The following is a 115,343-nucleotide window of genomic DNA, read 5'->3' on the forward strand; positions in this document are numbered from 1 at the left end:
TTCTTCAATTGGTTCTGAAAATTCACTCTTTTCTATATCTACTTTTTCTATATTTGTCATAAAAGTAGTATGCCTGCAGTGATCTGACCAATAAGTATCTATAACTTTTATTTCTGTTATTGTAGGATTCCTTTTTTCTATATTTTTGAAATAATCTTTGCAGAATTTTAAATCTTCCAAAGTCATAGCTAAATTGTTTTTATTTAAGAAATTTATTAATTCTTCTTCACTGTAATCAATAAAGTTTTCTACATATTCTATATCTTGGGGATGATTCATTTCTTTTAAAAGTGTTTTAGGTTTTTCAAGACATGCTTCTCTAGAATCCACAGTATTTATGCAATAATTTTTTATTTTATTAAAATCATCATCATTGATTTTCCCTTGAACTATTATTATCTTTGCATAATTTACAATTACATCATCATTTTCAGTTAAGATGTGTATACATTGGCAGGCGGAATCAGCCCTTTGGTCATATTGCCCGGGCAAATATTCAACAGCAAAAACATAACTATCTTCAAAAACAGGCAGATTTTCTTCATAGATTTTATCTACAGTTTTTTCAGAAAATATTAAATCTCTTACTTTCTCATAATCTTCTTCTTTTATTCCAGTAAAATCATACCTGTTTATAATTTTTATATTATCAATGTTTTCTATACCTAAATTATACTTCAAATCATAAAACAAGCCTTTAGATTCTACATTAAAGTCAGGTTTTTTTTCTACGAACAATCTTTTTATATTCATTTTCCTTCTCCTTTAATATAAAATTTTTAAAAATCATATATAAAAAATTCCACCAAAAGCCTTAGGTAAGCTTTTGGTGGAATTTGAGGGATGACAAAAACACCATCGCTCACCCATAGACAGAAAATTTACGGTTTCCTCGTAGAGACTCCCGAACCATATTATCGGGATTATATGGATGATTCTTATTTAGTTTAATTTAATTATATATTTACTCGCTTTAATTATATATTTATATTATCACTATTAATTTAAAATATCAACATATTTTAAAAAATAATATTATATTGTTCGTATTAATACAAATATTTAACTTATTTGTTGTTTTATTATTCGTATTTAACTTTAAGAGATCTAATGGAATTTAGTACAGCTATTAATGCTACTCCTACATCTGCAAATACAGCTTCCCACATTGTCGCAATACCAAAGGCACCTAATATTAGTATTAATATTTTAACTGCTAAAGCAAAAATTATATTTTCCATAACAATTTTTCTTGTATTTTTAGCTATTTTTATTGCTTTAGCAATTTTGGAAGGTTCATCTGTCATTATAACTACATCAGCAGCTTCTATTGCTGCATCAGAGCCAATCCCTCCCATAGCTATACCTATATCAGCCCTTGCAAGAACTGGAGCATCATTAATACCATCTCCTGCAAAAATTAATTTTCCTTTTGAAGATTGCTTATTTTGAAGTTCTTCAAATTTATTAACTTTTTCATGTGGAAGAAGTTCCCCATAAAATTCATCTATTTTAAGTGTTTGAGCTACATTTTGAGCTGTATTTTTATTATCTCCTGTAAGCATTATTATATTTTTTATTCCAAGATTTTTTAAGGAATTTATAGCTTTAAATGAGTCTTCTTTTATTTCATCAGAAATTACAATATATCCAGCATATTTATAATCAATAGCTATATACACTACAGTTCCCATATCATCTGTTTTGGTATATTTAATGTTTTCCATAGCCATAAGTTTATTATTACCAATTAATATTTTTTTATCATTTATTTTAGCTTTAATACCAAATCCAGCTATTTCCTCATAATCAGTTACTAAACTTTTATCTATATTTTTACCATAAGCATTGACTATTGATAAAGCTATAGGATGATTTGAAAAACTTTCTGCAAAAGCTGCATATTTTAGTAATTCTTCTTTAGTTATCCATTCTTCTGAATTTACTTTAGTAACTTTAAAAACTCCTTTTGTTAATGTTCCTGTTTTATCAAATACTACGGTTTCAACATTGTTAAGAGCTTCTAAATAGTTACCTCCTTTAACTAAAATTCCGTTTTTAGAAGCCCCGCCTATTCCTCCAAAGAAACTTAAAGGAATAGATATAACTAATGCACAAGGACAAGAAACTACTAAAAATACAAGAGCTCTATATATCCATTTAGATATATCTGCTCCACTTGTAAATAAAGGAGGTATAAAAGCTAACGAAATTGCTGAAAAAACTACTATTGGAGTATAATATCTTGCAAATTTTGTAATAAAATTTTCTGCTTTAGCTTTTTTATTATTTGCATTTTGAACTAAATCTAATATCTTAGAAACAGTAGATTCTTCAAATTCTTTAGAAACTTCAATAGTTAAAATACCATTTTTATTTATAAAACCTCCAAGTACATTATCTCCTGCCTTTACCTCTCTAGGCACAGACTCACCAGTAAGAGCAGAAGTATCAACCATAGACTGTCCATCAATAATTTTACCATCTAGAGGAATTTTTTCTCCTGGTTTTACTACTATTAAATCTAAAACTTTGACTTCATTTGGATAAACTTTTTTTATTTCATTTCCAATTTTTAAATTTGCATAATCGGGTCTTATATCCATAAGATCTGAAATTGATTTTCTTGAACGATTAACTGCCATATCCTGAAAAAGCTCTCCAATTTGATAAAAAAGCATAACTGCAACTGCTTCGGGATATTCCCCTATAGCAAAAGCTCCAATTGTTGCTATACTCATTAAAAAATTTTCATCAAACATTTGCCCTTTTATTATATTTTTTAATGCCATAATAAGCACATCTTTACCTATTATTATATAAGCTAAAATAAATAGACTTAATTTTATAGGTAATGAAGAATTAAATGTAATAGCCAAAATATACAAAATTGTTCCTATAATAAGTTTTATAATTTCGTTTTTATTGTCTTCTTTAAAATGACTATGTGAATGTGCTTCATGATTGTGATCATGAGAATGTTCATTTTTAAATTTTTTTTCTTTAAGTATAACATTAGCTTCTATGCTTTTTATAATATCTTTTATTTTTATTATTAATGACTCTATATTGCTTTCTTTTTTAATTTCCATGCTTAAAGTCTTAGTTACAAAATTAATAGAAGCATTTGAAACTTCATCTAATTCATTTATTTTCTTCTCCATTTTAGCAGCACAATTTGCACAACCTAATCCTTCTAATATAAATTCTTTTTTTATAAAATTACTCATATATATTTATCCCCCTACGCATACAATAAATATATGAACAACTATTCATATATTTATTGTATGCCTCCACCCTTAAATTGTCAACATAAAAATAGGATTCTAATTAAAAAATAATATTAAACTACTGTTTATAAAAACAGTTAAAGAAAATAAGTTGATTATAAAAAAATAATCCAGTAGGAAGCATTTTTGCTTTCTACTGGATTTATTTAACTAAAATATAATTGTAAGTAAATATATAATTTCCTATAATTTATATAAGTCTTGTTAGATAAAAATACTCAACATAAAAATATATAATTTTACATTACTTACAAAGTTACTCCCGTCTTAAATATAGATAATTCTCTAAAATTATTTTTTTCATTATTAACTAATTGTCCGCTTGCAACATTTATAATAAAGTTTATAAATGTTTCTACTACACTTTCTATTGACTCATCTTCAATGATGCTTCCTGCATTAAAATCTATCCAATGTGGTTTTAAATTATATAATTGAGTATTAGTTGATACTTTAACTGTAGGTACAAAAGTACCAAATGGAGTTCCTCTTCCAGTCGTAAATAATACCATATGGCAACCTGCTGCAGCTAGCGCCGAAGATGCTACCATATCATTCCCTGGTGCACTTAAAAGATTAAGTCCTTTCTTTTTTAATGTTTCTCCATAATTAAGTACATCAATAACTGGAGCTGTACCTGCCTTTTGTGTACATCCAAGAGATTTATCCTCAAGAGTTGTTATTCCCCCTGCTTTATTCCCAGGTGAAGGATTTTCATATACAGGTTGATTATATTCCATAAAATATTTTTTAAAGTTATTTATAAGATTTACCACTTTATTAAATACTTCTTTATCTATTGCTCTTTCCATTAACAAAGTTTCAGCTCCAAACATCTCAGGAACTTCTGTTAATACAGTAGTAGCTCCTTGAGCAATCATAAAATCTGACAATTTACCAAGTAAAGGGTTCGCAGTTATTCCTGAAAGTCCATCAGAACCACCGCATTTAAGTCCTATTTTCAATTCTGATAAAGGTATTTCCTCTCTTACATCTTGTTTCATATTTTCATAAAGAATATTCAATATTTTGCTACCTTCTTCTATTTCATCAGAAACTTCCTGACACACCATAAATTTTATTCTTTTTTCATTATAGTCACCTAACGATTTTATAAAATCATTCATATTATTATTTTCACAACCTAAACCAAGTACAAGTACTCCACCTGCATTAGGGTGTTTAACTATATCTCCAAGAATTGTTCTAGTATTTATATGGTCATCTCCAAGTTGAGAGCACCCATAATTATGTTTTATAACATTAATGCAAATATCTTTTGATAAATTTAAAATAGTAGATCTAAATCTATCTACTATTTTGTCTGCTATACCATTAACGCAACCAACTGTAGGTACAATCCAAATCTCATTTCTAATTCCAATTTTCCCATCTTCTCTTCTATACCCATTAAATGTTAATTTTCTATTTGAATATATGTTTTGTGATAAATTTTGTTTAAATTCATAATTCACTATACCGCTAAGATTTGTAGAAAGATTATGCACATGAACATGTTCTCCAGATGTAATATCTTTAAGTGCATGCCCTATTGGGAAACCATATTTAATTACATTACTTCCTTGATTAATATCGCATATAGCAATTTTATGACCTCTTTTTATGTTTTCTTTAAGTTTTATCTTTTTTGAATCAACTAATATCATTTCATCCTTAGTAAAATCTCTGAGTGCTATAACTACATTGTCATATTCATTAATCTTTATAATATCTTTCATGTAATCCCCTCTTTTTTTTACAGAACTTTTTTAACAGCTTCTTTTATTCCTAATCTTTCAATGTCACTAAGATAATTTGTTACCGCATCAGTTAATCCTTTTACTTTATTTAAATCCATCTTCCAGTTTTTTTCATAGCCAAGTACAGTAGTTACTATATTTCTTAATCCTTCTAAAGTTCCATTATAACGTTCCCATACATTTTTATATAAATTTAAAATATCTTCATTATCAACAATATCAATATCTTCTTCTCCTCTTTTCCCTTTATAAAACTCTATTAAAGCCGCTAATGAAAATACCATTTTTTTTGGTATCTCACCTTTCCTATTTATATACTCTATCAAAGAAGGCAAAACTCTTGTTTCAAATTTTGACATAGAATTTAGAGCTATGCTCATTAAATAATGATTTACAAACGGATTTTTAAATCTTTCAAGTACTGAAGATGCAAAATATTTTAACTCCTCTTCAGGTAAATCAAGTGTAGGAATTATTTCATCATATATAATGCCTTTTATAAATTCTCCAACAACTTCATGTTCTACTGCCTGCTTTACAGTATCAAGACCATAAAGATATGCTACTGGAACTAAAGATGTATGTGCACCGTTTAAAATTCTAACTTTTCTAGTTCTATACGGAGTAATATCATCAACAATTTTAACATTAAGTCCTGCTTTCTCAAAAGGAAGTTCATTTTTTATCCACTGCGGTCCTTCGATTACCCATAAGTGAAACTGTTCTCCTACATCCACTAGATTATCTTCATATCCTAATTCTTCTGTTATTTCTTTTATTGTATCTCTTGGATAACCTGTTACTATTCTATCTACAAGGCTACAACAAAAGGTATTTGAATTGTTTATCCATGAAATAAAATTTTCTTCTAAATTCCATAGCTTAGCATACTTCAATATTACATCTTTTAGTTTTTCACCATTTCTATCTATTAGTTCACATGGTATTATAATTAACCCTTTGTCTTTTTGTCCGCTAAAAGCCTTATATCTATGATATAAAAATGCTGTCAATTTCCCAGGAAAACTCTTTTGAGGCCTATCCTCTAATTTATCTTCTTCTAAAAAAGTAATTCCAGCTTCTGTAGTATTTGATATTACAAATCTTAGTTCTGGATTTTCTGCTACTTTTAAATACTCATCATATTGATTATATGGATTCAATCCTCTGCTAATGCTATTTATTATAAAATGTTCTCTAACTGCTTTGCCGTCTTTTATTCCTTGAAGATAAAGAGTATAAAGCCCATCTTGTTCATTTATTTTATCAACTAACCCAAATTCAATAGGTTGAACTACTACAACGCTACCATTAAAATTAGCTTCTTTATTAAGTTTATCAATTTGCCAATCTACAAATGCTCTTAAAAAATTTCCTTCCCCAAATTGAATTACTTTCTCTGGATATCTTTTAAAATCTTTATAAAGTTCAGCAGATAATTTCATTTTTATTCCCCCTTGATTATTTCTTGTGTATCAATATTATCTTTTATAAATGGCTCCGTAGCCTCATTTTCAAGAGTTACATTTTTTAATTTCAAGTGCTTAATATTATTAAAATAAAAACCATTTTTACACATAGGTTCTATAAAACTTAACATTTCAGCATAATTTGGTTTTGCATTTTCTGAAAAATGGACATGAACATTTTCTAGATTTACACTTTCTATCTTTTTTTCAGGTAGGCCATATATAAAACCTGCAGCAACCTCCGCATTTTCACAATTTATATCTTTAAAATAAATATTACCTACATATGGTGTTCTTTCATCAATAGGTAGCTTTTCTTTGCTCCATACATACTCTGTTTTACCATCAATATCACAAAAATAAAAACAATTGATAGTAAATGGAGTTAAAACTTTATTCATTTTTATTTTTGAAGCATAAATTTCATCTATTATACCTTTACTTCCCCTGCCTCTTCGTGTTTTTATTCTTATCCCTCTGTCAGTACTATTAAATATACACTTTTCTATAAATACATTTTTTACTCCACAAGACATTTCGCTACCTATTACCACAGCTCCATGTCCATATTCCATAATGCAATTTCTAATATAAATATTTTCAGATGGTATAGAATATTTTTTACTAATGCTAAATTTCCCAGATTTTATAGCAATACAATCATCTCCAACAGAAAATTTTGTTCCAAGTATCAAAACATCTTTACATGACTCAGGATCAAGACCATCTGTATTTGGAGCTTCTTTAGGATTTTTTATATTTAAATTAATAAATTTAAGTCCTTCACACATTAATGGGTGTATAGTCCAAGATGGAGAATTTTTTATTGTAATACCTTCAACAAGAATATTTTTACAACCATTTAAAAATAAAGTTCTTGGCCTCCATGCAATTTTTTTTGTTTTTGCTTTGTACCACCATGTATTAAAATTTGCATTTCCATCAATAGTACCTTCTCCAATAATATTAACATTATCGACATTAATTCCTGTTATAAGGCTTGCAAAACTATCTGCTGCTTCTCCTTCCCAAGAAGCTATATAATAATCTTTATCATCTAAATTTGATTTTAATAACCCAGGAAGAATTGGATATTTTTCTCTTTTATCTAATCCAAGTAAAATAGCATCTTTATCAAATTCTAGTGTTATATTACTTTTTAAAAAAATAGGCCCTGTTAAATATTTACCTTTTGGGAAAAATATTCTTCCATTTTTAGGACATATTTCTATTGCAGCTTGTATATATGCTGTATCTATCACTTTACCATTACCTTTAGCTCCCACATTTTTTACATTAATAAGACTAGTTTCATCTTTTGTTCTAACAATAATTTTTTCGCTAGTTTCTTTAGTTTTACTATCTTCAAGTAAAATACTATACTCTGACATAGGGTTTAGATTTTTAATAGTAAACACATTAGTATTAATTTCATCTATTTTATTATTGTTTAAGTAAATATTAATATTGTTTTCTGTATAAAAATATTTATCATTTTCAATTTCAAAAGAAATACTTCTAGAAGTAATTGAAATTATACTAAATTTAATCATAACTATTCCTTTCCTTGTATTTCTATCCCTTTAAGCCGCTAGTTGCTATACCTTCAATAAAATATTTTTGTGCTGAAAAGAAAAGTATAATTGAAGGTAATAATCCTATTAATGACATTGCAATAATCTGATTCCATTCAAATGTACCTGATGTTGTGTCCATAGCCATTTTTAATGCAATTGCAACAGGATATTTATTAACACTTGATATATAAATCAATGGTCCCATAAAATCATTCATAGACCACATAAATTGAAATAGTCCTACTGAAATAATTGCTGGCTTTAAAACAGGAATTAAAATTCTTAATAAAATCATAAATGAATTACATCCATCAACTTTTGCAGCTTCATCCAATTCTCTTGGAATACCTCTAAAAAACTGAATAAGCATAAATACAAAGAAAGTATCAATTGCAAAAGCCGAACCAACAAAAAGAGGTGCAAATGTATCTAATAAATGTAGCTTTTTCCAAAATAAATATAAAGGTATTTTAGTAACTACTTGTGGAAGAAACAATGTAGCTATTAAAAGTCCAAATAATATTTTTTTAAAAGGAAAATCAAAGCGTGCAAATCCATAAGCAGTTAATACTGCAGAAATAATAGTTAATATAACTTTAGGAATTACATATTTAAATGTATTTAAAAAATATGTTCCAAAGGTATATTGGGTTCCTGTTTTCCATCCGTTAATATATGGAGTAAAATCAATCTTTTTAGGAATAAAACCTACAGAGCTAAATATTTCACTATTGCTTTTAAAAGATGCTCCTATAAGCCAAATAATAGGATAAAGCATAATAAATGCAACTAAAGTTAATAAAGTATATCGTATAGCTAAATTAAATTTTCTTTTTCTGGCTCTCTTTCTGTAGTTTTTATCTTTCATTAAATTTAAATAATTATTATTTTTTACACCAATCATTTGCTATCTTCACCCGCCTCATCAGAATAGAATACCCAGTATCTAGATGACTTAAATACAAATGCTGTAAATATCATAATAATTATAAATAAAATCCAAGATATAGCACTTGCATAACCCATATTAAAGAACTTAAATGCATTATCATAAATCATCATAGACATTAAATAAGTCTTATACAAAGGTCCTCCATTTGTAATCATATATGGTCCATTAAATTCTTGAAAAGCCTGAATTAATTGCATAACTAAATTAAAGAATATTATTGGTGTAAGTAAAGGAATAGTTACATTAAAAAATATTCTGATTTTCCCTGCTCCATCTACTTCAGCTGCCTCATAAAGCTCTTGTGGTATATCTTTTAATGCAGCAAGAAATATTACCATTGCAGAACCAAATTCCCATATTCTTAATAAACTTATAGTAATCATTGCTCCTAATCCTGATGAAAACCAAGGTATTGGATTTATTCCAAATATTCCTATAAATTGATTAATTAAACCATCGGTAGCAAATAAAAATCTCCATAAAACAGCAATAGCAATATTTCCCCCTAAAATTGATGGTATATAATAAGCAGTCCTAAAAAAATTTATACCTTTTAATTTAAAATTTAGAATAAATGCTATAAATAATGCGAAAGCTAATTTAAATGGTACTGTAATAAATGCATATTCAAATGTAGCAAAAACAGAATTCCAAAAGGATTCATCATTAAACATATTTATATAGTTTTTAATGCCAATAAACTTAGGTTCAGAAATCATATTATAATCTGTAAAACTTAAAATAAAGGATGATACAAAAGGATATATAGTAAATACTAACAAGCCAATAAGCCACGGTGTTATATATAGTAACCCTATTTTTTGTTTTTTCATCTTCTTCCTCCTAGTATTAAATATTAAACATGAGTTTATATTTATTTAATAAGAACTGTAAATTTTAAGGTTTACAGTTCTTATTAATATTCATAAACTACTTAACTATTTGGGATAAAACTTTTTGTACATTATCATACATATATTTAGCAGCATCATCTACGCTAAGTTTGTTATATGATAATTGTTCTATTGTTTGACAATATACTGATTGGAGCTTTGCATCTTCTAGATATGGGCTAATTGGAACACCAGGATATGTTTCTAAATATTTAAGTCCTTCATACTCAAGTCCTGAAACTTTTCCTTCAGCCTTTAAAGCTTCTAAAGCAGTCTTACTAACAGGTATACCTCTATTAGTTCCCATTAATTTTACGCCTTCTGAATCATTTAATATATAATTTAAGAAAGTAGCTGCTTCTTTTGGATATTTACAATTCTTATTAATTGCAAACATCATAGATGGCTTTACTATTGCTCCTGAATTCTTAGCTCCCTCTAATATTGGTAATCCTCCAAAAACCATCTCCATATTCTTTTCTTTTAATGGAGATGCACATTTGCTTACAGCACTGGTCCATTCAAATATTCCTGCAAATTTACCAGATAAAAAGCTTGGAAGTTGAGCTATTGTCGCAGTTCCTTTACCACCTTCAGCAGTTATAACTTGTATAGGTGTAGCAGCTTTTTTATCTAAAAGTTCTTTATAAAATTGTAATCCTGTTTTAATATCATCTTGAGTAAATACTAACTTCCCATCATTACTTATAAATTGTTTTCCTGTAACTTGCTCTGCATAAGTCATTGCTAAAAGCCATGAATCGTATGAACCAATAATAATTGGATATGAACCATCTTTGAATTTTTGTCCTGCATTCATAAGGTCATCCCAAGTTTTTGGTAATTCTACTCCATTTTTATCATAAGTTGTTTTGTTAAAATAAAATACTCTGCCAGTTAATGCTACAGGTATAGCATTTAATTTTCCTTTTACAGTTCCTGTTTCAAGTATATCTTTTGAATAATTTTCTTCTAATCCAAGTTCTTTAGATAAACTATTTAAATCATAAAAACCATTACCATCATTCGAAAATATTGGGAGCCAATTCCAATTAATTTGCATAATATCTGCTGCAGTACCACCAGCCATCTGAGTAGTTTGCTTATCTTGATAGCCATCCCATCCTGCATATTCTGCTTGAATTTTGATATTTGGATATTTAGTTTCAAATTGTTTTATTGCTTCAAGTGTAGCTTTATGTCTTGAATCATCTCCCCACCATGAAAATCTTAATGTAACCTGCTTATTAGCTGAAGAATCATTAGCATTATTAGAAGATTTACTGCCGCATGCAGTTAATGTAGTAAGAGCCAAAGAAGCTGTTAAAAATATTGATAGAAATTTTTTCATAAATTTTCCCCCTTGAATTAATTTATTTACTTAATTTTATAAAAATATATTGTTATACAATTTTAAAATTATAGTAATACTTTATACCCTAAAAATTTATTTTAACCTTAGCATTTCACCGTAAACCATTAAAAAAGCTCCTACACCTTTTGGATCATTCGAAACAACTTTTTCTGATATATAGTATTCGTAGCTTCCATCTCTATACGGATTATTACCTAATCCAGCAACAGAACAAATTCCTCCTAAACTATATTTCCCTTCTAATTTAATAAAATATTTTTTTAAAGTTCCATTAAAAGCTTTTATTCCATAATCCTTATATGATAATGGCAAATATCCTAATCTAGATCCTTTAAGGATACTATATGCAATCATACATGTAGCAGAAGTTTCAACATAGTTTCCTTGTTTTCCTCCCTTATCTAATATCTGATACCACATTCCTGTTTCAATGTCCTGATATTTTAAAAGTGCATCTATAGCTTCTTTAAACATATTTTTAAGTTCTTCGTATTGTTGGAAAAATTCTTCATCCATTTCTTCAATCACATCAACAAGTGCCATAACAAACCAACCTTCAGCTCTTCCCCAAAAATTAGGTGATACACCTGTTTCCTTATCTGCCCAAAGTTCTTGCCTTTTTTCATCATATCCATGATAATAAAGACCATTTTTAACATTTCTCATATGTTTTTGAACATTTATAAATTGAGAATAAATATCTAAAATATTTTTCTTATCACCAAATTCATTTATATACTTAATGTAAAAAGGCATTACCATGTATAATCCATCTAGCCAAACTTGATATGGATAAATATTCTTATGCCAAAAATTTCCCTCATCTGTTCTTGGCTGCTCTTTTACTTGTTTATATAAATGTTCTATAGCTTTTTTATATTTTTCATCTTTTGTCATTTCATATAAATCAAATAAAACTTTCCCTGAATTTATATCATCTAAATTATAATTTTTAAAATTATAGCCTTTTATATTCCCATCTTTGTCAATGTATAAATTCATATACTTTAATATAAAAGATTTATACTTTTCTTCTTGAGTTATTTTATATAAATCTAAAGCACCTTTTAAAACACATCCATCTTCGTAATTCCAATTTTCTTTATAATTTTTATAATTTTCAATGTAAGCATCAATAAATTCTTCTATCATGTTTTACCCCCATTACGTTTTATAAAACGTTGTCATAAACGTTAATATTTAAAAACTTTTAAAGTTATTAATAATATTTTTTATTAAATACTCCTTACAGAATCTCTTATAATAAATTCTGTATTTATATATATCCTTTCTTTCTTAACCTCTTCGCCATCAATTATTTTTAATAACTTTTCCGCACCCATTGTGCAAAATTCTTTAGTAGGTTTTTTTATAGTAGTTAAAGCAGGAGTTACATATTTACAAACAATACTATTATCAAAACCTATTATTGATATATCATCAGGTATTTTTAGCCCTGAATCAATAATAGCTTTCATTGCTCCAACAGCTGTATTATCATTTGAGCAAAACACAGCCGTTGGAATTTTAGGTAATGATAAAAGTTTTTTCATTCCTTCATATCCGCTTTCAATATTGTATTCTCCTGGAACTATATATTCATTATTAATTTGTATTTTATTATCTATAAGTGCATTAATAAACCCTTCTTTTCTATCTATGCTGGATTTAAACCCTTTTTTACCTTCAATAATGGCTATATCTTTATGCCCATTATGAATTAAATATTTTACAGCATTATATACACCCTGATAATCTGCAGAAAGAATATTTACAACAGAATTATTTTCTATTTCTCTATTTACAACTACTATTGGTATCTCCTTTTGTAAAACATGATGTATAAATATATTGTCTTCCTCTCTTTGACTTACAAGAATAATACCATCAAATCTTTTTTTATCTATTATCATAAAATTCTCATATTCATTAGTATCACTTATAATCAAATTATATTTTTTCTTTATCACATTATTTATTGCATTTACTGCCTCGTAAAAAAAGTCAGGTGATGTTCCTTGGTTTATTGTAGAGAAAAATACACCAATATTATAAGATCTTTGAAGCACTAAACTTTTTGCACTATAATTAGGTACATAATTAAGCTGCTTAGCAATATGTAAAATTTTATTTTTAGTTTCTTCTTTTATATATGGGCTATTATTAAGTGCTCTAGATACCGTCGTATGTGATACATTTGCATATTTTGCAATATCTTTTATAGTAACACTCATATTTGTTTCAATCCCATTCCAAAATAATTAAATGCATTATAATAACTTATATTTTCTACCATTTTACCTATAAGTTCCATATCATTAGGAACTATACCATTTTCAACCCATTCTCCAAGCATATTGCATAATATTCTTCTAAAATACTCATGCCTTGTATAAGATAAAAAACTTCGTGAATCAGTGAGCATTCCAATAAAAGTACTTAAAGTTCCTACATTAGCTAAAGTTTTCATTTGATCAAGCATTCCATACATATTATCGTTATACCACCAAGCAGCACCTAGTTGTACCTTGCCGAATATACCATTCCCTTGGAAAGATCCAGCAATTGTAGCTAGTACATAATTATCTTTCGGATTTAAACTATATAAAATAGTTTTCGGTAGAGAGTTATCTATTTCAAGAGAATCTAAAAGTTTTGAAAGAGGACTAGCTATATTATTATCGTTTATTGAATCAAAACCGGTATCAGGTCCCATTTTATCAAACATTCTCTTATTATTATTTCTAAATGCATTAATATGAAGCTGCATTACCCAATTAAGCTTTGCATATTGTTTTGCAAAAAATCTCAAAGTATATGTTTTATATTTAGTTTCTTCCTCAAAACTAATAGTTTCTCCATTTAATGCTTTAGAAAATATCAAAGATACTTCTTCAATTGAAGTTTCAGCATATGGAACATAATCCAATGCGTGATCTGATACTTTGCATCCTACTGAATTAAAGAAATTTATTCTACTTTCAAGTGCAATTAAAAAATTATTATAATCTTTAATTACACTTTGTGAAATCTGCTCTAATTTTTTAACCCATTGGAGAAAACCTTTATTATTAATTTCAAGTGCTTTATCAGGTCTAAAGGCAGGTAAAACATTTACATCAAACGATTTATCCTCTTTAAGTTTTATATGATATTCAAGACTATCTGTAGGATCATCGGTAGTGCAAATAATTTTTACATTAGATTTTTTTATAATATCTCTAACTCTTAATCCTTCACCGGCAAGTAAAGAATTGGTTTTTTCCCATATAAAAGGAGCTGTTTTTTCATTTAATACATCATATATTCCAAAATATCTTTGAAGTTCTAAATGATTCCAGTGATATATAGGATTACCTAAAGAAAGAGGAACAGTTTTTGCCCAAGCCATAAATTTATCATAATCACTTGAATCTCCAGTTATATATTTTTCATCAATTCCTACTGCTCTCATAGCTCTCCATTTATAATGGTCTCCATAAAGCCAAGCTTCAGTTATATTTTTAAACTGCTTATTTTCATAAATTTCTTTTGGATTTATATGACAGTGATAATCAATTATAGGCATATCTTTAGCATAATTGTGGTATAAATTTTCAGCTGTAGTATTTGTTAATAAAAAATTTTCATCCATAAATCTTTTCATAGCCATTCCCCGATTCCTATAAAAATTTTGTTAACGTTAACAATTCTTTATATTTTTATTATAATTGATAGTTAATAAAAAATCAAGCACTTTTTCGTTAACGATAACACTTTTTATAACATTTAAATAAATCATTTTTAATATAGTTTTTTACTGAAAATTTATATAGTTATTGACATTATTTTAACAGTTAATTTATTTTCTTTTTTAATTTTCCCTTTATATAATGAACTAATGTTATATAAAAATACAGTCCGCAATTATTATATGTATTTAATAAGCAGACTGCATTTTAAATAAATTTATCTTGTTAGCCAGCCTCCATCAACAGCAAGAATATGGCCATTTATATAATCTGAAGCTCTACCTGCTAAAAATACTACTGCTCCCATCACATCAAGAGGATGTCCCCATCTTCCAGCAGGAATTCTAGATAATATTTCTTCACTTCTTTCTTCATCAGCTCTGATTGGTGCAGTGTTATTTGTTTCTATATAACCAGGGGCTACAGCATTAGTTTGTATATTTAAACTTGCAAGTTCATTTGCAAAAGCCTTGGTAATACCTGCAACACCATGTTTAGCAGCTGTATAAGAAGGTACAAATTTTCCTCCTTGGAAAGAAAGCATTGAACAAACGTTTATTATTTTCCCTCCTCCTTGTTTTGCCATAACTTTTGCTGCTTCATGGCTAAGATAGTAAACTGCATTTAAATTTACATCTATAACAGCACGCCAATCCTCATCTTTATAATCTAAAAGAGGTGTTCTTTTTATTATTCCGGCATTGTTTACCAGTATATCTATTTTTCCGTAAGTATCTAAGCATTTTTCTATAACTTTATCTATATTATCTCTTACTGATAAGTCTGCTTGAAGAAATTCAACTCTTCTTCCTTCAGCTTCAATAAGTTTTTTTGTTTCATCCCAATTTGTATTATAAGTTACTATAAATAAATCTGCTCCTGCTTTAGCAAGAGCAACAGCATATCCTTGTCCAAGTCCAGTATTTCCTCCAGTAACTATTGCAACTTTACCATCTAATCTAAAAAAATCCATTGAAAAGTTTGATATTGAAAAATCCATATAGATTTCCTCCTTTAATTATCTTAAATCTTTAGTTTGTATTGTATCCATATCATCAAAAGTTTGATTTTCTCCAACCATTCCCCAGATAAAAGTATAATTTTTAGTTCCAACACCTGAATGTATTGACCAGCTTGGTGATATCACTGCTTGCTCATTTCTAATAACTATATGTCTTGTTTCATCAGGTGTTCCCATTAAATGAAATACTACACTATCTTCATCCATATCAAAATATAAATAAACTTCCATTCTTCTGTCATGTGTATGACATGGCATTGTATTCCATATGCTTCCCGGTTCAAGTATAGTCATACCCATAACTAATTGACAGCTTTTACAAACTGCAGGATGAATATATTGATTTATTGTTCTTTTATTACATTCTTTATCGCTTCCTGCTTTAACTTTATTAGCCTTTTCTAAATCAATTTTTACAGTAGGGTAACTTTTATGAGCTGTTCCACTATTTAAATAAAATTTAGCAGGATTATTTTTATCTATACTTTCAAAACTTACTTCTTTAACTCCCATTCCAACGTAAAGTCCATCTCTTGAATTTAATTCATATTTTTGTCCATCTAATGTTACTACACCAGCACCACCTATATTTATAACTCCAAGTTCTCTTCTTTCAAGAAAATAATTACAACCTAATTCTTTACTTGCTTGTAAATATAATGCTTTATCAGTAGGTACAACCCCTGCAATAATTATTCTATCTACATGACTATATACCATCTTAATTTCACCTGGTACAAAGAGATCTTCAATTAAAAAGTGTTTTCTCAGTTCAGATGTATCATACTTTTTTACATCTTCAAAATGATTTGCGTATCTAACATCCATCGTAAACCCTCCCATTATATAAAAAATATTATCAGTATTCGCTTCGTTATCTTTAACGAAAATTTCTTAAAAAATAAACTTTTTATATCATCTTTTTTCGTTAACGTTAACATGATTAAATTATATACTTACTTGAGTAATCAGTCAACACTTTTGCTAATTTTCTCCACAAGATTTTCTTATAATTAGTTTAGGCTTAAGTATTACTTCTTTAATATTGGCCTCTTTATTTTTTATTTGATTTATAAGTATCCCTGCAGCTGTTTTCCCTAATAGATAATCATTTTGATCAACCGTAGTAAGTGGTATAGGTAGCATAGATGATTGCTCAATATTATCATAACCTGCAACTCCTAAATCTTTTGGAACACTTATATTATTTATGTAACAATATTTCATTACTCCCATAGCAACTGTATCATTTATAGCAAATATACTATCTACATTTTTATTTATAAGTTGCCCTGCTAAATTAAAACCATCTTCAAAAGTAGCTTTACTATTTGTAATTATGTTTTAATCAAATTCAATATTATACTTTTTTAAAACATCTTTATAAGCTCTAAATCTTTCATTAGATGCAGTAGACTTTTTATCTCCAAGTATAGCACCTATTCTTCTATATCCTTGATTTACCATATGTTCAATTATTTTAGTTCCGCCATAATAATTATCATTTCCAACAAAGCTGACTTTTAGGCCTTTAGCAATGTTATCTGCCATAACAACTGGGATTTCTGAAACAATATCAATATAGTCTTCTTTACATGGTTCGACAGGTAATATTATTATTCCGTCTACCCTTCCTTCAGAAAGAAAATTTAAATATCTCTTTTCGTTAGATTTTTTTCTATCACTATTACACAATATAAGTCCGCAATCTTCACACTCTAAATAAGAACTTACACCTTTACTCACATTTGCATAATATTGATTTGTTACATCTGGTATTATAAGACCAATCATATTTGTTTTTTTTGTAATTAAACTTTTCGCTGCCCAATTTGGTTTATAACCAAGTTCTTCACAGGCCTTTAAAATCTTTTCTTTTGTCGACTTAGATATTTCTGTACTGTTATTTAAAGCTCTAGAAACCGTCATAGCAGAAACTCCACAATACTTTGCTATGTCTTTTATATTTACCATTCTAAATCCTCCCTCTATTTAATCTTTTTATATTTCAGAATAATCTTTTAAATAGTTTTTTCCCATAATTATCATCACTATTTTTGAACATAATAATCCTAAAATAATACCTGCTATAACATCTGTAGGATAATGTACATACAAATATAATCTTGAAAATGCTATAATTGCTGCCAATGAAAAAAATCCTATTGAATATTTTTTGAAATATTTGGATAAAACTCCTGCTACTGCAAAAGAAGATGTTGTATGTCCAGAAGGAAATGAGTATGATAAAGGTTTTGTTATTAAAAGCTTAGCTGCTGGTATATCTGCCGATGGTCTTACACGCTGAATTACATGTTTTAAAATACCTTCTCCTAAAATTGTACTTAAAACTAAAGCTAATAAAGCCATAAAACCTATATTTCTGTATTTTTTATTTATAATTAAAATAACTGATATAATAATCCATATAGCTCCTCCATTACCTAGAGATGTAAATAAAATCATAGCTCTATCCATAATAGGGCTATGCATATTATATTTTATATAAAGCAATATAGAATTATCCAACCTCTGTATTAAAGACATCATCTTCACTATCGCCATCCTTTTTTATTTTTTCTTTTATAAACACTATTACTCCCGGAAGTAATGATATAACTATTATTGCAATTAACACATAAGAAAAATGTTCTTTTATAAAAGGCAGATTGCCAAAGAAATATCCCATACCTAAAAATAAGCTTACCCAAAGCCCTCCGCCAATTATATTATTAAGATAAAATCAGTGTAAGTACTATACTTGATTTATCAATAGGTGCAACTTGTGATACATTTACTAGAAGATTTATTTAATATGTTGCCACAAGAAAATAATTTGTCCTAAATAACCTTTTCCTATAATTATCAATACTATTTTAGAACATAACAAGCCTAAAATAATTCCTGCTAAAACATCTGTAGGATAATGTACATATAGATATAATCTTGATAATGCTATTAAAAATGCTATTAGCATAAATAATAATTCATATTCATTAAAATATATAGATAATACTTTTGCAACAGCAAAGGAAGATAATGTATGTCCTGAAGGAAAAGAATATGATAAAGGTTTTGTAATTAAAACCATATTATTACATACTATATTACATGGTCTAACCCTTTTTACAATATGTTTTATTATCCCTTCTCCTATTGTGGTGCTTATAATAAGTGTTAATATTACTAAATTTACAGTAGTTTTGTATGGACTATTTAATGATAAAACAATAGCTATTATAACCCATATAATTCCTAAATTCCCCATAATAGTAATAACAAGCATTAATATATCTAAATATTTGTTTTTTAAATATTTTTTTATAATAAATAATAGATAATTGTCTAAAGTATTTATTTTTCTTGAAATATTTAAATACATACAAACACCTTCCTTAGTTAAATAAAAGCAATTTTATTATACTTTAATTTATTAAAATAGCTAAATATTGCTAAAACTATTTTCATTAAAGTATATTTTCATTATAAATGTTGCAAATTAAAATTAGATTAAAATAGTTTTAGATTTATATTAAGATTTAACATATTTATAAAATCACTTCAAAAAATTTACATCTATAATTTATAGAAATATATTATAGATGTAATGTAATTTTAATTTAACTTTAATTATTATTTAAACTTAATTATATAAAATAATAATTAAGTTTTTAATAAAAAATGTACAAGTTTTATAAAAATCCGATGCTGAGCTTAGCTTGTTCAAATAAACTTAGAGAAAGGAATAAAAATATGATTAAAAATATACTTATTATTTCATCAAATTTTACAGGTAATGGGCACAAAAGTATTGCAGAATCTTTATCCGAAAAACTCTCTGAAAATAAAAATATTAAATTTCATATCATAGACGGATTTTCACTTGGTGGAAACATATTGATAAAAGCAGGAAAATCATATGGTCCAATTACAAGAAAATCTGAAAGTCTATGGGAACTAATATGGGATATATCAACTAATAAACCATCCCTAATTAATGAAATATTTGAATTTAAAATAAAAGATAATCTTTTAAAGTTGTTAAAAAAGATTAATCCAGACTTAATTTTAACATTGCATCCTAATTTCAATGGTTCAGTTATAAATATACTAGAAAAAAATAATTTAAAAATACCTGTAGTTACACTTATTGCTGATTTAATAAATATATCTCCACTATGGGCAAATCCTAGAGCTTACTATATTATAACCCCTACTGAAGAAGCTCGAGATAAATGCATTTCTTTTGGTGTTTCTCCTGAAAACATAAAAGTTCTAGGTTTCCCTGTGCGTTCAAGGTTTTATAATTCTTCTCATATTTATGAAGAAAAGGCCGTATATAATAAAAATAAACCTTTTAGCTGCTTAATAATGAGTGGTGGAGAAGGTGTAGGTAATATGAAAAATATAGCTCAAATTCTTCTTGATAATTTTAATTGTACAGTAAAAATTGTGGCAGGACGTAACTATTCATTAAAGAATAAATTACAAAAATCTTTAGAATTCAAATATAATGACAGAATTGAAATATATGGTTTTACTGAAAATATACAAGAATTAATGCAGTCTAGTGATATTGCATTTACTCGTGCAAGTCCTAACGTTATGATGGAAGCTATAGCTTGTAATGTACCATTAGTTTTAACCGGTGCACTACCAGGGCAAGAAAAAGACAACCCCTTGTTTGCTGAAAAATATAATCTTGGAGTTATGTGTACAAATTTAGAAAATATTAAAACTACAGTAAATAATTTAATTGCAAATAGTGGTGAAAAGCTAAAAGATATAAAAAATTCGCAAAAAATTTATAATAACCCTCATATAGCTGAAAATATTGTAAACTTTGTTTTAAATATAGATACTTATCAATACAAAATTCAAAATAAATCTTCTATTTTTGTTTATCAAAAATATATTGAAGCATAAAATTTAATAAACAATCTTTACTTGAGCTTTATAAAAAGCCTAAAACTTATATTTTAAAGCTCAAGTAATTAGTTAGACTAAAAAATATTCAAGCAAATTTTTTAAAAGGCATTCAATTGTAAAAAGCTTTGTAAGATAATCTGATTAATACTCTCAAACAATGATTTGCAGTTTGCTATCTTATTTTACTAAAAAATAAGATAATTTATATAATCCATTTACTATAAACCCTATCCCAAATAATACTATGACATAAGAAAGTATATTTTCAAATCTACCTGAAACCTTAGGTGTAGTAAACTTCTTACCATGAGAGGCTAAAAAATTAATAGTAAATAAACTTATAAACATACCACATAACATAAATAAAGCAAATATAAAATAAACAAATTTCCCATAACTTCTCCATATCCTTATTACAGTACTGCTCAAAGTTAGCCAGAAAAAATGAGTCATGGGATTTGAGAAATTTACTATAAACCCTGTAAATAAAGCACGTGAATTTGAATTTTTTTCAACTAATACTTGTTCTTCTTTTTGGGGCTTACTTCCTTTACTTTTCTTTAAGGCTTTATATCCAATTAAAAATATTATAATTCCAGAAATTATCCAAAAAGATACTTCTAGTAGTTTATTTGTTTCAATTAACTCAAGAAGACCAAAGTTAATGAGTATAACGTCAATCGCATCTGCAATTAAAGATCCTGCTGCTACCTTAACTCCTTGTTTAAAACCTTTTGAAATAGTCCATCTAACAGATTCAAAACCTGCAGGTCCCATAGGTATTGCAATTGCTATACCAGTTAATAAACCTGTATAAATCGCTCTTATAATTAATATATTGTTTATGTCCATTACTACCACCTCTCTAGAATTACAGATATAGTTGTTCCTTTGCCTTCTTCACTTTCAACTTCTATAATTCCCTTATGCATATCAGTAATCCATTTTGCTATAGAAAGTCCTAATCCTGTTCCACCTTTTTCTTTAGATCTTGATTTATCTACAGTATAAAATCTATCAAATATATTTTTAATTTCATCTTTAGGTATACCTATACCATTATCACTGACAGTAATTTTTATACTTTTATTATATAGTTTTGAACTTATATCAATTTTGCCTTTATCTTTAGTAAATTTTATACTATTATCAATAAATATCCTTATCATTTGCTTTATCATTTTATAATCTACATACACTTTTACTGGATCATTAAAACTATTTGTTATTATTCTATTTGGGGCTATTAGTTTACTTTCTGATACTACTTCATTAATAAGATCATTAAGCCAAAATTCTTTTTTATCTATTTTTTGATTTCCGCTATCACCCTTTGCAAGAAATAAAAGTTTTTCAACTAAACTTGCCATATTGTCTGTTTCCAGTTTAATAGCATAAATTGATTTTTCTAAAGCTTCTTTATCATTTTTACCCCATCTATCTAAAAGATTAGCATATCCTTGAATAACAGCTATAGGAGTTCTAAGCTCATGAGATGCATCAGATACAAATTGAACCTGCCTATTAAAAGATTCTTGAAGTCTATCTATCATTTTGTTAAAAATATCTGCAAGTCTTTTTAATTCATCTTCTGGACCTTTTACCTCAATTCTCTCTTTTAAGTTATTTATACTAATATTTTCAGCAGTTTTAGTTATGTAATCTATTGGTTTTAGCATTTTTTTACTTACTATATATCCTAATATAATGGAAGCAATTATACCTATAAAATCTGCTATAGCCATTATTATAAACAAAATCTTCATAAAATCATATTCATTGTCCATATCTTTTACTATTTGAATATAAAATGTACCATTAGCATTACTATTTATTTCAACATTTTCATACAATAAATGTTTCCCTTTTGCTTCTATCTTAATTATTTTATTATAAGGTTCTTTTAGTCTAATTTTATAATTAAATCTATCTGAAGAATTAATTATTTTACCGTTATAATCTGTTATTTTTATATGTATATTCTCTGTTATAGGTACTTCCGAAATAATTTCTTCATTTGATAAGTCTATATATTGATTTTCAGCTGTAACCTTACTTACTATTATAGATTTAATATCAATTAATTGCTTATTAGCTTGACTGTATAAATAATATTTTATACCATATAAAATTGAAGCATTTAGTAATAGTAACACTAAAGAAAACATAAAAGCATATATTAATGTAAGTTTTACTGAAATTTTAGCATTTTTAATAATTTTCAAATTCATCATTAATCACCTTTAATAACATATCCTACTCCTCTTATAGTAGTTATGAGTTTATCTTCAAAGCCATCATCAATTTTACTTCGTAAATATCTTATAAAAACATCTACAACATTAGTATCTCCCGTATAGTCATATCCCCAAATCTTTTCAATTAGCTGTTCTCTAGTTAAAACTACATTTTTATTTATTAAAAGCATTATTCTTTTGCTTTAATAAAAATATTTACCATTATTTGTTCCCTCCTTTAATTATGAATATAATTTTTATATTTGCGACTATAAAGCTCTTCCTTTTATTTTTAAATAGTAATTTATTTAAATTAAAAAATATTAAAATTAAGATTAAAATTAAATTAAAATTATAAAAATTTATAAATATATATGATATTTACCTGTAAAAACAATATAAAAACTCCGCTCATTATCTAAATGAACGGAGCTTTTATACTTTTCTTATATCTGATATATTAATATTGCATAATTCAGAAATTCTTAAGCCGCAATTTAAAAAAATTGTAATTATGCAAAATATTTATATAAATTTAATTACTTTTATGATAATTTATCCTAATATCTTTGAAAAAAAGTTTTTGATTGCATCAATAAGTTTTGCAAAAAAACTTTGAGTCTCTTCACTGGACAAAACCTCTTTTAACTGACTTGAAACTTGATTTAGCTGATTTTTTATATCTGTAAAATTTAAATTTAATCCATTTATTTTATTCATAAGAGCTATTATTTTGTCTATATCTTCATTGCTCAAATTTAAATTATAATTATTTATAACATTTAAAACTATATTTTTTACCGCCTCTTCAGTTTTAGGTTTATCTTTTATTACTTGAGTTTTTATATCATTTATAACTTTTGCAGCTTCATCTTTACCTATTTTATCACCTAATTCTGCTGTAGTAGAAAGTTCTTCATTTGCTACTTCTTTTTTATTTTCATCAATTTTACTTCCACCACTGCTATTTTCAAAGCCTTTTAAAATTCCAGTAAGAGCAGCTGTACCAGAAACTTTAATAGGAGCCGATACTTTAACATTAGCATTTTTTATTCCTGCTGTAATAAGTGCATTTTTTATCATATCATCAGTTACCCAATACACATTATTTACAGTTACATTTAATCCACCACTTGAGGTTGGCTCTATGTAAGAACAAGATATAGATTTTGTCCCTATCTTATCTATACTTGCTGTCCCTTCTAAATACTTTCTTTCCTCATCTATATTAACTTCTATTATATTAGCAGTATTTTCATCAACTCCAAAGTATTTAAGCATATCCTTCTTTTGATTTTCAGTAAGGTCTCCACCTAAAGTTACAACTTTATATGCATCTGCATAAACTTCTTTTAAAGGAACAGATACAACTAAAAGTGTAGCCATAAAAATTATCAATAATCTACTAAAAGTTTTTTTATTTTTCATATTATAAACACCTCTCTAACTTTAAATTTTTGTGTCATATATTATTATATCAAATTATTAGAGTTTTTACTGATTTATGTAAGCATTAAACTATATTTATAAATTATCTTTCTGCTTAAATGAATAATCACTTGCTTTTTCATAAATACTCATTAACTACAAAAAATTAAGTGTAATTAGATTTGACTTTACACAAAACTAATTACACTTCCAATCTATCCTACTGTTGATAAATCCCACGGCTCATAAATTTTAGGTACATCACTTATAAGTCTTTTAGTGTACGTTTCTTTTGGCTTTAATATAACTTCATCAGCACTGCCATATTCAACAAACTTGCCATGCTCCATTATATAAACAACATCAGATACATAATACGCAAGTCCTATATCATGAGTTATAAAAACAATTGTCATATCATTTTCTTCTCGTAGTTTTAAAAGCATATCTAGTATTGTTGCTCTTGAACATGCATCTACCATAGAAGTAGGCTCGTCTGCAATCAAAATTTCTGGTTTCAAAAGAAAAATTCTTGCTATCATAAGACGTTGCATCTGTCCACCTGATAATTCAAATGGATACTTATTGGTAAGCTCTGAAAATTTTAAATTTACAAAACTACATGCCTCTGTCATAAGTTCAATCTTTTTTTCTTTTGATAAATTTTTCCCACCCCTCATATTTATACAATCTAAAAGTACAGAATCTATTTTGTAAAACATATTAAACGACGCAAAAGGATCTTGAAACACAGCTTGTATACCTTTCCAATAATTTTTTTTCTTTTTGTGTGAAGATATATCCCTAAGATTTCCATTAAAATAAATTTCTCCTTCTGTTACACTTGTAAGTCCTAATATCATCTTAGCTAATGTTGTCTTCCCACTTCCACTTTCTCCAACTATAGAGATAACCTCTCCCTTAGCAAATTCAAAATCTACATGGTCTACAGCTAAAGTTCTAGTTTTGTTATTTCCATATATTTTAGTAATACCTTTACCACTTAAACACGGAGTTTTTTCCCCATTACTCATAATAGCTATAACCTCCCTATATAATTTTTATAACACAAATAGTTCTTGTATTAGCTCTTGTATAAATCATACTGATCAAAGCAATTTAAGTTTTCTTATTATTTTAAATTTATTGATACTCCATCTCTCTTAATTCATCAACTGAATATATACAACAATACATTCTACCATTATCAAATTCTTTTTTAGATATTTCTTTATCTCTGCACTCAGTTTTTACATATTTACAACGATCAGCAAATCTGCAGCCTTTAGGAGGATGTTTTAAATTTGGAGGGGTGCCTGGAATTACAGAAAGTTTGCTACTTTTCATATTTTCTTCAGGAACTAAAATCGACCCCATAAGTCCTTTGGAATATGGATGCATAGGATCAAATACTATTTCTTTTGAATTTCCTTTTTCTATAATCTGACCTGCATACATAACCATGATTTCATCTGTTACATTATATAATAAAGGAAGTTCGTGAGTAATAAAAATCATAGACTTTATAAGCCCTTTTTCCATTAAGCTTTTAAGCATTTTTATTACCATTTTTTGAGATGTAACATCTAGAGCTGAAGAAGGTTCATCTGCAATTAATACCTTAGGTGAAAGTATAGTTGAAATAGCTATGACAGTACGTTGCTTCATACCGCCAGAAAGTTCAACAGCATGTTTATTAAGCACTTCAGAAGGAAGTCCCAAAAGTTCAAATCTTTCTCTTGCAATATCATATATTTCCTTCTTTTCAGCTTTTGGATTGTGAGCATGAATAACATCTTCAATCAAACTTAATATTTTCTGAGTAGGATTTAATGCATTCATAGCTGCCTGTGGAATATATGCTATTTCATTTCCTAAAATTTGTCTTCTAACATCATCTGGATTCATACTTGAAATATTTCTTCCATCTATAATAATATCTCCACTTATGTAATGAAGCGGTGAAAAATAATATCCCATAAGACTAAGTGCCAAAGTGGATTTACCGCATCCTGATTCCCCTGCTATACCCAAAGATTTCCCTTCTTCTATTTTTAATGAAACGTTATTAACAGCAAAAACATCTTCTCTTTGCCTTGTTATATATTTTGTATTTAAATTATTTACTTCAAGCATTACTTTTCCCATAATTAACTCCTTAATTTTTAATTAATCTCTTAATTGTGGATTGAATACTTGATCAAGCCCCGTATTCATCAAATTAAGTGAAAATGATATTAAAGTTATTGCTAAAATAACTGGCAAAAATGCCCACCATGCACCAGCAATTGGTGCTTTATATTGCATAGCCCAATTCATCATAAGCCCAAGTGTCGATACCTTTGTTGTAGCTGGCCCTAAACCAAGCATAGAAAGTTGTGCTTCTGCCAAAATTCCAGAAGATATTTGTAGAATAAATGCCATTACAACATAAGAGGCTACATAAGGCAATATATCTGTGAGAATAATTTTAGGAAGACTATGACCAGATAATTTTGACATATTAACATGATCACGATTTCTCAAAGATATAACTTGAGAACGTACAGATCTTGCAGTCCACGGCCATGATGTTAACCCTATAATACTTGCTGTAAGCATAACTCCTCTTGCACTCTGACCAACACTGAATGATATTAAAACTAAAAGGATAAAGGATGGAATAACTGTAAAAAGATTTGTGATAAACATGATAAAATCATCTATCATTCCTCCAACATAACCTGCAAATAATCCAAGCATTAACCCTATAAATGTAGCTATAATTCCTGAAACAAGCCCAATCTTTAGTGACGTTCCCATTGCTGCAACAAGTTCTGTAAGAACATCTCTACCAAAATTATCTGTTCCAAGTATAAAAGTTTTTTTATTTACAATATCTTTAACATTTACAAAAGATTGAGAACTAACAATATTTTTTTCTTCTAATTCTCCATGTTCATTTTTTACAGCTATATATTGATCTCCACTGTTTATCAATTTATTTATTTGATTATTTAATCTTATATATTGCTGTTTTTGAGCATAAAGTAGTCCTGTTTGTTCTGCAGAAGCACTATAATTATCATTCCACAACTTAACTAAAGAAACTACGTCATTTATATCTATGTCTGATTTTTTTATATTCCCAAATTTAACAAGCCAATCAGCCATACTCTCCCTATCTTTCATAGAAATAGATTCTAATTTTGCAGCAGAAGTATCTATATTTAAATCTATATGTTCACTATTAATTACATCGCCTACAGATATATATGTCCCTGGTTTATTAAACAAACCACCTATCATTTCTAATGGATCATTAGTCACAAATATAGGATAAAATATTATTGTTAATAAAATAATCATAAATAATATAAATCCTACAATAAACCTAGGAGAACGAAATATTTGCTTTAATAGGTTTTTCATAATAATCACTCCTTATCAGTCTTGCTGTACTGCTTTAACTCTTGGATCAATAAAACCATATAATATTTCTACTACTAAATTTGCGATAAGTACCATAATTGTAATTATAAGCGTACATGCTGAAATAACAGGATAATCTCTACCAGTAATAGCCGCCAGTAATGTAGTTCCTAACCCAGGATAACTGAAAATCATTTCAGCTACTAATGCTCCTCCTACCATAGTCCCTAATGATAATGCCAATCCTGTTATTTGAGGAAGCATTGCATTTCTAAATACATATTTTACAATCTTTCTATCTTTAATACCTAAAAAACGACTATATTTAACATAATCTGCATTAAGTTCATAAATTGACATTGAACGCATACCAATAGCTTGACCTCCTATTGTAATTAAAACAATAGACCAAAATGGAAGCTGATAGTGAGTAATAACTGAGCCTATAAATTTAAGACTCATATTAGGAACCATATCATATCCATATCCAAGTGAAGCTGGTAACCATTTCAAATAAACTGCAAAGAAAAATTGTAATATAATTGCCATTCCAAAAGCTGGCATATTACTAAGAAACAAAAAAGCAGGAAGTACAGCTTTGTCCCAAATGCCCTTAATATATGCTGCTACTGCCCCTAAAATATTACCTAAAAACCAACCTACAATAATTGCAGGTAACTGTAAACATAATGTCCACCATATTGATTTTGCAAGAATATCAGATACTGTTCTTGGATAATAAATAAAAGAAACCCCAAAGTCGCCTTTAAGTACATTTTTAATATATTTAAAAAATTGTACGTAAATTGGCTTATCTATTCCAAAAGCTTTTACATAATTATCATAAACCTGTTGTACAGCTGTTTGATTACTCATACCAGTTGCTGTTCTTGCAGCAATAGCCGATACTGGATCACCTGGCATTAGTCTTGGCAAAATAAAATTCAAAATTACAGCAATAATAAGAGTTATTAGATACCAGATTATCTTTTTTGTATAATACTTTTTATAACCCTTCAAAAAACATACCCCCTTTGAAATTTCTAATAATTTCTAAAAAACTAGCCATGTTTTCTTCTGTTTTTTATTAATTTTTATGAAAACATGACTAATTTTTTATATATTTAAATTATTATTTTATTAATTGAATTGTATACAATCCTGCAATACCATAACCATCTGTTAAATCATAGGGAGGTATTTCTATACCTTTATTAGATTTTGATCCTTGTTGTGGAAAATTTGTCCATACACTTTCATTAACTGTATAAAATAATTCAGGTCTATACATTAATGAAAATGAAGGTACATCTGTTAAATAAAACTTTGATAGCTGAGTATAATATTCTTTAAGCTTAGCTTGATCTGTAATTTGAGGAATTTCTTCTAAGAGTTTATCAACTGCTGGATTTGAATATCCTCCAAAGTTACCTACCATCTGAGTCTTAATTGAGTTATAACTACTTGACATTAAAGTAAAAGCGCGTGTCCATGGATTTGAAATACCTGCCCCTGATGGACTCCACATAGCTATATCAAAGCGCTGATTGGATAAATCATCATAAAATGTATTTGCATCTGGGAAATATGTTTGAATATCAATTCCAATAGCTTTTCCAGCAGCTGCTACTATTTCTAAAGAAGCATTCCAATCTGACCATCCAGCAGGACATTCAGCTTTGAAAGAAAGATTTTTACCTTTATATTCACGTATACTATCACCATTTGTATCTTTTATTCCTGCTTCATCTAAAAGTTTTTTAGCTCCATCTATATCATTTCCTGTCCACTGAACACTTTTTAATGCGTTTTGATCAACTAATGCCTGTTCTCCAGGAGTTGTGTTCATTATACTTCTTGGTACATCTTTAAATGATGCTGATTGACCACTCATAGCTGTTTTAATAATCTGATCATAATCAGTTGCCATAGCAATCGCCTTACGTACTGCAACTTGATCAAGACCTGGTTTTTCTAAGTTAAACCAAGCTGTAGGCATTGTAGCACCTATATTATAAGGAGCTTCAGGTAGATAAGTTGATATTTTCCCACCTGAAACCATACTTGGTATATCACTTATAAACTGCTGTGAAACATCTACTTCACCAGCTTTAAATGCTACATCTCCTGCAGCGTTATCTTTGTATATGTTGTGTGCTATATACTTAGGTTCTGGAAGTTTACCCCACATTGAATCTGCTTTTCCCCAGTAATTATCATATCTTTGGAATACAACCTTTTGATCATTAGATATCATTGGTTTGTATGGCCCTGATGCAACTAAATCTTCCATTTTATCAGTTTTAATTTTTGTAGCATCATTCTCATTTCTTTGCTCAACTTTTTGCATATATGCCTTTTGCATTACATATTGTTTAGGAAGATATTCTAAAACCTTTAATTGATTAATTATTTTGCCATTTTTTAATTTTGCATTAATTATTACTGTAGAAGAATCTTGAGCTTTTATGCTTTCTATATAATTTGTATAATCTGATCCTGCTGCAGTTTGATATTTAACGTTTACATCCCATGTATAAGCTACATCTTCTGCAGTAACCTGAGTTCCATCCCACCACTTTGCATCTGGATTAATTTTAATTGTAAGAGATGTATGTTCATCATTCCACACAGGATCTCCTGATGCTAATAATGGATACATTTTACCATCTAACATATTATACATATAAAGAGTTTCATAAATTAATGTTCTAGCAGAATCTTTCTGACCAATACCCATAGCATTATTTGAATTACTAGATAGTGGATTCCAATCATTTATTGCTCCCCATTGTTGTCCATTAAAATAAAGCGTTTCATTTCTAGGAGTTGAATTTTTATTGTTATTTGCTTTAGATGTTGTATCTGATTGTTTTGAAGTAGCATTAGAATTTTTAGATGTTGTACTTGTTTTGCATCCAACAAATAGTGTTGCAATCATTGCACTTATTGATAATAATGCACAAATTTTTTTTAAACGTTTATTCATTTAAAATCCTCCTTTAAATATCTCAATATAAAACATTTATATTTTTAAGTATATTAATAATTGTATATAATTTTTTACTATATTCTTTAAATCTTTAATATACTTACAAATAATCATTTTAACCAAATTTTATTTCCAAATCCTTTTAAAAATATACTCAACTCAAATGCCATTTGTTCAGCATCTTTCTTTTTTATAAAAGATGACGTACCACAACCATTGTTTGAATAAAGAAAATGTACAATATTTTCATCATTTATTTCTCTACATATAATTCCTATGGATCTGTCCCATGAAGAATGGTGATTTGTAATAGTTGTCGTAAGAACTATAAAAGCACTAGGATATTTTTCTCGTATGTTTAATACAAAATCTTTATAATGCCTCTTCCAAAACTTTGATTTTTCACTATCTTTATTAATCTTCATATAATCTTCAGGAAATGCATCATATTGACCTATATCTATTACAACTACCTGTGGATTATATTCTTTAAAATTCCAATCAGTAACTTTACCAAGTGAAGGATTAAAATGGAGTTTATCATAAATACTTTCCATTCCTATGCTTTTTGGTGCATGAAAATATCCTGAATTATCTAAAAGTGCTATTCCGCTTTGTGCTATTATATTAACATTAGCTTTTAAATTTCTAGCTGTCATCATAGCGTAAGAATACCATGCATTAGAATATTCTCCTTCAATAAGTTCTCCAGAGGCTGCAGAATCCCCGTAAAATTCCATATACCTACTTGTTTTTTTATAAGGTAAATTTACCTCATCACCTTTAGATATAATAAAGCCATAAAAAGTAAATTCATGACAGCCATCTTGTCTTTTAAAAAGTATTACTTCATGAGTTTTATTAGCTTCTAAATCCTCTGCAAGAGTTATTTCTTGAATACTATCATCATTAGAAATAAAAATTATTTTCTCAATTCCATCTAAAATACATCCTAAATAGTTATAATTATGATCATTATAATCATGATTATTTTTTATTAAAGCTTTAAGATTTGAGCCCTTAAATAGCATAGATACTGAACTACCAGGGAATATAAATATTGGAGCCTTAGGATCTAAAAAATCAATTCTTCCACTATAAGTTAAATTTTCCATATCTGCATAAATTAGTTTTTCATTTTCTTTTAAATCCAATTTTATTCACCTTCTTATCTTATGTCATAAACACTTCTAATTTTTATTTCTTCTGGCTTCCCTTTTAATATTTTTATTCTTCTTTCTCCCCCATTCATATCAAAATAATTATCCTCAAGCAGCATATCATCATTTTTATTTATTATTTCAACATTTTTTGCATAACTTTCAGAAAAAATTACTATTTCATCTCCTTCTACTTTATAAGTTAATTTAGGATCAATAAATTTAAAATGCTTTGGTATAGAAAATATAACTGTTCCTTCTGATATTATCTCTCCCTCCTTTAACATTTCATAACTTACATAGTCTTCATAAAGTGATGCTTCCTGCATATCTATAATATCCAGCCAATTACTTGTAAGCTTTTTTACTATAACTTCACATGAATCTTCTTTCTTTATTTCTGCTTTATTATTTCTTAAAGCCCATCTTACAGTAACTTTTTCATCATGCATAGATTCATTTGAAACACAAAGTTGTATAGATTTTTTAACTTCATATGGTTCAGCATTAACATTTGGATCTTGAGTAAGTAGCCCTTCCTCTTTACAAGATAACATAAGAGGTGCAAAAAACCTTTTAGCATAATAGTGTAGTGCCTTCCATCTCCCAAAATAATCTATAGAAGCCCATGAAGCAACAGGCCAACAATCATTCAATTGCCAATATATAGTTCCCATACAGCGCCCTCTGTTTCTTCTAAAATGTTCTACTCCATAACGAATAGCTTCTGCCTGAAGAAGTTGTGAAGCATAAAGAAGGGTATTAAAGTCATTTGGATAAAGATAAGTAGCCCCCATATAGCTCATTATTTTACTGTTAGCTCCATTGTTTCTTTGATGCTTTTCCATAATATATGAAAATATATTTCTATCTTCCGGTTTTGTAAATGTTTCAACAGTTTTTAATGAAGGAAATGATTGAAAACCAAATTCAGAAACATAACGGAAAAAAAACTTTCTATATTCAGTGAATGGTTTATTTCCATGCCATACATCCCAATAATGTACATCACCCCTGTTTTCATCATTTGGATTATCAAATCCACCTCCTGATGATGGACTTGCTGGCCAATAAAATGTTTCAGGATCATATTCTTTTAATATTTTAGGTATAATATACTCATAAATCTTTATATAATCACTCTTAAGTTTTGGAGTAAGTTCCCAATTACCTTCTGAAACAAATTGTTCCATTTCATTATTCCCACACCAAAGAGCAAGAGAAGGATGATTCCTTATTCTTTTTATGTTATCTATAAACTCTGCCCTTATATTTTCTTCAAATTCATCTGTTAAGTTATAATTTGCACATGCAAACATAAAATCCTGCCATACCATAAGTCCAAGCTCATCACAGGCATCATAAAATGCATCATAAGGATAATTTCCGCCACCCCATACACGCACACTATTAAAATGTGCATCTTTACACTGCTTTAAAAGATTATATGTTCTCTCTGGAGTTACTCTGCTTAAAATACAGTCTTCCGGTATATAATCTGCACCCATAGCAAATACTTTTACACCATTTACTTCGTGAGCAAAACTCTCGCCATATTTATCTTTTTCAATATGTACTGTTAAAGTCCTAAGTCCAATTCGTTTTTTCCAAGTATCAATTTTTTCTTTGCTATGCATAAGTGCAACTTCGATCTTATATAAAGGCTGATTCCCATATCCATTAGGCCACCAAAGTTTAGGATTATTAATTACTATTTTTTTAGGTGAACCACTATAAACTTCTTTTATACCATCAGGATTTGTAATACTAATCTCATAATAATAACCATAATTTATTGCTTTATTTTCTTCATCATGAAATCTTAATGCATGTCTATCTTTTGTTTTTATCATATCTATTTGAAAATCAAGTATCACTTTATTATCTTTATGTTCTTGCTTTATATATACATTTTCTATTCTTCCTTTACTTATTCCTAAAAGTGAAACTTCTCTCCAAATTCCCATATCAGGAAGCCTTGGTCCCCAATCCCATCCAAACATACAATGTGCTTTTCTTATCTGTGGAAAACCTTTCATAGCATCTGATGAACCACCAATATGCTGTTTTTTATCAGCTTCCTTAATAAATTTTGTAGGTGAATGAAAAACTATTTTTAACTCATTCTTTTCTTCTTTAAGATCTCTCTTTACTTCAAATTCCCATATTCTATGCATATTATTGACATAAGCAATATGATTTTCATTTAAATAGATATCTGCTAATGTATCTAATCCATCAAAATGCAGCATAATTTCATCAGAATTTAGCATCTTCTTTGATGTATTAAAGATTAATTTATACTCATAATCCTGATCCATAAGTTTTAATGCTTTTAGCTCATTATCCCTATAATAAGGATCTTCCATTTTGTTGTTTTTAAGTAAATCACTATAGACCGACCCAGGTACAGATGCATTAATATATTCTTCATCATTTATATTTCTCATCTGCCAATTATCATTTAATTTTTCAATAATCATAATTAACCTCCATTTATTGTTTAATATTATATTTTTTAATTTTATATTTTCATATCTATTATGAAAGTTGTATACACGATATTCATTACATACAACACTTAAATATCAGCTAAAATCTATAATTTGTACTTATACCACCCTCTCTAATTCTTAAAATTTTTCATAATTTAAAGATAAAATATATCTTCAATTATTATTTTTTATCCTTATTTATATAGTTCAACTTTTGATATCGTTTACTTAGCTTGAATAAAAATCATTAAATTTTTAATGTTATAAATATAATATTGTAACATTAACATATTTATAAATATTATATTTATGATTAGCCCTCAATAATCTATAATTAATTCCCACTATACAATTTATAGTTTAAAATGTTTCTAATTTTCTATTATGTATATATTAAAAATACTTTTATTAGATAATCAATTTATATATTTATATATACTTTTCAATATACTTAAATATACTTAAAATATTAATATATATAGTAAAAATTTTTATTAAGATAATTTAAAATAAACAAAATAGGTTACAGTTTTAAGCTATAAATTTATATAAAAAATAATCCCATTACAAATAATTAACTGTAATGGGAACTTTCAAATATTAATATTAATTTATAAATTTAATTTATATTAATACTACAAATATATTTTTAAAAGTCTTTATTTTTAACGTTTATTCAAATAATGATACAAAGCTCCAATTAAATTGGAATCATTCCTAAATTTGCAACGTACAACTTCAGGTATAACTATATTATGTGGTAATGAGTTTGCAAGTTTTTCTATATTTTTTTGTATGTACTCCATTAATATATCTTGTGAACTTATTCCTCCGCCTATAGCTATTTTTTCAGGATCATAAATGTACTGCAAATTAAAAAGCTGTCTTACTAATTTGTAGCAATAACTATCTAGTATTTGAAGCACATCTTTATCCCCATTATTTGCCATTTCAAATACTTTACGACCATCTAACTTTTCTATTGGAATATTTTTTCTCTCTGATACAGGTTTAATTAAACCTAAATAGCCCCCTTCATAACCCCATAGTGATTTGGAAACTTCTCCTTCAGTATCTATGTCATTAGTAATTATATAGCTAAATTCTCCAGCAGTAAAATGAGGACCTTTGTGAAGTTTTTTATCTTTTATAATTCCTCCACCAATACCAGTACCTATTATAACTACTATAGCGTCATTGCAATCTGATAGGCTTCCAATCCAAGCTTCTGCTAAAGCAGCACATTTACCATCATTTTCAATAGTAATTGGTACAGGACATCGCTTTTGTAATATAGAACATATATCTTTATCATAATTATACTTTAGATGACCTCCAGAATAAGCATAACCTCGATCACTGTCTATTCTTCCTGGCATACTAATAGCTATGCCTTCAATTCTATCTTTGTATTTATCAAATATACCTCCAATAGCATTTACAAAATTCTCTATTGTGTCTTGCGGGGTAGGTACTTGTCCTTTTTCAAGAAACTCTGCCTTTTGGTTCATTAAGGCATATTTTATTGCACTACCACCCACATCAAATACTAAATAATTCATATCTAAACACCTCCATAATTATTTAAACCTTTTCTATTAGTATTGCTTATAATACTTTTTATAACTATTTTAACTACAATATTATAAGTTTTATATAATGATTATCTCACAAAAACTATTTTTTCTTAGAATTGACCACTATATTTTGAAATAAATCAATAATAAACATACTAGTCATTGTGTAATGGAAATTTATTTACAGTCTATTGTGTTTTAATTATATAATTATTCTTTTTAATCTAATTATAGTTTATAAACTAAAAAGCTAAAAATTAAATTTAATATTCTGTATTGTAATTAAAATATCCCCCCGCCATAATCCCCATAAAAAGTTCTTAGGATTATTATTTTATTCGATTGATAGATTAATTTTTAAGGTTTTAAATGTCATCTGTTCTAAATATCATATAAAAAATTAATTTTCTGACAATTATATTCTATACTTATTTTACTATGTAAGGAAGTATTTTGATGATATAAAATTAAAAATGTTCTTTTAATTTTTCTCTAATTACGTTATTTTTTATATACAGCTTATATCTTTATTGTATTCTAATAAAAAATAAAGAAGCTTTTTAGCTAACTATTTATTTAATTAGCATAAGCTCCTTTATCTATTAAATATTTATTATTTTTTATATATATTATTTATTAGTTTTATTTTTCATATCCATTAGGATGATTTACATGCCATTTCCAAGCTGTTTCTATTATAGTTTCTAAGGAATTAAATTTTGGTTCCCATCCTAATTCATCTATAGCCTTTTGTGAAGAAGCTATAAGTATTGCTGGATCTCCTGCACGTCTTGGTGCAACTTCAGCTTTTATTTCTCTTCCTGTAACCCTTCTTGCAGTTTCTATAACATCTTTAACAGAAAATCCTTTACCATTTCCTAGATTATAAATTCTGCTTTCTCCACCTTTTATTAATCTATCTAATGCTAAAAGATGAGCTGAAGCTAAATCCATAACATGTATATAATCTCTTATGCATGTACCATCTTCAGTTTTATAATCATCACCAAATATCATTATTTTCTCTCTTTTCCCAAGTGCTGTTTCAAGAATTAATGGTATTAAATGAGTTTCAGGTTTATGATCTTCACCAATTTTACCGCTTTCATGAGCTCCAGCTGCATTAAAATATCTAAGTGCAGTATATTTTATACCATAAGCATTATCGCACCATTTTAGTATCTTTTCTACAGTAAGCTTTGATTCTCCATATGGATTAGTCGGAAAAGTTTTATCATTTTCAAGTATTGGAATATTCTCTGGTTCTCCGTAAGTTGCAGCTGTTGAAGAAAATACAATATATTTAACATCGTAATCTTTCATTGCACGAAGAAGACTTAGTGTCCCTGAAACATTATTTTCAAAATATTTTAAAGGCTCAACTACACTTTCACCAACTAAAGAATCTGCTGCAAAGTCTATTACAGCATCAATTTTATTTTCAGTAAATACTTTATCTAAAATTTTTCTATCTCTTAAATCTCCCTCGTAAATTTTTCCTCCAAGTACTGCATCTTTATGTCCTTTTTGAAAATTATCTAAAATTACAACTTCTTTTCCTTTTTCTAAAAGTGCAGCTACCATATGACTTCCAATATAACCAGCACCACCACAAACTAATATTGCCATAAATTTTCCTCCCTTTAAACCTTTATTATTTACATTTCTGAAATATTTTTAAAAATGTAAAAACTTCAAAATTAAACAATATAAAATTTATTATATCACTTCTTCTGTGCCTTGACCAATTCCACTTAAATAAAAACTTGGCTCATAGCCTATAATAGAAGTATAATTTATTTTAACTTGATTTATAAAATTTTCTACTGAATCTTTTTTTACAAGTGCTATAGCACAACCACCAAACCCTGCTCCTGTCATCCTTGCACCTATACAGCCTTTAACTTTTAAAGCTTCATAAACTATTGTATCTAATTCTCTTCCTGTAACCTCATATAAATTTTTTAAAGAATTATGTGAATCAGTTAAAAGTTTCCCAAATTCTTCTATATTGCCTTCATTTAAAGCTTTATAAGCTTTTTTAGTTCTTTCATTTTCATAAACTGCATGTTTAGCTCTATTTCTTATGTTTTCTTTAACTAATAAATGTTCTAATTTATTAAATTCTTCTATAGTTAAATCGCAAAGTGATTTTATATTTATTTCATTTTGAAGTATGCTTAAAGCTTCATCACATTCAGCTCTTCTTTCATTATATTTTGATTCATTTAAAGCTCTTCTTTTGTTTGTATTCATTATAACTAAAGTATAATCATCAAGCTCAACATTTGCATAATCATATTTTAATGAAGCACAATCTAAAAGTATAGCTTTATTTTTCTTTCCCATACCTACAGCAAATTGATCCATTATCCCACAATTTACTCCAACAAAACTGTTTTCAGCCTTTTGTGAAATTTTAACTAACTCTACTCTGTCAGCTTTTCCATCATTAAAAAGAGTATCTACAATAACAGCCGTCAATACTTCAAGTGAAGCTGATGATGAAAGCCCTGCACCATTAGGTATATTGCCACTTATTAATATATCCATACCTCCTAACTTAAAACCTTCATCTTTCATAATTTTCATTACTCCCTTAGGATAATTAGCCCAATCATCCTCTTTTTTATATACAATATTGTCTAAATCTATAGAAACTTTTAAATCAAAATTAGTTGAAGCAAAATTTACTTTTTTATCTGTTCTTTTTCTAACTAATCCGTAAGTTCCAAATTCAAGTGCACAAGGAAACACGTATCCTCCATTATAATCAATATGCTCTCCTATTAAATTAACCCTTCCTGGAGAGTGAAAAACTCTAACATCTCCTTCTCCATAAAGTTCATTAAATTTAGCTTTTAACTGTGAAATATCCATAGTTTTGCCTCCTTACATAATCTTTCATTTTTTCAATATTATTAATTATTGTTTTGCTTTATTTATTTTTAAATCCTATACTTTCCATAAATTTTATAAAACCTTTTTGACCATTTTCATCCCTTTTGTATACTCCTGCATCTTTAAGAACTTTTAAAAACTTATTTCCTACTTCTGCTTTTAAAATATCATTTACTTTTTCACTATTTAAATTTGTTCCATATTTATTTAAAAGCTCTTTTATCCAGTCTAAATGTTTATAAATTGCATCATCAATATTTTCTTGAGCTTTCTTAAATCTTACAGTATCACCTTTTAATATATCTCCTATTTCTTTAAGTTCTACACTCAATCTTCCTGGAAGTACTGCAAGCCCCATAACTTCTATAAGTCCTATATTTTCCTTTTTTATATGATGAAGCTCTTTATGTGGATGAAATATACCATCAGGGTGTTCTTTACTTGTTCTATTGTTTCTAAGAACTAAATCAAATTCATATTCGTTTTCTTTATTTATTCTAGCTATTGGAGTTATAGTATTATGTGAAATAATTTCTCCATTTACATTTGAATAAGCTAAAATATCTAAAGTTTCATCACTATATTTTTTCCATGAATCTAAAATTTTGTTTGATACATAAAGAAGTTCTTCTTTATCTTTAGAAGATATTCTAATAACAGACATAGGCCATTTTACTATACCAGCTTTAACTTTACTAAAGTTATCACTTTTAAAGTAAGTTTCAATAGGAGCAATCTCCATTGGGAAAACATGTCTTCCACCTTGAAAATGATCATGACTTAATATAGAACCTCCTACTATTGGCAAATCAGCATTTGATCCCATAAAATAGTGAGGAAATTGTTCTAGAAAATTTAATAATCTTTCAAAAGTTTTATAAGATATTTTCATAGGAACATGATTAGCATTAAACAAAATGCAATGTTCATTGTAATAAACATATGGGGAATACTGTAAATACCATTGTTCACCGGTTATATTTACAGGTATTACTCTATGATTTTGTCTAGCAGGGTGATTTAAATGCCCAGCATAGCCAATGTTTTCTAAACAAAGAAGACATTTTGGATAATTTGATTGAGGACGAAGCTTTGAGGCTGCAATTTCTTTTGGATCTTTTTCTGGCTTAGACAAATTAATTGTAATTTCTAAATCTCCATATTCTGTTGCTGCTTTCCAATAAAGATTTTTTTCTATTCTATCCATTCTTATATAGTTTGAAGCTTTAGATAAAGCATAAAATTCATCAGTAGCCTTTTGAGGTCCTTCTTCTTTGTAAGTATTATAGAAATTTTTTACTACTTCTGATTCACGAGGCATTAATAATCCCATAATTTTAGTATCAAATAAATCTCTATATGTTATAGTATTATCTTCAATAAGTTTATTTTCTGCTGCATAATCTAAAATATTATTAAGTATTTCCACTGCACTTTCTAAATTTTCATATTGAACTTCTCCTTCATACGGTTCTTCAATTTTTAATAAATCTAAAAGTGCATTTCTACAAGTAATAACATCAAGTTCCTCTATTATATTGTGATTTAATGCAAATAAAAGCAAACGTTCTACTTCAAAAGCTGCCTTTACTTTATTCATTTATTTCAGCCTCCTTTTATTTATCCTTAAGAGCTTAATTTATAAATTAATATTTATCCCTTTAGAAAACCTTTTCTATATACTTATTATAGCAAAGGTTTTCTATTATTGCAATAGTAAATGTTTTAAATTTATAAAAATATTTATTTTTCTCTATAATTTTAAAAGCAGACCTTAATAATTTGGTCTGCTTTATTTTTTATATTGTTTTTTTAATAACTTTTAATTCATGTAATGCTCTTGTAGCCATTACATAATTTATTTTATTTTTATTTTCATTATTAATATTTTTAATTAAAATTACAGCATCAAATTCAAGACCTTTTGCAAAATATGAAGGAATAATTACAGTACCTCCAGTGTACAATATATCCTCATTATCGATAATTTTTGCATAAGTTATAGATTTTAAATATTTTCCTATATTTTTAGTTTCTTCTAAGTTTGTGCATACTACTGCTATATTTTCATAACCTTTTTCTTCAAATTTTTTTAAAGAAGTAGTTATATTTTCTATTAATTCTTCTTCACTTTTTGCAGTTTCTTCTATTACAGGTTCACCTTTTCTTACAAGTGGTACTATTTTATTATCTTCTATATATTTATTTGCATATTCCATTATTTCTTTTGTAGATCTATAACTTTTTTCTAAAATAAAGTGTTCTACATTTAAAGAAGGAAGTATTTTTTCAAGTTGGAGCATTGGTGTTTCACCTTTAAGAGGTAAAATTCTTTGGCTTTTATCACCTACTATAGTCATAGAACTACATTTTGTAAGTTCTTTTATAACTAAAAACTGCACAGCACTATAATCTTGTGCTTCATCTATTACCACATGTTTAATTTCTTCTTTTAACTTTAATCCTTCAAGCTTTACTTTTAGATAAAGAATAGGTGCAAGATCATGTTGTGTTAAAATTTTATTTTTATTAAACTCCTTATAAAGCTCTATAACATCAGGATTATTAAGCCATGATAACTCTTTTTTAGCTTTCATAACTTCTTCTATAACTTCTCTTATTTCTATTTTCCTATTTAAATTAAGAGAAGTTTCATGTATTTCAAGTTCAGTTTTTGAAAGCTTTGAAATTTTCTCTTGATATTCTTTTTGTATTTTTCTTACCTTTTCGTCTCTTGCATCTCTAAGCTTTAAAAATATAATTCTTTTTATCTTGTTGCTTCTTCTAAATAAAGGCATATCTTTATAATACTTTTTAAATAATTCATCTATTTCATAAGAGCTTAATATAACTTTATCATAAAATTTAATATCTTTTGGTTTAAAATATTCTTTATCAAGCTTTGAAATAAAATTATCCAATTCTTTTATATAATCTATAGAATTTTTATGAATTATATCTTCTATAAATTCTTTATCTTCTTTTAATACTTTTTCCATATATTCTTTAAAATCCATTATAGAATTTAATCCTAAAATGTTCATAGCAAAATCAGTAAAAGTTGTTTGTCTTACACCTACTTCTCCAAGACTTGGTAAAACTGTACTTATATACTCCATAAAAATGCTATTAGGCCCTAATATAAGAACCTTATCTTGAAGAGTATCTCTATAATTATATAAAAGATAAGCAACTCTATGCAGAGCTATAGTAGTTTTCCCGCTACCTGCTACTCCATTTACAACAATAGTTTTTTCTTTAGGCTGCCTTATTAAATTATCCTGCTCTTCCTGAATTGTCATTATTATATCTCTAAGTTTAGAAGTTGTATTACCGCTTAAAATCAATTGAAGTATTTCATCTTTAACATCTAAAGCTGAATCAAACATTCCTTGAAGTTTTCCTTTTTTAATTATAAACTGTCTTTTTAATAGTATATCTACATTTATTTTACCAGCAGGAGCAGTATAAGAGTTTTTACCAAGTTTACTAGTATAAAAAAGTGCAGATATTGGTGCTCTCCAATCTACTATAACCGGCTCATACTCTCCTTCTGGTGTCATTCCAAATCTCCCTATATATATACTCTCTACTTCTTTGTAGTTTTCTTCTTTAAAATCTACTCTTCCAAAATAAGGAGTTCCTAAAAGCAGTGTTAATTCTTTAAGTCTTTTATCTATAGCTTTATAAGTTTCTTCTTTTATAAATCTTTCATGGTCAAAGTATTCAGCAACCTTATCTTCATCATCTCTATATTCATCTAAAGTATTTTTTCTATAATCTTTAATAAATTCAGAAGCTTCTTTTCTTTTATTTATATAATTTAATATTTCTTTATTTATTATAGAAATTACTTCTTGAAGTTTTTCTTTTTCTAAATTAAGCTGCATTTCTTTCTCTATGCTCAATTCTTTTTCTAAAGCTAAATCGATATTTTCCATAAATATCTTTCCCCTTATTTTTTTATTTCTGTTTCTTCTTTAACAATAGCCATAAATTCATCGCCCATTATAGTTTCTTTTTCTAAAAGTCTTTGAGCAATTTTTCTCATAAGTTCTTTATTATTTTCTAGAATACTTCTAGCTTTATCATGAGCTTCTTTTATTATTTTTAAAGTTTCCTCATCTATTAATGCAGCAGTTTCTGCACTGCAATTTTGAACAGGTCTTCCATCTAAATATCTATTAGATGGAGATTCAAGTCCCATCATATCAAATCTTTCACTCATACCATACATTGTTACCATACTTCTTGCTGACTGAGTAGCTTTTTCAATATCATTAGATGCTCCTGTTGAAATTGAACCAAATTCTACTTCTTCTGCTGCTCTTCCTCCTAAAAGTATAGCTATTTCATTAAATAATTCTTCTTTTGTTAAAAGATATTTTTCTTCTTCTGGAAGTTGCAGAGTATACCCTAAAGCTCCCATAGTTCTTGGAACAATTGTTATTTTATGAACTGGATCTGTTCCTTTTAAAAGAGCCGCTACAAGCGCATGCCCAACTTCATGAAAAGCTACTGTTTTCTTTTCTTTCTCTGACATTATTCTATCTTTCTTCTCTTTACCAGCGATTATAACTTCAATAGCTTCCTCTAAATCTTCTTGTATTATTTCATTTCTTGAATGTTTAACAGCTCTTAAAGCTGCTTCGTTTACTATATTAGCAAGATCTGCTCCTACAACTCCTGGAGTTGCTTTTGCTATAGCTTCTACATTTATATCAGGAGAATATTTTACATTTTTTAAATGAACTTTTAATATAGCTTCTCTTCCTTTTAAATCTGGTCTATCTACAATAACTCTTCTGTCAAACCTTCCTGGCCTTAAAAGTGCTTTGTCAAGAATTTCAGGTCTATTAGTTGCAGCAAGTATTACTACAGGTTTAGATGAATCAAATCCATCCATCTCTGATAAAAGCTGATTTAAAGTTTGCTCTCTTTCATCATTGCCGCCTACATTTGCTTCTCTAGTTTTTCCTATAGCATCTATTTCATCTATAAATATTATACATGGGGCTTTTTCTGCAGCCTGCTTAAATAAATCTCTGACTCTTGCTGCTCCCATACCAACAAACATTTCTACAAATTCAGAGCCAGACATAGAAAAGAAAGGAACCTTAGCTTCTCCTGCTACAGCTTTTGCCAAAAGAGTTTTTCCTGTTCCTGGAGGACCAACTAAAAGTGCACCCTTAGGAAGTTTAGCTCCAATATCTGTATATTTTTTAGGATTATGAAGAAAATCAACAATTTCAGCTAAAGATTCCTTAGCTTCATCCTGTCCTGCTACATCTGCAAAAGTTTTACCTGTTTCATTTTCTGCATAAAGCTTTGCATTGCTTTTGCCAAAGGACATAACTCCGCTTCCCATTTTTTTATCTAATCTTCCAAATATAAGCCTTCCAACAAAGGTAAATAATATTATTGGTAATACCCAGTTAAAAAAGAAATTTTTAATTGGATTATTGTCAGGAGCAATTCCACCATATTTAACTCCTGAAGATTGTAAATTTTCAATTAACTTAGGATCATTTAAATTTACAGTATACAGAATTTTTTTAGTGCCACCTTCTGTCTGCTTAGGTATAATTACTATTCTATCTTTTGAAATTTGAACTTCTTCTATTTTCTTTTCATTAAGTAAATTTAAAAATTCATTATATTTAATTGCTTGAGTTTTTACATCTGCTAATACAAAATTTAAAATCATTAATATAATTGCAGCTCCCATTATATAATAGGCTGCATATTTTAATTTTTTATTGTCAAACATTATATTCTCCTTTCTTTCTTATATGAAATTTTATTTTAATATGAAGTATTTAATAAAATAAATTTGTATTAAAATACTATATTAAAATTATAAACTAAAAAATTAAACTTACATACACCTTTAATAAAATATTTAAAATTATTTATTATTTTATACAATATTATTTTTTATAAAATTGGTCAAATCATAAAAAACAAAAAATTATTTTATTTTTTTTATTAAATCTTTATATTTATTTATGTAAAATCTCTACAAACATATGTTCGTATTTTGTTTTATTAAAAAGTAAAAATTATCATAATATATTCTGAAGTTTTATTATATTATTGCTAGCAAAATTTTAAAAGCCGGCTCTTTTTTAGGAGTGTATATTATGAATTTAGAAGAATTAGTATTAAAAGCAAAAAATGGAGACAATGAATCACTTATAGAAATACTTAATAGATTTAAAGGATTTATTTATAAAACATCTAAAGAAATTTATATAAGTGGATATGATACTGAAGATTTACTCCAAATTGGTTATATGAGCCTTATAAATGCTGTTTTTAAATTTGACTTCAATAAAAATAAAAATTTTACATCTTATGTGTCTTCAGCTATAAAAAATAACTTTTATTATGAAATCCGTCAAAAAAGCAGATACAACGCTGAATCTAGCTTAAATAAAGAATTAGATGACGGTATTGAATTTATTGAAAATTTAGTTTCTAATGAAAACTTAGAAGAAAAAGTCCTCTTAAAAGAAGATATATATAGTCTATATAAAGCACTAAAACTTCTTTCACCTGAAGAAAGAGAGCTTATAAATTATGTTTATTTTAAGCACGGTAAACTAAAGGAATATTCTAAAATCAAAAATATGAATTATGTTACATGTATAAAATTTAAAGAAAAAATTTTAAAAAAGCTAAAAAAACTTATGGAATAAATTTAAAGCGCCGCAAAGCCATTCTTTGTGGCACTTTAGCTTTATTGTCCATATTTTTAAATACTTTCATCATAACTAAATAAATCTTCAAGTTCTTCTTTGGTAAGAGTAGAGATAATACTGCTCTCTGCGTCAGTACTTTGAATAACTTGTTCTATTATATCTTTTTTCTTTTCTTGAAGATTAAATATCTTTTCTTCAATAGTTCCTTTTGCTATTAATTTAATAACTTCTACAGTTTTTGTTTGTCCTATTCTATGTGCTCTATCTGTTGCTTGATCTTCTACTGCTGGATTCCACCAAGGGTCAAAATGAATAACTATATCAGCACCGGTTAAATTAAGCCCAAAACCTCCTGCTTTAAGTGAAATTAAAAACACATCTTTATTTCCTTCGTTAAATTCTGATGCCATATTTAACCTATCTTCACTTTTAGTAGTTCCATCAAGATAAAAATAGTCTATATCTTTTTGCTTAAGCATGACAGCAATTTTTTTAAGTACTGATGTAAATTGTGAAAAAATAAGAAGTCTATGATTTTCATTTAAAGATTCATCTAAAATTTCACTAAGTGCATTCATTTTACCGCTTTCTCCTTCAAAATCAGGAAGAACAACTGATGGATCACAGCATACTTGTCTTAATCTTGTTAATGAAGATAATATATTTATTTTACTTTTTCCATCAAAATTAGTTTCAAATTCTTTTCTTATTTGATTTCTAGCATTATTAACATAAGCCATATATACAATTTTTTGCTCTTGTGTCATATCCACTACAATTTTATGTTCTATTTTAGGTGGAAGTTCATTCATAACCTCACTTTTTAATCTTCTAAGCATAAAAGGTTCTATATGTTTTTTTAATGCTTCTAAAGCATTTTTATCTCTTTGTACTATTATTGGCTCTGCATAGATTTTATTAAATTTTGTTTTTGATAAAAGATATCCTGGCATAATAAAATCAAACACTGACCAAAGTTCTAAAAGTGAGTTTTCCATAGGAGTACCTGTAAGAGCAAAATATCCTTTTGCTTTTATTTTTTTTACTGACCTTGCATTTCCTGTATAAGAATTCTTTATCTGCTGAGCTTCATCTATAAAACAATAACTAAATTTAATTTCTTCAAAATAAGATATATCGTTTCTAAGTACTGCATAAGATGTTATAACTAAATCATAATCATTTATATCTTTTATTTTAGATAATCTTTCACTCTTTTTTCCGTATACAACCAATGTTTTTAGATTAGGTGCAAATTTTTCAACTTCCATTACCCAGTTATACACAAGAGATGTAGGTACAACTACAAGTACAGGATTTTCATGTTTTGAGGCTTCAGATGCAATAAATGCTATAGCTTGAAGAGTTTTACCTAGACCCATTTCATCTGCTAATATTCCTCCAAAACCATAAGATGCAAGAGTTTTAAGCCATTTAAAACCAATTTTTTGATAAGGTCTCATAACTTTTTCTAAGTAATCTGGTAATGTAAAATCTATATCTTTTGCTTTTTCAATATTTTCAACTAACTCTTTGTATTTTTTATTTTTTTCTACATATAAAGATTCATTTTCTTTTAAATATTGTTCTACATATAAAGCATTATACTTAGAAGCTAAAAGTACACCATTATTTTCTAAATTTCCTTCGCTTTCTAAGTAGTCAACAAGATTTATAAGATTTTTTAAAGTTTTATCACTAAGTGATACATATCCTCCATTTAAAAGTTTATAATATTTTTCATTATTTTTTACTGCTTCAAATATTTTCTTAAATTCACTATTGCTTACACCTTTTATAGAAAAGCTAAATTCTAAAAGACCATCTTCTCTTATAGCTGTACTTACTTTATAATCTGAACTATCATATACTCTTAAATTTTTAAATGAATCACTTAAAGTAACCTCGCCAATTTTTTTTAATTTTTCTATTCCTTCAGATAAGAAATCCAAAATTTTATCTTCATCTTCTATTACAAAGCTTTTTCTAGTTATTTCAAACCCTAAGCTTTTTATAATATCTATTATCATCATTTCTTTCTGAAGCTGTCTATTATTTATCTTTGCTGCAACTTTGAATTTACTATCACTAAACATATCTAATTCAATATCATCATAAATAAATTTTAATGATAAAGATATACCGCTTAAAGTCCTATCTAATTCCATATAAGTTTTAAAATTTATGTTTTCAAAAATATTATTTAAAACGTTAGCTGTTTCGGTAGCTTTATCAAAAACCTCAACACTCTCGCTTATATTTTTTAAAAGCGGAATTAATTCATTTTTTACTTTTCTATTACTTTGCTTTATAGAAATTGTATTGTCATTTTTATAAAGCATTTCTTTATAATATTCCAAATAATCTTTTATCTGCTGAATAGTTGGAACATATATATTTTTATTATAAAAGAAATATTTACCTTGTCCTGTTATATCTATAGGAAGTTCATTTAATTGTTTTAAAGTCCAATCTCTTTCTCCTATTTTTGTAAGTTCAAATTTTAATGGTAAATCTTCATTTATAATCTTTACTTTTTTGTATAATATATTATTTATTTCTAAATTAAAACTTCTTCCATATAACATTTGAAAAATAAGTTCTAAAGTCTCTATATTTATAATTACCTTTTTTCTATCGTATAAACCAATAGTACTTTTTATAACAGGTGTAGAAGATATTATATTTAAAAATACAGTATCTCTTTCATTAAAATAATGTTCTTTAGGCTTAAAAGCAAAACCTCCTTCACAGCTTACATTATAATTTTTAAATTTAAAAGCGTTAAGAAAATCTCTTGCATCGCTTACAGTATAAGTCTTGTCTTCTCCAACCATAAACTCTAAAGTTATTTCTCTTAAATTTTCACGAATATAAAATCCAATAATAAAATCTAATTTTAAAAGCACCTTTTTTTCAATGATCTTTTTAGTAATAGATTCTTCTTTTTTATTATTTTCTTTTACTTTATTTACATACTCCCGTGTTAATTTAGTTTCATCTTCGCCTTTAATCTTTTCTTTACCTCTTATTTGCCTTAAATAAGCAGCTACTATATGTTTGCAGGCTTTATTTTTTTTACTGCTTTGAAATTCATTACAATCACAGTTAAATTCTTCTATAATACCTCTTTTGCAATTTAAAAGTATATACACATTATTTGTATTTTCACTTACCATATCTTCTTTAACTTTAGCATGTATTTCTAAAAGATTAATGTTTTCTTCTTTTTCACTAAAAAAAGCTTTAATTCCACCATTTAGGTAAAGCTTTTCCCCTTTTTCAAAAGTTAAATTTCCAGTTTCTTTTTTTATAGTTTTTTCAGTAAAAGTTTCCAATAAAAGCACCTCTTATTTCTATATCTACTATATTTTTAGTATATCCTTTTTATTTAAATATTTTTCAATAAATAAAAAAACATGCAAAAGCTCAAGCCTTATGCCTGAGCTTTAATTGTGTTATTAATCATTAAAATTTAAAACATCTAATTTTATTAAAAATGCATTTTAAATGTGATTAACTAACGCTTGTATTAATTTTATTTATATTAAAATTAACATTTATATTTAATTTTATGATTTATATTATTAATATTAACATTTTTTATAAATTTTATCAATATCATATTTTCATTAGCAAAATATTAAATAAATTATAGAAATTTTATATTATTTTTGTAATCGTAAAGGTAGTTCAAGAGAGCTTTCTTCCATAAGATTTTCATTAGATAAAATTTCTTTTGTCAATCCATCTGCTATAATAGTTCCTTCTTTTATTACTATAGTTCTTTCACAAAGTTCCCATATCATATCCATATCATGTGATGCAATAACTTTCATATGATTAAATTCCTTTAAAAAATTTATAAGCCTTCTTCTAGCTTTAGGATCTAAAGATGTTGTTGGCTCATCCATTATAAGAATATCTGGTTCCATAGAAATTACACAAGCTATTGCTGCTGCTCTTTTTTCTCCTTCAGATAATCTATATGGTGCCTTATCTTTAAGATGAAGTATTCCAACAGTCTGGAGAGCTTTTATAACTCTTCTTTCTACTTCTTTTTCTTCTAATTTAAAATTTCTCAGCCCAAAAGCCACATCATCATAAACTGTAGGCATAAAAAGCTGGTCATCTGCGTTTTGAAATACTAATCCTACCTTTTGACGAATTAACGGAAGATTTTTCTTTGTTAATGGAATATCTCCAATATTTATTTCTCCTTTGCTTGGGAAAAAAACGCCTAAAATTATGTTTAATAAAGTTGATTTCCCAGCACCATTAGCCCCTACAATTCCAACAGTTTCTCCATAATTTATTCTAAAATCTATACCATTTAAAGCTTTATTTCCATCTGGATATGAATAATGTACATTTTTAACTTCTATAAAATGGTGAGTCATTTAATTAACCACCTTCCAATTAATTCTGATACATTTATAAATCTTATAACTATAAAAAATGTACCCCATATAAATAAATATAACATAGATGATATGTTAATTTTATCATCTTTTCCAAATATATAATCCCCATCAAAACCTCTAAAAATCATAGCATTATATATTCTACCTGCTCTATCAAAGCTTTTAAGCATAATTTGTCCTAAAATAGAACCTGAATCTTTTATAGAAACTCCTTTTTTAAAAGATGATCTTAAATTATAAGCCTTTATAACTTTCCCTACTTCTTCTAATAATACAAAAATATATCTATAAATTAGCAAAAATTGAGTTACAAATAATTTAGGTACTTTTAATTTTCTTAAAGCTTTTGCTATATTTTCAATTCTAGTTGTGGCTATTAAAAGTAATCCTGCTGTAACAGTTAAAGTATATTTTATAATTAAAGTAATAAACGATATCCATCCAAATGATATAGATATACCTAATATTGATATAAATGGTCTTTTGTCAAATAATGGGTTAAATATACCTATACCTATAATAAATGGAAGCATAATAAAAGTTCTTTTTAAAATTTTTAAAATTGGCATATCTGATAAAATAGAAACAACAACAGGGTATAAAATATAAGGCAAAAGTCCTGATATGTTATATTTATCAAAAGATAATACAGTTATTAAATAAATTATAGTAACAAGTACTTTTGCTAAAGGATGTACTTTATGAATTATAGTTTTTTGTGAAGATAGTTCATCTAAATATCTAATATTATAAATAGCATTAATTATATTTTCCATAAATAATCATCCTTTTAATTTTTTTATCATTGTTATGCTTAATCCAACTATAATTATAAATCCCAAAGTAATAAATCCACCTATAATGCCAGATATACTTGTCCCACTATTTGCGGATAACCATGTGCTTATATCTTTTTTATTATTTTCCTGAACTTTTTCAGAATTCTTAAAATTATAATCAGGTAAAAAAGAAATTTTATTTTGTATTTTTAAAAGATTTTTAGTAAAATTGCTTTTTGTCTCAATTTCTGCATTTTTTATAACTTTTATAATAGACCATTCAAGTCCATCTGGTTTACTTGAAGCAAATTGAGAAAAAATTCCTCCTATTACTACAAAACTAACTGTTATTATAATAATAAGTTTTTTCATAGAAAATTTATTTGATGCATTATTTGAATTTTTATTTTCTATAAGTTCAGGACGAGCCTTCCAAACAAAAACTACTGCAGCTCCTGTTATAATTCCCTCTATAATTCCAATAACAAAGTGTATTGGCTGCATTAAAAGAATAAATGTATAAAAATCAAGTTCTGTTATTCTAGAAAAAAATGTTTCTAAAACTACACTAAAGGCTCCAAGCTGTAGGGCAGCTATGGAAGAAATTATACAAGATATAAATATTCGTTTTGAAGAATATCCTTTTTTCATTATAGTTTTATATATTAAAGGATATGATACAAAGCAAGCATAAAATCCAAGATTAAATACATTAGCTCCAAAGGCAAGAAGTCCTCCATCAGCAAAAAATAAAGCTTGAATTAAAATTAGAGAAGCCATAGTTAAAAAACCAGCATATGGTCCCAGTAAAATTGCAAGAAGCAATCCACCTCCAATGTGACCACTCGAACCAGTTCCTGGAATAGAAAAATTAATCATTTGAGCAGCAAAAACAAAAGCTCCCATAACTCCCATTAAAGGTATTTTTTTATCATCTAATTCATTATGTAAATTTTTTATAGAATATGCAATCCCTCCAAATGTAATAGCTGTCATAGTGCCGCCAACAGCTGGGGAAAGCAAAGCATCTGCCATGTGCATAAACTCACATCCTCATATAAAATTATATTTTTAGATAAAATAATATAATGATTAAACCACAATAAGCTGTAAATTAACTTTCATTATATAATTTATAGTATTTAAAATTTACTATTTAACCGATACATAATGGATAATTTTCAATAAAAAATTTTTTATTGAGTAATTATATAATAAATACATTAACATATTAATTTATATTTAATCAATTTATTTTTTTGTTTTATATTAAAAGTTCATTGCTAATTTTTCATAATGCTTATATAAAGCATGAAATCTTCCATTATAATCTTCATGCCAAGGTTTTTTCTTACCACAAAAATGAAGAATTACTGTGTTTTTTATAACATAATCCATATCACACATACCATTAGTCATAATCTTATAATAACGATAATATCTAACATCATAATTATATAATTTTTCATCTAGACTTTTTATTTTTTTTGAATATAAAGCATTTAGTATATCTTGATCAGGCATAATAAGCTTTGCTTTATTTTTTTCTACAAATTTGTATATTTCATTTTCATTTATAAATTTTCTTTGAAGTTCTAAATTCATTAAAAGAACTCCAGAATTATAATAAGCATTAATTTCATAAGGATATAATCTTAACTTATTAATTCCTTTAACTGTAATTTTATCATGATATGCTGCGGCATAAAGATATTCATTAATATCCATATCATATAATTCTCTAATTGGATTTATAATTAAAATATCTGGATCTAAATATAATACACGATCAATTTCTTTTGGCAAAAATTTAAATGCTAAAAGCCTATAATACATTTCTTTTGTATAATGTAATATAATTGGTGCATCTTCAAAATAGCTATTATCTATATATAATATTTCTAACTGACTTCCATGCATTTTAATAAAATTATTTAAATCTTCTAATTCTTCATCTTTAATGCTTGAATGCATTAAGTAAATGGTAAATTTTTCTTTGGGATTGCTAAAAAAAAGTGATTTAAGCATAACTTTTAAAGGCTTAATATAATTAGAATTTAATGTTACAAGTATATTCATATAAATACACCACTCCTGCTTCTATAAAATTTGAACATATTTACTAAAATTCCCTAAAACAATTTTATTTATAAATTTATTTATATATTATATTTTACCTTATATTACTACAAATAGAAGCCGCTTTCAAAAAAATATATTGAAAGCGGCCTTTATTTATTATTTATTCTTTGTTTTTTATTATTTCATTATTTTACAAATATTATTTGTAAACTCCAAAGGATCATTTATTGGTAATCCTTCAATAAGAAGAGCTTGATTATATAATAAATTTGTATAAAGTTCAAGTTTATCTTTATCATTTTGAAAAGCTTCTTTCAATGATTTAAACACATCATGATTTACATTTATCTCTAAAATTTTATCTGCTTTTATTTTTTGGTCATTTGGCATAGAATTTAATATTTTTTCCATTTCAATTGATATTTCACCTTCATTTGACAAACATACAGGATGATTCTTTAATCTTTTTGAAGCTCTTACATCTTTAACTTTATCACCTAAAATTTCTTTCATTTTATTAAATAAATCCTTATTTTCTTCATTTTGATCTTTATTAGAATCTTTATCCTGTTCTGACTCTATTCCTAAATCGCCGCTTGAAACAGATTTAAATTCTTTATCTTTATATTGCATTAACATTTTAACTGCAAATTCATCTATATCATCTGTAAAGTATAAAATTTCGTATCCTTTATCTTGTACAAGCTCTGCTTGCGGAAGCTTTTCAATTCTTTCAATTGATTCTCCTACTGCATAATATATATATTTTTGTTCTTTGGGCATTCTTGATACATACTCATTTAAAGTAACCAACTTCTTTTCTTTTGATGAGTAAAACATTAATAAATCTTGTAATACATCTCTATTACTTCCAAATTCACTATAAATACCATATTTTAATTGTCTTCCAAAGGACTTATAAAATTTTTCATATTTATCTCTTTCATTTTTAAGCATATTTTCTAATTCATTTTTAATTTTATTCTTTATGTTTTTAGCAATAAGTTTTAATTGCCTGTCATGTTGAAGTATTTCTCTAGATATATTAAGAGATAAATCTTCTGAATCAACTATACCTTTTACAAATCCAAAGTAATCAGGCAATAAATCTGGGCATTTATTCATAATCATAACACCATTAGAATAAAGCTCTAAACCTTTTTCATATTCTTTAGTATAAAAATCATATGGCATTTTTTCAGGAATATATAAAATAGCATTATAATTTACTGCTCCATCAACACTTATATGAATATGTTTTAAAGGTTTATCGAATCCATAATGTTTTTCAGAATAAAAATTATCATAATCTTCTTTAGTAAGCTCATTTTTATTCTTTCTCCATATTGGAACCATACTATTTATAATTTCTTCTTCTTTGTATTCTTCATATTCATTTTCAGTTCCTTCTTTTAATCTGCTTTTTGTTATATCCATTTTAATTGGGTATCTTATAAAATCAGAATATTTCTTTATAATAGATTTTAATCTATATTCATCTAAAAATTCATCATAATTTTCATCTTCAGTATTTTCTTTTATTTTCATTATTATATCTGTACCAACAGAGTCCTTTTCACACTTTTCAATAGTATATCCTTCTACCCCTTTAGATTCCCATTTATAAGCTTCATCACTTCCCAAAGCTTTGCTTATAACAGTAACTTTATCAGCAACCATAAATGCAGAATAAAATCCAACACCGAATTGTCCTATTATGTCATATCCATCTTTTATTTCATTTTCAGTTTTAAATTTTAATGAACCACTTTTTGCTATAACTCCAAGATTTTCATCTAATTCTTCTTTTGTCATTCCAATACCAGTATCTGAAACTTTTAATATTCTGTTTTCTTTATCAGGTATTACTTTAATAAAATAATCTTCCTTATTAAATGTAAGAGAATCATCTTTTAATGTTTTGTAATAAATCTTATCTATTGCATCACTAGCATTTGAAATAAGTTCTCTTAAAAAAATCTCCTTATTAGTATAAATGGAATTAATCATAAGGTCTAAGAGTCTTTTAGACTCTGCTTTAAACTGTTTTGTTTCCATATAAACTTCCCCTTTCGTTATTAATCTATTGTATAGGACTATATAACATATTTGTCTATAAAATTAAATTTTATTAGCACTCTAATATTTTGAGTGCTAATCCATAATTTTTATATAACACCTTTTAATGTTTAAGTCAATATATTTATGTAAATTTCATTGTAAATAACTTTGTGAGAAATAAAAATTTTTCTATACAATCTAAAATTTCATAATTATATTATACAACCTTTTCTTCTTCTGATAAAACTTCATTCATGCTTCCAGTTCTATATCCTATTAAATCTAAAGTTACATATTTAAATCCTATTTTTTTAAGTTCATTACCTATTTTATCCATTATATCTAAATCAAAAAAACGTGCTCTGTCTTCTGGAGCAACTTCAATTCTGGCAATTTCATCATGATGTCTTACTCTTAGTTGTTTAAATCCCATATCTATTAAAAATTGCTCTGCTTTTTCAACCATACTTAATTTATCAATGGTTATTTCTTTTCCATATGGAAATCTTGAAGAAAGACAGGCAAAAGAAGGTTTATTCCAAGTTGGCAGATTAAGCATCTTTGATAGCTTTCGAATATCATCTTTAGTAAGTTCTGCTAATTTTAATGGGCTTATTACTCCTTGTTCCTTTGCTGCTTTCATACCTGGTCTAAAATCTCCAATATCATCAAAATTTGAGCCATCAAATACATGTTTAAGCCCATATTTATCAGCTTCTTTTCTAACTTTGGAAAACAACTCAGTTTTACAAAAATAACATCTATTAACAGGATTTTTAGAAAATCCTTCTATATCTAATTCTTCAGATGTTATAATTACATGTTTTGCACCAATTTGTTTTATATATTCTTTTGCTTCGTTAAATTCTCTTTCAGGATATGATGATGACCTGGCTGTAACAGCTATAATATTATCTTTAAGTACATCATAAGCAACCTTTAATAAAAATGTACTATCTACACCACCTGAGTAAGCGATAGCTCCACTTCCTGCCTCTTTAAGTATATCTTTTAATTTTTGAAATTTATCCATTAATTCCATAAATATTTTTACCTCCTATATTAAAAAAACTTTTACATTCCAATTATACTATAAATAAAAATATTTGTTTATTTTTTATAGAAAAATAGGATATTGCAAAAATTATTTTAAAATAATTTTTGCAATATCCTATTTTGATTAACTTATTTTATTCAAGAGAATTGTTTTATTAGTAATTGTATTTACATTTATTTTTACTTCTTTCTTAGGTGATTTTCTTAAAAGATATATAGAAAGTATGGTTGAAATTGCATCAGAAACGGGATATGCTATCCATACTCCAATTGTACCTAACAGTTCAACAAATATAATAGCTAATGGTATAAATGCAATCAACTGCCTAAAAATAGATAATAAGAAACTTTTTTTGGCTTCTTTTATTGCTTGATAATAATATATTGCAATATAATATACTCCAGTTAAAGGAAGTAAGAAAATGCATATTCTTAAAGCTTTCACAGTTGAATATAATATTTCTTTATCTTGTAAGAAAAATCCTATAATTTTAGTTGCAAATAAATTAATAATTATAAAAAACACTAAAGAAGTTATAGTTACAATTTCTATTGATAAAGAAACTGTTTTCTTTACTTTATTAAATTTTTTAGCACCAAAATTATATGCTGCAATAGGCTGCATTGCAGAACTAATTCCAATTATAGCAATAAACATAAACATAGAAACTTTAGTTACTATACCAACAATTATTATTGCACTATCTCCACCAGTAGAATAAAGTAAATTATTTAAAATTACAGCTACAATGGCATCTGAAATTTCAACTATAAAAGTAGAAAAACCAATGGCAATAATTCCTTGAATTAAATTCTTATCTAAAGCTTCTTTAATGCATTTTATCGAAAATTTAATTTTAAAATTATTAATTACTTTTCTAAATTTATAAAATACAAATATACAGGATATAATTTGAGAAATAACTGTTGCTATTGCAGCACCTTTTACTCCTATTCCCATGTTTACTACCAAAATATAATCTAAAATAATATTTAATATGGCACCAATTGATGTTGCATAAATTGTCATGTTTGCATTTCCTAAAGAAGTCATAATATTACATAACACCAAAGATAAACATTGAAAAATACTGCCAAACAGAATGACTTTTATATATTCATTGGCTAGATAAAAACTTAAGCTGCTAGCTCCTAGTTTATAAAGAAGTGGTTTTTTTATTATGAATATAAATGAAGAAGTAGCTATTATGAATGTCAGTGTGATTATAAAAGCACTAACTATAATTTTTCTTATCTCAATTAAATCTTTTTTACCTAAACTTCTTGATACATAAGTTGATGTTCCTACGGCTATAAGCATTCCTATAGATGTTAAAAATCTTTGAATAGGAAATACAACAGTTAGAGCTGCAATAGCATTAGGTCCGACATATCGGCCAACAAATACAGTATCTACCATGTTATATAATTCAGATACCAATAGAGAAATGATAGCTGGTATAGCAAATTTAAACAGCAATTTTATTATTTTCTCTTTCTCGAAAATTTTATCATCGATTCCCAATGCTCTCACCTCAATCTTTAATATAGTATAATTTTAAAATTATAAGTTCCTATAGTCTTATTATATAATTTTAGTAAATTTATTACATTCACTTATAAGCTCAATAAAAGGTACATTTAAGCTAATTTATGCAGATATGATTAAAAGAAAAAGTACAAAAACACCGTATTTTTAGTATTTTTGTACTTTTTTTATTAAAATTAGTAATGCACCGTAACCATTGAGCACAGTTTGAATGTTTACTATGGCACTTTTTTTAAAATGTTTAAATTCTATTTTGGGAAAAGATGCTTTATGCAATATCTCCTTTTCTTCTTTACTAAGCCTTATAGGTTCACCCATTTGAAGCCAATAATTAAAAGAAGATCCTTGTTTTTCATTTATTTCATAACTTGTAACTTTAATATCTGAATTAATATTTATTATATTTAATGACAATTTCCTTGAAGTAGTATTTTTAAGACCTCTTAATTTATAAATTTCTTCATAAGGAATTAAATTATCTATACCTTCATGGAAATTATAAAGTAATATTTGAAATTCATCGTGTGTTTTGGTAACAATATATCCATTACCTTTATCAACTAATGTATCACCAAGTTTATTTAATAAATAATATCCATAATAAGATGGCTTTTTTATTCCCATATCATTAATAAGTCCAGGATATCCAAAAAAAACCTCATTTGTTAAATTTACTTGTTTATCTAAAACATCAAAAGCTTTTAAAAAAGATATACATCTTCCATTTAATTCATTATGAATAATATACGGAATCATATATACAGTATCATATATAGGATTTATTTCTTCTTTATTATTTGTATAATATATATCTTCAATTTTATGATTATAATTATTCTCTAATAAATCCTTTATTCTAAGTTTTAGATTATCTGAAATTTTTGTACTAAATTCAAATTTAAAGGACATAAAATCCAATGACTCTAAATCATCAAAATAACTTAAAAAAGATTCAAAAGCCTCCATAAAATTATCGTCTGTAAATCCAGTAGAATCAATAACTATAAGTGGTTTTATATCTATAGAATATAAAAATTCTAATACATCTTTTGTTCTATTCCAGTTAAAAAATTTTGAATTTGGGAAAATAGCCATATCTATACTAAATATATTAATAATTCTTCCATATTCAAATCCTATTTCCTTTTGTATTTCTTCTAATGTATCCTTGTTATCTTCTATAAGAAGATCAAATGCGTCTCCTATATTTATAACTTTTTTAAATTTTTTATCAAATTCTCCTAAATTTTTATCCATATCTATGTTTATTTTGTATATCCTATTTTCATAATTAAATCTATCATAATCTTCAAGATAATAAATAAGATAATTAATACTCTCGTTTAAATCTAGATTTTCAATTTTTTTCATTTGTTCATATTTATCTTTATCAATTTTAAATTTTTTTCTAAATTGTAATGGAGTCATTTTATACTGAAGTTTAAAATTTTTATTGAAATATCTAGTATGAGAAAAACCTACTTCTTCAGAAATTTCTGATATTGTTTTTTCTGAAGAAAGAAGTAACTTTATTGATTCTTCTACTCTGGTAATATTTATCAAATCTGTAAAACTATATCCTGTTGCATATTTAATTTCATGTGATATGTATTGAGGACTTAAAAATTCTTTTTCTGCAATGTCTTGTAATGTTATATTACTTTTATAATTATTATTTATATATTTATATATACTATGATATCTTTGGAATAAATTTACATCATCCTTAAGTTCTTCTTTTTCATAAATTAAATAATTAAAGTTATTTAAAAGATGATATAATAAATCAACTAATATATGTTCTATTTCTTCATCATAATTTTCTTGTTTTTGAACCATTTCACAAAGTATTCTAGCTAAATATGTCCTTAGTTCATTATATTCGTTACTTGATTGAGAATTTATATCTGAAGATTTAGTATAAAAAAACATATTTTCAATATCTGAATAATATTTTTCAAAAAAATATGGATCTATATGAAAAATTAATACTTTATTATCATTTTTACTTTCAAGGTGATGAACTTCATCTACATTAATTATTTCCATTTGCCCTTCGTATATTTTATATTTAGTAGAATTTATATAAATTTCTAAACTTCCCTCAAGTACATAAATAATTTCTATAGCATAATGCCAATGAATAGGATAATTTTTTATATTTGCTAAAGAAATTGTAACAGGAAGCTTTTCAGCATAATTTATATATTCTGTTTCCATAAAACACCTCCATTTTATGCTTAATTTTTTATACTTTAGTAACTTTGAAAAACTTGTTCTGTTGCAATTTCTTTAGTATTATTATAATTTTTCTATACCTACTACTTCATATCCAGCATCTTCTATAGCTTCTTTAAATTTTTCATCTTCTACATCTTCTTCAAGTTCAACTAAAGCATTTTTACCTTTAAGATCAACTTTTACAGATTTTACTCCATATATTTCTTTTAATGCTTCACTAACATGATTAACACAATGATTACAACTCATTCCTTCAATTAATATTTTCTTTGTCATAAAATATTACCTCCATTTTTTAAAAGTTTTATAAATTTATATTATAATTATCTCACAAAAGTCTTTTTATTAAATTTTGACCACTATATATAGATATAATAAGAATTTAGAAACACTAAATTATATAGTAGAAATTAATTTACAGCTTATTGTGGATTAATTATTTTGTTTATTTTATTTTAAATCTTTTAAGCCTTAAAGCATTTGTTACCACAGATACTGAGCTAAGACTCATTGCAGCTCCTGCTATCATAGGATTTAATAAAGGTCCTCCAAATATGTGAAGTATTCCCATAGCAATTGGAATACCTATTATATTATATCCAAATGCCCAAAATAGATTTTCTTTTATATTTCTTATAGTACTCTTACTTAATTTTAATGCAGTTATTACATCCATTAAATCACTTTTCATAAGAACAATATCTGCAGATTCTATTGCAATATCTGTCCCTGAACCTATAGCTATACCTATATCTGCTTGTGCTAATGCTGGGGCATCATTTATGCCGTCGCCAACCATTGCAACTTTTTTACCATATTTTTGGAGTTTTTTAATTTCACTTGCTTTATCCTCTGGTAAAACTTCTGCTAAAATTTTATCTATTCCTACTTCTTTTCCTATAGCTTCAGCCGTTTTTTTATTATCTCCAGTTATCATAACAGTTTCAATTCCCATATTATGGAGAATTTCTATTGCCTTTTTACTATTTTCTTTTATAGTATCAGCAACAGCTATAATACCTGCTATATTATTATTTATAGCTATATACATTGGAGTTTTTCCTTCTTTAGCAAGTTTATTAGATTTTTCTTCTAAGTTTTTTAATGATATATTTCTTTCTTCCATAAATTTTTTATTTCCAGCTAAAATTTCTTTATCATCTATTCTAACTTCAATTCCACCACCTGGTACTGCTTTAAAAAAGTCAATTTTTTTAAAATCTATATATCTTTCTTTAGCAAATTTAACAATAGCTTCACCAAGTGGATGTTCAGAAGCTTTTTCTGCAGATGCAGCTATTTGAAGCAATTCATTTTCTGTTATACTTTCTGTAGTAATTATATCTGTAACCTTAGGCTTTCCTTCTGTAATAGTGCCAGTTTTATCAAACACTATAGTTCCTATCTTATGAACAGTTTCTAACGCTTCACCACTTTTTATTAAAATACCATATTCTGCACCTTTACCTGTTGCAACCATAATTGCTGTTGGTGTTGCAAGGCCTAAAGCACAAGGACATGCAATTACCAAAACAGATATAAAAATTGTAAGTGAAAATAATATTGATTCTTTGCCAATAAAATACCATGCTAATCCTGATATAACCGCTAATAACATAACTATTGGAACAAAATATCCTGAAATAATATCTGCAAGCTTTGCAATAGGAGCTTTAGAGCCTTGAGCATCTTCTACTAATCTTATAATTTGAGAAAGGACTGTATCTTTCCCAATTTTAGATGCTCTATATTTTATGGTTCCATTTTTATTTATACTTGCTCCAATAACTTTATCTCCAACATTTTTTTCTACTGGAATACTTTCACCTGTCAGCATTGATTCATCTACAGAAGTATTTCCTTCTATAACTTCACCATCTACTGGTATCTTTTCTCCAGGCTTAACTATTATTAAATCTCCTACTCTTACTTCATCTATATTAATTTCTATTTCTTTTCCATCTCTTATAACTATAGCTGTTTTAGGAGCAAGTCCCATAAGTTTTTTAATAGCTTCTGAAGTTTTTCCTTTAGAAACAGCTTCTAAGTACTTACCAAGAGTTATTAAAGTAATAATAACTGCCGCTGATTCAAAATATAAATCTTTAGCATAATGTGTATTTCCTTTAAAAATCATAATAACTGCAAATATTCCATAAAAAACTGCAGCAGATGTTCCTATTGCAATAAGTGAATCCATATTAGGATTTCTTTTTATTAAAGTTTTAAACCCTATTTTATAATATTTATTACCAGCAATCACTACAGGTATAACTAAAATCAATTGTAATAAAGCAAAAGTTTTTGGATTAATCATAGGATCTATAAAAGAAGGTAAAGGAAACCCTATCATATGTCCCATAGATATATAAAGTAGCGGAATTGTAAATATTAAAGATATAATAAATTTATTAAATATAAGTTTAATTTCTTTTTCTTTTTTTCTATCATCTAAATCTTCTGTACTTTCTTCTAAGGCTTTATATCCAGCTTTTTCTATAACTCTTTTTATATCTGAAACTTCTACCTTTGAAGGATCATATTTTATATTTAATTTTTCTGATGCTAAGTTTACATTAGACTCTATAACTCCGTCAAGCTTTTTAGTAACTCTTTCAACTGTTTTGGCACAAGCAGCACAAGTCATTCCTTCTATTTTGAATATTTTATTCATTTTTTCACCTCTATTTTTGAATAACTTTTTCTAAAATATTTATTATTTCTTCTATCTTTTCATCACCATTGTCATTTTTAATAGCCTCTTTAACACAATGATGTAAATGCTGTTTTAAAATAAGAATATTAGCTTTTTTTAAAAGAGCTTGTGCTGCAATTATCTGATTAGATACATCTATACAATATCTTCCTTCTTCAAGCATTTTAATTATACCTTCAATTTGTCCTTTACATGTTTTTAAAGATTGTAATGCTTTTTTTTGTTCTTCATTCATAATAAGACCTCCTAACCCCTCCCGTATGGGGGGTGTATATTAATTGTAATATTAACTTAAAATAAATTCAAGTATTTTAATAATTTTTTAATAAATAATTTAAAAGCCATACATAAAAAGGCTTCCCCTTATTTATATATGACTTTTAAATTTCTTTAAAATATTTAATCTAAATTCTCTACTCTAATTACGTTATCTATTTGCTTTACGACTTTTAAATCTTTAATTTTATTTAAAGCATTATTTAATTTTTCTTCTAATGTTTGATGGGTAAATATAACAATATATACATATCCCTCATCTACAACTTTAGATTTTTGTATAAATGAAGATATACTTACTCCTTCTTCTCCTAAAATAGTAGATATTTGTCCAAGTACACCTGGATCATCTTTTACAGTTATTCTTAAATAATATTCAGATGATACCTCTTTAATATCTACAACATTTTTTTCTATATTGTATGTATAAGTATTATTAAATCTGTTATTTCTTAAAGTAGAAATTATATCTCCAACAACTGCACTACCTGTTGGGAGTTCTCCAGCTCCTTTACCATAAAGCATTAAATTACCTACAGCATTTCCCTTTAATAAAATTGCATTATATGAATTATTTACATTTGCAAGTGGATGATTAGAAGGTATCATAGTAAGATGAACTCTAAGTTCAAGATTTTCATCTACATTTTTTGCAATTCCTAAAAGCTTTATAACATATCCAAATTCTCTTGCGTATTCTACATCAACAGAACTTATTTTTGTTATTCCTTCTCTATAAACTTTATTTATATCAACATTAGTTTCATAAGCCAATTTCGTTAATATAGCCAATTTATATGCAGCATCAAATCCTTCAATATCAGAAGTTGGATCTGCTTCTGCATATCCCTTTTCTTGTGCCTTTTTTAATGCATCTTGAAAATCCATTTTTTCAGATGTCATCTTTGTTAGTATATAGTTTGTTGTTCCGTTTATTATTCCAATTATTTCTTTTATTTTATTTCCTGTAAGGCTTTCTTTAATTACATTTATAATAGGAATTCCACCAGCAACACTAGCTTCAAAATTAACAATTACCTCTTTTTCTTCTGCTTTTTTAAATATTTCTTCTCCATGTGTAGCTATTAAAAGCTTGTTAGCTGTAACTATATGTTTTCTTTTATTTATTGAATTTAGTATATATTCCCTAGCCGGCTCAATTCCACCCATAACTTCAACAACAATTTTTATATCATCATCATTTAATATATCATCTATATCTGTAGTTAAAATTTCTTTTGGTATATTTATTCCTCTATCTTTATTTTTATCTTTAACTAAAACTTTAGCTATTTCTATTTTGCATCCTGCTCTTTTTATTATTTCTTCATTATTCATGTTTAATATGTTCCATACACCCTTGCCTACATTGCCTAAACCTAAAAGAGCAATTTTGACACTTTCCATAATTTTTATCCCCTTTCAAACTTAATTTTCAAAAGCTTTGTATATAGCTCTTACAGCTTTTTCAAAATCATCATTTTCTACTCCAACTATAATATTTATTTCACTTGAACCTTGATCAATCATTCTTATATTTATATCTGCTTTTGCAAGACTTAAAAGTACTTTTGCTGCAACTCCCTTTGTTCTAATCATTCCTTTACCTACTGTAGCAATTAAAGCCATATTAGGATAAACTTCAACTGAATCTGGTTTACACTGCTTTTTTATTTCTTCTATTATATCATCTAATTTATCTTTTATTTGATTTTCTTCTATTACAAGTGAAACAGTGTCAATACCTGAAGGCATATTTTCAAATGAAATACAATTGTGTTCTAATATAGAAAGTACCTTTCTGCAAAAACCTCTTTCTTGGTTCATGAGAATTTTTTGTATAGCAATTACAACAAACCCTTTTTTACCAGCAACACCTGTTATTGTACCGCTGTAATCTTTTATATCTGCATCATCAGGCACTATAAGTGTCCCTTTATCTTCAGGCCTGTTAGTATTTTTTATATTTATAGGAATACATACATCTCTAATTGGAAATATACTTTCTTCATGAAGCACTTTTGCTCCCATATATGAAAGTTCCCTTAATTCTTTATATGTTACAACTTCTATAGATTTAGGATTTTCCACAATATTAGGGTCTGCCATTAAAAGACCTGATACATCCGTCCAATTTTCGTACATTTTTGCATCTAAGCATCTTGCAAGTATTGAACCTGTGATATCTGATCCGCCTCTTGAAAAAGTCTTAATATCACCATTTGGCATAGATCCATAAAATCCTGGTACAACTGCTCTTTCTATATTTTTCATTTTTTCGCAAATAAGTTTTTGAGTACTTTCTAAATCTAATAACCCATTATTCTTAAATTTAATAATTTCTGCAGCATCTACAAATTCATATCCTAGGTATTTTGCAAGTATTAACCCGTTTAAATACTCCCCTCTACTTGCTGCATAGTCTGCCGATGCGCCATTTGTAATATTTTCCTTAACTTCATTTAGATATTTACTTATATCCATATTTATATTTAATTCATTAACTAAACCTTTAAATCTTTCTTCTATTATTTCAAAAACATCTTCAAATGGAATATCATTGTTTACATGTTGATAACAAAGATATAATAAATCTGTAACTTTATAGTCTTTACTAAACCTTTTTCCTGGTGCAGAAGGAACTATATATCTTCTTTCTTTGTTTGCAAAGACTATATTTTTAACCTTTTGAAATTGATCACTATCTGCTAATGAACTTCCACCAAATTTAGCTACAACTACATTTCTCATTTTCATACTCCTAACATAATAAAATCTATTTTATAATAACTGTCCCTTTATTATCTATTTTTAATGGTACTACATTCCACTTATATTTTAATTTGTCTAAATAATTTTTAATTTTTTCATAAAAGTCTAAATTATCATTTTCAAGCATAACCATTATAGTAGGCCCTGCTCCACTTAAAAATACTGCTAAACTTCCAAGCTCACTACATTTTGATTTTATATCGTAAAAATCATGTATAAATTTAGCTCTATAATCTTCATGCAGAGAGTCTTTACATGCGTACTTTAATAAATCTAATTCTCCATTATTTAAAGCACTTATCATAAGTGCAACTCTTCCTACATTATAAACACCTTTTTTATAATCTATTGTATTTGGTAAAGCCTCCCTAGCTTCTTCTGTTGATAAAGTAAATTCAGGAATAAGTGCACAAAATTTTATATCTTTATTAATATTTACTTTGCTGTATATTATTTTTTCATCTTCTAATATAGAAACTACTATACCACCTAAAATAGCAGGTGCAATATTATCTGGATGTCCTTCTATTTCTGTTGCTATTTCTAAAAGCTCTCTTTCACTTAAAACATTGCCTGAAATCTCATTTGCAGCAAAAATACCTGCTGCAATACATGCAGCACTGCTTCCTAATCCTCTTGATACAGGTATACTGCTTTCTATTATTATTTTTATGCCTTTAATTTTATATCCTGTTTTTTTAAAGCATTTTTCCATAGATACATATATAAGGTTATCTTTATTTTTAAATTTATCATCACAACCTTCAATAATAAGGCCTTCTTCAATTTCTTCAAAAAAATATCTGTTATACATATTTAAAGATACACCTAAGCAATCAAAACCCGGCCCCATATTAGCACTTGTTGCAGGAACTCTAACTTCAAACATAAATTCCACCTACACTCCTAAAAACATTGATATAACTTTTTTAAGTTCATCTTTTTTGCATACTGTAGTATGTTTAATCTCTTTTTTATATAAATCTTTTATACTTGAAGGTATTTGTAAATTAAATTTATTAGATAATTCATTAATCATTTCACAATCTAAACTATCTTTGTTTGTAAAATTTAATGCGTCATTAATACTTCTTGGAAATTTAAATGGACTTGCAGTCGATGCTATAATAGTAATATTTTCATCTCCTGTTTCTTTCTTATATTTTTCATAAACAAAATAAGCAACAGCTGTATGAGGATCTATAACATAATTTGAGTTTTTGTAAACTTTGTTTATTGCAGATAAAGTTTCATCCTCATTAGCATATCCTCCATATAAAATCTTCATTCTTTGTTTCATAGCATCTGTTATTTCATATTTCCCTTTTTCCATTAAATCTTTCATATATTTTCTTACAATATCGCTATTTTCTTCACTTATTTCATATAAAAATCTCTCTAAATTACTTGAAATTAAAATATCCATTGAAGGAGAATTGGTAACAAAAAAATCTCTATTACAATCATATATACCACTGTTTATAAAATCAGTGAGTACATTATTTTTATTTGAAGCACATATTAATTTGCCTATAGGAATTCCCATTTTTTTAGCATAGTAAGCTGCTAATATGTTACCAAAATTTCCTGTAGGTACAGCTACATTAATAAATTCTCCATCTTTTATTTTATTTTCTGATAAAAGTTTAACATAGGCATATACATAATATACAATCTGAGGAACTAACCTTCCTATGTTAATTGAATTTGCTGAAGAGAGCATATATCCATTTTCGTTTAATATATTATTATAATCAATATCTGTAAAAATCTTCTTTACAGCACTTTGTGCATCATCAAAATTTCCTTCAATACCTACAACAAATGTATTATCTCCTTCTTGAGTAATCATTTGTCTTTCTTGAATATCACTAACTCCATATTTGGGATAAAATACAGCAACCTTTGTTCCATCAACATTTGCAAATCCTTCTAATGCTGCTTTGCCTGTATCTCCAGATGTTGCAGTTAAAATAACTATCTCTTTATCTATTCCATTTTTCTTTGCTGCTGTTTTCATAAAATATGGAAGTATACTTAATGCCATATCTTTAAAAGCTAGTGTTCTTCCATGATATAACTCTAAAAAATATACTCCAGATTTATAAGTTATAGGTACTATATCTTTGCTTTCAAATTTTTCATTATATGCATTGCGTATACAGTAATCTAATTCCTCATCAGTAAAATCTGTTAAAAATTTTTTCATTACATAAAAAGCTATTTCTTGATATGTCATTTTAGAAAGTTCATTAAATGGTTTGTCTATTTTAGGAAATTCAGTTGGTACAAATAGTCCTCCATCTTCTGATATTCCCTTTATTATTGCCTTTGATGCAGTTATTAAATTTCCTCCACCCCTTGTGCTTTTATACAACAAAGCTATCACCTTCTTTTATAAAATTTATTTATTGCTGCATATAATTTTTGTATTAAATTTGTAATTATTGCCAAAAATTATATATAAACAATGATTTTTCTTTAAGATTTTCCTGCAATTTCTTGATTTTTGATTTGCACTACTTTAAAAAATATTTTTTTGCACAATTATTGCTATTATAATACTAATATAAATACTTATACTGTTGTTGTAATTTTAACACATTCATAATTTTCTGTAAATCTCATTTTTATATTTTATGAAATTTCATTTTTATTATAATGCAAAACAGTCAGTTAATATATTAACTGACTGTTTTTTAACATTATTTCAATTATGTTAAGTTTGGCCAATAGTCTTTATTAGCTTCTATTAATGCATTTAAAATTTTTCTAGCTTTTTTAGCATCTACAATTGTTCTATTTAATGTTAATGCTTGTAATGCTTTTTCATAAGAACATTCAAAATACGCATCTACAGTAAGCTTCTCATAAGCTAATTGCTGTTCCATCATACCTTTATAGAAAGTTCCAATTTTTCCCACTGCAAATGGTCTTGGACCATTTATTCCTAAAGTAGCTGCTACTTCAACCATAGCATCATCTTGAATATTTGATATTATTCCATTATTTTCAGTAATAATTATATAAATTTTGTTTTTATTAAAAGCTATAGACTCAGCTACTTCAACAATCATATCACCATGTGCATCATTATGAACTACTGAAGAATTTTGTGCTGTTCCTAAATTGGCAACACGACGACATTCTTCAAATACACGCTTTTCACGTCCATCCATAACTTCATTAGCACGAGTATAATTGGGATTTAGCTTTTTTGTCTTATACTCTGGATAATAATAATATTGAAGATACGTATTTGGTAAATAATCTGGGAAATCAGTCAACATATCTTTAACAGTTGCATATGTGTCTAGCCAAGATTTATCCCTTTGTTCTGCATCTACTGGAATAAATCCTCTTTCTCTTACAATATCCTTAATAGCAGGCACTAAATCGTTTCCTTCTTTATCATAAAGATGCATAAACCATCCAAAATGATTTAATCCAAAATAAACTGGTTCAAATTCATATGGATCTCTACCTAATAAACGTCCATATGAACGTAATAAATTTACTGGTTGATCACATATATTTAATATCTTTTTATCATTTGGAAATTCTCTATTTAAAGCTTCTGCTACAATTGCTGCAGGATTTGTATAATTTAATATCCATGCATCTTTTGAATAACTTCGAACATCATTAACTAATTGAATCATATCTTTAATGGACCTCATTCCATAGGCAAATCCACCTGCTCCACAAGTTTCTTGACCTAATACCCCAAAACTTAGCGGAATTTTTTCATCTTTTTCTCTCATCTTATATCCACCAGTTCTCATTTGGCAAAAAACAAAATCTTTATTTTTAAAAGCAATTTCCTTATCTGTTGTGTATTCAAAATTTAATTCAGGATATTTTTCTTTAAATAAAACCTTTGCAAATTCACCTATAATTTCTTGACGTTCAGCATTTATGTCATACATAACCAAACTCGCTAAAGGAAATTCATTTTTCTTTTTACATAAACTTTGAAGTAATCCAGGAGTCCAAGTACTTCCTCCTCCAACAATTACAATATTATATTTTTTCATTTCCTTATCTCCTTTTGTTTTATTTCATTTGTTTTAAGCTATATATATAATCATCAACTAAATTTCTAATTTTAGTAATTCTTCCACCATAAACAATGTGAATTGTGTTTTTATCTGGAGTAACAATTCCGTTTGGTTTTGTCTTGTTTATTAAATCACGATTAACTTTCGAACCATCTTTTAATTCAACACGTAAACGTGAAATACAATTATCTACATCTAATATATTCTCTAATCCGCCTAAACCCTCAATTATATTTTTAGCTATATCATGATCACTTCCAGTTAAGCTTTTTGAAATTTCAGCTTCTTCTTCTGAATCTATAAAATCAGTTTCTTTTCTTCCAAGAGTCATTACATTAAACTTAGAAATTATAAAACTATATGCAAAATAGTACATTGCAAAGAAAATTGGCCCTAAGAATAAATAGATATACCATTTTGTTTGGGCTCCTTGAAGAACTCCAAATACAAGCCAATCAATTATACCACCCTGTATATTACCTATAGCAGCATTAAAGATTGCAGGAACTAAGAAAGCAAGGCCTGCGAATATAGCATTAACAATCCATAATATTGGTGATATAAATATAAATGTAAATTCAATTGGTTCTGTAATACCTGTTAAAATAACAGCTGTTAAACCTGCAATATAAAATTTTAATACTTTATCTCTTTTTTCAGGCAATGCTCTGCGATAAATTGCATATACTGCAGCTGGCATACCAAATACCATATGAAGAATTTTTCCTTGTGCTAAAAATTGAGTAGCATTTGTTGAAAATGGCAAATTATTTTCAAGCTGATAAAGATATATTTGTAAAGCACCAACTAAATTTTTACCATTTATAGTCTCAACTCCACCTAAAGCAGTAAATCTAAAAGTTTGATTTAAAATATGGTGTAATCCAGTAGGATTAATAATTTTTTCTGTAAATCCATATAAAAATACTCCAAATAAACCTGTTTGGCTTATTAATTTTCCAGCAGCTACTATTAATGAATTAATTGCTGGCCAAATAAACGTAAGAAGCATACCAACTATAACCATTATTAAAGCTGATATAATTGGAACAAATCTCTTCCCACTATAAAAAGATAATGATGGATGTAATTCTGTATTTCTAAATTTATTATGAATTACAACTGCTAATATACCAGCTAATATACCTCCAATAACGTTTGTGTTATAAACAAATATACCAAGAGTGTTTGTAAATAAAGAGTTAGTTAACGTAGCATCAACTTGACTCATCCCTTTATTTTTCATTAAAAAATCAATTGCAGTTGTTGCTGGTGTTAAATCTTTTATACTTAATATATAATTCATACCAAGAAGCAATGCTATATAACCTACTGCAGCAGAATAAACTGCAACTTCTTTATCACGTTTTACCATTCCTAAAGGAATTGCCAGGGCAAATAATAATGGAAGATAAGTAAATGGGAGTCCTGCTACTTTACGTATAAGTCCTATAAAAATTTGCAGATTCTTTGATCCTAAAAATGGTATCATTTTTATAATATTTGCATTTTGAAGAGCCGATGACAAACCTAAAAAAATTGCCATAAAAGACAGTAAAGAAATAGGAAACAGCAATGATTTACCAAAGCTTTGAAAATTTTTTTTAAAATTTTTCATTTAATCTACCCCTTTTTATAAATTTTAATGTTTATATTTACTTTTATAATTTCTACACATATTTTTTAATCTTTTATTTATACTCTTTTAATAATAATGTTTAAAATTTCTTGCGACTTAACTTTGTAAGAATTAATTTTTTTTATAGGTTGTTCTAATGGTGTAGCTAAATAAGATTCTTTAGGCAATATAATAAATATATCTTTTTGTGTTGGATTAAACATACGTATAAATAAATCATTGGTAGTTTCTGTAAGCTTTAATGCACTTATTACACATCCTTTTAAATCTAAATTGAGGTTTGTCTTAATTTGTTTAGAAATTTTAGGATCATTTATATTAAAACGGTTAAATTCTTTTAATTGATATCCTGCAATCGGTGTTAAAAACTCTTTAGCAGTAAATGCTTTATTATATTCCATTCCATTAAAACTAAAAGCAAAATCAAAAGTAAATTGCTGATCTTGAAGCTGGTTATCAGGAGTTTCAATTTCAATTCCAGAAGGTCTTCCAGGGCGATTTATAAGATTTTTCTTTCCAAGATGAGAAAAAGTTCTAAACAAAGTAATATATATTTTTTTATCTATAACTTCATATTCTTTTAATCCTTTAGAAAATATAACAGCTTGATTATTTTTATCTTCTAAAGCAACATATGATTGAAAAGTTTCTATTGAAACAGGTTTCTCTGCCCATTTTTCTTTTTCCCAAACTTCAAGTTCATTATGAAAATATACAGGTTTTTTTACTGAACATAAATGTGAATCTACTTCAACAATATCTGAAGCAATATTTGTATTAAATACGAGACGATATCTTGTATCCTTAACTTTATTTGTATGATTAATCTTAACATAAACCTTTGGATCTTCTTTATAAAGAGTAAGTTTTATTTGAAAATTTACTAAAATAGTTTTCTTTCCATTTTCTCTTTCTTGAATATCCTTAGGAACAAGATAATTAAGTTCACATCTTAATTCTTCAAGTTGACTGCTTTTAATTGAGTAAATGTTTTTAATTATAACATCTTTATAATTTATTAATAAATCTTTATATGGTGGCGAATAATCATAACTATCTCCAGCATCACCACTATTTTCTATAGAAATAACATTTTCCACAATACATCCAGTTATTTTATTTTTTAGAATTATGGTGTTATTTCTAATTCTTATTTCATAAAACTCATTTTCAATAAATTCATCTTTAATTTTATTTATAATTTTTTGTCCTTCAACTTCTCTGTATTTAAAATATCTAATACTTAAACCGTCTATTTTATCTATTTTAACTTTCACTTTACTTTTATAAAGCTTTATATCCAAAAGCCTCGCAGCAACTTGTCTATCTATAAATCCAGCATCTATAATCTCCTGTTCAAGAAGTGCATATTCCAATATATTATGTTTTTCATCTAAAATTTCAAAATTACTAGTTCTCGTAATCATTTCAATTTCTACAAATTCATTTTTTCTCTGATAAGGAAGAAAATTATATATTGTTATTGTTTTTTCTTCATTTTTCTTATTTGCTAAAGATATTAATCTCATATAAAGTTCAATTTGAGTATCAATTATTTCTTTAACATTTAACAATCTTTGCTTTATATCCCTATTTACAGCATCTGAATTACATCCTCCAATACTGTCATGAGCATGAGCACTAAAAAGCAATTTATAACATTTAAAAAGTAATTCATGTGGATACTCTATATTTAAATATGTCCCCAATATTGCTAACGGTTCTAAAATATTATATAGTTTATATTCTAATTCTGTATTAAGAAGTTTAATATCCATTCTAGTTGAAGTAATAGTTTTATGAATTCTTGAATGTTTACTATGAGTAAGTTCACCTGTAACTATCTCTAAATCAGCATCTTTTAATTTATGAGCATAACTTTCAAAATCACTTATGCTGATTTTATCTTTAGGATATATTTTTTTTAAATGTTCTATTATAAAATGTATATCCTTTTGAATAGGCATTTGATCATGGCCATTCATAATTAATCTAAGATTAGTTGCAGAGTAATTGTCTAAAGTTTTCATTATCTTTTCCATGCGTATTTTTAGTTTTTCATAATTGTTTTCTAGGTATTTTGCACCTTGATATCCAGTTGCAAGATTAATTCCATATATTCGGCTCCCATCAACTCCTTCCCAAATAAAATCTGATTTAGAGGCTTTCAGCTCACTAAATCCCCTCCAAAAAAATGTACTTTCAATTCCAAATTGTTTATATATTTGAGGCATCTGACTGGAATGACCAAAAGTATCAGGTGCATAACCTACTTTCATAACTTCCCCATATTTCATAGCTGTAGTTATTCCATAATATAAATTACGAATTATTGATTCTCCATTAACAATAAGTAAATCTGTTTGAGTATACCAAGGTCCTATTCTAAGTTGTTTAGATTTTACTAATTTTTTAATACGCATCTCCCACTTTGGAGCAAATTCTAAAAAATCATCTATAATAATACTTTGGCCATCTAAAATATATATTACATCAGGATTTTCTTCTAAAAATTCTATTACTTCTTGTAAATGATTTTTTAACAATACTTGTGTTTCATCTTTTGTAAAATACCATTCACGATCCCAATGTGTATGCATAATTATTCTAATATCTCTTTGCATTATCATTCTCCTAACTTTTTGAAATCGTTTCTATAATTATTATACTAAATTTTATTTCTAGTTTGTGTCCAACCTTATGGATAATTATCCAAAAAAAGCACAGTACAATAAATGTTGTACTGTGCTTAATAAGTATTAATTTTTATAAAATTTCAGCTATTCTATCAATAAGTTCATTTACCATAATAATCATGTGAAGCTGCTGCTCTCTAGATATATCATCAAGTTTATCAATACTAACTTCATGATAAAAAACATCATCTGCTATTTGAAAAAGAGTGCTATCTTTTTTAGTAATAGCTAATATATACGTACCACTTTCTTTAGCATTTTTAACAACTTGAAGTATTCTAAGAGTTTCCCCTGAACTAGAAAAAACTATAAGTTTGTAATCACGAAAATGAATAAGCATATTTTCTTCACTTATAAGTATGGCTGGAATGCCTAAATACAATAATTGTCTATGAAAATATTGAGCAGAAATATTTGAAGCACCAAGGCCATATACCATAACCTTTATATTTCTATCTTTAAAATGTTTTATAATATTCATCGAACTATCAAAATTTATTCTTTCTAAAAAAAATTCTGTTTTATTTACATATCTCTGCCCTCTAGCATTCATAAGCTGCAGATCTTCTTTTATAGCATATTTTAATTCACTAAACCCATTAAAGCCTAATATTTTACAAGCTCTATTAATAGTTGCTTGAGATGTATAACTTTGTTCGCTTAACTCTAAAACAGTCATTTGAGGAATTTTATCAAAATGCTTTTGTAAATAATCAAGAACGGATTCTTCACTTTTTGAAATTTTATCAGCAAATCTTCTCTCTTTTAATTTATGAATAACTTTATATTTCATAATTTTCCCTCTTTATATAAATTTTTATATTGATAATTTATTCTATGCTTTTTAATATACTATATTTTTTATTATAATATAATTTTTATTAATTTTATTTTAAATACATCATATATTAATTAATATATGATAATAAATAATTGAAAGTTATATTGATAAATTTAGTTGATAAATTTAATAGTAGAAGGAAAAATGTATTACTTTATTTTATAAAAATAAATAAGAGCAAATTCTTAATTTGTCTACTTTTTAATATATTTATAGACATGAAAATTAAATATAGTCTAGTAAAATAATACTAATAAGATCAAAAAAATATCTTTTATTCTTAAAAGAAAATGTTATTATTTTACTAGACTACTGTATTAAACTTTAGATATTTATAATTATAATTAAATTAATTTTTTTAGCTCTTTTGCAGCTAATGTTATATTTTCTTTTCCTAATATACTTGAAATAACAGATATTCCATCAATATTAGCAGGCTTTAATAATTTTACATTATTAGTATTTATTCCTCCTATAGCAACAACAGGAATAGAAATATTTTCTTTTATTTCTTTTAATGCCTCTATCGAAACTGCTTGTGCATCACTTTTAGTAGAAGTAGGAAATATAGCTCCAACTCCAATATAATTTGCTCCATCCTTTTCTGCTTTTTTAGCTTCTTTCAAGTTTCTTGCAGAAACACCTAATATTTTATTTTCTCCTAAAAGTTTTCTAGCTATTTTAGCTGGTATATCTTCCTGCCCTATATGAAGCCCTGCAGAATCTACCGCCAACGCAATATCTAATCTATCATTAATAATTAAAGGGATATTATATTTATCTGTAATTTGCTTAAGCTTTACGGCAATATTGTAAAAATCTAGAGAATATATATTTTTTTCTCTAAGTTGAACTAATGTAACTCCACCTTTTATGCTTTCTTCTACAGCAGTATAAATATCTTTATTTTTTAATACATCTCTATCTGTAACAAGATAAAGTTTATAATCTACTTTAAAACTCATTTATTTTACCTCTCTTAATAATTATTTCTTCAGATAAATTATAAACCGCATCTATTATATTAACTTTTAACATACCGCTTCCTTCATATTCTTTATTTAAATTTTCGTAAGCAATTTCTCCTGCTATACCCATTGTAACAATTCCTGCTAAAGCCGCTAAAAGTTCATCTTCTTCTACTCCTAAATAAGAACCAATAAGAGATGAGCACATACATCCAGTACCTGTAACTTTAGACATCATCTTATGTCCATTTTCTACCGTGTAAAGAATTTTCCCATCTGTTATAATGTCAATATCTCCAGTAATTGCCACTACTGTATTAAATTTTTTAGCGGCCTCTTTTGCTAAATTTTTGTTTTCTAAAAGTTTATTGTTATCTTTAAATATAGTTTCTGAAGCATCTACTCCTTTAGTATTGCTTTTTAATCCATAAAGAGTTTTTATTTCTGATATATTTCCCTTAATTACTGATAATTTTATTTCATCTATAATTTTATTGGCTATTTTAGTCCTATAAGGTGTAGCTCCTGCACCAACAGGATCTAAAATAACAGGTATATTTAGTTCATTGGCTTTTTTACAAGCTTTAATCATAGACTCTACAGTTTTACTGTTTAATGTTCCTATATTAATAACAAGTGATGATGCCAAGCTCACCATATCAACAACTTCTTCAATTTCATCTGCCATAACTGGTGAAGCACCAACAGCAAGAGTAATGTTGGCACAGTCATTAACTGTAACATAATTTGTTATATGATGTACTAGGGGATTTTTTTCTTTTAATTTACATAATAATTTTGCAATTTTTTCGCATGTTTCCATTTTATAAAAACCTCCCAATTAATAAATAAAATAGACCTTTACAAAATTTTAATCCATTGAATTTAAAGACTTCCAAATACTAATATAGATGTTTTTCCCTCCACTTTTTAATCAAAACTGTATCAATTTATATAGGGAATTCACCATAAGCCTTTAAATACTGTACTACCATTTTGCAATCGTCTAAATAAATAAAAATATATTAAAACTATATTATACCTGCTTTTTTATATAATTCATAAAAGTGATGCGTAGGACCAACACCATGTCCAATATCTAAAGAATGTTCTATTGCTATTGTTATATATTCTTTTGCTCTTTTAACTGCATCATTTATTTTATATTCAAGAGCTAAATTTGCGGCTATAGCTGAAGACAATGTGCATCCAGTACCATGGGTATTTTTTGTTTGTATTCTTTTAGAAAATAGACATGTAATATCCTTCCCATCATAAAGTACATCTACTGCATCACCTTCCATATGTCCTCCTTTTAAAAGTACATTTTTGCACCCTAATTTATAAATTTCTTTTGCTGCGCTTTTCATATCTTCAATTGTTTTTATTGAAATTTTTTCTGCATTTATCTCTTTTAAAATTTCACACGCCTCTGGTATATTAGGAGTAATAAGAAAAGCTTGAGAAATTAATTTTTTAATTAAAGCACTTTTTGCCTCTGGATTTAATAATGCATATCCACTTTTTGATATCATTACAGGATCTAAAACAACGTTTTTTGCTTTATATTGCTGAAGCTTTTGAGCAATAGCCTCAATTGTTGTAATCTTAGAAACCATACCAATTTTAACTGCATCTACTTCTATATCTGTAAAAATAGCATCAATTTGAGATTTAATAATAGACTCATTTATATCTTGAACTGCAAAAACGCCTTGAGTATTTTGTGCTGTTACTGCAGTTATAACACTCATTCCATATACACCATTTGCACTAAAAGTTTTTAAATCCGCCTGTATTCCAGCTCCTCCACAGCTATCAGATCCAGCAATTGTAAGTACATTTTTCACTTTTTATCATCTCCTTACAAATTTATTGAATTATAGTTTTTAGAATTTATTATAATTGTAAAAATGTGTTTTTATAATTTATATCATTTTATTAATTGTATTTTTTAGATTATAAACTACTTTTTCGGCATTTTCTGATTCCATTACAGAAGACATAACTGCAATTCCATCCGCACCACACTTTAATACTTCCTTAACATTATTTTCATTTACTCCTCCTATAGCTATAACAGGTATTGTTAAAACACTACATATATTTTCTAAAAATGTTATACCTCTACCTGGTACACCTTTTTTACAAGAAGTATTATATATATGCCCTGCGATAACATAATCAGCGCCTTTATTTTCTACAGCAATGCCTTCTTCCAAAGAATGTATTGAAACTCCTAATAATTTATTATACTGTTTATCAAAATTCATAAAACTTTCATAACTTAAATGAATACCTGCAGTTTGCGATATTTTTCCTACTTTATAACTTTCATTAATTATTAAAGGTATATTTCCGTCCATATATTCCAATATTTTTATTGTAATTTCATAAAGTTCTTTTTCAGATAAATCTTTTTCTCTTAAAATAATAGCGTCAGCTCCACCTTTAATAGAAGATTTTATTTTATCTTCTAAGCTTCCGTTTTTAATTAATTTTCTGTTTGTGACAACATAAAGTTTTTTACTCATACTACATCACATTCTCCCAATCTTTGAAAATAGCGCAATAGCCTTTTGATTCAAGCATAGCTTTAATTTCCTCTACAGATCTTTTATCAGAAACTTCAAATTGAGCTTCTCCAGTATCTTCAATAGATGTAGAATGCCCACCAACTGCTGTTGATACTCCTGCAGACATTTTTGTAACCCCTAATGGTATTAAATTGTCTCTTAACTTAGCACTTTCTCTTGTTGTTATATTTATTCCAGCTCTAGGTAGAAATAATTTAAAAGCTAACATTATTTGTACCATATTTTTGTCAGTTATCTCTTGTATGTCATTAAAACTTCCAGCATGGGGTCTTATCCTTGGAACAGACATACTCATCTCCATATGTGGAAAGTTATCTTCTATGTACTTAGCATGAAGTCCTGAAAAAAAAGCTTCTTTTCTCCAATCTGAAAGTCCATATAAAGCACCTACTCCAAGTGTTCTTATTCCTGCCCTGCAAGCTCTTTCAGGTGTTTCAATTCTAAATTTGAAATCCTTTTTAGGACCAGATAAGTGAACTTTATCATATATATCCATATCATAAGTTTCTTGATATATGGTTAGTCCATCTACTCCACATTCTACAAGTTCTATATATTCTTTTTCTTCAAGAGGATATATTTCTATAGTTATAGAGCTAAAATATTTTTTTAAAATTTTTACGCTATCTTTTATATAAGATATAGGACTATGGAAACGTGATTCTCCTGTAAGAAGCATTACATGTTTAAGCCCAGTAGCTTGTATATTTTTTGCTTCTTCTTCCAATTCTTCAAGAGTTAATTTTTTTCTCTTAATTTTATTTTCAACATTATAACCACAGTAACTGCATTTATTTACACAATAATTTGAAATATATATTGGGGTATATAAAAGTACTGCCTTACCAAAATTATTTAAAGATTGTTTATGCACCTTTTGAGCCATAATTTCTATAAAGTTTTCTGCAGCTGGAGATAAAAGACATAAAAAATCTTCATTATTTAAATAATTTTTGCTTAGCACATTTATTATTTTATCTTCAGTAACAGTATCTAAAAAATTCTTAAAGTCAAAGTTTTGAAGTTCTCTACATATATCATAAAAACTCATATTATCACTTCCTATCTTAAAAAACCTGTTAATGGTGAAGAAGCATCTGCATAAAGTTTTTGTACTCCAATGCCTGAAATATATGCTTTTCTTCCTGCCTCTACTGAAAGTTTAAATGCCTCTGCCATAATAACAGGATCTCCTGCAGTGGCTAAAGCAGTGTTTATTAATACTGCAGAAGCCCCCATTTCCATAGCTTTTGCTGCATCTGACGGTTTACCTATTCCTGCATCTACTATAATTGGAACTTTTATTTCTTCTATAAGAATTTTAATCATTTCTTTTGTTCTAATACCTCTATTTGTACCAATAGGTGCTCCAAGAGGCATAACTGCAGCTGCTCCTGCATCTACCATTCTCCTTGCATCCATTAAATCTGGATTCATATATGGAAGTACTACAAAACCTTCCTTTGCAAGAATTTCTGTTGCTTTTATAGTTTCATAATTATCAGGAAGAAGGTATTTGTTATCTGAAATTATTTCAATTTTTATCCAATTACCACATCCAGCTGCTTTTGCTAGTCTTGCTAGTCTAACTGCTTCTTGTGCATTTCTTGCTCCTGAAGTATTAGGCATTATAATACATTCTTTATCTATATAATTTAAAATATTTTCTTCTTCTGATTCAAAATCTACTCTCCTTATTGCAGCAGTAACAACTTGAGCACCGCTTGATTTTATAATATCAGGAATAATTTTATTCGTTGAATACTTACCCGTACCTATAAAAAGTCTGCTTTTTATCTCTCTGCCACCTATAACTAATTTATCCATATAATTAATTTTCCTCCCCTATTATTAATCTAACAGCTATATTAGCCTGATGATTAGCTGCAACTGCTACTCTTGGTGCCATAAGGCCTAAACCTTCTTTAGCCTCTGATTTCATATCTCCTACAATATAAAAGTTTTCTTTTACTCGTCTAGTTACTATGGTATTGGCTGTATAATGGCCTGCCACTCCAGATGCAGCAATTATCTTTTTATCTTTCATCTTAGTTATTACAGTATTAACAATCATTGACTTACAAATTGGATCATCAAAAGCTTCTATTATAATATCCACATTCTTAAAAATTTTTTGAACACTATTTTCATCTAAATATGTGTCAAAACTTTCTACATCTACAAAAGGATTGCAATCTTTTAAAATTTCCTTCATTGCTTCTGTTTTTTTCATACCTATATGTTTTACAAAATAATACTGCCTATTTAAATTGCTTGCCTCTACAACATCAAAATCAACAATAACTAGTTTACCTACACCCATTCTTGTAAGTGATACAGCTACATTTGAGCCAAGACCTCCAAGACCTGCTATTCCTACTTTTGCCTTTTTTAATTTTTCATGTATATAAGGAGTATGTCTGGAAACCATTAATGTTTCCAGTTCCTCTTTTTTAGGTATTTCTCCTTTTTTTATTAAAGCTACTTTATCAAAAGGTTTTAAATGTATATCTTTATTTACAGGAAATCCATTATAAATTATAATATCTGCATCCTTTTTATATTTTTCTTTTATTTGAAATATTGTTGAATAGTTTTCTACTTCTAATATTTTTTCATTTATGTATATCTGCATTTAACCTCCTCCTACAAATCTTATTATTTCTACCTTTGAGTAGCTATATAGTTTTTTTTGTGAATATTCATCTTTAGGTATAATATCCATATCTACTTCTACCACTACTCTATCAGAATGAATATTAAGATTTTCAAGCAATTCTTTAACTGTTATGCTATCTTTAAAATTCATTTCTTTACCATTTACTATCACTCTTACACCTCCCTTTTTTTAAAGTTAAAAATACTACATATTTAAATTTTCATTATTAAGAACTTTTTTCATAGTTCTTACAGCACACATTTTTCCACACATAGTGCAGCTATCTGTATGTTCTGGTAGAGATTCTTCTCTATATCTTCTAGCCTTTTCTTCATCAATTGATAATTCAAACATCTTTTCCCAATCTAATTCTGCCCTTGCCTTACTCATAGCATTGTCCCATTCAATTGCTCCTTTAATTCCTTTGGCAATATCTGCAGCATGAGCTGCTATTTTTGAAGCAATTATACCTTCCTTCATATCTTCAACATTAGGTAATCTTAAATGTTCAGCTGGTGTAACATAACAAAGAAAATCAGCTCCATTAGCTGCTGCTATAGCTCCTCCTATTGCTGATGTTATGTGGTCATAGCCTGGAGCAATATCTGTTACTAATGGACCTAAAACATAAAAAGGAGCTCCATGACATAATTTTTTTTCAAGAATCATATTAGCTTGAATTTCATTTATAGGCATATGACCTGGTCCTTCTATCATAACTTGTACATTTCTTTCCCAAGCTCTTTTTGTAAGTTCGCCTAATACAATAAGTTCTTTTATTTGTGATGCATCAGTAGCATCTTTTATTGAACCTGGTCTACAAGCATCTCCTAGTGATATTGTTATATCATATTTTTCACATATATCTAAAAGCCTGTCATAGTACTCATAAAATGGATTTTCAGCTTTATTTAATTCCATCCAAGCAAATAAAAGTGAACCACCTCTTGAAACTATATTGGTAAGTCTTTTATTTCTTTTAAATGTTTCCGCTGTTTCTCTATTTAATCCAGCATGTATTGTTATAAAATCTACACCATCTTCTCCATGCTTTTCTACAACTTTAAAAAATTCATCTACAGTTATATCTTTTAGTTCTTTTTCATAAAATCCAATAGCGTCATATACAGGAACTGTTCCTAACATAGCTGTGGACATATTTATTATTTTTTTTCTTAAATCTTCTGTCTTTCCATAGTTTGATAAATCCATTATTGCTTCAGCTTTCATATCTAAAGCAATTTTAACCTTATCTAATTCTTTTTCCATGTTACAGCAATCTTTTGATATACCCAAATTTACATTTATCTTCGTTCTAAGTCCTTGTCCAATACCTTCAGGGCTTAAAGTTTTATGATTTTTATTTGCTGGTATTACAACCTTCCCTTCTGCTATTAAATTTCTAAGTTCTTCAACTTTCATTTTTTCTTTTTCTGCAACTATTCTCATTTCTTCTGTAATTATACCTTTTTTAGCTGCATCCATTTGTGTTGTGTAATTCATTACTATCACTCCTTAAAAAATAATAAAAACAGCCTTATGCTAAAGTTGCGTAAGGCTGTTTTTATTATTTAAATACTATATGTAATAAAAAAAACTTGCAAAAGCAAGCTCTGTGTTTAAAAACAGACCTCTCGCTTCCCTACGGTGGTTCTAACCACATCAGGTTCATAGAGTTAGGATTTCTCCTTCTCAGCCTTACGGCACCCCTAGCAAGTGGATTAAATATTTTATTTTCTATAATTATACATTATATTTGTATATTTGTAAAATATTTTTTAAAGAATAAAATATTCTACTATTTAAAATTGTTTTAGAAGATTAGTCATTTCAATTGCAGTAACTGCTGCATCATATCCTTTATTTCCACCTTTTGTTCCTGCTCTTTCAATTGCCTGATCTATTGTATCGGTTGTAAGCACCCCAAATATTATAGGAGTTTCTGTTTCTAATGACACATTAGCAATCCCTTTTGATACTTCACTTGATACATAATCAAAATGAGGTGTGGCACCTCTAATAACTGCACCTAAGCATATAATTGCATCATATTTATTAGATTTAGCTAATTTCTTTGCAGTTAATGGAATTTCAAATGCTCCAGGTACCCAAATTATCTCAATATCATCTTCTAACGCTCCATGACGTTTTAAAGCATCTAAAGCTCCTGACAAAAGCTTACTTCCAATAAATTCGTTAAATCTTCCTATAACAATTCCAAATTTTAATCCTTGAGATATTAATTTTCCTTCATATACTTTCATTTATTTTCCTCCTCATAAATTTTTACTATTATTTAATCTTGCTTTAGACTATTTAAATTACTGCAATTGCTTTTTTCATTAAAATTTAATATATGTCCAAGTTTTTGTTTTTTTGTTTTTAAATAAAATTCATTTTTTTCATTATGATTCATTTGTATTGGTATTCTTTGAACAACTTCTATACCATATCCAGAAAGTCCTGATATTTTTTTAGGATTATTAGTCATAAGTCTTAACTTTTTAACCCCAAGGTCTACTAAAATTTGTGCGCCAATTCCATAATCTCTCATATCGGCAGGAAAACCTAATGCTAAATTAGCTTCTACAGTATCCATGCCTTTATCTTGAAGTGCATATGCCTTAATTTTATTTATAAGTCCTATACCTCTTCCCTCTTGTCTCATATAAAGAAGAATACCTCTCCCTTCTTCTTCTATTTTTTTCATAGCTTCAGAAAGTTGTTCTCCACAATCACACCTTAATGATCCAAATGCATCTCCTGTAAGACATTCCGAATGAATTCTTATAAGTACAGGTTCTCCATTTGAAATATCTCCCTTAACTAAAGCAATATGATGCTCACCATTTAAAGTGTTTTCATACCCAATAATTTTAAATTCACCATATTTTGTAGGCATTTTAGCTTCAGTAACTCTCTTTACACATTTTTCATTCTTTATTCTATAAGCAATTAAATCTGCAATTGTAATAATTTTAAGATTATGTTCTTTAGCATACTCAATAAGTTTAGGAGTTCTAGCCATAGTTCCATCTTCATTCATTATTTCACATATAACCCCTGCTGGATATAATCCTGAAATTTTAGCTAAATCTACCGCTGCTTCAGTATGTCCTGCTCTTTTAAGTACTCCACCTTCTTTTGCTTCAAGAGGGAAAACATGTCCCGGCCTTCTAAAGTCTTCTTCTGAAGAATTTAAATCTAAAACCTTTTGTATTGTAAAAGCCCTCTCAAAAGCAGAAATACCTGTATCTGTATAAGCAGCATCTATTGATACTGTAAATGCAGTACAGTGAGATTCTGTATTATGTTCTACCATAGGAGGGATATTTAGTTTTCTTAATCTTTCTCCTATAATAGGCATACAAATAAGTCCTCTGCCATATTTAGCCATAAAGTTAATAGCTTCTGGAGTAACTTTTTCTGCAGCCATTAATAAATCTCCCTCGTTTTCTCTATCTTCATCATCTATTACAATTACCATTTTACCTTCTTTAATATCTTCAATTGCTTCTTCAATTGTGTTAAATTTATACATAATTTATCCTCCTTTCTTTATACAAACCCATATTTATTTAAAAAATCGTAATCAATTTTATTTTTAACTGCTCCTTGGTCTTGAATTTTAATAAATTTTTCAACATATTTTCCTAAAACATCACATTCAATATTTACTTCATCACCCTTCTTTTTTTGACAAAGAGTTGTTACATCTTTAGTATGAGGAATAATAGAAACTTTAAATGAAGCCTCATCTATATAAGCTACTGTAAGGCTTACCCCATCGATTGCAATAGAGCCTTTTTGTACTATATATTTTAATATTTCAGATGAAACTTCAATTGTAATCCATATTGCATTGTCTTCTTTTTCATAATCTTTAATAATACCTATGCCATCAATATGTCCGCTTACAATATGTCCTCCTAATCTATCTCCAATACTTAATGCTCTTTCAAGATTTACTTTATCTCCTTTAGCAATATTTTTTAAATTACTCCTTCTCATAGTTTCTGCCATTACATCAACAATAAATCTGTTTCTATCAAAAGAGGTTACTGTAAGGCAGACACCATTTGTGCATATACTATCACCAATTTTTATTCCTTCTAAAACTTTATAAGCTTTAATTGTTATTTTTGCTGATTTTGCTGATTTAATAACAGACTCAACTTCTCCTATTTCTTCTATAAGTCCTGTAAACATTTAAAGTTCCATCTCCTTTTGGACATACCCTTCTATTAATATGTCATCTTCAAAACGCTTAATATCTATTTTATTTATAGAAATTGCTTCATTTATAAATGCTCTTCCTTTTCCTCCAACTGGAGTTTTTGCTTTCATGCCTCCTATAATTTTAGGAGCTATAAAAGCATTTATTTTATCAACAATACCAGACTCTAAAGCAGAATAATTTAGTTCACTTCCTCCTTCTAAAAGTATACTATCTATCTTTCTTTCTCCTAGTTTCTTCATAAGAAAAACAAGATCTACTTTTTCATTTTTTGATGGTGTAATTATAATTTCGGCACCTTTTTCTTTTAAAGCTTCTATTTTATCATTTTCAGCTTTCTCAGTAACTGCTACAATTGTTTTAGCCTTTGAATTAATATTAAGAACTTTTGATTCAATGGGTATTCTTGCATTGCTATCTACAATTATTCTAATACAATCACTTCCTTCTCCATTTTCTAATCTTGTTGTTAACATAGGATCATCTTTAAGTATTGTACCTACTCCTACCATAATACCAGCAACTCTATGTCTTAATTGATGTACAAAATTTCTTGAAGTCTTTCCTGTAATCCATTTAGAATCCCCTGTAAATGTTGCAATTTTTCCATCTAATGTCATAGCAGTTTTCATTATGCAAAATGGCTGTTTGGTTGTTATATATTTAAGAAATATTTCATTAAGCTTTCTTCCTTCTTCTTCTAAAACACCTGTAATTACCTCTATACCATTATCTTTAAGAATTTTAATACCTCTGCCTGATACCTCAGGATTAGGATCTATTAATCCTATTATTACTTTTTTTATTCCTTTTTCTACTATTGCATTTGCACAAGGAGGAGTTTTGCCATAATGAGAACATGGCTCAAGTGTAACGTACATTGTTGCACCTTTAACATCTTCAGTTGCATTTTTAAATGCATTTATTTCAGCATGATTACCACCATATATTTGATGATATCCTTCTCCAATTATTCTTCCATTTTTTACAATTACGGCACCTACTAATGGATTAGGATTAGTGTAACCTATTCCTTTTTTGGCAAGTTCTAATGCTCTTTGCATATACTTAATGTCCAAAACTAATCACTCCAATTTATTTAAAAAATTAAAGCCCTAAGATTTTACTCTCAGGGCTTTTAAATCAAATTTATTAAATCTATTTATTATAAACTCGTATATATCTATAAAACTTTAAAGTTTTATAAAGTCATCTATTAAAATAATAATTCTATTTGTAAAAATAAAGTATATTATCTTTTTGAATTATTATTTTATTAGACCATACTTATGCTGAATATTTATAAATAGATTAAATAATAATGCCTATATAATCTTCTCCCGTCCAGACTTTACTGTCGGCTTCGGAGTTTCACCGAATCAACCTTACGGCTCGCGGGCTATACCGCCGGTAGGGACTTTCACCCTGCCCTGAAGATTTATTTAATTTTATGCTAATACTATCACAAATATTTTAAACAGTCAATAATTATATTTTTATTGATATTTATTTTACTTCAACAGTCCAATTATATATGTCTTCTATTTTCCCTAATTGAATACCTGTAATTGTATCATATAATTTTTGGCTTAATTCTCCTATACCACCATCTTGTATTATCATTACTTCATTTTTCCATCTAAGCTTTCCTACTGGAGATATTACAGCTGCTGTACCAGTACCCCAAACTTCTTCAAGTTTTCCAGATTTTTGAGCTTCATAAATCTCATCAATTGAAATTTTTCTCTCTTCTACTTTAAGTCCCCAAGATTTGCATAATTGAATTACTGAATCACGAGTAACCCCTGGTAATATGCTGCCATTTAATTCTGGAGTAACCACTACACCATCTATCTTAAAAAATATGTTCATAGCTCCTACTTCTTCAATATATTTTCTTTCTATACCATCTAACCATAATACTTGTGAATATCCTTCATCATGAGCTTTAACTTGTGCTGCTAAACTTGCAGCATAATTGCCACCGGTTTTTGCCTCACCAATACCACCTTTTACAGCTCTTACATATTCATCTTCAATCCATATACCTACAGGATCCAATCCACTTTCATAATAAGCACCGCTAGGTGAAAGTATTATTATAAACATATAAGTACTTGATGGTTTTACTCCTAAAAATTCATCTGTAGCAATAATAAAAGGCCTAATGTATAAAGATGTTCCTGGTGCTTTAGGAATCCAATCCTCATCTACTTTAACCACAGCCTTAATAGCTTGCACAAAATCTTCCACAGGAATTTCTGGAATACATAGCCTTTTATTAGTATTAATTGCCCTTTTAGCATTCATATCAGGTCTAAATAAAAGTGTTCTACCATCTTCTGCTTTATAAGCTTTTAATCCTTCAAACATCTCTTGTCCATAATGATATACCATAGCTGCAGGAGATAAAGAAATATTTTGAAATGGTACAATTCTAGCATCGTGCCAGCCTTTACCTTCTGTATAATTCATTATAAACATATGATCTGTAAAAATACGTCCAAATCCTAAAGGTTCATCTTCTCTAGGTTTAGTTTTTGGTGTTGTAGTTCTTATTACTTTGATATCTAACATTATATATAGCCTCCTGTATATTTATTAATTATATATTATACCACAAATATCAAAATTTTTATTATTTTCAGTTTAAAAAGTCTTAATTATGTATTTTCTAATATAAATATGAAAATAAAATTTATATACTTTTATCCTACCATACAAAAAACTCCCGTTTTTGTCGGGAGTTCTTTCTTATTTAATAATATATATTATCGTAAATTACTTACACTTTGCTTCTTTAAAATTATTTTTTTATTATCAATGCTTATTTTAATATTAGCAATCATTTAAAAAATAAATTTTTAACTTTAATGCCTCTTAATATTATCTATTTATTAATATAATTATTTACAATTATATTTTCAGCCCATTTTTCCACTTCTTTATTCCCACTTATTACAAATTCCTGACCTGGTCCAACAGTTTTCAGTAAACAACAATCATCTTTTAACTGCCATATTGGCTTTCCTGATTTATCAACCAAATTTTCATGAAATGTCATTTTAGTATTAAACTTTGGGTGAAAAAAGTATGGAAGTTTCCATAAAGATTTTTTATCTTGTCCTTCACAAGTTAAAACTAAAGAATCATCATATCGTAAGCATCCAAAACCAGGCATTGAACTATTAAAACTTAACTTTTCTCTAGCAATATACGCTGTATTATTACTCCTTTTCCTATAATAATAGTGAGGATGAATAAGTTTCCACTCTTCATACCTTATTTTTTCTGATATATTTTGTATTTCACCTACTTGAAGATATCCCCAAATAATATGCTTGTCTGTCTTGTTAACAAAAGTATATCTATTATTTATTTTTTTAACGTCTTTGAACCAACCAAAGAATAGAAACAAATCGCCTTCTTCTATATTTTGATTATATAGATGAGATTGTGAACTGCTGCATTCTCCAAATATACCTCTCCATCCATTATTACGTTTTTTTAAAACATTGTAATTTAAATCTGGATCTAAATGAACACACTTCTTCTCAAATCCCTTAATTCCTAATTCATTCATAATATCAGCATAAGTTAAATTACTATTAAAAATAAGGTCGCTATACGTTATTCCTGCATTAATTCTATTAATATCATTGTCTTCTGGTGTAGGAAATGATACGTGATGTTTTTCCTCAATAAATAGAGGACTGGGATAACCTCCTGAAGCAGAATCAAATCCTTTTCTGCTAAGTATTATCTTCATATCTACTTTCCCCCATTATAAAAAATTATATTTTATGTTAAACAAAATAAGCTTCTTGTTAAATTTAAATTTACAAAAGCTAATTTATCAATCCCCATTCTTTATTTTAGAAAACGTTTTAATATCTTGATGTATCAAAGCTGATACAAAATAATATATCAAATAATGTATATATCTTTAAGATAATTATACTTCATTTAGCCAAAAAAAACTACCATTTTTACTAAATAATGTTTCGAATATTTATACTAAATATTTGAAAATCTATTCATTATAAATTGCTCTTTAATTTTTTATATTCCTTTTTTAAAATAAATTAATAAAAATAAAGAGATACTTTTGTATCTCTTATATAAAAATGCATTTAACAATTTTGTTCTTCATTTTAAAGCATCAAATTTGTCCTGTTATAAATTGTACTAATATACTTACTATAGCTACACTAAACCAAACTATCAGCCCTAATAACATTGGTTTAAACCCTGACTTTGCCATTTTTTTCACATCACAACCTAATCCTATAGCAGATAAAGCCATTACAATCATGAATTTTCCTATAATATTTATGTATTCTATACTATTTCCTTTAAATACACCAATAGTATTTAAAATTGATGCTATTAAAAACCATAATATAAACCAAGGAAATATTTTAGAAAATTTATAATTTACTTCTTGATTTAGTTTTGCTTCCTTTTTCTTTTTATAAGTCATTATACCCGTAAAAATTAAGGAAATAGGTATTATCATTGTTGCTCTTGTTAATTTAACAATAGTAGCATATTCACCAGCTTTATTACTAAAAGCATATCCTGCTGCTACTACAGAAGATGTATCATTTATAGCTGTACCAGCCCATAACCCAAAAGCTTTATCTGAAAATCCTATAATATGTCCAAGCGGTGGAAAAATAAGTACTGCTATAATATTAAATAAAAATATTGTAGATATAGAATAAGCTACATCCATATCATCTGCTTCTATAATTGGAGATATAGCAGCTATAGCAGATCCCCCGCATATAGCTGTTCCTACACCTATAAGAGTTTTTAAATTTCCTTCAACTTTAAGAATTTTCCCAAATACAAAAGCTGCAATAAATGCTGTAGAAATTGTAAATACTGTCACAGTTAATGATTCCATTCCAGTAGTTTTTACTTGATTAAAACTAAGACCGGCTCCTAAAACTATTATAGCCCATTGTAATATTTTTTTAGAAGTAAAGCTTATACCTAAGTCTAAACATTTAGGCTTATTTACTATATTGTTTATTAATATACCTATTATTATACCAAACACAGGTCCACCAATTATAGGGGCTAATTTACCAAGTTCTGTAGCTATTAACGCAATTATAAATGATGCTATAATTCCTGGAAATAAATTTTTTATTTTTTTCATTACTGCCATCTCCCTTAAACTATAATTTAAAATTACTTAGTTTTTCATTATTATTTTAAAGTGGCAGCTTTAAAAAGTAAAATATTATTATTTTATGATATACATAAGTATTAAGTTATATACAGTCTACATTTTCTTTAGCAAACTGTATAAAAGTATTAATTAAATTAGTTATATATTTGTCCTTATGATGAATTAAGTATAAACTCCTGTTTATTTTTAAACCTTCTACTTCAATCACTGCTAATTTTTTATAATTTATTTCATCTTTTATACATCTTTTTGATATACATGAAATTCCTAACCCAGCTTCCACAGCTTTTTTTATAGCTTCAGTATGTCCAAGTTCCATAAAAATGCTATAATCAACAAATTCTTTTTCTAACGCATTTATAAAAACTTCTCTAGTACCACTGCCTTTCTCCCTCATTATTATTTTTTCTTTAGCTATATCACTTTTTAATATTTTTTCAGCTTTAACCCAAGGATGCTCTGTGCCTGTAATAAATACTAACTCATCATCGTAAAATTCTTCTACTATTATTTCTTCAGAATGTACTGGACCTTCTACAAATGCTATATCCAATTGATTTTCTTCTATAAGTTTTACAATATTTTCTGTATTTTCAATAATAATAGATATATCTATATTAGTATATATTTTCGAAAATTTTCCTATTATATTAGGCAGTATATATATACCAATTGTAGTACTTGCTCCTATTTTTAATTTTCCACGCTGTAATCCGTTCATTTCTTTAATAACTTTTATAGCTTCATCATAAATATTTAATATTCTTTTTGTATAATTTAAAAAAATTTTACCTTCATGAGTTAAATATAATTTTTTACCCATTCTATCAAATAATTTTACTCCCAAATCTTTTTCCAAATCATTTATTGCCTGACTTATAGAAGGTTGGCTTACATATAATTTTTCCGATACCTTAGTCATATTTAGTTCTTTGCTGACTTCATAAAAAATTCTTAATTTTCTTTCATTCATAAATTATCAGCCTTTCTTGTTTTTGCAAAAATTATTCATTATTTTAATCAAATATCATATTATAATATCTATCTATTTTTTCCCTTAAATTCTGAATACTTATATATCTTGCTTCTCTTATTATTTCTTTTCCTTCAATAAAAACAAGAATAGCAGGTATAGTAAATATTTCATATGATGCTGATATTTCTAATGACTTTTCTACATCTATTTGTACACTTTTAATCTTCGGAAATTCTTCTAAAATTTCCTTAACTTTTGGTTTCATAGCAGTACATACATTGCAATTATTACTTCCAAAGTATAATAGAACTATTTTATTATTATTTATTAATTCTTCAATATCACTCTTTGAATTTATAAAATTCATAATATATCAACTCCAATAATTTTTTATTTATATTTATTATAATACAAATTTTTAAAAATTTATTTATATAAGTAGCAATAAATGCTATAATTAACAAGAATTATAGATAGATTAAATTTAAAAATTACTTAATAAATGCTAATATGTATAATAAAAAATTGATTTTTTAAAAAATATAAATAGGGATGAGGTGTATATTTTGTCAATACTTGAGTTTCAAAATGTATTTTTTGATAATGATGGAAAAACTATTTTGAAAGATATATCTTTAACTATAAATCAAGGAGATTTTATTTCAATTGTTGGTCCTTCTGGAAGCGGGAAAAGTACTTTTCTTAAACTTTGCAGCCATTTAATAAGTCCTTCAAGTGGTAATATTATATATCACAATAAAAATTTCATGGAGTATAACCCTACAGAACTAAGAAAAAGTATATCCTATTGTTTTCAAAGTCCTTATCTTTTTGGAGATACAGTAATGGATAATATTATTTTCCCATTTACTCTAAGAAATGCAAAATTCAATAAAGAAAGAGTTCATCAATTATTTTCCAGTTTTAAAATGAACACAGATTTTTTAACTAAAGAAGTTAAAAATCTCTCTGGAGGAGAAAAACAAAGGATAGCGCTAATTAGAAGTTTGATATTTAAACCTGAAATACTTCTTTTGGATGAAATAACTTCAGCTCTTGATATTGATAATACACTAATTGTAGAAGATGTTATAAATTCACTAAATAAAGAAGGTACTACTATTTTATGGGTAACACATAATTTTGAGCAGAGCAGAAAATATGCAAATAAAATTTTAACAATAGATTCTGGAATAATTAAATCACTGGAGGTATTAAGATGAGTGGATCAAATACAATAAATATAACGTCATTGCTTATGGCTTCTTCTCTCGTAATTATAACTCTTTTCTTTTCTTATTGGCAAAAGCTCAAACTTGAAAAAGAAATTATTGTAAGTGTTGTACGTGCTGTACTTCAACTTGTTGCTGTTGGGTATATTTTAGAATATGTTTTTGGATTTAAAAGTCCTATTTTTACAACACTTTTATTATTTTTTATGACATTTAACGCTGCATATAATGCTGCAAAAAGAGGTAAAGCAATTAAAAGAGCCCTTTTAATATCTTTTTTATCTATATCAGCAGGAACTGTAGTTACTTTGGCAATACTTATTTTATCAAAAACAATAAAATATGAACCATATCAAATAATACCTGTAAGCGGAATGATTATAAGTAATGCAATGGTTGCATTAGGTTTATGCTATAAACAAATAACATCTGATTTTAAAAATAAAAGAGAAGAAGTTGAAACAAAGCTTTCATTAGGCGCAGATATACTTCCTTCATCTATAGATATTATACGTGATTCAATAAAAACAGGTATGCTGCCAACTATAGACTCTGCAAAAACATTAGGAATAGTATCTCTTCCTGGTATGATGACAGGATTAATACTTGCAGGAACATCTCCTGTTGAAGCAATAAAATATCAAATAATGGTTACATTTATGCTGCTTTCAACAACTTCTATAGCTTCATTTATTGCTTGCTACCTATCTTATAAAAGTTTTTTTAATAATAGAAAGCAGTTAATTTTTATAAAATAAATTTTTATTTTTAATAATATGTAATTCATAAGTACTTAAAATATTTAAAAGTATATAATAAAATACTATAAAATGAGCACTTAGTGCTCATTTTATAGTTAATATAATTACAAAAGAATAGGCAGTGTCAAAAGCATTTTGTCAAATTTTTATTCTAAATTTTCTCCGTTTGATGAAATGACTTTTTTATACCAATAAAAACTTTTCTTTTTAATTCTTCTTAAATCTTTTAAATCAAATTCATCTCTATTTACATAAATAAAACCATAACGCTTTCTTATACCTTGATGAGTGCTTACAAGATCTATAGCTGACCAAGGACAATAGCCTATTAAATTAACCCCATCAGTTATAGCAAGTTTAGCCTGTTCAATATGTTTTCTTAAGTAATCAATTCTATAATCATCATTTATTATATCGCCTTCTTCAAGCTTATCATATGCTCCTAAACCATTTTCAGTAACTAATAAAGGTAAATTATATCTTTCATTAATTTCACGCAATGTAGTACGGAAACCTACAGGATCTATAAACCATCCAAAATCCGTTTCCTGAAGATTTGGATTTAAAGCTCCCGCATAAACTCCTGGTTCTCCTATTACTATATGCTGATCCCCTTTTCTGGACATTTTATCTAAATCGTTTCCTTTGCTTTCAGCTACTGTTTCAGTTGAATAATAGTTAAAAGCTATGAAATCCGGCTTAGCATCCTTTAATATTTCCATATCTCCTTCAAGTATTGTTGGTGTATACCCTTTTTCTTCCATATAACTCCATGCAATGCTGTTATATCTTCCAAACACAGCCATATCTAAATAAAGCCAATTTCTAATCGATGACCAATTATGAGCTGCAATTATATCTTCAGGTTTAGAACTTGCTGGATATATAGAAACAATATTTGGAGCTGGACCTATTTTAGCGTTTGGGCACATTTTATGACAAAGTTTTATGGCTTTTGCTTGAGCTAAAAGCATGTGATGATTTTGCTGATATAGCTCCTTTTCTGGATTTTCCATGTTAGGATCAACTGTGCCTATTGCTGTACCATGTAAGATCATCATATTTTGTTCATTTATTGTAAGCCAGTATTTAACTCTGTCCCCGAAGTTTTCAAATAAAGTTTTTGCATAGTTTTCAAAAGCATCAATAGTTTCTCTATTGCTCCAACCACCTTTTTGCTGCAAAGCATAAGGTAAGTCAAAATGATACATTGTTACAATTGGTTCAATATTATATTTTAATAACTCATTAATTAAATTATTATAAAATTCAATACCCTTTTTATTTATTTCACCTGTTCCATTTGGATAAATTCTAGTCCAAGCTATAGAAAATCTATAAGCCTTTAATCCCATTTCAGCCATTAAAGCAATATCTTCCTTATATCTATGATAATGATCAGCTGCTACTTTATAGTCAGAAGTACCTTCAGGATTTTCCTTTACATCGATAACAGAAAGGCCTTTACCATCTTCATTCCATGCTCCTTCTACTTGATAAGCTGAAGTTGAAGCACCCCATAAAAAGTTTTTTGGAAAATTTTTTAGTTTCTTGTAATTCATAATATTTTATCCCCTTTCCTTAAATGATTGTTTTATAAATAAATGTATTTATAACAAATTTTAAAACTATATTTAATGATTTTTCACTAGTTGTTTTATTTAAATAATTATTTTATTCACGTCCTCTAGATAATTTTTTATATGTATTAAGTTTATAGCTTATATTTTTTCCATAGTCCAATTTAAAATAGCATGTGTATATACAATCTAAAATATATAACAAAGATAATCTTGTTGAAAAAGATGAAATTTTATTAAAATGATTTTCATTAGAACTTAAATACAAATGATAATTTGAATATTTAGTAAGAGGATTTTCATTTGTAGAAGAAATTAAAATGATTGGTGTTTTATTATTTTTTAATATTTCTGCTATTTGTTGTATTATTACTCCTCTACCTTCAAACGAAACTATTATTGCAACATGATTTTTATCACTGGTAGAAGCAGTTAAAAGTTGATGATACTCTTCTATTGGAACATTAATAAAAGTTCCTATTTCCTGCATTTGAAATTTAAAATTCTCTGCAAAATAAATATTTCCAGCAGATGTATAAAAATCAATGTATTGTGCTTTTTTTAAAACATTAGAAATAATTCTTAATTGATCCAAATCTATTAAATTTAGTGAAGATACTATTGTTTGTTCATATAATTCTTTTAATTTTAATACAATTTGATTTTGTGTTTCATTTTGCTTAAAGGGATAGTTATAATCTATTGAATTATTTTCTTTTAAATACTCATTAATAGACATAGATACTTGAACTTTTAATTCTGATAATCCTGATAAATCTAATTTTTGACATAACCTATAAATAGTTGAAGTTGAAATAAAACATGCTTCACTAATTTCACGAGCATTCATTTTTACAAAAGTTTCAGGATTATCTTGCATATAGCTGACTAATATTTTCTCATTTTTAGTTAAATTGGTCAGTTTATTCAGTTTACTAAAAATGTTCATAAATATCACCTCATGAACATTATACAATATCTTACTAAGTTCTATCTTATTAAGTTTAATTATAATTTAAATAGCTATATCTAAATCATCAATGTATTTACTTAATGCATAAGCAATACCATCTTCTTCATTTGATAAAGTAATAAAGTCAGCAATTTCTTTTAAATCATCTACAGCATTTTCCATAGCTACACCTATACCAGCATATTTAACCATTGAGATATCATTGTGTCCATCTCCAAAAGCAATCATTTCTTCCTTTTTATATCCCATAGGAATTAGTACAGTATCTAAAGCTTTAGCCTTATCAATTCCTTGAGCAGTAAATTCAAAGTAGAAGGGTGCTGTAAACATACAACTCAAAGTATCTTTAAATGGTTCCATCATTTCTTTGTAATGCTCTTTTAAATATTCAGGATCTCCAGCAGTTAAAATTTTATTTAATGGATAATCAGCAAAAGCTGCTAAATCATCCTTTTCACATAACTTGAATTTGCCCCCACGAGCTTCATATTGAATTATGTTAAAAGGTTCCCCTTGATACTGTATATAACAATTAAAAACATCATTAACAAACATATAGTCACCTTTATCAATCATAGGTTTAACATCAAATTTCTTCATATGTTCAAGAACTGCTTGTCCTTGTTTAACTGTCATAGTTTCATTAAATAAAACTTCATTAGTCTCACAATTAATAACCTTAGACCCGTTATAAGAAACTAAAAGTCCATGATTTTTATCCATTTTTAATTCTCTAGCAAAATCCATTAATCCAGATATAGGTCTTCCTGATGATAGAATTAGGAGAGCTCCATTTTCTTGTGCTTTAATTAAAGCATCTTTAGTTTTTTCAGTAATTACTTTTTTACTATTAGTTAATGTACCATCCACATCCATAATAATTACTTTTATATTGCTCATATGTCTTTCCCTCCAAAGCTTTTTATTTAATTATACTAATACTGTTTTTATAATTAAATAACCTAATTAAAAAATGGATAATATCTATCAAAAATAAATAACATTGTCAAATGATAAATGAAATAAATATATCATTTTTAACTCTTATTGACTTTGGGTTTATATGTAGTAAACTTTAACCAGCAAGATATCGCCCAAGCCAGTGCACAAAAAAAGCCGTACTTTTATTAACCACAAAGTACGGCTTTTTTTTTATTAAATTATACTTTTAAAATAGCTCCTTCTAGTGCAGAACCTGCTTCCTTTGAATAACGCTTCAGCACTCCTTTTCCACATTCTTTTATAATTGGATTCCATTTTGCTTTTCTTAATTCTAATTCTTCTTTAGAAACCTTAAGCTCTATTATACCTTTTTTTAAATCTATTTTTATTGTATCTCCATTTTCAACTAAAGCGATAGGTCCTCCTTCTATGGCTTCTGGACATATATATCCAACACTTAATCCACCACTGGCACCTGAAAAACGTCCATCCGTAATAATTGCTGTGTTTGGTATTTTCTTAAGTATTTCAGTTACACGATGTAACTCTCTCATTCCAGGTCCTCCTTTAGGGCCTTCATACCTTACAACAACAATATGACCTGATTTTATTCTGCCTTCTTTATAAGCTTTATGACATTCTTCTTCGCTATTAAACACAATACTTATTCCCGTAAACTCTCTTTGATTTTCAGGAACAGCTGAAGTCTTAACAAGGGCTCCTTTAGGTGCTAAATTTCCATAAAGAATTTGTATACCATCTGCTTCTTGTATTGGATTATCAAAGGCTCTAATTACATTTCTGTCTCCTTCTTTTGCTTCACTTATAATTTCACCTATAGTTTTCCCGTCAACTGTAATAGTATCTAAATTTAATAAAGATTTTAATTCACGCATTACTGAAGGTACTCCTCCAGCTCTGTGAAGATCAACTACTGTTTGATTACCATTGGGAACTATAGCACAAAGGAGCGGAGTTTTTGAACTAACTTTTGCAAATTCATCCCACGACAATTCTATTCCAAGTTCTGCTGCTAATGCTGGTAGATGTAATAATGCATTTAGAGAACCACCTAATGCAGTTAATAATACTATTGCATTATAAATTGCCTCTTTTGTTATAATTTTTCTTGGCGTAATCCCTTCTTTTATAAGTCTCATAATCTCATTACCTGAATTTCTTGCAGCAAATCTTCTAAAACTTGTATTAGATGGTATTAAACTACTTCCAGATAGCATCATACCTAATGCCTCTGCTAAAGCATTCATTGTATTTGCAGTACCTAAAAATGGACATATTCCTGGTCCTGAATAATATTTTAATGTTCCCTCTATTAATTCACGTTCTGTTATTTCTCCACTTAAAAATTTTGAACGTAATTTTTTAGAATCTGAAGGAGCAATTTCTGGGACAGATGGTCCAGATGTTACTATAATAGTTGGAATATTTATACGTGCTGCTGCCTGAAGCATTGCTGGTGTTATTTTATCACAAGCAGTTAGCATAACCATACCGTCAAATATACCTTCTCCAACTACCATTGCCTCAACTGAATCTGCAATTATTTCTCTATGCGGCAGGCAATATCTCATGCCTAAGTGTCCTTGAGCAATACCATCACACATAGCAATAGTATTAAACTCTATAGGTTCTCCTCCAGCTTCACGTACACCTTTTTTAACTTCTTCAGCTAGTTGTCTTAATGGCTCGTGTCCAGGGCAAACCTCGTTCCAGCTGTTACATACAGCTATCAAAGGTTTGTTATCTAGAGCATCTAAGGATACTCCTGCTGAAGCAAGATGGGCTTTTGATATTGCCCTTTGGAATGGCTCTAATTTATCAATTGCTCGCTTCATTATATACAATACCTCCAAATATCTAAAATACTTTAAAGTGTTTCTTTTTCTACCTGTACTCCATTAACTTGTTTTTTCTTTATAACATCTATATAAACCCATATTGCTATAAATGATACAAGGAATATTGGTAAAGTTATGATTAAATTTCCTGTAAATACTTTATATACTATAAAACTTACTGTTAAACTTGTTGCTGCAAAAGATGAAATAAGTGCTCCTCCTGCAACCCCTAAATCTATACCTGTTGATTTAGCAAGCTCTGTTAATACTGGTGCTGTATTTGTGCCAGCAAGTAATATTGCTGATGTACACGCTAAACCTATAATTATATTTTTTAATAAATTGCCTTGAGTTAAAGCAACTACTAAAGCAACTCTAAATGTAACAACTGCTAAATCAGCAAATGGAAGAACTCTATTTCCAGGTAGAACAGCTGCTAAAAGTATTGTTAATGGTATTACTATTAAAGATGTAGTTATAACTTCTGGATTTCCTACTACAACTGCTGCATCTAATCCAATTAAGAACTTTCTTCCTTTAAATTTTTCTTTAGTATATTTTTTAGCTGCTTCAGATATAGGCATTAATCCTTCCATAAATAATGATGTCATCTTAGGTATAAGTACCATTACTGCTGATAAATTAACAGCTACATTAAGAACTTTAGTAGCATCGTATTTAGCTAAAATACCAATAACTCCTCCAAGAATAAGACCCATCATCATTGGTTCTCCAAATAGGCCTAAATATTTTTTAGCATCTTTAACGGTAAATTTAACCTTATTTATTCCAGGAATTTTATCTAAAAGCCAATTTAATGGTACTGCTATTACTAAAGATGAAAGTGCTGACATAGTTGGGAGAGATACTCCTGGTAACCCAAAATAATCGCTTACAAGATTTTCTGACCAATCTGACATTTTAAATGTAATTACTGCCATTGTCATTGCTGCAGCTACACCAAGTATAACATTCTTTGTAACAAAATAAGTCATTATACCTACTATAGCCATATGATGATAATTCCATATATCAACATCTAATGTGTTAGTTGCTTTAAGAATAAGCATTACTATATTAGTAATAAGTATTACAAATATTAATATTGGAATTATAGGTGAAGACCAAGTAACTGCTGCTATTGCACCCCATCCAATATCGAGTACATCTAGCTTTATTCCAAAATTTTTAACCATTGCTTGTGCAGCTGGTCCAAGATTTGATGAAAGTAAGTTTATTACAAGCTTAATACCTGCAAAACCTATACCAACTAATAGACCTGATCTAAATGCTTTACCTGGTTTAACTCTAAATATAAGTCCTATAATTAATATAATAACAGGAAGCATTACTGTAGGACCAGCATCATTTAATAATACTTGGAAAAAATTATAAATTGCTTGCATGTTTATAAATCCCCCTATATTTTTATTTTAAAGCTTCTATTATTTCTTCTAAAGTTTCTTCTTCGCCTACACCTGTTAATAATGATATTGCTCCTATTACTGGAACGTTTACTTCACTACCAGTAAATTTTCCTGTTGTAACTAAAAGATCATAATCAGAAATCTTTGATGGTACTTCTAAAAGCTTGCATTGGTTTATACTAATATTTATGCCATTATCTTCACAAGCCTCTTTAATTTTCATTGCCACTACTGTTGATGTTGCTATTCCATTTCCACATGCTACTAATACTCTTTTCATTTAAATTCCTCCTCAAATTTTTTAATATATTTTATTTATGAATTAAATAGGGTCCTAATTTATCTACTACTTCTTCAGTCGAATAAGCTTCAGTAATTTCTTTTAAAACTTTTGGATTTTGAATAAGCTTAACTATCCTTTGAAGCATTTGAATATGCCCATGAGGTTCATTTAAAGCCAGCATTATTATTATTCTTACATCTAAAGTTTTATCTGGTGCATCCATTGCTTTAAATCCTACTGGATTTTTAAGTATGCCTATAGCTAAAGCTGCCTTATTTACTAAAGTATGATCAGCATGAGGTATTGCTATCTTTATATCTATTGATGGAAGCCCTGTAGGATATTCTTTTTCTCTCTCCAAAATAGCTTGTATATATTCTTTTTTTACATAACCTTTTTCATATAACTTTGATGCTAAAAATTCTAAAGCTTCCATATTATTTGAAAACTCTAAATCTTTAAATATTAAATCATTTAGAAAACTTATCTCTGTACTCATTTTGCATCTCCTAGTTTATCTTTTTTTCAAAATTTTTTAATGATTTTAAGAGTCCTTCAATATTTTCATTTTCTATATCTTTTTTATTAAATAATCCTGAGCCTATACCTAAAAAATCCGCTCCATTATTTAAAAACTCTTTTGCATTATCTGCTGTAATACCACCTACAGCCATTAATGGAAGATTTCCAAGAGGTGCTTTTATATCTTTAAAATATCTTGTCCCACAGCTTGTAGCAGGAAAAACCTTAACTATATCCGCCCCCTCTTGAAAAGATTTATATATTTCTGTTGGAGTCATGGCTCCTGGTACTGTTATTATTGAACTTTCCCTGCAAAGGTCTAAAATTTCTTTTGAAAGCATAACTGGCGAAAGCAAAAATTTTGCTCCTGCATTTATTGCAGTTTTAGCTTGCTCCATAGTTGTAACAGTTCCTGCACCTATAAGCATTGTATCTTTAAATTCTCTTGAAAGTTTATCAATCATTTCTGCCGCACCTTGAGTATTCATTGTTATTTCAACAGATTTTATTGTACTTTGAGTTAATGCTTTCATAACTGTTCTTACTTGACTATAACTATATCCACGCAAAATAATAGTGACCTTAGGAAAGTTTTTAATATCTTTCAAAATTTTCACCCCCTTAATTTCACTATTATATATAAGCAAGTTCTATGCCAGCTTATTTGGCTGATATTGTATTTTTAAATAAAATGTCGATTATCTTATCTTTACTATTAGCTTTTCTTATTTCTTGGAGCACTTCATTGTTTGATATTATCTTATATAACTGCTCAAAATATTCTTTTGAATCTTCTTTTAAAGCTATAAGAAAAATTAAATCTGCAGTATTATATCCATCCCAATTTATTGGTGTGGTTAGTTTTGTAAAAGCAATGGTTGGTTTTGTAACAAAACTGCTATCTCCATGAGGTATAGCTATTCCACCCTTTAAGTATGTAGCTCCTAGAGTCTCTCTTTTATATACACTTAGCAAAAAGCCTTCTTTTACTCTATTAGTTTCTATCAGCTTTTGTACCATTGTATCCAAAACTTCATCTTTATATTTATAATTTTCATTACAAAAAATAACATCAGATGACATTACTTCAGGAATCCTATTTTTAAACACTTTTTCATTATTAATTAATTTTTTTAATCCTCCTAAGTATTTGCCTGTTATTAATTGTTCCACAGATATAAATGGAATATCATTAATTTCTGGATTTATAGTCCCTACTATAGCTAAAATCTTTTTATTTTTTGAAATATTATTTATAGTTAAAGTAATATCTTCATTGTTAACATATCCTAAAGGTATAATTTCTACATCTTTAATAGTTTCTATTAAATGACTTTCTATATATTCTTTAACCTTTATAGCTGAACCTTCTCCAGTTATACATAAAGTGATTATAGCTTTGGATACATTTTTTGTTTCTATATTTACTCTTGTAAGTAAATTTCCTTTATTGTCTATTTCATTTACAATGCTGTCTAATGTATCTTCTGGCAAAAGAGCTCTCCTTACACATTCTAATACCATTAATGTATCTACTCTTCCTACTACTCTAGTTGGAATTCCTGTTCTTGCAGTTATTATATCTCCAAATGTAGTTAAGGATCCCATATCTACTAGTAGAATACATCCTTTACCTTGGTTTATTTTTTTAACAAGTTTTATTGTTTTTTCAAGTATTATATCTGGTGAATCACTAAGATCCATTTCAAGTCCAACTGCATGATTAACTCCTAATAATCTATTAGCCACATCAGCCATACCACAAGCTACTCTTCCATGAGATAAAACTATTACTCCCACTCTTCCTTCCTCCGACTTTGTTTCAGTTTGAAAATTTTTAAGATACATTGCTATAAATCCTATTTCATCTTCTGGAAGTCTTATATTAAGCTTATGAAGTATTAATACTGCTATTTTTTGTGCAACTTTAAATTCTTTATTATACTTTTCTTTAACCATATCTAAATTGGGATTTATTATCTCTCTTTTATTTAATAGTCTTTCATAGGTGGAACTAAGGTGAATAGCAAGAGGATATATTATTTTCTTTTGTAATCCATTTATATGTTTTTTGGCAAGTTCAAATATATCTTCTGTAATTTTAATCATATCTTCACCAATTATATTTATAATTTCTTGTGTTGATGTTGAAAGATTTATTGAAGATGCAAATCTCATAAGCTCACTTTCAAGCTGTTCTCCTACTACTTTGTTAATCTCTTTAGGACTGTATCCATCTTCTTTAAGTTCTTTATACCTATCTTCTATAAATTGATATATATTATTTTTCTCTACTGTATTATACTCTTCCCTATATAATATTTTTACTCCTTTGGATGAAACTACTATATCTTCTCTTGTATATTTGTCTAATTCTTCATTATTTATATTAAAATTAATTACCTGTTCTTTAACATAATCTGGTATATGCTGAAAATTTACTACAACATTTTTTTTATTGTTTAAAGTAGAGTATAAAAAGCCTCTAGCACAACTTACTTGTATATCACTTTTAATCTGTCCTATATTTCCAGGGCAATCATAAGTCATAAATGCTTTTATGACATCTCTTCTTACAAATATATCTCTGCCTAATCTCTTGCTTTCACTTAAAAAGAAGTTTTTAATTATACTAAATCTTTCATCATAAGGTCTATCTTTAACAGATGGCAATTCAATTATCATAGGTATTCTTCTTCTAAATGTAAGAAGAAGAGAACTTTCTGGATTTTCAGTAGTAGCAGCAATAATCATTAATTTGCTTTCTCTAGTTGTATCAGTTTCACCTAGTCTTCTAAATTTACCTTTATCTAATAAATAAAAAAGTATCTCCTGTCCTTCTGCAGGAAGCCTATGTATTTCGTCTAAAAATAATATTCCTCCATTACACATCTCTACAATTCCTTTTTTATTTTCAGAAGCTCCAGTGAAAGCCCCCTTAGTATGACCAAATAATTGAGATAATAAAAGATGTGGATTATCAGCATAATCTGCACAGTTAAATATCATAAATGGAGCATCATTTGAAAAGTTTTCTGTTGTTTTTGCAAACTCATACATTGCTTCTGCCATATGGCTTTTCCCTACGCCAGAAGGTCCTAAAATCAAGGTATGCAATCCTTTTGGAGGATATAAAATTGCCGCTTTAGCTTGACTTACCTGAAGTTTTAAACTTCCTTCATGCCCTATTATAGATTCAAATGCATCAGCTTTTTCTTTTTTATCAATTGGTTCTTTTTTTATTTCTTCATAATTATATATATCTAATTCTCCCCCCTTCTTAAAATTTTCTTGTTCTAAAAGTTTAAGAGCTTCTTTTTTTATGTTAGATGCCGCAAACCTTGCCACCTTGTATCCTTTATCATTTAATTCTTTTGTAAAGTTTCTATCAGATATATTTTTATTTTTTTTAAGTATTTGGATAGAATCTTTCATTATAACATCTCTTCTTCTTTGTCTCGAATCGGGTATATCGTTTTCATTTCTGTATTCTGTAACCACTTCTCTTAAAATACCAAGCTTTTTTGCAATTTCTTCATCTGTATAAGGATTTTTTTTATCTTCCATATTTATAATGTCTAAAATTTCATTTAGCACTCTATATCACCTGCATTATTTTAATATATTATACACACATCATATTATAACATATTTAAGACTTATTACTTTTAAAAAATATGTATAAACAAGTTGTTATGTAATTGTTTTATTTCAATATAATTGTTCATACATTATAGCATGATTTAAAAATTTTTATATAATATTTTAATAAAATTCAAAATATATATAAACAAAAATATTTTTATTTGCCTACTTGTTCGTACAACTATATAGTGCTATAATCATATATGAAAGATATAGTTACTAAATTTTATACTAATAATTACAGATTTATTTTAAGTTGTACCTACAATTAGAATAAATGCTTAACTTTATATTCATCTAACTTTAATAAATTAATGCTTATACCACAAAAATTTTTTATTAATAATTTACAGATATCAATTTCAACTGGTTGATTTATTACTTTTATTCCAAAAGTATTTCTATTAAAAATTGGCTATAATGATACAATGAAAATTTCTAAATCATATATTGGAAATTAATTTACAGTTTATTGTGGTTTAATCATATAATTATATTAAAAATATTTACTTACTAAAAAGTATTTAAAAATTAATTTTACAAATAAATAGGAGGAATCAAAAATGAGTAAAAAATATACCATTGGTGTTGACTATGGTACTCAATCTGGAAGAGCTGTTCTTGTTGATATAGCTACTGGCGAAGAAGTAGCTACTGCTGTAAAAGTATATCCACATGGAGTTATGGATGAATATCTGCCTGATGGAAAGACTAAGCTTCCTCCAGACTGGGCTTTACAACATCCACAAGATTATATTGATGTATTAAGTGAAACTATTCCAACTATTTTAAAAGAAGCTAATGTTGATGCCGAAGATGTTATTGGTATTGGAATTGACTTTACTGCATGCACAATGCTTCCTATTGATAAATATGGAACTCCTTTATGTTTTTATGAAGAACTTAAATCAAATCCTCATTCTTATGTAAAACTTTGGAAACATCATGCTGCTCAAGACGAGGCAAATAAACTCAATAAAATCGCCAAGGAAAGAGGAGAAGATTTCTTAAATCGTTATGGAGGAAAGATTTCTTCAGAATGGCTAATTCCAAAAATATGGCAAATACTTAATGAAGCTCCTGAAATTTATTATAAAGCAGATAAATTTATAGAAGCAACAGATTGGGTTATAATGCAGCTTACTGGTGTTGAAGCAAGAAACAGTTGTACTGCTGGATATAAAGCAATTTGGCACAAACAAAAAGGATATCCTTCAAAAGAATTTTTTAAAGCTCTTGATCCAAGACTTGAAAACGTTGTTTCCGAAAAATTAAGTACAAATATTTATCCTATAGGTTCAAAAGCTGGAGAAATAACAGAAAAATATTCAAAACTTACAGGTTTAAAAGTTGGAACTGCTGTTGCTGTAGCTAATGTTGATGCACATGTAGCTGTTCCTGCTGTTGGAATAACTGATGAAGCTAAAATGTTAATGATTATGGGTACTTCTACATGCCATATACTTCTTGGTACAGAAGAAAAAATAGTACCTGGTATATGTGGTGTTGTTGAAGATGGTGTTATTCCTGGATATTTAGGGTATGAAGCTGGACAATCTTGTGTAGGAGATCATTTCGAATGGTTCGTTGAGAATTGTGTACCAGCAAGTTATACAAAAGAAGCTGAAGAAAAAGGAGTTAACATACACACTCTTCTTACAGAAAAGGCTTCAAAACTTAAAGTTGGAGAAAGTGGTTTAATTGCTCTTGATTGGTGGAATGGTAATCGTTCAGTACTTGTTGATGTTGACCTTACAGGGATGATTTTAGGCTGTACATTACTTACAAAACCAGAAGAAATATATAGAGCTTTAATTGAAGCTACTGCCTATGGTACAAGAATGATTGTTGAAACTTTTAGAGAAAATGGAGTTCCCATAAAAGAACTTTATGCTGCTGGTGGAATAGCTGAAAAGAATAAACTTATGATGCAAATTTATTCTGATGTTACAAACATGGAAATTAGAATTTCTGGATCGCCTCAAGCTCCAGCTTTAGGATCAGCAATGTTTGCTGCATTAGCTGCTGGAAGCGAAAAAGGAGGTTATGACTCTATAGTTGAAGCAGCTAAACATATGTCTAAAATAAAAGAAGAATACTTTAAACCAATTCCTGAAAACGTTGAAATATATAATAAACTTTATGCTGAATATAAAACACTTCATGATTACTTTGGTAGAGGCTTTAATGACGTTATGAAAAGACTTAAAAAAATCAAATCAGAAGCAAAGTAGCTTAATATTTAGGAGGTTTTTATTATGCTGGAAAATTTAAAGGAAGCAGTGTTAAAGGCAAATTTAGAGCTTCCAAAAAAGGGGCTTGTAACTTATACCTGGGGTAATGTCAGTGGAATTGATAGACAAGCTGGCTTAATAGTTATTAAACCAAGTGGAGTACCTTACGAAGAACTTAAGTTAGAACATTTAGTTGTACTTGATCTTGATGGCAATAAAGTTGAAGGTAATCTAAATCCTTCATCTGATACTCCAACACATCTTACTATTTATAAAAACTTTAAAGATGTTGGAGGGATTGTTCATACTCATTCAAGATGGGCAACTATTTGGGCTCAGGCAGGTAGGAGTATACCTGCTTTAGGAACTACTCATGCTGATTATTTTTATGGTGAAATCCCATGTACTCGAAAAATGACTGCTAAAGAAATAAACAGCGACTATGAAAAAGAAACTGGAAATATAATAGTTGAAACATTTGAAAATAAAAATCCTATATATATTCCAGGTGTTCTTGTAAATAATCATGGACCTTTTACCTGGGGTAAAGACGCTCATGAAGCAGTTTATAATGCAGTAGTATTAGAAGAAATTGCTATGATGGCTTATAATACTGTTTCTCTAACGCCAGGCATAGAATCTATTAGTCAAACTTTGCTTGATAAACATTTTCTAAGAAAACATGGTTCTAATGCTTATTATGGACAAAATACTGCTAATTTTTAAATATATATTTGTTAAATATCTATTTAAATTAAACATATAAATTTTAAGATTAAAGGGAGGATTTATATTATGTTACAAATTAGACCTTATGAATTTTGGTTTGTTACTGGAAGTCAACATCTTTATGGACCTGAAACTTTAAAACAGGTTGACAAAGATTCAATAAAAATAGCAGAAGGCTTAGATTCTTCTTCTCTAATTCCATTTAAAGTTGTTTTTAAGCCTGTATTAACTAATCCTAATGATATAAGAAAGCTTTGTTTAGCTGCAAATTCCGATGATAATTGCGCAGGAATAATAACTTGGATGCATACTTTTTCTCCTGCAAAGATGTGGATTGCTGGTCTTTCTGAACTTAAAAAACCGCTTCTTCATCTTCATACACAATTTAATAGAAATATTCCCTGGGACAGTATAGATATGGATTTTATGAATTTAAACCAATCTGCTCATGGTGATAGAGAATATGGATTCATTGGAGCAAGACTTAGAATTCCTCGTAAAGTAGTAGTAGGATATTGGGAAGATAAAGATGTTCAATCACGCATAGGTTCTTGGATGAATACTTCTGTTGCCTTTACTGAAAGCCGTAGTTTAAAGGTAGCTCGTTTCGGTGATAATATGAGACAAGTTGCTGTAACTGAAGGAGATAAAGTAGAAGCTCAAATTAAACTTGGTTGGGAAATAAGCGGATTCGGTGTTGGCGATCTTGTAGAAAGAGTTAATAAAGTTACTGAAGAAGAAATAGATAAACTTATGGAAGAATATGCAAAAGTTTATGATTTTGCCCCAGAAGTTCTTTCTTCAGAGGAAAAAATGAATTCAGTTCGAGAACAAGCTCGTATAGAATTAGGATTGAAATCTTTCCTAGAAGAAGGAGGTTTCTCTGCATTTACCACAACTTTTGAAGATTTACATGGATTAAAACAACTCCCTGGACTAGCTGTTCAACACCTTATGGCTGAAGGCTATGGATTTGGACCTGAGGGAGACTGGAAAACTGCAGCTTTAGTTCGTATTATGAAAATTATGGCTTGTGGAAAAGGTACATCTATAATGGAAGATTATACTTATCATTTAGAATTAGGTAATGAACTAATTCTTGGAGCTCATATGCTTGAAGTATGTCCTACTCTTGCCGCTACAAAACCAAGAATAGAAGTTCATCCATTAGGAATAGGAGGAAAATCCGATCCAGCACGTGTAGTATTTAATGGTATGGAAGGTTCTGCAGTTTGTGCTTCATTAATAGATTTAGGAGGACGTATGCGCCTAATAGTTAATGATGTTACTGCAGTTAAACTAGAAAATGATATGCCAAAACTTCCTGTTGCAAGAGTACTTTGGAAACCTGAGCCATCTTTAAAAGAAGCAGCTGAAGCTTGGATTTATGCAGGTGGAGCTCATCACACAAGCTTTTCTTATGAAGTTACTGCTGAACAATTAGCAGATTTTGCAGAAATGGCTAAATTAGAATTTGTTCATATAAATAAAGATACTAAACCTTATGCCCTTAAAAATGAGTTGAAACTTAATGATATTATTTGGAAATTATTTTAATGAAAAATTAAAATAGAGTACCAACTTGGGTACTCTATTTTTTATTGATTTTATTAATCTGATTAAATAAGCGACCAAACGACTCTGATTTTCATATTAAAATTATTTATTTCAAAATTTATACTGTAAAGTCGAATATCTATTAGACATAATTTCATTACACTTTTGTCATATCTTATATATATTATTGAATTTTGCATCCTAAAATATCAACAACAATTTTTTCATATATACCATTTGTCCATCCAAATCCTTCTTGTAAATGATATCTTCCTGCTGTATTGATATTAAAATCAACTACATTATACTTTTCATATAGTTTACCATATTTTAAAAACATATCTGTACATAATTTTATCCATCTATTAGCAATTTCAATACTTTCTTTTTTAAACCCATAATTCTCTAATCCCCTAATAACAATCCATTGTAGCGGTGCCCATCCATTAGGATAGTCCCACTGATCTGATTTTGAAAGAGTAGTCACCATACCTCCACTATGAAGAAACATTGGTATACTCATTGCTACTCTCTTTGCTTGTAAAAATGATGCAACACCTGCCCATAATGGATAAAAAGTTGCTAAAGAATAAAAATGATATTGATTATAATTTGTAAAATTATAATCAAAATATAGTCCATATACTTCATTCCACAAATATTTATCCATTAATGTCTTACGTTTAAATGCCTTTTGTTTCCAATAATCTGATTCATCTTTTGCTCCTAATATTTGTGCAAATTTTGAAAAATCTATTTCATATTTATATAATAAAGAGTTTAAATCTACAGGTATAAAATATCCACATTGTTCATGAAATCTTGCTGTATAGTCCCATCCTGATTCTGCTTCTGTTCTTTCTTGCCAAAAATTAATAGGAATATAAATTTTATCAAAGTGCATATAGGCTTCTCCTGGCACCCTAAGCATCCCTTCTAAATTATCATAATATTTATTAAGTCCAATCTTCTCATTATAATGAGTTTTAGGATTCATCCATACTTGTTCATATTCTATTTTGGCTACTTCATAGGCATATTTTAACCATTCCTTATCCCCATCCCATACCTCTTCAATCATAGATGTTAAAAAAGGAGGCTGAGAACGGCTTAAATGTGCAATTTCAGAACTATTTGGAATAATCCCAAATGTTTTCATCTCATATAAAAAGTTTTCTACTATTCCTTTGCTAAGATCATTTAATTTAGAAATATTTAAGCCCAATATAGTAAAATAACTGTCCCAATAAAATAATTGTTGAAAAACTCCTCCAGGTACTACATAAGGTTTAGGTAAATAAAACAATCCATTTTTTGTATAAAAAGGACTTTCTTTTAAAAGTTTTTTCCAGAATTTATGAATATATTCCATAGTACATTCTATATCTTTATTTTTACATATGAATTGTATTTTGGGCAGATTTACCTCCAATTCTTCTTGCCCTCCTTCACTAAATTTATTCTATCTTACAATGCTCAGAAAATTTGTATAATATTGTAACATATAGTAATAATATTCTTTTAAATAATTATTATTACCTAAATGCCAAAATGATAGCAAATTTGTATACAATTTTGTACATTTTTATTTCCCTCTTTTATAATTTATACTATATAATTTTAGTATTTAAAAAATTACATTACAGCTTATAAAATATATCCATAATATCCACCAAAAATGTTAATTTCATAGTGAAATATTACAAATGCAATTATATTTTTCATGTTAATGTTTTTTACTCCTATGCTATTATATATATAAACCGTATAGCAAAATGCAAATTGCAAAGGTATACAGCAAATTAATAAAAATTGGAGTTGATTCTTATGAAAATGACGTTTAGATGGTATGGTGAAGGTAATGATTCTATAACTTTAGATCAAATTAAACAAATCCCTGGTGTTACTGGAATAGTGTGGTCTCTTCATGATATTCCTGCTGGTGAAGAATGGCCTATGGATAGAATACTTAAAGAAAAAGAGCTAATAGAAAGTCATGGATTTAATATTGATGTAGTAGAAAGTGTAAATGTTCATGAAGACATTAAACTAGGTCTTCCTTCTAGAGAAAAATATATTGAAAATTATAAAAAAACTATTGAAAAACTTGGGAAAGTGGGAGTTAAGGTAATATGTTACAATTTTATGCCTGTTTTTGATTGGACAAGAACTGACCTAAATAAAAAACTTCCAGATGGCTCAACTGCATTATTTTATGAAAAAGCCAAAATTGAAAAGATAGATCCTATAGAACTAGTAGAAAAAATATCACTTGGTGTAAAAGAATATACAATGCCAGGATGGGAACCTAAAAGGCTTTCACATTTAAAAGAACTTTTTAAGGCTTATGAAAATGTAACTGAAGAAGATTTGTGGAATAACCTTAAATATTTCCTTGAAGCAATTATTCCTGTTTGTGAAGCTAATAATGTTAAGATGGCAATACATCCAGATGATCCAGCATGGTCAATATTCGGACTTCCAAGATTAATAATTAATAGGCAAAATATTAAAAGATTTTTAAAACTGGTTGATAGCCCTTATAATGGTTTAACATTTTGCAGTGGTTCACTTGGATCTAATCCAAATAATGATTTAATTTCAATTATTAAAGAATTTGCTCCAAGAATTCATTTTGCACATATAAGAAATATAAAGCACTTTGAAAATGGTGATTTTATAGAAACTTCTCATAAAACTTCTGATGGTTCACTTGATGTAGTTGGTATGGTTAAAGCCTTTTACGAAGCTGGATTTACAGGCTATGTAAGGCCAGATCATGGAAGACATCTTTGGAATGAAAAATGCAGACCAGGATATGGCCTTTATGATAGAGCTCTTGGAATTATGTATTTATGGGGAGCTTGGGATGCATTTGAAAAAGATAAAAAATCTATTTAGTCGATTAATGTATAGGAGAGTAAAACATAAATGGATAACTTAATATTAAACAAAAAAAATATAAAAAATATAGATAAATGGGAAAAAGCTGGGATAGAACTTCCTAAATTTAATTACGAAGAAATGGTAATTGAAACTTTAAAAAACCCAACTTGGGTGCATTTTGGTTCTGGAAATATATTTAGAGGTTTTATAGCAATGCTTCAACAAAATCTTTTAAACTCTAACAAAGTAAATACTGGCATTATAGCTGTTGAAGGATATGACTATGAAATTATAGATAAAATTTATACTCCTTATGATAATTTAAGTCTTCTTGTAATTATGAATCCTGATGGAAGTTTTAAAAAAACAGTTGTAGGAAGTATAGCTGAAAGTTTAGTTGCAGATACATTAAGAGAAAAAGATTGGCAAAGACTAAATGAAATTTTTAAAAATCCATCGCTTCAAATAGTAAGTTTTACAATAACTGAAAAAGGCTATGCTTTAAAAGATATTAAAGGTGAATTTTTCACTTTCGTTAAAGAAGATATTAAAGCTGGTCCAGAAAATCCAAAAGGTATTATAGCCAAAGTTACATCTTTAGCTTATACAAGATATAAAAATGGTGAACTTCCCATTGCTTTTGTGAGTATGGATAATTGTTCTAAAAACGGAGAAAAGCTTCAAAATTCGGTAACAACTATTGCAAAAAAGTGGTTTGAAAGTGGTTTTGTAGAAGAGGATTTTATTAAATACCTAAATAATCCAAAAAAAGTGTCATTCCCATGGAGTATGATAGATAAAATCACACCACGTCCTGACAACAGTGTAAAAGAAAATTTAAATTCAATTGGTTTTAAAAGTACAGATATTATTGTCACAAAAGCTAATACTTATATTGCTCCTTTTGTTAACGCTGAAGGGCCTCAATACCTTGTAATAGAAGACAATTTTCCAAATGGTCGTATGCCTTTAGAAGAAACAGGAGTATTATTAACTGACAGAGAAACAGTGCAAAAGGTAGAAACCATGAAAGTTACTACTTGTTTAAATCCGCTTCACACAGCTCTTGCTATTTTTGGATGTTTGCTTGGATATAAAACAATTGCAGATGAAATGAAAGACGTCTTTTTAAAAAGACTTGTTGAAAAAATAGGTTACACAGAAGGAATGCCTGTTGTTGTAAATCCTGGAATATTAAATCCAGAAGATTTTATTAAAGAGGTAATTGAAGTAAGACTACCAAACCCATATATTCCTGATACTCCCCAAAGAATTGCTTCAGATACTTCTCAAAAGATAAGTATAAGATTTGGAGAAACAATAAAATCTTACTTAGAAAGAGAAGATCTAGATCCTAAAAATCTTAAATATATTCCTTTAACTATTGCTGGATGGTGCAGATATTTAATGGCTTTAGATGATTTAGGAAAAGAAATGCAATTAAGTCCAGATCCTTTATTAGATATTTTAACATCTTATTTGTCTAAAGTAAAATTAGGTGATAAAGAATCCGCTAAAGGTTGTTTAATTCCAATACTTTCAAATGAAAAAATATTTGGATTAAATCTTTATGATGCTAAACTAGGTGAAAAAATCGAAAATTATTTTACTGAAATGATTTTAGGAGTTGGTGCTGTAAGGTCAACTTTAGAAAAATATTTAAGTTAGTTAATAAAATCTTAACTACTAAATAATTATTTTATTAAACTAAATTCCCTATAATTTTATATATGGTTATTCATTAAAATTCTCCCCTAGACTAGATAAATCATTTTTATCCTATGACAAGGGGAGAATACAATTTTATATTTTAATTGTAATATAAAACATAACTATTTTATGTGGCTACAAATCCCTGATGAATTTCTTGGTATAAGTTTTCCATCCAGTAACTCTGATATACCTTTATGTCCTTCATTTATCATTTTCATCATTAAATTTACAGCAAATATGCCTTGTCTATGAATGGGGTTTCTTATAGTTGTTAAAGTTGGTGTAAAATATTGTGCTATCTCAATATCATCAAATCCAACAACACTTACATCATCAGGCACCCTATATCCAAGGTCATGTAATGCCTTTATGCAACCAATAGCACTAAGATCATTTCCAGCAATAAATGCATCAGGAACATCTATCTTTTGTACATTTAGTAAGTAAGTCACAGTATTATAAGTAAAAACCTCTTCAAACATTCCTTTTGCCACATAATCTTGGCTAAACTTTATACCATGTTCTTTCATTGCATCTATATATCCTCGTTTTCTTTCATTACTGTCATATACATCAGATGCACTCTCTAGAAAAAATATTCGTTTATGTCCTAAGTTAATTAAATATTTTGTAATTTCATATCCTGCTTTATAAGAGTTAAAAATTACACTACTAATAAAATTGCTACTATAATTACGATCAAATAAGATTGTTTTAATATGATTTTGTTCAATAATATCTAGTTCTTTCTGGCCTATACGTTCACCTTCATAAATAAAAATCCCATCAAAAGATTTCCCAAGAATATTATTCATTATTACATTCTTATCCCTAGTATTAATAAAATTAATTACATATCCAAGCTTTTCACATTCACTGCTCATAGCATCTAACAGCATGTAAAAATATTGTCCTCTGATACTTGAAGATATAAAACCTAAAGTATTAGTCTTATCAGATTTTAAATATTTTCCATTCATATTTGGTATATAGTTCATTTGCTCTGCTATTTTAATAATACGAGCTTTTGTATCTTCATTTACTAAATTAGAATTATTCAAAGCATTTGAAACAGTAGAAATAGCTACTCCTGCTTCTCTAGCTACATCTTTTATTGTTACTTTTCTCATATTATTCACCCGTTATAATTTACTATATTTAATATAATAGCAGATAAATGCTTCAACATCATCTATTTATTTATCAAAACATTTTTATCAACATATATATCTATACATTTAAATTCCTACATGCTGTAATTT

At 27.6% G+C, this 115,343-nt stretch carries 89 protein-coding genes, 3 pseudogenes and 3 riboswitches (1 of these 95 running past the window's edge); of the genes and pseudogenes, 9 read left to right on the forward strand and 83 right to left on the reverse strand.

Going from position 1 to position 115,343, the window contains the following annotated elements; genetic code table 11:
• The 17 genes and pseudogenes from B5D11_RS01275 to B5D11_RS01355 form a co-directional block, all read right to left on the reverse strand.
• Nucleotides 1-753: the beginning of a phosphoribosylformylglycinamidine synthase gene (locus tag B5D11_RS01275; protein ID WP_078681233.1), read on the reverse strand. The gene continues 3,012 nt to the left of window position 1, outside the view; 753 of the gene's 3,765 nt are visible here — the first part of the coding sequence; the start codon lies at nt 751-753; its stop codon lies beyond the left edge, outside the window.
• A gap of 96 nt (nt 754-849) precedes the next feature.
• Nucleotides 850-951, reverse strand: a riboswitch (purine riboswitch).
• 131 nt (nt 952-1,082) lie between these two features.
• On the reverse strand, nt 1,083-3,230 hold the full coding sequence (locus B5D11_RS01280; protein WP_078681234.1) for a heavy metal translocating P-type ATPase: 2,148 nt from the start codon (nt 3,228-3,230) through the stop codon (nt 1,083-1,085).
• Nucleotides 3,231-3,541: 311 nt separating this feature from the next.
• Entirely contained in the window at nt 3,542-5,032 is a 1,491-nt protein-coding gene (locus tag B5D11_RS01285; protein ID WP_078681235.1) for a UxaA family hydrolase, read from the reverse strand.
• A gap of 17 nt (nt 5,033-5,049) precedes the next feature.
• Nucleotides 5,050-6,498: a tagaturonate reductase gene (locus B5D11_RS01290; protein WP_078681236.1), complete on the reverse strand. Its 1,449-nt coding sequence runs from the start codon at nt 6,496-6,498 to the stop codon at nt 5,050-5,052.
• Between the two features lie 2 nt (nt 6,499-6,500).
• A complete protein-coding gene (locus B5D11_RS01295) occupies nt 6,501-8,075 on the reverse strand; it encodes a glycoside hydrolase family 28 protein (RefSeq protein WP_078681237.1) in 1,575 nt (524 codons plus the stop codon).
• Between the two features lie 22 nt (nt 8,076-8,097).
• A complete protein-coding gene (locus B5D11_RS01300; protein WP_207651093.1) occupies nt 8,098-8,967 on the reverse strand; it encodes a carbohydrate ABC transporter permease in 870 nt (289 codons plus the stop codon).
• A 32-nt stretch (nt 8,968-8,999) separates the two neighbouring features.
• Nucleotides 9,000-9,884, reverse strand: coding sequence for a carbohydrate ABC transporter permease (locus B5D11_RS01305; RefSeq protein ID WP_078681239.1), 885 nt, complete (start codon nt 9,882-9,884; stop codon nt 9,000-9,002).
• Between the two features lie 97 nt (nt 9,885-9,981).
• Entirely contained in the window at nt 9,982-11,295 is a 1,314-nt protein-coding gene (locus B5D11_RS01310; protein ID WP_078681240.1) for an ABC transporter substrate-binding protein, read from the reverse strand.
• A gap of 96 nt (nt 11,296-11,391) precedes the next feature.
• Nucleotides 11,392-12,471 carry a glycoside hydrolase family 88/105 protein gene (locus B5D11_RS01315; protein WP_078681241.1) on the reverse strand — a complete coding sequence of 360 codons (1,080 nt, stop codon included), beginning with the start codon at nt 12,469-12,471 and terminating at the stop codon, nt 11,392-11,394.
• A gap of 83 nt (nt 12,472-12,554) precedes the next feature.
• The gene (locus B5D11_RS01320; RefSeq protein WP_078681242.1) at nt 12,555-13,553 is read right to left on the reverse strand and encodes a LacI family DNA-binding transcriptional regulator; all 999 of its coding nucleotides are present in this window, start codon (nt 13,551-13,553) and stop codon (nt 12,555-12,557) included.
• On the reverse strand, nt 13,550-14,965 hold the full coding sequence (gene uxaC / locus B5D11_RS01325) for a glucuronate isomerase (RefSeq protein ID WP_078681359.1): 1,416 nt from the start codon (nt 14,963-14,965) through the stop codon (nt 13,550-13,552). The genes B5D11_RS01320 and uxaC overlap by 4 nt, the downstream gene beginning before the upstream one ends.
• 302 nt (nt 14,966-15,267) lie before the next feature.
• Nucleotides 15,268-16,050, reverse strand: a complete 783-nt coding sequence (gene kduD / locus B5D11_RS01330; RefSeq protein WP_078681243.1) for a 2-dehydro-3-deoxy-D-gluconate 5-dehydrogenase KduD — start codon at nt 16,048-16,050, stop codon at nt 15,268-15,270.
• Between the two features lie 18 nt (nt 16,051-16,068).
• The gene (gene kduI / locus B5D11_RS01335) at nt 16,069-16,899 is read right to left on the reverse strand and encodes a 5-dehydro-4-deoxy-D-glucuronate isomerase (protein WP_078681244.1); all 831 of its coding nucleotides are present in this window, start codon (nt 16,897-16,899) and stop codon (nt 16,069-16,071) included.
• A 156-nt stretch (nt 16,900-17,055) separates the two neighbouring features.
• Nucleotides 17,056-18,045, reverse strand: a pseudogene (locus B5D11_RS01340) (LacI family DNA-binding transcriptional regulator).
• Nucleotides 18,046-18,072: 27 nt separating this feature from the next.
• Complete coding sequence (locus tag B5D11_RS01345; RefSeq protein WP_078681360.1) at nt 18,073-18,618, reverse strand: phosphatase PAP2 family protein; 546 nt, start codon at nt 18,616-18,618, stop codon at nt 18,073-18,075.
• Nucleotides 18,593-18,802: pseudogene (locus B5D11_RS01350) on the reverse strand (hypothetical protein); the annotation flags it as partial. The pseudogene B5D11_RS01350 and the gene B5D11_RS01345, both read right to left, overlap by 26 nt.
• A gap of 75 nt (nt 18,803-18,877) precedes the next feature.
• Entirely contained in the window at nt 18,878-19,453 is a 576-nt protein-coding gene (locus tag B5D11_RS01355; RefSeq protein WP_078681245.1) for a phosphatase PAP2 family protein, read from the reverse strand.
• Between the two features lie 323 nt (nt 19,454-19,776).
• On the opposite strand from B5D11_RS01355, the gene B5D11_RS01360 reads away from it, so the two are divergent.
• Nucleotides 19,777-20,997, forward strand: coding sequence for an MGDG synthase family glycosyltransferase (locus B5D11_RS01360; RefSeq protein ID WP_347476662.1), 1,221 nt, complete (start codon nt 19,777-19,779; stop codon nt 20,995-20,997).
• A 180-nt stretch (nt 20,998-21,177) separates the two neighbouring features.
• Here B5D11_RS01360 and B5D11_RS01365 read toward each other — a convergent pair whose 3' ends face one another.
• The 17 genes and pseudogenes from B5D11_RS01365 to ftsH form a co-directional block, all read right to left on the reverse strand.
• Nucleotides 21,178-21,852, reverse strand: coding sequence for a LysE family translocator (locus B5D11_RS01365; protein WP_078681247.1), 675 nt, complete (start codon nt 21,850-21,852; stop codon nt 21,178-21,180).
• Nucleotides 21,853-21,854: 2 nt separating this feature from the next.
• Entirely contained in the window at nt 21,855-23,231 is a 1,377-nt protein-coding gene (locus tag B5D11_RS01370; RefSeq protein ID WP_078681248.1) for a sensor histidine kinase, read from the reverse strand.
• Nucleotides 23,232-23,233: 2 nt separating this feature from the next.
• Nucleotides 23,234-23,425: pseudogene (locus B5D11_RS01375) on the reverse strand (winged helix-turn-helix domain-containing protein); the annotation flags it as partial.
• A 367-nt stretch (nt 23,426-23,792) separates the two neighbouring features.
• Nucleotides 23,793-24,665, reverse strand: a complete 873-nt coding sequence (locus B5D11_RS01380) for a DUF1002 domain-containing protein (protein ID WP_078681249.1) — start codon at nt 24,663-24,665, stop codon at nt 23,793-23,795.
• A gap of 215 nt (nt 24,666-24,880) precedes the next feature.
• Nucleotides 24,881-25,699, reverse strand: coding sequence for an ABC transporter ATP-binding protein (locus B5D11_RS01385; protein WP_078681250.1), 819 nt, complete (start codon nt 25,697-25,699; stop codon nt 24,881-24,883).
• Between the two features lie 109 nt (nt 25,700-25,808).
• Nucleotides 25,809-26,813 carry an ABC transporter ATP-binding protein gene (locus B5D11_RS01390; protein WP_078681251.1) on the reverse strand — a complete coding sequence of 335 codons (1,005 nt, stop codon included), beginning with the start codon at nt 26,811-26,813 and terminating at the stop codon, nt 25,809-25,811.
• Nucleotides 26,814-26,834: 21 nt separating this feature from the next.
• The gene (locus tag B5D11_RS01395) at nt 26,835-28,076 is read right to left on the reverse strand and encodes an ABC transporter permease (protein WP_078681252.1); all 1,242 of its coding nucleotides are present in this window, start codon (nt 28,074-28,076) and stop codon (nt 26,835-26,837) included.
• A gap of 15 nt (nt 28,077-28,091) precedes the next feature.
• Complete coding sequence (locus B5D11_RS01400; RefSeq protein ID WP_078681253.1) at nt 28,092-29,096, reverse strand: ABC transporter permease; 1,005 nt, start codon at nt 29,094-29,096, stop codon at nt 28,092-28,094.
• Between the two features lie 112 nt (nt 29,097-29,208).
• A complete protein-coding gene (locus tag B5D11_RS01405) occupies nt 29,209-31,065 on the reverse strand; it encodes an ABC transporter substrate-binding protein (RefSeq protein ID WP_078681254.1) in 1,857 nt (618 codons plus the stop codon).
• 113 nt (nt 31,066-31,178) lie between these two features.
• The gene (locus B5D11_RS01410; protein ID WP_078681255.1) at nt 31,179-32,222 is read right to left on the reverse strand and encodes a hypothetical protein; all 1,044 of its coding nucleotides are present in this window, start codon (nt 32,220-32,222) and stop codon (nt 31,179-31,181) included.
• Between the two features lie 14 nt (nt 32,223-32,236).
• Nucleotides 32,237-34,711, reverse strand: a complete 2,475-nt coding sequence (locus tag B5D11_RS01415; RefSeq protein WP_078681256.1) for a beta-mannosidase — start codon at nt 34,709-34,711, stop codon at nt 32,237-32,239.
• Nucleotides 34,712-35,388: 677 nt separating this feature from the next.
• Nucleotides 35,389-36,285, reverse strand: a complete 897-nt coding sequence (locus tag B5D11_RS01420; protein ID WP_078681257.1) for an ROK family protein — start codon at nt 36,283-36,285, stop codon at nt 35,389-35,391.
• Between the two features lie 657 nt (nt 36,286-36,942).
• On the reverse strand, nt 36,943-37,929 hold the full coding sequence (galE, locus tag B5D11_RS01425; protein WP_078681258.1) for a UDP-glucose 4-epimerase GalE: 987 nt from the start codon (nt 37,927-37,929) through the stop codon (nt 36,943-36,945).
• A 90-nt stretch (nt 37,930-38,019) separates the two neighbouring features.
• The gene (locus B5D11_RS01430) at nt 38,020-39,180 is read right to left on the reverse strand and encodes a galactokinase (protein ID WP_078681259.1); all 1,161 of its coding nucleotides are present in this window, start codon (nt 39,178-39,180) and stop codon (nt 38,020-38,022) included.
• Nucleotides 39,181-39,238: 58 nt separating this feature from the next.
• Entirely contained in the window at nt 39,239-40,801 is a 1,563-nt protein-coding gene (galT, locus tag B5D11_RS01435; RefSeq protein WP_078681260.1) for a UDP-glucose--hexose-1-phosphate uridylyltransferase, read from the reverse strand.
• Between the two features lie 199 nt (nt 40,802-41,000).
• Nucleotides 41,001-43,142 (reverse strand): HelD family protein, encoded by a 2,142-nt coding sequence (locus B5D11_RS01440; protein ID WP_078681261.1) that lies wholly within the window; start codon nt 43,140-43,142, stop codon nt 41,001-41,003.
• A 14-nt stretch (nt 43,143-43,156) separates the two neighbouring features.
• Nucleotides 43,157-44,971: an ATP-dependent zinc metalloprotease FtsH gene (gene ftsH / locus B5D11_RS01445; RefSeq protein ID WP_078681262.1), complete on the reverse strand. Its 1,815-nt coding sequence runs from the start codon at nt 44,969-44,971 to the stop codon at nt 43,157-43,159.
• A gap of 373 nt (nt 44,972-45,344) precedes the next feature.
• Between ftsH and B5D11_RS01450 the strand changes: the two genes are divergently transcribed.
• Nucleotides 45,345-45,902: a sigma-70 family RNA polymerase sigma factor gene (locus B5D11_RS01450; RefSeq protein ID WP_078681263.1), complete on the forward strand. Its 558-nt coding sequence runs from the start codon at nt 45,345-45,347 to the stop codon at nt 45,900-45,902.
• Between the two features lie 56 nt (nt 45,903-45,958).
• Here the strand turns inward: B5D11_RS01450 and B5D11_RS01455 are convergent, their stop codons facing one another.
• From B5D11_RS01455 to B5D11_RS01640, 38 genes are all read right to left on the reverse strand, one after another.
• A complete protein-coding gene (locus B5D11_RS01455) occupies nt 45,959-49,243 on the reverse strand; it encodes a DEAD/DEAH box helicase (protein ID WP_078681264.1) in 3,285 nt (1,094 codons plus the stop codon).
• A 330-nt stretch (nt 49,244-49,573) separates the two neighbouring features.
• Nucleotides 49,574-50,305, reverse strand: a complete 732-nt coding sequence (locus tag B5D11_RS01460; protein WP_078681265.1) for an energy-coupling factor ABC transporter ATP-binding protein — start codon at nt 50,303-50,305, stop codon at nt 49,574-49,576.
• Nucleotides 50,302-51,105, reverse strand: coding sequence for a cobalt ECF transporter T component CbiQ (gene cbiQ, locus B5D11_RS01465; protein WP_078681266.1), 804 nt, complete (start codon nt 51,103-51,105; stop codon nt 50,302-50,304). The genes B5D11_RS01460 and cbiQ overlap by 4 nt, the downstream gene beginning before the upstream one ends.
• Before the next feature lie 6 nt (nt 51,106-51,111).
• Complete coding sequence (locus tag B5D11_RS01470) at nt 51,112-52,149, reverse strand: energy-coupling factor ABC transporter permease (protein WP_078681267.1); 1,038 nt, start codon at nt 52,147-52,149, stop codon at nt 51,112-51,114.
• A gap of 228 nt (nt 52,150-52,377) precedes the next feature.
• Complete coding sequence (locus B5D11_RS01475; protein WP_078681268.1) at nt 52,378-53,187, reverse strand: glycosyltransferase family 8 protein; 810 nt, start codon at nt 53,185-53,187, stop codon at nt 52,378-52,380.
• Nucleotides 53,188-53,367: 180 nt separating this feature from the next.
• Nucleotides 53,368-55,248: a molecular chaperone HtpG gene (gene htpG, locus B5D11_RS01480; protein ID WP_078681269.1), complete on the reverse strand. Its 1,881-nt coding sequence runs from the start codon at nt 55,246-55,248 to the stop codon at nt 53,368-53,370.
• Nucleotides 55,249-55,468: 220 nt separating this feature from the next.
• On the reverse strand, nt 55,469-56,293 hold the full coding sequence (larE, locus tag B5D11_RS01485; protein WP_078681270.1) for an ATP-dependent sacrificial sulfur transferase LarE: 825 nt from the start codon (nt 56,291-56,293) through the stop codon (nt 55,469-55,471).
• A 138-nt stretch (nt 56,294-56,431) separates the two neighbouring features.
• Nucleotides 56,432-57,832, reverse strand: a complete 1,401-nt coding sequence (locus B5D11_RS01490) for an MATE family efflux transporter (RefSeq protein ID WP_078681271.1) — start codon at nt 57,830-57,832, stop codon at nt 56,432-56,434.
• Nucleotides 57,833-58,003: 171 nt separating this feature from the next.
• Nucleotides 58,004-60,076, reverse strand: coding sequence for a helix-turn-helix domain-containing protein (locus B5D11_RS01495; protein ID WP_078681272.1), 2,073 nt, complete (start codon nt 60,074-60,076; stop codon nt 58,004-58,006).
• An 81-nt stretch (nt 60,077-60,157) separates the two neighbouring features.
• Nucleotides 60,158-60,373, reverse strand: a complete 216-nt coding sequence (locus tag B5D11_RS01500; protein ID WP_078681273.1) for a heavy-metal-associated domain-containing protein — start codon at nt 60,371-60,373, stop codon at nt 60,158-60,160.
• A 169-nt stretch (nt 60,374-60,542) separates the two neighbouring features.
• Entirely contained in the window at nt 60,543-62,771 is a 2,229-nt protein-coding gene (locus tag B5D11_RS01505; RefSeq protein ID WP_078681274.1) for a heavy metal translocating P-type ATPase, read from the reverse strand.
• 10 nt (nt 62,772-62,781) lie between these two features.
• Nucleotides 62,782-63,048, reverse strand: coding sequence for a metal-sensing transcriptional repressor (locus B5D11_RS01510; protein WP_078681275.1), 267 nt, complete (start codon nt 63,046-63,048; stop codon nt 62,782-62,784).
• 164 nt (nt 63,049-63,212) lie between these two features.
• Nucleotides 63,213-64,496: a homoserine dehydrogenase gene (locus B5D11_RS01515; RefSeq protein ID WP_078681276.1), complete on the reverse strand. Its 1,284-nt coding sequence runs from the start codon at nt 64,494-64,496 to the stop codon at nt 63,213-63,215.
• Nucleotides 64,497-64,517: 21 nt separating this feature from the next.
• Complete coding sequence (locus tag B5D11_RS01520) at nt 64,518-65,840, reverse strand: aspartate kinase (RefSeq protein WP_078681277.1); 1,323 nt, start codon at nt 65,838-65,840, stop codon at nt 64,518-64,520.
• 25 nt (nt 65,841-65,865) lie between these two features.
• Nucleotides 65,866-66,750: a homoserine kinase gene (thrB, locus tag B5D11_RS01525; RefSeq protein ID WP_078681278.1), complete on the reverse strand. Its 885-nt coding sequence runs from the start codon at nt 66,748-66,750 to the stop codon at nt 65,866-65,868.
• A 9-nt stretch (nt 66,751-66,759) separates the two neighbouring features.
• Nucleotides 66,760-68,241: a threonine synthase gene (thrC, locus tag B5D11_RS01530; RefSeq protein ID WP_078681279.1), complete on the reverse strand. Its 1,482-nt coding sequence runs from the start codon at nt 68,239-68,241 to the stop codon at nt 66,760-66,762.
• A gap of 334 nt (nt 68,242-68,575) precedes the next feature.
• Complete coding sequence (locus B5D11_RS01535) at nt 68,576-69,898, reverse strand: 6-phospho-alpha-glucosidase (protein ID WP_078681280.1); 1,323 nt, start codon at nt 69,896-69,898, stop codon at nt 68,576-68,578.
• Between the two features lie 19 nt (nt 69,899-69,917).
• Complete coding sequence (locus B5D11_RS01540) at nt 69,918-71,540, reverse strand: PTS transporter subunit EIIC (RefSeq protein ID WP_078681281.1); 1,623 nt, start codon at nt 71,538-71,540, stop codon at nt 69,918-69,920.
• 77 nt (nt 71,541-71,617) lie between these two features.
• The gene (locus B5D11_RS01545) at nt 71,618-74,185 is read right to left on the reverse strand and encodes a glycoside hydrolase family 38 N-terminal domain-containing protein (RefSeq protein WP_180376930.1); all 2,568 of its coding nucleotides are present in this window, start codon (nt 74,183-74,185) and stop codon (nt 71,618-71,620) included.
• A gap of 142 nt (nt 74,186-74,327) precedes the next feature.
• Nucleotides 74,328-75,050, reverse strand: a complete 723-nt coding sequence (locus tag B5D11_RS01550; RefSeq protein WP_078681283.1) for a MurR/RpiR family transcriptional regulator — start codon at nt 75,048-75,050, stop codon at nt 74,328-74,330.
• 392 nt (nt 75,051-75,442) lie between these two features.
• The gene (gene thiE / locus B5D11_RS01555; RefSeq protein ID WP_078681284.1) at nt 75,443-76,063 is read right to left on the reverse strand and encodes a thiamine phosphate synthase; all 621 of its coding nucleotides are present in this window, start codon (nt 76,061-76,063) and stop codon (nt 75,443-75,445) included.
• Complete coding sequence (gene thiM, locus B5D11_RS01560; RefSeq protein WP_078681285.1) at nt 76,053-76,889, reverse strand: hydroxyethylthiazole kinase; 837 nt, start codon at nt 76,887-76,889, stop codon at nt 76,053-76,055. The genes thiE and thiM overlap by 11 nt, the downstream gene beginning before the upstream one ends.
• A 208-nt stretch (nt 76,890-77,097) precedes the next feature.
• Nucleotides 77,098-77,916 carry a bifunctional hydroxymethylpyrimidine kinase/phosphomethylpyrimidine kinase gene (gene thiD, locus B5D11_RS01565; protein ID WP_078681286.1) on the reverse strand — a complete coding sequence of 273 codons (819 nt, stop codon included), beginning with the start codon at nt 77,914-77,916 and terminating at the stop codon, nt 77,098-77,100.
• A gap of 78 nt (nt 77,917-77,994) precedes the next feature.
• Nucleotides 77,995-78,600: a thiamine phosphate synthase gene (locus B5D11_RS01570; RefSeq protein ID WP_078681287.1), complete on the reverse strand. Its 606-nt coding sequence runs from the start codon at nt 78,598-78,600 to the stop codon at nt 77,995-77,997.
• A 1-nt stretch (nt 78,601) separates the two neighbouring features.
• The gene (gene thiH / locus B5D11_RS01575) at nt 78,602-79,714 is read right to left on the reverse strand and encodes a 2-iminoacetate synthase ThiH (protein WP_078681288.1); all 1,113 of its coding nucleotides are present in this window, start codon (nt 79,712-79,714) and stop codon (nt 78,602-78,604) included.
• Between the two features lie 11 nt (nt 79,715-79,725).
• A complete protein-coding gene (locus B5D11_RS01580) occupies nt 79,726-80,490 on the reverse strand; it encodes a thiazole synthase (protein WP_078681289.1) in 765 nt (254 codons plus the stop codon).
• Nucleotides 80,491-80,494: 4 nt separating this feature from the next.
• A complete protein-coding gene (gene thiF, locus B5D11_RS01585; protein ID WP_078681290.1) occupies nt 80,495-81,298 on the reverse strand; it encodes a sulfur carrier protein ThiS adenylyltransferase ThiF in 804 nt (267 codons plus the stop codon).
• Nucleotides 81,299-81,493, reverse strand: a complete 195-nt coding sequence (gene thiS, locus B5D11_RS01590; RefSeq protein WP_078681291.1) for a sulfur carrier protein ThiS — start codon at nt 81,491-81,493, stop codon at nt 81,299-81,301.
• A 33-nt stretch (nt 81,494-81,526) separates the two neighbouring features.
• Nucleotides 81,527-82,825, reverse strand: coding sequence for a phosphomethylpyrimidine synthase ThiC (gene thiC / locus B5D11_RS01595; protein WP_078681292.1), 1,299 nt, complete (start codon nt 82,823-82,825; stop codon nt 81,527-81,529).
• A gap of 119 nt (nt 82,826-82,944) precedes the next feature.
• A riboswitch (TPP riboswitch) is annotated at nt 82,945-83,043 on the reverse strand.
• 81 nt (nt 83,044-83,124) lie between these two features.
• Nucleotides 83,125-83,586 (reverse strand): 6,7-dimethyl-8-ribityllumazine synthase, encoded by a 462-nt coding sequence (gene ribE, locus B5D11_RS01600; RefSeq protein WP_078681293.1) that lies wholly within the window; start codon nt 83,584-83,586, stop codon nt 83,125-83,127.
• 32 nt (nt 83,587-83,618) lie between these two features.
• The gene (locus B5D11_RS01605) at nt 83,619-84,863 is read right to left on the reverse strand and encodes a bifunctional 3,4-dihydroxy-2-butanone-4-phosphate synthase/GTP cyclohydrolase II (RefSeq protein WP_078681294.1); all 1,245 of its coding nucleotides are present in this window, start codon (nt 84,861-84,863) and stop codon (nt 83,619-83,621) included.
• A gap of 17 nt (nt 84,864-84,880) precedes the next feature.
• Entirely contained in the window at nt 84,881-85,531 is a 651-nt protein-coding gene (locus tag B5D11_RS01610; protein WP_078681295.1) for a riboflavin synthase, read from the reverse strand.
• Nucleotides 85,532-86,638: a bifunctional diaminohydroxyphosphoribosylaminopyrimidine deaminase/5-amino-6-(5-phosphoribosylamino)uracil reductase RibD gene (ribD, locus tag B5D11_RS01615; RefSeq protein ID WP_078681296.1), complete on the reverse strand. Its 1,107-nt coding sequence runs from the start codon at nt 86,636-86,638 to the stop codon at nt 85,532-85,534.
• 249 nt (nt 86,639-86,887) lie between these two features.
• Nucleotides 86,888-87,001: riboswitch (FMN riboswitch) on the reverse strand.
• 64 nt (nt 87,002-87,065) lie between these two features.
• Entirely contained in the window at nt 87,066-88,136 is a 1,071-nt protein-coding gene (locus B5D11_RS01620) for a branched-chain amino acid aminotransferase (RefSeq protein WP_078681297.1), read from the reverse strand.
• Nucleotides 88,137-88,449: 313 nt separating this feature from the next.
• The gene (locus B5D11_RS01625; protein ID WP_078681298.1) at nt 88,450-89,328 is read right to left on the reverse strand and encodes an Nmad3 family putative nucleotide modification protein; all 879 of its coding nucleotides are present in this window, start codon (nt 89,326-89,328) and stop codon (nt 88,450-88,452) included.
• Nucleotides 89,329-89,721: 393 nt separating this feature from the next.
• Nucleotides 89,722-90,729 carry a YeiH family protein gene (locus B5D11_RS01630; RefSeq protein WP_078681299.1) on the reverse strand — a complete coding sequence of 336 codons (1,008 nt, stop codon included), beginning with the start codon at nt 90,727-90,729 and terminating at the stop codon, nt 89,722-89,724.
• Nucleotides 90,730-90,844: 115 nt separating this feature from the next.
• Nucleotides 90,845-91,735 (reverse strand): selenium metabolism-associated LysR family transcriptional regulator, encoded by an 891-nt coding sequence (locus tag B5D11_RS01635; protein WP_078681300.1) that lies wholly within the window; start codon nt 91,733-91,735, stop codon nt 90,845-90,847.
• 43 nt (nt 91,736-91,778) lie between these two features.
• Entirely contained in the window at nt 91,779-92,105 is a 327-nt protein-coding gene (locus B5D11_RS01640) for a thioredoxin family protein (RefSeq protein ID WP_078681301.1), read from the reverse strand.
• Between the two features lie 199 nt (nt 92,106-92,304).
• Here B5D11_RS01640 and B5D11_RS01645 point away from each other — a divergent pair, with 199 nt between their 5' ends.
• Both B5D11_RS01645 and fetB read left to right on the forward strand, forming a co-directional pair.
• Nucleotides 92,305-92,961, forward strand: coding sequence for an ABC transporter ATP-binding protein (locus tag B5D11_RS01645; protein ID WP_078681302.1), 657 nt, complete (start codon nt 92,305-92,307; stop codon nt 92,959-92,961).
• Nucleotides 92,958-93,728, forward strand: coding sequence for an ABC transporter permease (gene fetB / locus B5D11_RS01650; protein ID WP_078681303.1), 771 nt, complete (start codon nt 92,958-92,960; stop codon nt 93,726-93,728). Before B5D11_RS01645 ends, fetB begins: the two co-directional genes overlap by 4 nt.
• Before the next feature lie 149 nt (nt 93,729-93,877).
• Here the strand turns inward: fetB and B5D11_RS01655 are convergent, their stop codons facing one another.
• The 9 genes from B5D11_RS01655 to B5D11_RS01695 form a co-directional block, all read right to left on the reverse strand.
• A complete protein-coding gene (locus B5D11_RS01655) occupies nt 93,878-95,293 on the reverse strand; it encodes a glycoside hydrolase family 1 protein (protein WP_078681304.1) in 1,416 nt (471 codons plus the stop codon).
• A 112-nt stretch (nt 95,294-95,405) separates the two neighbouring features.
• The gene (locus B5D11_RS01660) at nt 95,406-96,260 is read right to left on the reverse strand and encodes a MurR/RpiR family transcriptional regulator (protein WP_078681305.1); all 855 of its coding nucleotides are present in this window, start codon (nt 96,258-96,260) and stop codon (nt 95,406-95,408) included.
• Between the two features lie 66 nt (nt 96,261-96,326).
• The gene (locus B5D11_RS01665) at nt 96,327-97,184 is read right to left on the reverse strand and encodes a Cof-type HAD-IIB family hydrolase (RefSeq protein ID WP_078681306.1); all 858 of its coding nucleotides are present in this window, start codon (nt 97,182-97,184) and stop codon (nt 96,327-96,329) included.
• 260 nt (nt 97,185-97,444) lie between these two features.
• A complete protein-coding gene (gene ilvD / locus B5D11_RS01670; protein WP_078681307.1) occupies nt 97,445-99,082 on the reverse strand; it encodes a dihydroxy-acid dehydratase in 1,638 nt (545 codons plus the stop codon).
• A gap of 32 nt (nt 99,083-99,114) precedes the next feature.
• Nucleotides 99,115-100,491: a PTS galactitol transporter subunit IIC gene (locus B5D11_RS01675; protein WP_078681308.1), complete on the reverse strand. Its 1,377-nt coding sequence runs from the start codon at nt 100,489-100,491 to the stop codon at nt 99,115-99,117.
• 22 nt (nt 100,492-100,513) lie between these two features.
• A complete protein-coding gene (locus B5D11_RS01680) occupies nt 100,514-100,792 on the reverse strand; it encodes a PTS sugar transporter subunit IIB (protein ID WP_078681309.1) in 279 nt (92 codons plus the stop codon).
• A gap of 31 nt (nt 100,793-100,823) precedes the next feature.
• Complete coding sequence (locus B5D11_RS01685; protein ID WP_078681310.1) at nt 100,824-101,294, reverse strand: PTS sugar transporter subunit IIA; 471 nt, start codon at nt 101,292-101,294, stop codon at nt 100,824-100,826.
• A 10-nt stretch (nt 101,295-101,304) separates the two neighbouring features.
• Nucleotides 101,305-101,925, reverse strand: a complete 621-nt coding sequence (locus B5D11_RS01690) for a bifunctional 4-hydroxy-2-oxoglutarate aldolase/2-dehydro-3-deoxy-phosphogluconate aldolase (protein ID WP_078681311.1) — start codon at nt 101,923-101,925, stop codon at nt 101,305-101,307.
• 52 nt (nt 101,926-101,977) lie between these two features.
• On the reverse strand, nt 101,978-104,914 hold the full coding sequence (locus B5D11_RS01695) for a sigma 54-interacting transcriptional regulator (RefSeq protein ID WP_078681312.1): 2,937 nt from the start codon (nt 104,912-104,914) through the stop codon (nt 101,978-101,980).
• Between the two features lie 611 nt (nt 104,915-105,525).
• Between B5D11_RS01695 and araB the strand changes: the two genes are divergently transcribed.
• From araB to araA, 3 genes are all read left to right on the forward strand, one after another.
• Nucleotides 105,526-107,196, forward strand: a complete 1,671-nt coding sequence (gene araB, locus B5D11_RS01700) for a ribulokinase (protein WP_078681313.1) — start codon at nt 105,526-105,528, stop codon at nt 107,194-107,196.
• Between the two features lie 24 nt (nt 107,197-107,220).
• Nucleotides 107,221-107,922: an L-ribulose-5-phosphate 4-epimerase gene (araD, locus tag B5D11_RS01705; RefSeq protein WP_078681314.1), complete on the forward strand. Its 702-nt coding sequence runs from the start codon at nt 107,221-107,223 to the stop codon at nt 107,920-107,922.
• Between the two features lie 69 nt (nt 107,923-107,991).
• Nucleotides 107,992-109,482, forward strand: coding sequence for an L-arabinose isomerase (gene araA / locus B5D11_RS01710; RefSeq protein WP_078681315.1), 1,491 nt, complete (start codon nt 107,992-107,994; stop codon nt 109,480-109,482).
• Nucleotides 109,483-109,666: 184 nt separating this feature from the next.
• On the opposite strand, the gene B5D11_RS01715 is transcribed toward araA, so the two are convergent.
• Nucleotides 109,667-110,914, reverse strand: a complete 1,248-nt coding sequence (locus B5D11_RS01715) for a trehalase family glycosidase (protein WP_078681316.1) — start codon at nt 110,912-110,914, stop codon at nt 109,667-109,669.
• Nucleotides 110,915-111,309: 395 nt separating this feature from the next.
• Here B5D11_RS01715 and uxuA point away from each other — a divergent pair, with 395 nt between their 5' ends.
• Complete coding sequence (gene uxuA, locus B5D11_RS01720) at nt 111,310-112,383, forward strand: mannonate dehydratase (RefSeq protein ID WP_078681317.1); 1,074 nt, start codon at nt 111,310-111,312, stop codon at nt 112,381-112,383.
• Nucleotides 112,384-112,413: 30 nt separating this feature from the next.
• Nucleotides 112,414-114,036: a mannitol dehydrogenase family protein gene (locus B5D11_RS01725; RefSeq protein ID WP_078681318.1), complete on the forward strand. Its 1,623-nt coding sequence runs from the start codon at nt 112,414-112,416 to the stop codon at nt 114,034-114,036.
• Nucleotides 114,037-114,200: 164 nt separating this feature from the next.
• Here B5D11_RS01725 and B5D11_RS01730 read toward each other — a convergent pair whose 3' ends face one another.
• Complete coding sequence (locus B5D11_RS01730; protein WP_078681319.1) at nt 114,201-115,211, reverse strand: LacI family DNA-binding transcriptional regulator; 1,011 nt, start codon at nt 115,209-115,211, stop codon at nt 114,201-114,203.
• Nucleotides 115,212-115,343: the final 132 nt, after the last annotated feature.

This window comes from Clostridium sp. USBA 49 (genome assembly GCF_900167505.1).
In the GTDB taxonomy this organism is placed as follows: Bacteria; Bacillota; Clostridia; order Clostridiales; family Clostridiaceae; genus Clostridium_AT; species Clostridium_AT prolinivorans.

Excerpts from the sequence above, each read along its gene's own strand:
- B5D11_RS01500 (WP_078681273.1), bottom strand. The coding sequence starts at position 60,373 with ATGACAAAGAAAATATTAATTGAAGGAATGAGTTGTAATCATTGTGTT.
- B5D11_RS01515 (WP_078681276.1), bottom strand. The coding sequence starts at position 64,496 with ATGGAAAGTGTCAAAATTGCTCTTTTAGGTTTAGGCAATGTAGGCAAG.
- araD (WP_078681314.1), top strand. The coding sequence starts at position 107,221 with ATGCTGGAAAATTTAAAGGAAGCAGTGTTAAAGGCAAATTTAGAGCTT.
- galE (WP_078681258.1), bottom strand. The coding sequence starts at position 37,929 with ATGGCAATATTAGTTTGTGGTGGTGCTGGTTATATTGGAAGTCATATG.
- uxaC (WP_078681359.1), bottom strand. The coding sequence starts at position 14,965 with ATGAAAAGATTTATGGATGAAAATTTTTTATTAACAAATACTACAGCT.
- B5D11_RS01390 (WP_078681251.1), bottom strand. The coding sequence starts at position 26,813 with ATGGGAAAAGTAATGCTTGAAGTAAATAATTTAAATACAAAATATATA.
- B5D11_RS01320 (WP_078681242.1), bottom strand. The coding sequence starts at position 13,553 with ATGAGTGTTACTATAAAAGATATTGCAAAATATGCAAATGTATCACAT.
- B5D11_RS01315 (WP_078681241.1), bottom strand. The coding sequence starts at position 12,471 with ATGATAGAAGAATTTATTGATGCTTACATTGAAAATTATAAAAATTAT.
- B5D11_RS01580 (WP_078681289.1), bottom strand. The coding sequence starts at position 80,490 with ATGGATAAATTAGTTATAGGTGGCAGAGAGATAAAAAGCAGACTTTTT.
- thiF (WP_078681290.1), bottom strand. The coding sequence starts at position 81,298 with ATGCAGATATACATAAATGAAAAAATATTAGAAGTAGAAAACTATTCA.
- B5D11_RS01680 (WP_078681309.1), bottom strand. The coding sequence starts at position 100,792 with ATGAAAAGAGTATTAGTAGCATGTGGAAATGGAATAGCAACATCAACA.
- B5D11_RS01305 (WP_078681239.1), bottom strand. The coding sequence starts at position 9,884 with ATGAAAAAACAAAAAATAGGGTTACTATATATAACACCGTGGCTTATT.
- B5D11_RS01355 (WP_078681245.1), bottom strand. The coding sequence starts at position 19,453 with ATGTATTTAAATATTTCAAGAAAAATAAATACTTTAGACAATTATCTA.
- B5D11_RS01685 (WP_078681310.1), bottom strand. The coding sequence starts at position 101,294 with ATGAGTACAGAGATAAGTTTTCTAAATGATTTAATATTTAAAGATTTA.
- B5D11_RS01300 (WP_207651093.1), bottom strand. The coding sequence starts at position 8,967 with ATGAAAGATAAAAACTACAGAAAGAGAGCCAGAAAAAGAAAATTTAAT.
- B5D11_RS01440 (WP_078681261.1), bottom strand. The coding sequence starts at position 43,142 with ATGGAAAATATCGATTTAGCTTTAGAAAAAGAATTGAGCATAGAGAAA.
- ilvD (WP_078681307.1), bottom strand. The coding sequence starts at position 99,082 with ATGAAGCGAGCAATTGATAAATTAGAGCCATTCCAAAGGGCAATATCA.
- B5D11_RS01290 (WP_078681236.1), bottom strand. The coding sequence starts at position 6,498 with ATGAAATTATCTGCTGAACTTTATAAAGATTTTAAAAGATATCCAGAG.
- B5D11_RS01635 (WP_078681300.1), bottom strand. The coding sequence starts at position 91,735 with ATGAATGAAAGAAAATTAAGAATTTTTTATGAAGTCAGCAAAGAACTA.
- B5D11_RS01505 (WP_078681274.1), bottom strand. The coding sequence starts at position 62,771 with ATGAATAAAATATTCAAAATAGAAGGAATGACTTGTGCTGCTTGTGCC.
- B5D11_RS01545 (WP_180376930.1), bottom strand. The coding sequence starts at position 74,185 with ATGCAAAGAGATATTAGAATAATTATGCATACACATTGGGATCGTGAA.
- B5D11_RS01570 (WP_078681287.1), bottom strand. The coding sequence starts at position 78,600 with ATGAGTAAAAAACTTTATGTTGTCACAAACAGAAAATTAATTAAAAAC.
- htpG (WP_078681269.1), bottom strand. The coding sequence starts at position 55,248 with ATGGAAACAAAACAGTTTAAAGCAGAGTCTAAAAGACTCTTAGACCTT.
- B5D11_RS01380 (WP_078681249.1), bottom strand. The coding sequence starts at position 24,665 with ATGAAAAATAAAAAAACTTTTAGTAGATTATTGATAATTTTTATGGCT.
- B5D11_RS01540 (WP_078681281.1), bottom strand. The coding sequence starts at position 71,540 with ATGAAAAATTTTAAAAAAAATTTTCAAAGCTTTGGTAAATCATTGCTG.
- kduI (WP_078681244.1), bottom strand. The coding sequence starts at position 16,899 with ATGGATGTTAGATACGCAAATCATTTTGAAGATGTAAAAAAGTATGAT.
- ribE (WP_078681293.1), bottom strand. The coding sequence starts at position 83,586 with ATGAAAGTATATGAAGGAAAATTAATATCTCAAGGATTAAAATTTGGA.
- B5D11_RS01295 (WP_078681237.1), bottom strand. The coding sequence starts at position 8,075 with ATGATTAAATTTAGTATAATTTCAATTACTTCTAGAAGTATTTCTTTT.
- cbiQ (WP_078681266.1), bottom strand. The coding sequence starts at position 51,105 with ATGGAAAATATAATTAATGCTATTTATAATATTAGATATTTAGATGAA.
- B5D11_RS01395 (WP_078681252.1), bottom strand. The coding sequence starts at position 28,076 with ATGAAAAACCTATTAAAGCAAATATTTCGTTCTCCTAGGTTTATTGTA.
- B5D11_RS01450 (WP_078681263.1), top strand. The coding sequence starts at position 45,345 with ATGAATTTAGAAGAATTAGTATTAAAAGCAAAAAATGGAGACAATGAA.
- B5D11_RS01665 (WP_078681306.1), bottom strand. The coding sequence starts at position 97,184 with ATGAGCAATATAAAAGTAATTATTATGGATGTGGATGGTACATTAACT.
- uxuA (WP_078681317.1), top strand. The coding sequence starts at position 111,310 with ATGAAAATGACGTTTAGATGGTATGGTGAAGGTAATGATTCTATAACT.
- B5D11_RS01470 (WP_078681267.1), bottom strand. The coding sequence starts at position 52,149 with ATGCACATGGCAGATGCTTTGCTTTCCCCAGCTGTTGGCGGCACTATG.
- B5D11_RS01280 (WP_078681234.1), bottom strand. The coding sequence starts at position 3,230 with ATGAGTAATTTTATAAAAAAAGAATTTATATTAGAAGGATTAGGTTGT.
- B5D11_RS01285 (WP_078681235.1), bottom strand. The coding sequence starts at position 5,032 with ATGAAAGATATTATAAAGATTAATGAATATGACAATGTAGTTATAGCA.
- B5D11_RS01365 (WP_078681247.1), bottom strand. The coding sequence starts at position 21,852 with ATGGACATAAACAATATATTAATTATAAGAGCGATTTATACAGGTTTA.
- thiC (WP_078681292.1), bottom strand. The coding sequence starts at position 82,825 with ATGAATTACACAACACAAATGGATGCAGCTAAAAAAGGTATAATTACA.
- fetB (WP_078681303.1), top strand. The coding sequence starts at position 92,958 with ATGAGTGGATCAAATACAATAAATATAACGTCATTGCTTATGGCTTCT.
- B5D11_RS01405 (WP_078681254.1), bottom strand. The coding sequence starts at position 31,065 with ATGAATAAACGTTTAAAAAAAATTTGTGCATTATTATCAATAAGTGCA.
- B5D11_RS01630 (WP_078681299.1), bottom strand. The coding sequence starts at position 90,729 with ATGAAAAAAATAAAAAATTTATTTCCAGGAATTATAGCATCATTTATA.
- ftsH (WP_078681262.1), bottom strand. The coding sequence starts at position 44,971 with ATGTTTGACAATAAAAAATTAAAATATGCAGCCTATTATATAATGGGA.
- B5D11_RS01345 (WP_078681360.1), bottom strand. The coding sequence starts at position 18,618 with ATGTCTTTAATACAGAGGTTGGATAATTCTATATTGCTTTATATAAAA.
- B5D11_RS01660 (WP_078681305.1), bottom strand. The coding sequence starts at position 96,260 with ATGAACATTTTTAGTAAACTGAATAAACTGACCAATTTAACTAAAAAT.
- B5D11_RS01725 (WP_078681318.1), top strand. The coding sequence starts at position 112,414 with ATGGATAACTTAATATTAAACAAAAAAAATATAAAAAATATAGATAAA.
- B5D11_RS01360 (WP_347476662.1), top strand. The coding sequence starts at position 19,777 with ATGCTGAGCTTAGCTTGTTCAAATAAACTTAGAGAAAGGAATAAAAAT.
- B5D11_RS01535 (WP_078681280.1), bottom strand. The coding sequence starts at position 69,898 with ATGAAAAAATATAATATTGTAATTGTTGGAGGAGGAAGTACTTGGACT.
- thiE (WP_078681284.1), bottom strand. The coding sequence starts at position 76,063 with ATGAGTTTTAAAGTAGATTATAAACTTTATCTTGTTACAGATAGAGAT.
- kduD (WP_078681243.1), bottom strand. The coding sequence starts at position 16,050 with ATGGATTTTTCAATATCAAACTTTTCAATGGATTTTTTTAGATTAGAT.
- B5D11_RS01310 (WP_078681240.1), bottom strand. The coding sequence starts at position 11,295 with ATGAAAAAATTTCTATCAATATTTTTAACAGCTTCTTTGGCTCTTACT.
- B5D11_RS01655 (WP_078681304.1), bottom strand. The coding sequence starts at position 95,293 with ATGAATTACAAGAAACTAAAAAATTTTCCAAAAAACTTTTTATGGGGT.
- araB (WP_078681313.1), top strand. The coding sequence starts at position 105,526 with ATGAGTAAAAAATATACCATTGGTGTTGACTATGGTACTCAATCTGGA.
- B5D11_RS01475 (WP_078681268.1), bottom strand. The coding sequence starts at position 53,187 with ATGAATATACTTGTAACATTAAATTCTAATTATATTAAGCCTTTAAAA.
- B5D11_RS01510 (WP_078681275.1), bottom strand. The coding sequence starts at position 63,048 with ATGAATGAAGAACAAAAAAAAGCATTACAATCTTTAAAAACATGTAAA.
- B5D11_RS01520 (WP_078681277.1), bottom strand. The coding sequence starts at position 65,840 with ATGAGAAATGTAGTTGTAGCTAAATTTGGTGGAAGTTCATTAGCAGAT.
- B5D11_RS01415 (WP_078681256.1), bottom strand. The coding sequence starts at position 34,711 with ATGATTATTGAAAAATTAAATGATAATTGGCAGATGAGAAATATAAAT.
- B5D11_RS01675 (WP_078681308.1), bottom strand. The coding sequence starts at position 100,491 with ATGCAAGCAATTTATAATTTTTTCCAAGTATTATTAAATGATGCTGGT.
- B5D11_RS01370 (WP_078681248.1), bottom strand. The coding sequence starts at position 23,231 with ATGAATTTGAAAATTATTAAAAATGCTAAAATTTCAGTAAAACTTACA.
- B5D11_RS01620 (WP_078681297.1), bottom strand. The coding sequence starts at position 88,136 with ATGTTAGATATCAAAGTAATAAGAACTACAACACCAAAAACTAAACCT.
- B5D11_RS01625 (WP_078681298.1), bottom strand. The coding sequence starts at position 89,328 with ATGAAGATAATACTTAGCAGAAAAGGATTTGATTCTGCTTCAGGAGGT.
- thrB (WP_078681278.1), bottom strand. The coding sequence starts at position 66,750 with ATGTTTGAAGTTAGAGTTCCTGCAACAAGTGCTAATATGGGGCCGGGT.
- galT (WP_078681260.1), bottom strand. The coding sequence starts at position 40,801 with ATGAATAAAGTAAAGGCAGCTTTTGAAGTAGAACGTTTGCTTTTATTT.
- B5D11_RS01385 (WP_078681250.1), bottom strand. The coding sequence starts at position 25,699 with ATGAGTAATGGGGAAAAAACTCCGTGTTTAAGTGGTAAAGGTATTACT.
- B5D11_RS01610 (WP_078681295.1), bottom strand. The coding sequence starts at position 85,531 with ATGTTTACAGGACTTATAGAAGAAATAGGAGAAGTTGAGTCTGTTATT.
- B5D11_RS01550 (WP_078681283.1), bottom strand. The coding sequence starts at position 75,050 with ATGAAATATAAAGTTATTCATAAATTAAAAGAGAGAAGATTTGCTGAT.
- B5D11_RS01495 (WP_078681272.1), bottom strand. The coding sequence starts at position 60,076 with ATGGAAACAGAATATATAAATTATGCTGAAAAGCTTCCTGTTACAATT.
- thiM (WP_078681285.1), bottom strand. The coding sequence starts at position 76,889 with ATGGAAACATGCGAAAAAATTGCAAAATTATTATGTAAATTAAAAGAA.
- B5D11_RS01460 (WP_078681265.1), bottom strand. The coding sequence starts at position 50,305 with ATGACTCACCATTTTATAGAAGTTAAAAATGTACATTATTCATATCCA.
- B5D11_RS01430 (WP_078681259.1), bottom strand. The coding sequence starts at position 39,180 with ATGGATATTTCACAGTTAAAAGCTAAATTTAATGAACTTTATGGAGAA.
- larE (WP_078681270.1), bottom strand. The coding sequence starts at position 56,293 with ATGGAATTAATGGATAAATTTCAAAAATTAAAAGATATACTTAAAGAG.
- B5D11_RS01420 (WP_078681257.1), bottom strand. The coding sequence starts at position 36,285 with ATGAATTATTTAGTATTTGATGTGGGTGGTAGTGCAATAAAATATGCC.
- B5D11_RS01640 (WP_078681301.1), bottom strand. The coding sequence starts at position 92,105 with ATGAATTTTATAAATTCAAAGAGTGATATTGAAGAATTAATAAATAAT.
- araA (WP_078681315.1), top strand. The coding sequence starts at position 107,992 with ATGTTACAAATTAGACCTTATGAATTTTGGTTTGTTACTGGAAGTCAA.
- B5D11_RS01605 (WP_078681294.1), bottom strand. The coding sequence starts at position 84,863 with ATGTATAAATTTAACACAATTGAAGAAGCAATTGAAGATATTAAAGAA.
- B5D11_RS01730 (WP_078681319.1), bottom strand. The coding sequence starts at position 115,211 with ATGAGAAAAGTAACAATAAAAGATGTAGCTAGAGAAGCAGGAGTAGCT.
- thiH (WP_078681288.1), bottom strand. The coding sequence starts at position 79,714 with ATGAGTTTTTATGATATATGTAGAGAACTTCAAAACTTTGACTTTAAG.